Below are 113925 nucleotides of genomic sequence, written 5' to 3' on the forward strand. Positions count from 1 at the left end.
CGGCGATCACACGAGGGCGAGCTGCCGTGCCGGGGAGCGGCGGCGGCGCCAGCGGCGGGCGGCCTGTCCGACGCCGTAGGCCGCCGCCAGGCCCCGGACCTGCTCGGCGATCCGGCTCCGGTAGCCGGGGTCCGCCGTGGGGCCTTTGCCGTACAGCGCCTGATAGCGGGGCACGAGCCCGGGGTGCTCGCGTTCGAGCCAGCCCAGGTAGGACTCACGGGCGCCGGACGGCAGGCGAAGCACGACGGGCGTCACGCTGACCGCGCCCGCCTCGGCGGCCCGCCGTACGGTGGCCTGCAGGTGATCGGCCGAGTCGGTGATCAGAGGCAGGATCGGCGCCATCAGCACACCGCACGGGATGCCCGCATCGTTCAGCGCGGCGCAGACCTCCAGCCGCCGCTGCGGGGTGGCCGCGCCCGGCTCGACGGCCCGGCGGATGCGGTCGTCGACGAACCCGACCGACACGGCGGCGCCGACCTGCGTCACCTTGGCGGCGTCGCGAAGCAGGTCGAGGTCGCGCAGGACGAGAGGGCTCTTGGTCAGCACGGTGAACGGGTTCCCGGCGTCGGCCAGGGCCCGGACGATGCCGGGCATGAGCTGGTAGGTCTCCTCGGCGGGCTGGTAGCAGTCGCCGGTCAGGCCGAGCGCGACCGGATCGCCGCCCCAGCGCGGGGCGGCCAGCTCCCGGCGTAACCGGTCGGCCAGGTTGGTCTTGACGACGATCCGGGAGGCGAAGTCGTCTCCCGGATCGAGCCCGAGGTAGCGGTGACCACGCCGGGCCGCGCAGTAGCGGCATCCGGCCTCGCAGCCTCGGTAGGGGCTCACCGCCCACTGGTAGGGCAGCTCGGCGGCCTCCGGCACGCGGTCGATCGCGGTCCGCGCCGGCACCTCGTAGCACGTGATGTCGCCGAAGACGCGGGTGACGGCCTGCCGTTCGATCCGGGGCCGCGCGGGTCCTCCGTCGAGGAGCAACTGCTGGACCCCGGGGACGGCCCCGGAGCCGGAAGAGGCGTCGCGACGCATGGAGATCAGTAGAACACGCATTCGACCCCCGCGCCAAGTGCCCACGCCGTACGGCGGGCCCCCGGCCTGTCCATCGCGAAGGCGGCCGGGAGACACCGGCGGGCCGCCTGGGCATGTTGGGGCGCCCGTTGGCGCCCGCTCTATCGCCGGCGAAGCCGCACCTCTAATCTGGGACAAGCGTACCGTTTTATGGAGGATCCCCATGGCCTGGCTCTTGCTCGCCGCCGCGATCGCCTCGGAGGTCCTGGCCACCTCCGCCCTGAAGCTGAGCGACGGGTTGTCTCATGTCGCCTGGACCGTGGTGGTCGTCGCCGGATACGTCGCCTCGTTCATCCTGCTGGCCTGGGCTCTGAAGCTGCAGATGCCGGTCGGCATCGCCTACGCGGTGTGGGCGGGCATCGGCACCGCGGCGATCGCCCTCATCGGCACGCTGTTCCTCGGCGAGGGGATGAACCTCACCAAAGTCGCCGGTATCGTGCTGATCATCTGTGGTGTCGTGGTGCTCAACCTGGCGGGGTCACACTGATACGGCGTCGCGATATGGATGCACAGCGAAGGAACCGGGCCGTGCCCGAACAGGCCAACTCGCCGCCCGTACCGCCCGGCACGCCGGTCCGTGACCCGGGCAGGGGGCGGGCCACGGAGCCTGTCCGTACGGCGGGTCCCGAGGCAGGCAATGGGCCGGACGGCGCGACAGCGCGTGAGGCGGTCGGCGGGGATCCGGCGGCTCCCGGACGGCGTCGGCAGGAACGGGCGCTGCGCCGCCGGGGGGCGTTGCTGGACGCGGCGGTCGCGCTACTCGCCGAAGGCGGCTTCGCGGCGGTGACACACCGGGCGGTCGCCCAGCGGGCCGGGATCCCGCTCGCGGCGACGACGTACTACTTCTCCTCCCGCGACGAACTGGTCGCCCAGGCGTTCGGCCTGCTGGTGGACCGGGAGCTCACCCAGATGCGCGCCTCCCTCAACGCCATGCGAGACCGCTCGCCAGAGCGGCTCGCCCAGGTGCTGGCCGACGCCTACGCGCACGACCGGCCGAGACAGCTCGGCCTGTGGGAGCTCTATCTGCAGGCGGGCCGCGACCCCGCTCTGCAGGGCATCGCCCGCAAGTGGACGGACGGCTGTGAGGAGATCGTCGCGTCCGTGCTCGGGCGGGCGGGCTACGCCTGCGGGCGCTCCGAGGTCCGCTTCGTCACCACCCTGCTGTCGGGCCTCTGGCTGGAGGATGTCGTGGAAGCGCGCCCGGAAGGGCGGGAGCGGGCCAGGGATGTGGTGGCCCGCGCGCTCAAGGCGATCAGCTGAGCCGTAAGGTCGAGCCATGATTGTGCACCTCGCGCTGGCCGACGACTGGGCCGAGGCGGAGAATACGGGCGAATACCGGGTGTCCACCCTGGGCCGGACGCTGGAGGAGGAAGGGTTCATCCACGCCTCCGCCGACCTGGAGCAGGCCGAGGGCGTCGCGCGGCGTTTCTACCGCCACGTCACCGAGCGACTGGTGCTCCTGACGATCGACGAGGCCCGGCTGGGATGCCCGGTGAAGTATGAGGTTCCCGAGGGGACGAGCGAGGCGTTCCCGCATATCTACGGCCCCGTCCCCGTGACAGCCGTCGTCGCCGTCACCCCGTTCACCGTTCCTGTCTGATTGTCCGGTGCCTCGCGGTTCTGTCGGGGCGGTCCCCTCAGGTTCGTGAGGTGTCCGATTCGTTCAAGACGACGGTACGGCGAAGCCCCTAGCGTGGGATCCATGGCACCTTCCTTCGATCTGATCGGCCTCGTGGTGGCCGACCTGAGCAAGTCACTGGCGTTCTACCGCCGCCTGGGCCTGAACATCCCGGCGAGCGCCGACACCGAGCCGCATGTCGAGGTGGCTCTGCCCGGCGGGCTGCGGCTCGCTTGGGACACCGCTGAGACCGTCCGTTCCTTCGACCCCGGCTGGACGCCACCCAGCGGGAGTCCCCGGATCGGGCTCGCCTTCCGCTGTGACGACCCCGCCGAGGTGGACCGCGTCTACGCCGACCTCGTCGGCGCGGGTTATGAGGGGCACCGGCAACCCTGGGACGCGTTCTGGGGTCAGCGGTACGCGATCGTGCACGACCCGGACGGCAACAGCGTCGAGCTCTTCGCGGCATTGCCCACCACCTGAGCGCCGCCTCCGGCCAGTGCCCCGGCCGCCGGGTCGCGTGGCCGGGGCTCGTGTGCTCGGCGCAGACAATCACACGTGGACGAGGGTGAGCCCACTCACGCTCTGCGATGGCATGCCGGTGCGGTCAGGAGCCGAGAGCGGATCGGGAGCGGGCGCCGAGGCGGGTGCCTCCGAGGTCGGCGCGGTCTCCGGCGGCCCGGCCGCTGGACCAGCCGGACCAGTCCGAGAGCGCCCGCCGCCCCGCCCTGCGAACCTGGGGGAACATCTGCTGGTACACGCGGCTCACCTCGGCCCTGCGGTCGAGCAGCACCAGATCGGTCGACCGGCCGGTGACCGGCTCCGCCTCTTGGGCCGCTCTACGCTCGGCGGCGCGCAGCCGTTCGCAGACCCGGTTCACGTATCCGGCCATCCAGCTCTTGCGATAGCTGATCGTCGTGTGCCCGGGCGGCGCGGCGACCCGCAGCACTCCCGACGCCATCTGGAGGCACAGCGAGGTGAACAGCATCTCAACGAGGGCCAGGTCGGACTCATAGCCGACGACCTGCACCTCCGACACCTGGCCGATCTTGCGGTAGATCGACTGGCAACGCAGCGCGGCCGCCACACCGGCGAGCAGGGTCCGCCGGTCCGGCTGGTAGGGGTTGCCGACCCGGATTGTGACGCACCCGACCTCGTCGGCCACCTTCCCAGCATCCGCCAGCATGGCCTGCTCGATGCCGTAGGCGGCCATGATGCCGCAGGCTCTCTCCAGGTAGATGGCCGCCTCGGTCTCACTGGTGTTGGGATGCTCGGCCACCGCCAGCAGCTTGCGCACCAGTTCGAGCTTGCGCTCGGGGATCTTGGGGATCTCGGTCATCCAGGCCATCCCTTCCATGCGGACCCGACAGCGCCGCCGTCTGACGCCGGTCGGGCGACAGGGCGCCGGCCACCACCGACCGGCGTCAGACGCAACGGTACGGCCTGCCACCGACAGTTACGCATCCGTATCGGACCGTTACGATCGTCGACGGCCGCTCGGGAGCGATCCCCCACTTCGCCTGCCATGTCCTCGCGAAGCCGTTACCCAAATGGTTACGGCTCCCGCATCCACGGGAGCCGTAACCATTTCAACCTCAGCCCGCCACGCGCCGGCCTGCGCGGAACGGGACTCAGACGCACAGCCTCTTCTCCATTCGCCGGGCGGCCAGCCACAGCCCGCCCACGGCCATGACGGCCAGATAGGCGGCATGGCCGAGCAGACCCACCCCAAGGACACCGGTGGACAGGCCGCGTACCAGCTCGACCGCGTGGTAGAGCGGCGTCAGCTGGATCAGGATCTCCACCCCCAGCGGATAGTTCTGCACGGGGGAGAAGGTGCCGGAGAACAGGAACAGCGCGAACTGGCCCGTGGTCATCAGGTCGAAGTCCTGCCAGCCGCGCATGAGCGTGCTGACCCACATGCCGACCGCCCCGAAGGCCAGCCCGACGAGCGCGGTGGCGGGGAAGGCCGCGAGCGCCCAGCCGGGCGTCGTCAGCCGCAGCGCCACCATGACGCACAGGAAGATCCCGGTGTAGAGCGAGCCGCGGATCATCGCCCAGGTGAGCTCGCCGATCGCGACCTCGATCGGCCGCACCGGAGTGGCCAGCACCGCCTCGAACGTCTTCATATACTTCAACTTGAAGAAGAAGTTGAACGTCGTCTCGGCCAGCGCGCCCGACATCGCGGACACCGCCAGCATCGCGGGGGCCACGAACGACGCATACGACATGGTCCGCTCGCCGACCGTCAGGTTACCGACCAGCGCGCCGACTCCGACGCCGATCGACAGCAGGTACAGCAGGGGCTCGAAGAACCCGGACACCAGGACGATCCAGTAGGACGGTCCGGAGCGCAGCGCACCCACATTGCGGCTGATCACGGCGCTCACCCGGCCGGGCGAGACCCGGGACGCCACCAGCGTGGTCATCATCAGTCTTCCAACCTCCGGTGGAACGCCCTGGTGGCCAGGAGAACACCCACGGCCGAGCAGGCGAGCAGATATCCGACATGCGCGGCGACCGGCCAGGCCGGCACCCGCCCGAGCGTGGCCGCCCGGCACAGCTCGACCGCGTGCCACAGTGGCGACGCGTACGCCAAGGGCCGCACCACCGCCGGGAGCTGATCCACGGGGAAGAACACGCCCGCGAACAGCGTCGAGGGGATCACCACGAACCGGAACAGCAGCGCGAAGTAGCTGTCATGGTCGATGCTGGCGGCGAACGCGGTCACCGGCGCGGCCGCCGCCACCGTCAGCAGAGCGCACACGAGCGGGGTGACGAGCGCCCACGGCGAGTGGAGCCCACCGAAAAACACCACGACCAGCAGGAACGCGAGAACGGTCCCCTCGACCCGGAACACCAGGTACAGCAGGTGCCCGCCGACCATGTCGGCCGGCCGTACCGGCGTCGCGCGCATCGCGTGGTAGCCCCGCACCCACTTGAAGTCGCCCAGCACCGAGAAGGTCGACTCGCCGACGGCGATCTGAAAGGCGGTCGAGGCGAGCACGCCCGGCACGATCCACGACAGGTAATCGGCATCTTGAATGGATCCGACATATCGCCCCACACCGATGCCGATGCTGACGAGGAACAGCACCGGAAGGATGAACGACGAGAACACCGACGCCTGCCACAACCGCCGGTAGAGGGTCAGGTGACGCTCCAGCACGGCGACCGTGGGATGCACAGCTCCAGCGGTCATGTCAGTCCACCAGCGTCCGGCCGGTCAGGTGGAGGAACACGTCCTCCAACGTAGAGCGGCGCACGAGCACGCTCGCGGGCACGAGGCCTCGCCGGTGCACCTCGGCCACGGCCGAATCCCCGTCGTCGGCGTAGACGAGCACCCGGTCGGGCAGCGGGTCGACCCGCTCACCCACCCCGTCGAGCTTGGCCGCGTAACCGGCGTTGCCGTCCAGCCCGTCCGGGAAGCGCAGCTCGACCACCTCGGCCGTGGAGTAGGTCTGGATGAGCGAGCGCGGCGACCCCTCGGCGACGATCTTCCCGCCGTCCATGACGACGAGCCGGTCGCACAGCTGCTCGGCCTCGTCCATGTAATGCGTCGTCAGCACCAGCGTCGTCCCGCGCTGCTTCAGCCTGAACAGCCGCTCCCACAGCAGGTGGCGGGCCTGCGGGTCGAGGCCCGTGGTCGGCTCGTCGAGCAGCACCAGGTCGGGCTCGTTCACCATCGCGCGCGCGATGGTCAGGCGCCGCTTCATGCCGCCCGACAGCGGCTCGACCTTCCCGTTGGCGCGATCGGACAGCTGCACGAACTCCAGCAGCTCGTCGGCCCGCTCGCGGCCCTCCGCCCTCGACAGCCCGAAGTAGCGCGCGTAGGTCGTGAGGTTCTCCCGGACAGTCAGGTCGGGATCGAGGTTGTCGAGCTGCGGGCACACCCCCAGCCGGGCCCGGATCGCGGCGCCGTCACGCACCGGATCCATCCCGAGGATCCGCAACTCGCCAGAGGTGGGCGCCGACACGCATCCGATCATCCGCATGGTCGAGGACTTCCCCGCCCCGTTGGGCCCCAGGAAGCCGAACGCCTCCCCGGGCGCCACCTCCAGGTCGATCCCGTCGACGGCGGTGAAGTCTCCGAAGCGTTTGACCAGGCCACGAGCGAAAATCAAAGGTTGGTCAGCCACGTGTCGAGACACTAACGAACGGCCCCGACATTTCCGCAAGCGATTATTCAGCCTGTACGGCCGGCACCCCCTGAGATCGGGCCGCGAGCGGGGCGGCCATAGGCTCGCGAACATGAGCGCCTTTGAGCTGGGCACGGATGGTCCCAAGGTCATCGTCGTCGGCGTCGACGGCTCCGACAACTCGCTCCGCGCCGCCGCCTACGCCTGGGGGCTCGCCCGCCGCCAGGGCTCCGAGGTGATCCTCGTCCACGTCACCGACCCCGGAACGCTCAGCGCCCTGCTGCCCGACGCGTCGGCGTCCGCCATCGCGGCGGGGGAGCAGGTGGCGACCGAGCTGCGCGAACGGATCGCCCAGTTCGCGAAGTCCAGCGCAAGCCCGGTCCGGTACACCTTCCGGACCGAGCACGGCGACGCGTCGGCCGCCCTGGGCCGGGTGGCCGACGAGGTCAGAGCCGACGCCGTGGTCGTGGGCGCCTCCGCACAAGCGGGGCACCGCCTGATCGGCTCGGTCGCGGTCCGCCTCGTCCGCGCCGGCCGCTGGCCCGTCACCGTCGTCCCCTAAGCCGTACGGCCGCGCCGGTCGCACCGAACCGGCCCCACCAAGCTGCCCGCTCCCCGTCGTACGGCACCACCCCCCGTTCCCAGCCCCCCGTTCCCTACGGACGGCTGGCGGGCTCCGCGCGCCCTGAGCCGCTCGAACCGATCCCGCCGACGACTTCTAAAGTCTTGACAATAACTCTTGTCGGTGAAAGGGTTGAAGACATGTTCGAAGTGGCGGTGATCGAGGACCCGGCCGCGGCCGAGGTCTCGCTGGACCCGGTGCGGGCCCGGCTGCTGGCCGAGCTGGCCGAGCCGGCGTCGGCCACGATGCTGGCCGCTAAGGTCGGCCTGGCGCGGCAGAAGGTCAACTACCACCTCAAGACCCTAGAGCAGCACGGGCTCGTCGAGCTGGTGGAGGAGCGCCGCAAGGGCAACGTCACCGAGCGGGTGATGCGCGCCACGGCGGCGTCCTACGTGATCTCGCCGACCGCGCTCGCCGCCGTGGCCCCCGACCCCGGCCACTCACCGGACCATCTGTCGGCGCGCTGGCTGCTCGCCGTGGCCTCCCAGCTCGTCCGCGATGTGGGCGCCCTCATCACCGGCGCGTCCAAGGCCAAGAAGAGAGTCGCGACGTTCGCCCTGGACGGCGAGGTCCGCTTCGCCTCGGCCGCCGATCGCGCCGCCTTCGCCGAGGAACTGGCCAACGCGGTCGCCACGCTGGTCAGCAAATATCACGACGAGACCGCCGAAGGCGGGCGCGACCACCGCGTGATCGTCGCCGTCCACCCGAGCATCACCCACGACACGCCCCAGAACGAAACCAAGGAGTTCTGATATGCCGCACGAGTTCGAAGTCCACGAGGAGATCGTCTTGGAGGCCACGCCCGAGCAGGTGTGGGACGCGATCGCCAAGGGACCGGGAATCGACTCCTGGTTCATGGGACGCAACGAGGTCGATCCCGTCGAGGGCGGCGCGGTCCGGATGACCCTCATGGGCGTCACCAGCGAGTCCACCGTCACCGCCTGGGAGCCGTCCAAGCACCTGGCCTACCGGGGAGTCGAGAACCCCGACGGGACGTTCATGGCGTTCGAATATCTGATCGAGGCCCGCGACGGGGGCAGCACCGTGCTCCGGTTCGTCCACAACGGCTTCCTCGGCGACAACTGGGAAGCGGAGTACGACGCGCTGTCCAAGGGCGACGCCATCTACCTCAAGAAGCTCGCCACGTACCTCAAGCACTTCCCCGGCCGGACCTCGGCGTTCAACCTGTTCCTCCCCGGCCCCCAGCTCACCGACAAGGAGCGCGTCTGGGCGGCGTTCGGGGACGCGCTCGGGCTGACCGGCACGGTCGTCCCAGGGGACAAGGTGCGGCTCACGGTCGAGGGGCTGCCGGTGTCGACCGGGGTCGTGGAGTTCACCGACTCCCGCGAGTTCCTCATCGCCCGCACGACCGACGCCCTGCTCACCCTCGGCCACGGATACCAGGACATGGTCTTCGTGGAGCAGCACACCTTCTCCGCCGACGCGGACGAGAAGGAGATCGAGCAGGCCTGGCAGACCTGGTTCGCCCGCTCCCTCGCCTAACCGCCGCACAACAACACCGCGCAACACCGCGCAACAACCAACCGTCGAGCGGCCATCGCACGCGGCCCCACCGCGCCGGACCCGGACACGTCCGACCAGACCAGACCAGGCCGCCACAGCCGGCCAGGCCGGTCACACCGGACGATGTCCGCCCGTGTCCCGACACGCGGTGCGGCCGCCCACAAACCTCGTTGGCGGGGCTATCAGGACCCCCCCACCAGGCCCCGCCAACGAGCCACTCCCGGCAAAGCCCCGCCACGGCTACGCGACAACCCGCGCATCACCCGAGCCGGGCCCGGCGACCGGGTGACAGTCCGCAGAGCTCGCGACGCCGCCTTACGGCTCCGAGAGCCGCCACCACACCCCGGCGAACCGGATCGGTCCCGTCGGACCCCGCCGAAAACCAGCGAAACCCCGCGCAACCCGCGAAAACGCCGAAGCAGCAAACCCGCGAAAGATCGGCGAGAGATCGGCGAAAAAGCCACCGCAGAGGTTCCGTACGGCCCGGCCGCCCGGCCGTGCGCACTCACACATCGCCCGCGCGCGGCTCACCACCAGGAATCAACCATCATCCGTAGCCCACCATAGGGAGTTCCAAATGACTGCGACGACTCTCGCCGCCGGCCCACGGGCCGGACGACGGGAGTGGATCGGGCTGGCCGTGCTGGCCCTGCCGACCCTGCTGCTGTCCCTGGACGTCAGCGTGCTGTACCTGGCCCTGCCCCACCTCAGCGCAGGCCTCGGAGCCGACTCCACCCAGCAGCTGTGGATCATGGACATCTACTCGTTCATGCTCGCGGGATTCCTCGTGACGATGGGCACGCTGGGGGACCGCATCGGCCGCCGCAAGCTCCTGCTGATCGGCGCGGTCCTGTTCGGCGCCGCCTCGGTGGCGGCCGCCTCCTCCACCAGCCCCGGGATGCTCATCGCCACGCGCGCGCTGCTCGGCATCGCCGGAGCCATGCTTGGCCCCTCGACCATGGCCCTCATCAGAAACATGTTCAAGAACCCGCAGCAGATGGCCATCGGCTTCGCCGTGTGGTTCAGCTGCTTCATGGGCGGCATGACCCTCGGCCCTCTGGTCGGCGGACTGCTCCTGGAGCACTTCTGGTGGGGCTCGGCGTTCCTGCTCGGCGTGCCGTTCATGGTGCTGCTCCTCGTGATCGGCCCGGCGATGCTGCCGGAGTACCGCGACTCCAGCGCCGGCAGGCTCGACCTGACCAGCGTGGCCCTGTCGCTCGCCGCGATCCTGCCGATCATCTACGGCCTGAAGGAGGCCGCCAGGCACGGCTGGCAGGTCATACCCGTCACGGCCATCGTCGCCGGCGTCGTCTTCGGACTGCTGTTCGCCCGGCGGCAGCGCGGGCTGTCCAGCCCGCTGCTCGACCTGCGCCTTTTCACCAACCGCGGTTTCAGCACCTCCCTGGCCATCATGCTGCTCAGCGGGATCGTCATGGCCGGCGCCTCGCTGCTGTCGGCCCTCTACCTGCAGATGGTCGTCGGACTCTCCCCGCTGAAGGCCGGGCTCTGGCTGATCCCGCAGAACGTCGCCATGGTCCTCGGATCCCTGCTGTCCCCGGTCTTCGCCCGCCGCCTCAACCCGGCGTACATCATGGCGATCGGCCTGGCCATCGGCGGCACCGGACTCCTCCTGCTCACCCAGGTCCACAGCGTCGGCGGCATCGGCGTGCTGGTCACCGGGCTCGTCCTCGCCGCCGGAGGCATCGCGCTCCCGATGGCACTGGTGGTCAACCTCATCATCGGGTCCGCGCCTCCGGAGAAGGCCGGATCGGCGGCGTCCATCATGGAGACCGGCGGGGAATTCGGCGTCGCCCTCGGCGTGGCCTCCCTCGGCACCCTCGGCACCGTCATCTACCGCAGCCAGCTCGCCGACACCGTCCCCGCGGGCGTGCCCGCCCACGTGGCCGACATCGCCCGCGAGAGCATCACCGCGGCGGTGACCGCGGCAGCGCAGCTGCCCGGCCAGCTCGGCACCGCCCTGCTCGACGGCGCACGGGCCGCCTTCACCAGCGGCCTGAACGTCGTCGGCGGCGTCGGAGCCGTCGTCTTCATCGGCCTCGTCATCGCGGCGGCCGGGCTCCGCAACAGCAGCCTGCCCGCACAGCCTGCCCCGCCGGCACGCTGATCCGCGACTGGGAATCAGGAGCGGCGTCGCGGGCGGCATCGGGCTGTTCCCGGCGCCGGTTCAGTCGCGGTCCTCTTGCCGCAAAGTGCCGGATCGCTGCGCACTGTCGGATCGCTGCGCACTGCCGGAGAAGTCGAGATTGCGCAGCCCCTCCAGGACGCGGAGCAGTGTGGTCTCGTCAGGGCCGTCGGACCGCCTGCCCGGAGGATTGCGCCGCATCCGCCTCGGCAGCGACGCATGCGGCCCACCGGCGGCGGCCCCAAGTACGCCGGGGCGCCCCAACGACTCCAACGACCCGAGCGGCTCCAAGAAATCCGGCGACTCCAAGAACTCGAGCGAATCGAGGGCGCCGAGGCCCTTGGCGCCAAAGCTGGGCGGCGGTCCCGTAACGGAGTGCGGCGTGCGGGGGAGTGGGACGGCGAGCTCGCACCACACGATCTTCCCCCGGTCAGGAGCCGTGTAGTGTCCCCACTTCGTCGCCAGGCTGCCCACCAGTGTGAGCCCGCGGCCGCCTTCGTCCCATTCCCCGCTCTCGGCGGGAACCGGTTCGCGGTCGCTACCGTCCCACACCTCAATGAACAACCTGCGCGGCCCCGACGACAGGCTCAGCCGCAGCGCCACCATGTGCAGCGTCACGGGGAACATCGACGAGGCGATCGGAACGCTGGACACGGCGTTCGTGGCCTGCACCGCGTTCGTCACCAGCTCCGACGCCAGCAGTTCGGCCGTGTCGACGAGCTGCGGCAGCTCCCATCTGCCGAGCTGGCATCTGACGAAGGCCCTGGCCCGCCTGGGAGCGGTCGCGGCGGAGCCGAACACCTTGTCAGCGGCCCTCCGGTCCTCATGGGAGGGGAAAGGAGAAGTCAGCATCCCCGAGGCAGTCCTCGAACAGCCCGGACCACCCGGACGGCTCGGCCGTACACGACGCGAACGGCTGGTCGGGGAAAGCGCATACCTCCGATCATCCGTCATGACTCGCGGCAAAGTAAGGCGGTTCGCAGCATTCAGATAAGTTTCTTTCCGGAATTACCCGCACGTCACCTACGCGACCGCAGCCCATCGAACACGATGTCGAGCATCCGGCTCCGGACTTCCGGTTCCGCGTGCTCGGCGGCCCGCGACGCGCCGATCAGCAGTGCGATCAGCTCCGCCTCGCCGATGTCCGCGCGTACGGCCCCGGCCCGCTGCGGCCTTCTCAGCGAGCCGGCGAACCCAAGGAACAAGCCAAGGAACCGGCTGGCGACCACACGGGGGACCGTTCAGCGGAGGAGCCCCACGTGGGCGATCTCTAAGCGGACGATCTGGTCGAGTTCGGGCTGAAACGCCTCCTCGACGGCATGGCCGTGCTCCTCGAAGGGAAGCCCTGACCCGCCACTACCTGACAGAGGATGGCAGGAACGCACGCCAAGGTGGGGACATGACGAACCACGCGACAGGCACCTTTGACATCACCGGCTGGAACGAGCTCGCCACGGAGGAGCGGGAAGGCGCGACGGTGGGCCGGGTCCTGATCACCAAGGCGTTCCACGGCGACCTTGAAGGCACCAGCACCACCCAGATCCTGACCGTCGCCACGGCGGCCGGCCCTGTGGCGTACGTCGGCATCGAGCACGTCGACGGCGCCCTCGGCGGCCGAAAGGGCACCTTCGTCTTGCAGCACAGTGCGGGCGGCGGCGACGGCGCCCAGTGGATGCGGTGGCAGATCGTTCCCACATCCGGGACGGGGGAGTTGTCCGGGCTGCGGGGCGAAGGCAGGATCGAGCGCCACGAAGACGGCAGCCACGTCTTCATCCTGGACTACGAACTGCAGGACTCGCCCGAGTGATCGGCCCGACGGCCGCGGCCCGGGGATGATCTGGCGGCACGCCTAACTCGCCTAACGGTGGGTAGCTGTGCCGCATGCTGTCTCCCGCTGATCGACAGGCCGCCGACGACCCGGCCACCGAGCACACGACCACTCCAGATCCGGACGCCGGACCGGCCAAGGGTCCGGCCGACGGGCGACCGGCCACCGCACAGTCGGTGGGTGACCCGGCCGCCGGGCGCCACGCCGAGACCGCGCCCCGCGCGCGGGCCGGCCACGGCAAGGCTCCACGCGTCGCGGTCATCGCCCACCGCAAGAAGTCGCTCGGCGGCGGGCTCGACGAGCTGCGCAAGGTGATCGCGGACCACGAGGTCGGCGACCTGCTGTGGTACGAGGTGCCGAAGAGCAAGAAAGCCCCGAAGAAGGCCCGCGAAGCCCTCAAGAAGGGCGCGGACCTGATCTTCGTGTGGGGCGGCGACGGCTCCGTCCAGCGCTGCGTCGACGCGCTCGCCGGCACCGACGCCACGGTCGCCATCATCCCCGCGGGAACGGCCAACCTCCTCGCCCGCAACCTCGGCATCCCGGAGGACCTGCCCGAGGCCGTACGGATCGGCTTCCAGGGCCGCCGCGCCAAGCTCGACCTCGGCAAAATCAACGGTGAGCATTTCGCCGTCATGGCCGGCGTGGGATTCGACGCCGAGATGATCGCCGACGCCGACCGGGGCCTGAAGGACCGCCTCGGGCGTCTCGCCTACGTCTGGACCGGCCTTCGCCACGTCGGCGGCGCCGTCACGCCCATGAAAATCAAGATCGACGATACAGACTGGTTCGAAGGGGACGCCAGCTGCGTGCTCGTCGGCAACGTCGGCACCATCACCGGCGGTGTCGAGGTCTTCGACGAGGCCCGCCCCGACGACGGCTGGCTGGAGGTCGGGGTCTCCACCGCCGAAGGCCCCATCCAGTGGGCGCGCGCCCTCGGACGCATGAGCGCCGGGCGCGCCGAGGACTCCCCGTTCGTCCGCGTCACCCGGGCCCGCAAGATCTCCGTCAAGCTCGGCACCCCCATGGCGTACGAGCTGGACGGCGGGGCGCGCGGAGAGGTCAAGCGCGTCAAGATCAAGGTCGTGCCGCGCGGCATCACCCTCTGCCTGCCGGACAACCCCGCCGACCAGGGATGACGGCCGCCTGGGGCGGGGGAGTCGGCACGGGCCGAGGGGGGAGGGGAAGCGGTGACACCCGAAATGCCGGGGGAGTACCGACGACGGGACCTCGCCGGCTACCAGTCGCGACGGCGTCCATGCCTGCGGCCAGGCTTTCTCTCGCCGGGTCTAGGTCCAGGCCGAGGGTGGCTTCGGCGTCGCACACGATGACGTTGAGGGCGACATAGAGTTCCTCGCGTTCCTCGGTCTCGATGAACGGCGTTCGACGATCCAGCTTGTTGAAGCCCATGCCGTACTCGCGGCCGATCCGAACCAACCGAGCCGGCCGGTTCTCGTCAAAAGCGCCGCTATGACTGCCTGCCGCGTCTCCTTGTATTGCGCGACAGCCAGCCTGTCTTCAAGGACTGGGCCACTCGCGTCTATCGTTGACGAAGCGCCGATCGGACGGAGCCCCTCTCACGATTACTTGACATAATGTTCCTTATCAAGCATTCAGGTGACACCGCGAACTGGGTTCGGATCGCCAGGAAAGACGCCGTATCACGCACGCGGACGACGGTCGTTCCGAAGGTGCGTCCCGGACGTCCGGAGGCATGGAAGACGGACGCAAGCCGCAAGTGATCACCATTGTGGGGCCACAGGCCGTACGATCACGGCATGTTCGGTGGCCTCGGCGTGACAGAGCTTCTCATCGTTGGATTGGTCGGCCTGATCTTCCTGGGCCTGGTCTTGGTGGTGTTCTTGGCCGCCCGCGCCGGCGCGCGTCCCAGCACGCGGCTCGCCTGGCGCAGCGCGACGCTCCCGCCGCCCGTCTCCGCCGATCTGCAGAACCATGTACGGCATCTCTACGTGGCCGGCAGGAAGATAGAGGCGATCAAGGTCATCCGGGAGGAAACAGGCCTGGGGCTCAAGGAGGCGAAAAGCCTGGCCGAAGCCCTCGCGTCCGGACGGGTCATCCCGACCGCCCCGACCGGCGACCCCGCCCGTCCCGACCTCGCCTCCCGCGCCCGTGAACTCAAGGCCGCGGGCCGTACCGAACAGGCGGTGTTCCTCGTCCGCGGCGAAACCGGAATGGGACAATCCGAAGCTGAAGCATTCATAGACGCCTTATAAGCGCGATACCGGACAGAAGGTGAATTCTGTCCGGTATCGAATTATTGTTCGGCTGATTCACTGAGACGCGACAGGAAACTTGGCCAGAGCTCCGTGACGCAGGCAGGCGAGGAACGGCGGCTCCGTCGTGCCGGGTGCCCGGCGGGGATCCCGGACAGACCGGCGGCGACGTCGGCATGGCCGGCTCCCGCAGGCGTCCGCCGGGCATTGATCACCGGCGGATCGTTATCTACGCTCGCGGTATGGGCATTCCTACCGAACCTATCGGCAGCATCCCCCGACCTCCTGCTCTGCTCGCTGCGCTGGCCGACCACGCTGCAGGCCGCATCGGAGACGACGAGCTGGCCGCGGCCCAGGTCGAGGCGGTCGCTGACACGATTGCGCGGCTCGAGCGGATCGGGTGCCCCGTACTCGTTGACGGCGAGCAGTCCAAACCGAGCTTCGCCACCTACCCGATCGCCGGGCTGGACGGTCTGGCCCCCGATGGTGCCGTCATCCCCTTCGCGGACGGCCACACCCGGCAGCTGCCGCGACTGGTGGCCGGTCCGTTCCGCTACGGGGTGCACGCGGAAACCTACGTGCGGGCCGCCCGGCGCCACACCCGCCTGCCGCTCAAGCAGGCGGTCATCGCCCCGTCGGCGCTGAGCCTGTTGTATCCGGCCGGTGGCATCGAGGACTATCCGCGCAAGGCGTTCATCGAGGACCTGATCGCCGAGGCCGCGGCGGACATCCGCGGCTGCCTGGACGCGGGCGCGCACGTGGTCCAGCTCGACTTCACCGAAGGACGGCTGTCGCTGAAGCTCGATCCCAGCGGCGGGCTGCTGGAAGAGTTCATCGCCCTCAACAACCAGGTGCTCGAGCAGTTCAGCGCGGCGGAGCGTGCACGGATCGGCGTGCACACCTGCCCGGGCGGCGACCGCGACTCCACCCACAGCCTGGACGTCGACTACGCTGATCTGCTGCCCAGGCTCTTCGGCCTGCGGGCGGGTAACTTCTACATCCAGCTCGCCAGCGAGCCCGACCCTGCTCGAGTGCTGGACATCATCGGTGAGAACCTGCCCCCGGAGGCGCGGGTCTTCATCGGCGTCACCGATCCGATCGACCCGCGGATCGAGACGCCCGAGCAGGTACGTGACCGGGTGCTCCAGGCCGCCCGCCATCTCCCCGCCGAGCAGTTGGGCACCTGTGACGACTGCGGGTTCTCCCCTTTCGCCGACGACACCTCCACTTCGCGCGAGATCGCGTTCGCCAAGATCGCGGCCCGCTTGGAGGGCACCGCGCTCGCCGCCGAGGCATTGGACCTCTAACACCTAGGTCGGGTCCCGTGATCCTCAGAACTTCAGGCTGCGCGACGGCTCATGACGAAGTCGGCGGTCATGCGGACCGGCAGGCACAAGGTCTGACCATGCGCCTTGAACAGGGCATCACGGGAGTCGAAATAACCCAGGTCAGCCAGCACATGACTCGACAGATCGCATGACGAGCATGTGACGCCGTCCCAGTCCACAGCGGTTCGGGCAACCGCGTCGAAGAGCGTCTCGCTGCCAGTGTTGGTGAACACACCTCCCGCCCGCAAAGTGTCCAGGCCGCCGTAAAGCTCCGAGACGGCCACCCACTGATCGTCAAGCAGAAACTCCGGCCAGGCGAGTATCACCCGTCGCGGGATCAGCACCCGCAGCCGAGGAAAGCGTGGATACCAGAAACGGCCGTCCACCAGTAATCCCCTGACCCGGCTGGAGATCCCACTCGCCCGTGACACGGCTTCCAAAAGCGCCAACCGCTGGCTGCACGACCCACGCTCCAGGATTAGCGTCCTGGAGATAGGCTGCGTTTCGTTCATGGCGTACGCCGGGCGCACCCTTGCGGCGATGAGCCGATGAGCCGTGATCAGGCGATCCCGGCCCTCCCCTGCACTCATGTCCTCGACTGCGGCCACCAGCGCCAGCACCCGAGGGTGCCTCCAGTCGAGGATAGGCGTGGCCGCCAATCCTCCCTTGACCGTTGCACGGCGGAGGACGGTGGCGCGACGACACCGTGATGGTGAAATCGGGGGCATTCCACAAGCGTACCTTTGGCCTTGATCGACCGAATGACTTCGCCGTGTTCGCCGATGCGAAGAGCCGGTCACGGATTGCTACCGACTCGCCCCGGCCCCGCCATCGTTTTCAAGTGGCCGCTCCCCTGGGCTTCGCGCTCGGGGACGGGGATGCGGCGGGGGTGTGAATGTCGGTGGCTCCCGATACGGTGTTGATCATGCTGCCTGCACAGTTGAACCGCCTCACCGTGGAGGAGGCCGCCGATCGTTACGTGGACCTGGTCCGGGCGAAGACGGTGACGGGGGCCCTCTCCCCCGCGACCGCCGAGGTGTACGCCCGCGACGTCGCCACGTTCGTACGGCTGGCCGGTCCGGGCAGGGTGCTGGACGATCTGACCGGGGAGGACGTCGACGTGGTGCTGCTGGCGTTCGCCCGTAAGCCTGACGAGCGCCGCAAGGAGCCCGGCGGCAGGCCGCAGAGCGCCGCGTCGCAGGCCCGGTTCCGCCGGTCGGTGTCGGCGCTGTTCAAGCATGCGGCGTCGGCCGGCTGGGTGCAGCTGAACCCGATGGCGGCCGCGTCGGTGACCGCCAAGGAACGCGGCGGCCTGCGGGCCGAGCGCCGCGCGCTCACGAAGGAGCAGGCCGAGGGCCTGATCGGGGCCGCCCGCTCCCCCGCCGCCGAGCCTCCCCGCAGGCGGGACCAGCGGACCGACGTTCGCGACGCGCTGATCGTGTTGTTGCTCGCCACGCTCGGGCCGAGGGTGTCGGAGCTGGTCAGGGCCAACGTGGAGGACTTCTACACCAACGACGGGGTCCGCTACTGGCGGATCTTCGGCAAGGGCGGGAAGACGAGGGACGTCCCGCTCCCCCATGATGTGGCCGAGGTGCTCGACGCCTATCTCACGGTGCGGGCGGCGAGCCAGGAGAAGGCGCTGCTGCTGTCGTGGCGTGGCCGCAGGCTCGCCCGCGGCGACGTCCAGGGTGTGATCGACCGGGTGCAGCAGCGGGTCGAGCCCGGGCGGCGGCGCGGCGTCACTCCCCATGGGCTGCGGCACACGACCGCCACGCATCTGCTGGCGGACGGCACGGACATGGACGCGGTGCGCAGGGTCCTCGGGCACAGCGATCTGTCCACCCTGGGCCGTTACCGCGACGAGCTTCCCGGGGAGCTCGAGGTGGCGATGCGGTGGCATCCCCTGCTGCGCGGCAAGGAGGAGCGCCGGGCCACGGGCGGCCGGCCGGCGGAAGGCGGTCCGCCGCAGGAGTGATGCCGGACGTTCCCGTGGCTGTGTCACGGCGTGGGCAGGCCGCCGTGGACCACCTCTCCGCTCGCGATCAGCGCCTCCACGTGCAGCGTCTCGCTGAGGACGACCAGGTCGGCGTCTTTACCGGGCTGGACCGCACCCGTCCGGCCGGAGATGCCGAGCAGGTGGGCGGGTGTGGTGGAGGCCGCGACCGCCGCGTCCACGATGGGAATGCCGATGCGCCGCACTGCGTGCCGTACGGCGGCGTCCATGGTGAGGGTGGAGCCGGCGAGGGTGCCGTCGGAGAGCTTCACGGTTCCGTCGGCGGCGAAAACGGGCACGGGGCCCAGCTGGTAGGCGCCACTGGTCATTCCCGCGGCGGGGGTCGCGTCGGTTACGAACGCGATCCGATCCGGTCCGGCAGCGCCGACGGCGAGCCTGACCGCCTCCTCGTGCACGTGGACACCGTCGTTGATGAGCTCGCAGATGACGTTGTCGTCCGCCAGCGCGGCGCCCGCCGGTCCCGGGTCACGGTGGTGGAAGTGCCGCATGGCGTTGAACAGGTGGGTGGCCAGCCGCGCTCCGGCCGCGAAGGCGTCGCGCGCCTGGCCGTAGCCGGCCTCGGTGTGCCCAACCGCCGCGATCGCCCCCGCCGCGGTGACCTGGCGCAGCAGGTCCATGCCGCCGGGCAGCTCGGGGGCGAGTGTAACCACGCGTACGGTGCCGTCTCCGGCCTCGATCAGGTGCCTCAGCGCCGCCGGGTCCGGATCGAGGAGGTATTCGCTGTGGTGTGACCCCTTCTTCGCGGCGTTGAGGAATGGGCCCTCCAGGTGCACGCCCACGATTCTTCCGCGGCGGTGGTCACCGGAGCGGATGATCCGCGCGATGGTCGCGACCGACGCCGCCATCCGGTCGATCTGGTCGGTGACCAGGCTCGCGAGGGTGCTCGTGGTGCCGTGCCGGCGGTGGAAGGCGACCGCGGTGAGGATCTCCTCCGGGTCGTCGGTGGTGATCTGCGCCCCACCCCCGCCGTGCATGTGCAGGTCGATGAATCCGGGCAGGACGAACCTGCCGCCGAGGTCATGGACGGGGCCGTCGGCTGTGGGAGGCGGATCGCCGCGCCCCACACCGATGATCGTGTCTGCCTCGATGACGATCCAGCCCGGATCCAGCACCCGCCGGGGAGTGACGACGCGTGCGTTCGCGATGACCACCACAGCCCGGACCGTAGCAAAGGGTTCCGCGTTCAGGTTGCGCGGACCGGCCGACGGAAGATGGGTTCTCCCCCGGTGGGAGAGTCCATCCGGGCGTTGATCCACGTTTGATCCACTCGGAGTGCGTACGATCCTGGAATGAAGGTGACCGTGCTGACGGGCGCGGGGATCTCCACCGAGTCCGGCATTCCTGACTATCGGGGGCCGAGCGGGCTGTGGCGCAAGGACCCCGACCACGAGAAACTCGTGACGTACGACTACTACATGAGCGACCCGGAGATCAGGCGGCGCTCGTGGCTGTTCCGCCGGGACAATCCGGCGTGGAAGGCCGAGCCGAACGCGGGTCATCGCGCCCTCGCGGAGCTGGCCGCCGCGGGCGTGGATGTGTGGATCGTCACGCAGAACGTGGACGGCCTGCACCAGCGGGCGGGGTCGCCGCCGGATCGGGTGCTGGAGTTGCACGGGAACATGTTCGGCGCGGTGTGCACGGCGTGCGGGGCGCGGTCGGCGACGCGGGAGGCGATCGACCGGGTCCTGGCGGGAGATGGTGACCCGGCGTGCCTGGCGTGCGGCGGCATCCTGAAGACCGCCACGGTGATGTTCGGTCAGGCTCTCGATCCCGGCGTGCTGGGCGGGGCCGCCGAGGCGGCCGGGGACTGCGAGCTGTTCGTCGTGGTCGGCACGTCGCTCCAGGTGCAGCCCGCCGCGTCGCTCGTGCGGATCGCGGTCGAGGGCGGCGCCCGGCTGATCATCGTGAACGGCGAGCCGACGCCGTACGACGGCCTGGCGGACGAGGTGATCCACGAGCCGATCAGTGAGGCGCTCCCCCGGTTGGCCGCGCGGCTTCAGCCGGCCTGATTGCCGCGTCTTCGGCTTCACGATCAGGGACGGGAAGATCGCCGAGTTTGCCCTGCTCGCGGACCCCCCAGCACCTTGGGCGGCTGGAACTGGTGGTGCTCGACGCTTGACGGTCTCAATCCGGCTTGACCCTCACGTAGCGGGAGGCGGCAGGCTGAGTCGCGGAAGGGAGGGAGACCATGGGCTACTCGGTCGGGCAGGTGGCCGCTTTCGCCGGGGTGACGGTGCGGACGCTGCACCACTACGACGAGATCGGCCTGCTGACGCCCAGCGAGCGGACAGTCGCGGGATACCGGCGTTATACGGAGCCTGACCTCGACCGGCTGCAGCAGGTGCTGTTCTACCGTGAGCTCGGGTTCTCCCTGGAAGAGATCGCCGCCATCCTGGACGAGCCCGGCGCGGGCCCGTTGACGCATCTGCGCCGCCAGCACGAGTTGCTGCGGCAGCGGATCGCCAGGCTCCAGTCGATGGTGGCGGCGGTCGAACTGGCGATGGAGGCACAGACGATGGGGATTTCCCTGACACCGGAGGAGCGGTTCGAGGTGTTCGGCGACTTCGATCCGGATGAGCACGCGCAGGAGGCGGAGGAGCGGTGGGGCGGCAGCGACGCGTTCGAACAGAGCCGCCGTCGTACGGCCGCGTACACGAAGGACGACTGGCTGCGGATCAAGGACGAAGGGGCGGAGGTGATGCGGGGGTTCACCGAGGCGTTCGAGGCGGGGCTCCCCGTGGGGAGCGAGCGGGCGGTGGAAGCGGCCGAGCGGCACCGGGAGCACATCAGCCGGTGGTTCTATGACTGCTCCTACGAGATCCACAAGGGGCTGGGCGACATGTACGTGGCCGACCCCCGGTTCGCGGCCAACTATGAGACGGTCGCCGAGGGGCTGGCGGCGTATGTCCGTGACGCCATCCACGCCAACGCGGACCGCCGCGCCTGAGCCCTTCTGAGGAAGCGCTCGCCGGCGGATCCGGCGAAAGTCGGTCGGCGCCGCGATCTCCGCGCGTCCGGCCGCACGCGGGGTTGGGTGGCGAGCGCGTGCCCGCAGTCATGGTGCGGGCGGCCGGAGTAAGGCTGTGGAGTCAAATGGCTGGGCCTTTTATGCGCGTGAAACGTGGCTGAAACACCCAGTAGCCACGATGGGTTCGTGATCAGGGCCATTCTGTTCGACCTCGACGAGACCCTTTTCGATCATCGCAGGGCGGTGGCGTACGCCGCGACCTGCTGGACCGAGTCGGTCTCCCCGGGCCATCAGCTGCTGATGGAGACCCCGGCGCTCTGGCTCGACCTGGAGCACAAGCACCTGCCCGCCTGGCACGCCGGTGAGTGCTCGTTCGCCGAGCAGCGGCGCAGGCGGCTGCGGGAGTTCTGCGGGCGGCTCGGCCTGCCGAGCCCCGGCGATCTCGACGCGGCCTACGCCGGCTTCCTCGTGCACTACGAGGACGCCTGGGCGGCGTTCCCCGACGCCGCGGAGGTCATCGACGTCCTGGGCGGTACCGGCCTGATTTTGGGCGTGCTCACCAACGGCGTGCCGGTCCAGCAGGAGGCCAAGCTCCGCCGGATCGGGCTGATGGACCGCCTGGAGCCGGTCCTGACGCCCGACTCGCTGGGCGGGAACTTCAAGCCGGCCCCGGAGTGCTACCTCGCGGCGGCGGCCAAGCTGGGCCTGCGGCCGGACGAGGTGCTGCTGGTCGGCGACAACCTCATGCTCGACGCGGTCGGCCCCACCAAGGTCGGGATGCACGGCGTATGGCTGGACCGCTACCGGAGCGAGCCCGCGCCCGAATCCGTCATCAAGATCACCACGCTGTGCGAGCTGCCGGACCTGCTGAGCGCGCTCCAGCGGCAGCCGGCGAACCGCCCGTCCGAAGCCGCGTAATCCTCCCTGCCGGCCCGCCCGGAAGCGCGGGCCGTTCGAACAGCTCGAACAGCTCGTCAGCGTATGGCCCGCGCCAGGGAACGGGACCGGCCGACGTCGGTGAGGACGTCGGCGCTGTCGGCGAACTGGTCCACGGCGCCGGTGACCGGCAAGTCCCCAATCGCCGCGTCGCCGATGGAGGCGATCAGCGCGTCGGCGAAGCGGCGCCCCCCGATGACCTTGAACGGCCGGTCGAAGTACGGCCGGACCGACGGGTCCAGCGGGCCGGTCAGCCGGAGCCGGTTGTGCGTCCCGGCGACCAGCTTGTAGGCCGTGGACAAGTGCAGCTCGCGTTCCCGCCAGTCGTGGCCCCGCATGGCCTGACCCAGGGCCACTCCCAGCTCGGCCGAGCCGCCCAGCCGGCGGAACGCGCTGCCCAGCCACTTGGTGTACGGCGGGTAGCGCCGCCGCATGAGAAGCGACAGCCGCATGAGGTCACGCACCAGACGGCCGGTGGCCAGCAGCGACCCGAGATCGTCCCCCACCTCCCCGGCACGGCCGGGGAAGCTCTCCTCCTGTGCGATGCGAACCCACTGGCAGGCCAGGACGTACCTCCACAGGTCGTCCGGATACCAGCGCAGCCTTTCCCGCGCCGTCTCCAGCTCACGGAGGCCGTCGTGGAAGACCTCGCCACCGGTCACCTCCCCCAGCCGCTGCCAGGGGACGCCGAGCCAGTCACCGACGGTGATCGCGCCGCGCGGGTCGAATCCGAGCTGCTCGTGCGCCCAGCGGCCGAAATCGGCGACGACGACGCCGCACCTCACGGGATCGCGGTCGGAGCCGAAGGCGGTCGGGTAGCCCCGGAACACCGCCGGCAGCCGCGACGACACCCGGGTCGTCAGGTCGCCGACCAGCTCAGGCGGCACGAAGATCAGCGCCCGTGGCCCCCAGTCGTGATCGGCCGACCGTTCGGTGTCGAATCCGAGCACGTCCGAGCCCTGCCCGATCAGCGCCGCATCGTGCGGCACTCCATCGAGCAGCGGTCGCACGACCTCGTGGTAGTAGGAGCGCGATAACTCCAGGCCTGGGACGAAATGGGACATCACCCAGCCACTGTGCCTGGGCACGGCCCCCGAGGCACCTGGTTTTCGTCCCGACAGATCGTCGTCGCCCGAGGCGTCCACCACCTCGGCGACGCGCCTCAGCTCCCTCACCGCCACGACGCGCGGGCCGTACGGCGAGCCGTCACAGGATCGCGCCCGGGGCGTAGGCCGCGGCGTCCGGGAATCGGGCGGAGACCTGGCCGATCCGCTCCACCAGCTCGGCCACCTGGCCGGCCGCGGCGCCGGTGAAGGAAATGCGGTCGGCGAGCAGCGCGTCGAGCTCGGTCCGGCCGAGGGGGAAGCGCGTGTCGGCGGCCAGCCGGTCCAGCAGCTCGTTCGCCGCCCCGCGCGAGCGCATCGCCAGCGCCGACGCGACGGCGTGCTCCTTGATCAGCTCGTGCGCGGTCTCCCGGCCCACCCCGGCCCGGACGGCCGCCATGAGCATCTTGGTAGTGGCGAGGAACGGCAGATACCGGTTGAGCTCGGCCTCGATGACGGCCGGGAACGCGCCGAACTCGTCGAGCACGGTCAGCATGGTCTCGGCGAGGCCGTCGAAGGCGAAGAACGCGTCGGGCAGCGCCACCCGGCGGACGACCGAGCACGACACGTCGCCCTCGTTCCACTGGTCACCGGCCAGCTCCCCGGCCATCGACGCGTACCCGCGCAGGACGACGGTCAGCCCGTTGACGCGCTCGCAGGAGCGGGTGTTCATCTTGTGCGGCATCGCCGACGAGCCGACCTGGCCCTCCTTGAAGCCCTCGGTGACGAGCTCGTGCCCGGCCATCAGGCGGATGGTCTTGGCCAGCGACGACGGCGCCGCGGCGAGCTGCACCAAAGCGGTGAGCACGTCGTAGTCGAGCGAACGCGGGTAGACCTGCCCCACGCTGGTGAAACGCCGCGTGAAGCCGAGATGCGCCGCGACCCGGTCCTCCAGGTCCGCCAGCCGCTCGGCGGACCCCAGCAGGTCGAGCATGTCCTGCGCGGTGCCGACCGGTCCCTTGACGCCGCGCAGCGGGTAGCGCTCCAGCAGGTCCTCGAGCCGTCCGAACGCAACCAGCAGCTCGTCGGCGGCGGTCGCGAAGCGCTTGCCCAGCGTGGTGGCCTGGGCGGCGACGTTGTGCGACCGCCCCGCCATCACCGTCGAGGAGTGCTCGGCCGCCAGCCGCCCAAGCCGGGCCAGCAGCGCCACGACCCGGCCGCGGACCAGCAGGAGGCTGTCGCGGATCTGCAGCTGCTCGACGTTCTCGGTGAGGTCGCGCGAGGTCATGCCCTTGTGGACGTGCTCGTGCCCGGCCAGGGCGTTGAACTCCTCGATCCGGGCCTTCACGTCGTGCCGGGTGACCCGCTCACGCTCGGCGATCGAGGCGAGGTCGACCTGATCGACGGCCTTCTCGTAGTCGGCGACCACCTGCTCCGGCACGTCGATCCCGAGGTCGGCCTGGGCCTTCAGCACCGCCAGCCAAAGTCGGCGCTCCAGCACGACCTTGTGCTCGGGAGACCACAGGCGGGCCAGCTCCGCCGACGCGTAGCGGGTGGCCAGGACATTCGGGATACGCGGCTTCGCACTCACGTTGCCTCATCCTATTGAGCCCTGCCACTCGTTGAGCCCCCGCCATCCTGAGCGCGCGTCACCCCTTTCCGTGATTACTCATAGTAGTTGTGGAAATACACTGAGCAATCGCCATCTAGGGGGGACCATCATGAGCGGACAGAACGACAAGCAGATCGCGGAAGCGCTCCGGGCCGCGCCACCCATCATCCTGGCTCCCGGCCCCAAGGAGCCCCCCACCCAGATCCCACCACCACCCAACGATGTGTGGGCTCTCCCCGGCGGCACCGCCTGGGTGTACTACGGGGAGGGCAACCACGGCCTGACCGAGCCCGTGATCATGGCGGACGGCTTCAACACCGGGCCCAGCACCCCGGAGTTCTCCTGGAACGTCCTGCAGTTCAGCGGACACCCATTCATCGGCGAACTGCGCCAGCGCCGCAAGGACGTCATCCTGCTCGGTTTCACCGAACGCAGCGCATCGATTCTGGACAACGCGGAGACCGCCATCGCGGCGATCCACGAAGCGATCGCGCGGCGGATGGGCGACCACCCGCTCACGGTCGGCGGCTTCAGCATGGGCGGCCTGGTCACCCGGTACGCCCTGGCCAAGCTGGAGACCCAGAGGATGGACCACCAGACGCGGCTGTACTTCTCCTACGACAGCCCACACCGCGGCGCGTGGATTCCCATCGCCCTGCAGGCGTTCGCGCACTACATCCGCAGGCTCGACAGCCGGTTCTCCGACCAGATCAACAGCCCGGCCTCGCGCCAGCTGCTGTGGCAGCACATCGCGGAGTGGAAGGACGCGCCCGCCACCGCCAGGGAGCGGGTCGAGTTCCTCGCAGCGCTGGAGCGCGTCGGCGGCTGGCCGCGCATCCCCCGGCTGATCGGCGTCGCCAACGGCGTCGGCTCGGGCGAGGGCAACGGCATCAAGCCCGGCCAGACCGCCGTGCGCGGTACGGGCCTGGCCATCACCGGCACCGACCTGCGCACCCAGCCGACGGGCAACGACTCCCTGGTCGCCACCCTGCGTGTCGTGACCCTGCAGCGGCCGGAGATCCACGCTCCGGGCCTGCCCGACATCGACGGCGCCCCCGGCGGCGCGCTGGAGGGCTTCGGCATCCTCGCCGACGAGCTCAACAAGCTCACCCACCTCGGCCTGGCCGTCGACAACCCGATCCGCTCGCACTGCTTCGTCCCCGCGGTCAGCGCCGTCGCCGTCCGCGACATCGCCACCCACGACGATCTGTACGTCGACATCGACAGCCTCTCTCCCGATGACAGCGAACTGGACGACTTCAAGCTCGCGTCCAAGAACGAGGGGCACACCACGATCACCGAGGAGCTCTGCTCCTGGATCATCGACCAGCTTCCGTCGTAGCCCGGCAGCTCACACACATGTGGAGGTCGGGACCCCGGGGGATCGGGGTCCCGGCAGCGGGCCGGCCAGCCCCGCCGAAGCCGCTTCCGAGACGCGTTTCTTCTCCGGCGCCTTCATCAGCAGCCGGACCACAACATCGGGCCCTCGCATCAAGGTGATGCGAGGGCCCGATGTTCATTGACGTCACGCCGGTCACCACCGCGGTCACCCGGTCGGGCGGGCCCCGGTGAGGAGAGGAGGCGTCGCCCGCGTTCCCGGTCGCGCCGCCTTACTTGGCCGGGGCCAGGGCCTCCTCGTCGTAGACCGTGACCTCGGGCTCGCTCGAGGGAGCCTTGGGCGTACGGCGCAGCCGCTCCTTGGTCCGCTCCACCATCGTGTAGAGCGTCGGCACCAGCACCAGCGTGAGCAGCGTGGAGGAGATCAGCCCGCCGATCACGACGATCGCCAGCGGACGGGAGATGAACCCGCCCGAGCCCGTCACGCCGAGGGCCATCGGGGTCAGCGCGCAGATCGTCGCGATCGCGGTCATCAGGATGGGCCGCAGCCGCCGCCTGCCGCCCTCCATGACCGCCTCCACGATGCCCAGGCCCTGTGCGCGGTACTGGTTGATCAGGTCGATCAGGACGATCGCGTTGGTGACCACGATGCCGATCAGCATGAGCATGCCGATCAGCGCCGGGACGCCCAGCGCGGTGTCGGTCGCCAGCAGCAGCCCGATCGCGCCGGTCGCCGCGAACGGAATCGACACCAGCAGGATCAGCGGCTGCACCAGGCTGCGGAACGTCGCCACCATGATCATGAAGACGATCGCGATCGCCAGCAGCATCGCCATGCCGAGGTCGGAGAACGCCTTCTGCTGGTCGGAGCTCGCGCCGCCGATCTCGTACTTCACTCCCACCGGCAGCGACAGCGTCTTGAGCTTCTCGGTCACCTTGGCCGTGATCGCGCCCAGGTTGGAGGCGTCGGCCGCACCCGACACGGTCGCCGTCCGCTCGCCGTCTTTCCGGGTGACCTGCGTGGGGCCCCCGGCCTTGATCACCTTCGCGACATCGCTCAGCTCGATCAGGCCACCCGCCGTGGGGAGCTTGATCTTCTCGACCGCGGCCAGGTCGCCGGGCGCGTCACCACCCCGCAGGACGATGTCGCTCGACCGCCCGTCCAGGTCGAGCGAGCCGACAGGCGCGCCGCGGAACGCCTGCGCGACCATCTGGCCGATCCCGGCCTCGGTCAGCCCCTTCGCGGCGGCCTTCTCCCGGTCCACGTGGACCTCGACGCGCGGCGCGCTGTCCTCCAGGTTCGACGTCACGTCCCGCAGGCCGGCGATCCCGCTCATGGCGTCGCGGACGGTCATGGCGGCCGTCCGCAGTTCGGCCGTGCCGGAGCCCTGCAGGATGACCTGCAGCTGGTCGGAGTTGAACCCGCCCCCCTGCCCGCCGACGGTGATGTCGCCGACGCCCGGCAGGGCCTTCAACCGGTCCCGCAGGGTCTGCTCCACCACAGGAGTCTCCGCCCCCTCGGCGATCGAGACCGAGAACGACGCGCGGTCCGCCCCGCCGCCCAGGCCGCCGAGGAACCGGTTACCCCCGCCGACCGTGACCTGGTAGGACCTGACCTCCGGGAGCGAGGCCAGGACGGACTCCACCTTCTTGGCCGCCGCGTCCGTCGTCGCCAGGTCGGTCCCGACCGGCATCCGCTGGCTGACCTGCGTCGTGTCGTTACCGGAGGAGTCGAGGAAGTTCGTCCGCAGGTTCGGCGCGAGCGCCATCGTCCCCACGAAGATCAACAGGCCGATCAGCAAGGTGACCACCCGCCGCCGCGTCGCGAACCGCAGGACCGGCACATAAGCCCGCTGCAGCGGGCTGCGCAGTTCCTTGCGTTCCGCGTCCTCCCGTACGGCTTCCGCCTCCTGCGGCGTGAGCTTCGGAGCCTTGAGGAACCAGTACGCCAGGACGGGGACCACGGTCAGCGCGACCAGCAGCGACGCCAGCAGCGCGACCGTCACCGTGACCGCGAACGGGCCGAACAGCTGGCCGACCAGCCCGCCGACGAACGCGATCGGCAGGAACACCGCCACAGTGGTCAGCGTCGAGGCCGTCACCGCCCCCGACACCTCACGCACCGCCGCGATGATCGCCTGCCGTTTCGGCTCGCCGTACGTCAGGTGCCGCTTGATGTTCTCCAGCACCACGATGGAGTCGTCCACCACCCGGCCCACGGCGATGGTCAGAGCGCCCAGCGTCAGCAGGTTGAGCGAATAGTCACCCACCCACAGCGCGATCAGCGCGATCACCACCGACAGCGGGATCGACACCGCCGTCACGAGCGTCGACCGGACCGACAACAGGAACACCAGGATGATCAGGACGGCGAAGGCCAGGCCCAGCAGGCCCTCGGTGGTGAGGTCCTCGATCGAGCGTTCGACGTACGGCGCCTGGTCGAACACCACGGTGAGCTCCGAGGCGTCGCCCAGTTCGCGGGTCAGCCCCGGCAGCGCGGCGTTCACGTCGTGGGAGATCTGCACCGCGTTGCCGTCGGGCAACATGGTGATCGACACTCCCAGGCTCGGCCTGCCGTTCGTCCGCGTCAGCGTGGTGGCGGCGGCGTCCTGCACCTCGACGGTCGCCACGTCACCCAGCTTGACCGGCTTCGGCTTCGGCAGCGTCTTCACCGGCGCCTTAGCCGGAGTCTTGCCCGGGAAACCCGGGATGCCGGGTGTCCGCGACTGGCCGGCCGTGAAAGCGGTGGGCGCGGCGGGAGAGAGGTAGAGGTTCTTCAGGTCGTCGACGGTCTGGACGCGGTCGCCGGTCTGCACGGTGAGCGACTTGCCGTCTTCGGTGAGACTGCCCGCCGGGATCGCCACGCCGTTCGACCGCAGCAGGTCCGGAATGGCGGCGGCCGACAGACCGAGCAGCACGAGCTTGCCCTGGTCCGGCGTGATCACGACCTGCTTCTCCCGGGCGCCGCTCACGGTCACGTCGCGCACGCCCTCGATCGACCGCAGCTGCGGCGCCATGACCCGCTCAAGCTTGTCCAGCATGCCGTGCGGGTCGTCGCCGGCGCTCACCGCGATGACCATCACGGGGATGTCGTCGGTGCCGCCCGCGACCACCTGCGGGTCCACGTTCGCCGGGAGCTGCGGCTTTACCCGGCTCACGGCCTGCTGCATCTTGCTGACCATGCCGTCGATGTCGGTGCCGTAGTCGTAGGCCACCTGGATCTGGGCCACGCCCTCCCTCGAGGTCGAGGTGATGCCGGTGACCCCGGTGATGCCCTGGAAGGCGCTCTCGATCGGCTTGGTGACCTGCTCCTCGACGATCTCGGGGGACGCGCCCGGATAGCTCGCCACCGCGAACGCCGCGGGGAACTCCAGCGACGGGAACAACTGCTGCTTCAGCGAGGGGATCGCGAAGGCGCCGAACACGCCCAGCACAAGCGCAATCATGATGACGAGACTGCGGTTGGCGAGGCTGAGCCTGGCCAGGGAGGTCATTCGACGAGCTCCTTCACACGACACCGGCGAACGTTCGGCCACCATAACACTTCGCTTGGCACGAACATTTAGCTTTGCCCATTAAGTCCTGGTAACCTCTCGCGAGAGGTGAACGTGAGCGACTGTCGAGCAGGGCGGCCCAGCCGGACAGGCGACGAGCCGGTAGAACGGCCCACAACCGGGCCCGCGCAGCAGGAGCCCACCACACAGGGCCCCACACCGGAACCCGCACGGCAGCCCACGCAGGAATCCACACGGCAGTCCCCGCAGCACCCCTCACGAGGCCCAGGCCCCACGCTGGAGCCCACGCGAGGCCCGATCTCCGACCCCCCGCAGAGCTCCGGTGACGATCGGAGCACCGACAGACCGGAGATCATCGCCAGGCTCGCCGAACTGCAGCGGGGCCTCGGCCGCTTCTTCGCCCGCGACCGGTCCATGCCGATCATGGCCTCCAACCTCACCATGCAACAGCTCAAGGTCGTGGTCTTCCTGTCCTACCAGGGCTCCACCTCGGGTCAGGAACTGGCCCGCCACCTCGGCGTCGGCCTCGGCACCGTCACCGGCATCGTGGACCGGGTCGTCGCCCAAGGCCTGGCCACCCGCAGGGAGGACCCCAACGACCGGCGGATCCGCCGCGTCGAGCTCACCGAGGCCGGCCGCCGGCTCACCACCGAGATGCTCGACGCCGGAACCGCCGGATATCGCCGCCTCCTGCAACGCCTCGACACCGACACCCTGCGCACCATGGAAACCGTCATGGGCAAGATCCACGAGGCCATGCGCCAGATGGAGGCCGAAGACCACGCGGGCGACCACCAAGCTCCCTGACCCGGCGCCGCCCCAGACACGGCCTACGAGAGCCCGCCACGCGTAACTGCGCGAGACGCGGTGCGCGGACGACGCCCCAGGCGCGGCATCCACTCGGACTCCCATCACCACAAGCCCGTCTCCACAAGCCCGCGAAGGACCGCCGCGACCGGGCAGGAAGGACGCGTCCCTCAGGCCCGACAGGGCCTCACCCGATGCCTCGACATGGCGGCTGCTACCTTCCCCGGTTATGTCGTCATACATCGAGGCGCTGTTCTCGCTCGCGGGCCGCGTCGCCCTGGTCACCGGGGGCAGCTCCGGCATCGGGTACGGCATGGCCGAGGCGATCGGCCGCGCCGGGGCCGCGGTCGTCCTGGTCGCCCGCCGCGAGCCGGAACTGGCGAAAGCCGTACACCGCCTGGAAGAGCACGGCGTGCGCGCCGCCGCGATCAGCGCCGACCTCGGCGACCGTACGGCCGTCGCCCGCGTGTGCGCCGAAGCGGCCCGGTTCTTCGGCGACATCGACATCCTCGTCAACGACGCCGCCAACAACATCCGGCACCCCATGGCCGAGCTCACCCCCGACGACTACGAGCAGACCATCGCTGTCAACCTCACCGCCCCCTTCCTGCTCGGCCAGCACTTCGGGCCGCGCATGGCCGAGCGCGGCTGGGGCCGGATCATCAACATCGGCTCCCAGCAGTCGATCAGCGCGTTCGGCGACAGCGGCGTCTACGGAGCGGCCAAGGCGGCCATCTGCGGACTGTCCCGCTCGCAGGCCGAGGCCTGGTCGAAGGCCGGCGTCACCAGCAACACGATCATTCCGGGATTCGTGCTCACCCCGCTGACCGAGCCGGCCCAGGCCGTGGCAGGCCGCGTCGAGGCCCTCGCAGCCCGTTCCATGATCGGCCGAAACGGGATCCCCGCCGACTTCGCCGGCGCCGCGGTCTTCCTGGCCGGTGACGCCTCCGCGTATGTCACCGGTCAGGCCATCTGCGTCGACGGCGGTTTCAGCGTCCACTGACGGCACACCCAGACTCGCCCGACCGTGCCGACCGTGCCGACATCGCCAGCGGTCGGGCGCGGCAGGCGGCGGGTCATTTGCGGCGGATCACCCGGTGGCCGGTCCCCTCGTGCCACATTTCGACCACGAGGTGCTCCCCCGCCTCGTCGACGCGAGTGACCACGGCCTCGGTGACGTCGATTCTGAACAGGTGGAACTCCTGCCCGGGCGGGCCGCCGTAGCGGGCGTGGACCTCCGGGTCGGTGACCTCGACGGCTCTGCCCGCCAGCTTCGCGTCACCGCTCCATGCGCCGGGATCCGCCTCGTCCGGATCGTCCGACCCGCTGTGCAACGCCAGCCGCGGATCCCGGCGCAGGTCGAGCGCCTTGACCGCCCCCAGCATGGACCCCACCCAGACCTCGCCGTCCTTGAACTCCACCTCTGTCCCGCTGATCCTGGGCGAGCCGTCCTTGCGGAGCGTGGCCATCGTCTTGTGCTTGTGCTTCCCCATGATCGACCGGACCTTCGCGGCCAGCTCGGGGACCTCCTGCTCGATCTTCTGCCATGACGTCATGCCGACATCCTGCTGCCCTCCACCGACATTTCCCGGACCCGATGGGCCCTCACCGAGCCCCCCCGCTTGACTTAGAGCGCGCTCGAACTCGCAGACTGGTCCCCATGGACGAGGGCATGACGATCGCGCAGGTCGCGGAGCGCACCGGGCTGACCGCTCATACGCTCCGCTACTACGAGCGCACGGGCCTCCTGCTCGAACCGCCCCCGCGCGGCGGCAACGGCCACCGCCGCTACACCGACCGGGACGCCGACTGGATCCGCCTGCTCAGCCGCCTGCGCGGGACCGGCATGTCCATCGCGGGGCTGCGCCGATACGCCGACCTCGCCCGCCGCGGGGAGGACACCTACGCGGCCCGCAAGGAGTTGCTGGAAGCCCACCGGGCCGACGTCGTCGCCAAGATCGAGCAACTCCAGGACGACCTCGCCCACGTGGACTACAAGGTCGAAATCTACGACAAACTGATGGGGGAACGATGAAGCAGCACACGCTCGGCCAGGGCCTGCGCACTCCCGCGCTCGGCCTCGGATGCATGGGGATGAGCGAGTTCTACGGCCCCGGCGACGACGCCGAGTCGATCGCCACGATCCACCGGGCGCTCGACCTTGGGATCACTTTCCTGGACACCTCGGATGTCTATGGCCCTTTCACCAACGAACAACTGGTCGGCAAGGCGATCACCAGCCGCCGTGACGAGGTCGTGCTGGCCACCAAGTTCGGTATCGAGCGGCGGCCCGACGGCACCCGCGTCGGTGTCAACGGCCGCCCCGAATATGTGCGGCGGGCCTGCGACGCCTCCCTCGCCCGCCTCGGAGTCGACCACATCGACCTCTACTACCAGCACCGTGTCGACCCGGCCGTCCCTGTTGAGGACACCTGGGGAGCGCTGAAGGAGCTCGTCGAGGCCGGCAAGGTCCGCCATCTCGGGATCTCCGAGGCCGCCCCCGAGACGGTACGGCGGGCGCACGCCGTACACCCGATCACCGCGGGACAGTACGAGTACTCCGTTTTCACCCGTGATCTCGAGGAGGCGCTGCTGCCCACGCTCCGGGAGCTCGGCATCGGCGTGGTCGCCTACAGCCCCCTGGGACGCGGCATCCTGACCGGCGCCTACAACAACCCCGATGATCTCGCCGGCAACGACTTCCGGCGCCACAACCCGCGCTGGCAGGGCGACAACTTCGCCACCAACCAGGCGCTCGCCGCCAAGGTCGGCGAGGTCGCCGCGAACGCCGGCGCCACGCCGGCCCAGGTGGCGCTCGCCTGGGTGATCGCCCAGGGCGACGATGTCGTGCCGATCCCGGGCACCAAGCGCGTCAGCCGACTGGAGGAGAACGCGGCGGCCACGGAGATCCAGCTCGGCTCCGGCGACCTCGACGTGCTGAACTCGCTCGCATCCGGCGTGTCCGGCCAGCGGTACGACGAGACGGGCATGGCCAGCCTCAACCGCTGACACCCGATCCAAGGTCCGGTACGGCCCCGCCCGGCCGGCGAGCTCACTCAGGCCGTGCAGATGAGCACTCCGCCCTGACCGGGGCGAGGACGGGCAGGGCCGCGCCGAAGAGCGCTGAGCTTGGCGCCGATTTCATCGACCGGTGGCTTCGCTGTTTGATTTTTGGCGTAGGTGAATTATTCCTTCACCTACGCCCGACCTTTACATAGTAAACTAAGGCCGGTTGGTCGCCCTAACAACGGACACGTAGCGGCGGCTGCCTCGATGAGGGTGCGGCCTTGCTCGGTGATGACCACAACGGCCCCTCGCTGGGGCCGGGTGTTCCTGCTGGCTAGTGGCGTCGGCGGGGTGGAGCGAGGTGCTCGGTAACGGCGGCGATAAGTCAATCGTCCACTGTCCTGATCGCGGGTCATGCGCCGGAAGCGTCGCCTTCTGACTCATATGCGTTGGCGTCGCAGTCCTCGAGCGGGCTAGCGTTACTTCCTCATGCGCAGGAGGACGTGCCCCTGCCTGCGCCTGTGAGTCAATAGATTGGAGATGCGGGATGACTGTTCAGCTCGTCGCGCTCTGCTTCGATGCGAACGACCCACTCCGTCTCGCGCGCTTCTGGGCCGGAGTCCTGGGCTGGGAGATGGCCAACGACCCCCACGATGGCATCACGCTCCTGCCGAGCGATGACACCGGGTTCCGGATCCGATGTCTTCCAACCCAGGAGAAGAAGACCGGCCCGAACCGGATGCACTTCGATCTGACGAGCACGTCCCTCGAGGACCAGCAGCAGACGGTGGCCAGGTCGCTCGAACTCGGTGCGCGGCACATCGACGTCGGGCAACTACCGGAGGAGGGTCATGTGGTGCTCGCCGACCCCGAAGGCAACGAGTTCTGCGTCATCGAGCCGGACAACAAATTCCTCGCTGACTGCGGATTCATCGGAGCGCTCGCGTGCGACGGTTCGCAGGCGGTCGGGTACTTCTGGAGCGAAGCGCTGGGCTGGCCGTTGGTCTGGGACCAGGACCAAGAGACCGCCATCCGCTCGCCGCACGGCGGCCCGAAGATCACGTGGGGCGGTCCGCCAGTCCTGCCGAAGACAGGGAAGAACAGGCTGCACTTCGACCTCGCTCCACCTGCGCACGGTGATCAGCAAGCGGAGGTCGACCGTCTCGTCTCCCTCGGAGCGACTCGAATCGACATCGGCCAGCGCGGCGTCAGTCAGGTGGTGATGGCCGATCCCGATGGCAATGAGTTCTGTGTGTTGACCCCCCGATAGCGTGACCAGACCCGGGGGCGGCGCGCCTCCAATCCACCACGCGGCACGATCTGATGCCGCCGGCCTGCCCGGGGCCCGCTCCTCCGACATCACCCGCAGGTACGTCGCGGCGTACTTCGACCTGCACCTGCGCAAGCAGGCGCCAGCCCTGCTGGACAAGCCGTCGACTCGCTCTCCCGAGGTCAAGCACTGCCCGGTCGAGACGAAGACCTGCCAGTAGGCGATCGCCGGTACCGACTTCCCGGTGCGGCCGACGCCTGGGTCGGCCAGGCCGCCACCCGAGACCGATCACCTCCAGCCAGCCCTCGCAGATCCCCAGCTGGGAAGCCTATTCAGCCATACCCGCTCGCTTTTCGGCCAGTCCTACGGCGACCCCGTCTGAGCCGCCGATGCCGTACATGCCGGAAAGCTCCGACACGGTCTGCACCATGAGATCGCGTAGCTCGGGTGGCTCCAGGACCTCGACGGAGGCCCCGAGGCGGAGGAACTGCCACCGGGCGTGCCGGATCGACTCGACGGGGAGCGTCACGCGGGTCCAGCCGTCGCCCTCGGCGACACCGTCGGCCAGGGCCTTGTCGACGACGTCGTTGCCGATCGTGTACCGCAGGAGGTCCTCGATCCCCGGCGCGAGCCGTACGACGGCGTGGGCGGTGAACATGCGCGAGGCGAAGTCGGCGGCGAAGTCCCGCCAGAAGGCGGCCAGGTCGAAATCCGGCGGCCGCTCGAATCGCTCGTCCAGGACATCGACCCCGATGATCCGGCTGACTCGATAAGTCCGGACACTCCCCGAGCAGGCGGCCGCCAGATACCACGACCCGCCCTTCAGGACGAGACCGTAGGGGTGGACCAGGCGCTCGACCTCGGCGGGCCCCCATCGGCGGTAGCGGAGCCGGACCACGCGGTCCTCCCAGACGGCCTCCGCGACCCGCATCAGGAACGGCGCGTCGTCGCTGCCCCGGTACCAGCCGGGCACGTCGAGGTGGAACCGCTCCCGCATCCTGGCGGCATGGGACCGCGGCTCCGGCGGCAGCGCGGCGAGGAGCTTCAGCTCGGCCGCCGCCGCGACGTCCGCCAGCCCCAGCTCCGCGGCCGGACCGGGAAGACCGGCCAGGAACAGGGACGACGCCTCCTCGGGGGTCAGCCCGTTCAGCCGGGTGCGATACCCGTCGAGCAGCCGATATCCCCCGAGCGGCCCCCTGTCGGCGTAGACCGGCACGCCGGCCGCAGAAAGAGCCTCCACGTCGCGGTAGACCGTACGGACCGACACCTCAAGCTCGGCGGCCAGCTCGGAGGCGTTCATGCCGCCGCGGGTTTGTAACAGCAGCAGGAGGGACAGCAATCGGCTCGCGCGCATGCACCCAGTCTGCCACCTTTACAACGTAGATTTATTTGCTCTACGAACATGCGGCATGTTCAATTGCACACATGGAGAGTGCCGATCGCATACGCGCCATCATGGGCGCGCTGCGCACGTCCGACAGCGTCTCGGTGACCGAGCTGGCCGCCCTCTATCAGGTCTCCGAGATGACCATCCGGCGGGACCTGGACGAGCTGGCCCAGCAGGGCGTGGTCAGGCGCGTCCGCGGAGGTGCCCTCAGCCTGCTCCTGCGCGGTGAGGAACCGCCCTTCGGAGTGCGGGAACGAGAGGCGATCGACGCCAAGCGGCGGATCGCGGCCGAGGTCGCGGGGCTGCTCGCCGAAGGCGAGGCCGTGCTGCTCGACGGCGGCACCACCGTGCTGGAGGTCGCGCGGGCGATCCGCGAGCGCCGCCTGACCGTGCTGCCGCTGGCGCTCCAGGCCGCTCAGGAACTCGCCACCGCGCCCCGCGTCCGCCTCGTCCTGCCGGGAGGCGAGGTGAGGCACGGCGAGATGAACTTCGTCGGCCCGCTCACCGAGACCTCCATCAAGGCCCTGCGGTTCGACACCGCGGTGATCGGCTGCTGCGGCCTGTCGGCGGAGCACGGCCTGACCGCCCACGACCTGCCCGAAGTGGCCATCAAGCAGGCCGCGATCACGTCCGCCCGCCGCGTCGTGGTGGCCTGCGACTCGGGCAAGTTCACCCGCACCGCCTTCGGCGCCGTCTGCCCGCTCGACAGGCTCGACGTGGTGGTGACCGACGACGGCATCCCCCAGGACCAGCACGACGCCCTGGCCGCCGCCGGAGTGACCGTCCGCACCACCACCCCCGCGCCGTGATCATGCATGGATTCCCGCGCGCGGCTCCCACCTGGCCCGACTCCGTCCTGATCATGCACAGGTTCCCGAACGGCGCCTCCCACCCGCCAACACTCTTCACGTGATCATGCGATGTGTAATTGGAGCATCACGACATGGCACTCCTCGCCCCCGCCCGGCCGTCCCCGCTCCGCGCCCGCGTGGCCGTCTACGGCCTGTTCCTGCTCGCCGGGATGGCCATCGGCACCTGGACGGCCCGCATCCCCGCCATCAAGAGCGGCCTCCATCTGAGTGACGGCCAGTTGAGCCTCGGGCTCATCGGCATCGCGGCGGGAGCGATCACCGGTATGCAGGTCGTCGGCCGTCTCGTCGACAGGTACGGCAGCGACCGGGTGATGATCCCGATGGCCCTCGCCCAGGGCGTCGTCCTGGTCATCCCCGCCTACGTGCCCGGCCTGGTCACGCTGGCGCTGGCCCTGTTCCTGTTCGGCGCGGTCCACGGCACGCTCGACGTCGCGATGAACGCCAACGCCGTCGTCGTCGAACGCGCGTACGGCAAGCCGATCATGTCCTCGTTCCACGCGGTGTTCAGCATCGGCGGGTTCGCCGGGGCGGCGGCCGGCGGCCTGTTCGCCCACGCGGGCGTGAGCCCCGGCGTCACCTTCGCGGTCGTCGGAGCCGTCGTCCTCACCATCGCCCTGCTGTCATCGCGCTGGGCCATACGAGACGATCCCCGCCGCCACACACCGCCGCCCACTGACACAGCCACCTCGCCCACGCCCACCACAGCCCCTGCCACGACGACCGCCGCGACGTCCGCCGGCCCCACGGCCGCCGAGGCCTCGCCCACACCGGCCGGCCCGGCGGCGCGCTCGCTGGGCCCCGCGACGGTACGGCGCCGCCGGACGGCGGGCGACGCCCTGTTCCTCGGCGTGCTGGCGTTCTGCTGCCTCGTCGGCGAGGGAGCCTCCGCCGACTGGAGCTCTGTCTACCTGCGGGACGACCTCGGGTCCTCCCCCGGCTTCGCGGCCGCCGGATACGCGGCGTTCTCGATCATGATGACGGCGGGACGCTTCGCCGGCGACCGGCTCGCCGCCCGCCTCGGGCCCGTGACGCTCGTCCGGTGCTGCGGCACGCTGGCCGCCGCCGGGCTGATGATCGCCCTGCTGATCGGCCGGCCGGTGGCGGGTGTGATCGGCTTCGGCCTCTTCGGCGCGGGGCTGTCGTGCATCATCCCGCAGGTCTTCTCGGCCGCGGGACATCGCGATCCGGCCCAGGCGGGGCGCGCTCTGGCCACCGTGGCGAGCCTCGGCTACACCGGCTTCCTGGCGGGGCCGGTGCTCATCGGAGGGATCGCGGAGCTGCTCACCCTTCCCTACGCGCTGCTCGTCCCGGCCGTCCTGGCGCTGTTCGTCGCCCTCGCGGCTCCGGCCGTACGGTCACCTCGGGCGGAGGCCGCGGGCCAGGCTTCCGCCGCGACTCCCCCGTCTCGCGCCCACGCGTGAGACCCCACCCGACCGTCAGGCCACCTTGATGTCAGGGTGGCCTGACGAAATACTGGGAGCATGTCCACACCTGATGATCTTGAGCGTCAGTTCACGCTGCTGACCGCGGCCGCGCGCTACGACGAGCTACGCACCCGCGAAGCCCTGGCGTCACCGGCCGACGAAGACGAGCCCGAACCGAACGATGCGGAGCCCCTGACGCGGCAGGAGGCGCTGGAACTCCTCGCGCTGGGTGAGGTGATCGCGCGGAAGTCGGGCTACGGACGCCAGCTCACCGTTCGATCCGCCCGGCGGGCCGGCGCCTCGTGGTCACAGATCGGCGCCGCCCTGGGAACCTCCAAGCAGGCGGCCTGGGAGTCGCACAACCGGTGGATCGACGAGCAGGCCAAGCAGCAGGAGGGCGTGGGCCACCTGGGGTGGGACGGCGACGAGCTGGTAGCCGCGCGCGCTCTCGCCGGCGCACCCGAAGACGAGGATTGAGCCGGCACAACCGAAACTCGCCGCCTGCCGGGTGCCCGTCATTCGTCCGCGAAGTCTCCCCCGAGGCTGTCGGTCCGGGGAGGAACCGCGAGGGGCAGGCGGAAGACGAATCGCGCGCCGCCGAGGTGAGCGTCCTCCACGTGGATGGACCCGGAGTGCGCGCGTGCGACGTCCATGACGAGCGCCAAGCCGAGGCCGGTGCCCTTCCCGTCGCGGCGGCGGCCCTCCTCCAGGCGAGTGAAACGCTCGAAGACCCGCTCCCGGTCCCGCTCCGGGATGCCGTTCCCGTCGTCGGACACGAGCAGCTCCGCGAAGCCGTCCCGGCCGCGAATGATCTCGACCTCCACGGCGCTCCCGGCGTGCCGCTGGGCGTTGTCGAGCAGGTTGGTGAGCACGCGGCACAGGTGCTCCCGCACGCCGCAGACCACCACTCCGGAGACGAGCCTGACGCTGACCGGCAGCCGGTCCACGCGCCCGCTGACCACCTCCTTGACCACCTCGGCCAGGTCGAACAGCTCGGGATCGGCGTCCTGGCCCGATCGGGTCCTGGCGAGCACCAGCATGTCGGCGATGATCGCCTCCACGCGGTCGAGGTTGCCGAGCACCCGGCTGAGCAGTAGGTCGTAATCCGTGTGGTCGGGATGGAGCCGCGCCTCCTCGACCTCAAGGCGCAGCCCGGCGAGCGGGGTGCGGAGCTCGTGGCAGACGTCCGAGGAGAACTGGCGTTCACGCTCACACTGGTCCAGGGTCTTGTTCACACTGTGGGTGAGCTGGACGATCTCATCCTGTCCGGGGGGTAAAGACACGTGATCGTGCCGGTCGCTGTCGTTGATCTCCGAGAGCTGCGTGTAGATCCCCTTAACGAGCCGGCGGGTCCGCCTGGTCACCTTCCACACGAGCGCCGCCAGCACGATGACGGCGATCCCCTCCACCACGCACACGTGGACGGGAACCGTCAGCTGGAGAGTCTCGGTCTCCGGCGACAATTCCCCATGAGGCAGGGGCAGACCCGTGACGGCCAACGACGAAAGAGCGGCCCACCGGTCCGTGAACCGGCGCCGTCCCCCGCGCTTCCCGGCGTGCTTAAGCGCCGTCCCCAAAGATCTGTTCGGCACCTGCATGGCACGCGATCCCCCATCTCGCACCATATGTCATTTTGGGACCTAAGTCCCGATTCAGCGCATCACGCCATATTACTGGTGTTTATGCTCGTTTGACCGGTTCGTCAATCTTCACAGGCGAGGGGCGAGTTCCTGGTAGCCGAGCTTCAGAACGAGAGCGGTCACCACGCAGAGCAGGACGACCCGCACGAACCCGGCGCCGCGCTTCAACGCCATGCGGGCGCCGATCTGGGCCCCCGCGATGTTGCAGGCCGCCATGCCGAGCCCGAGCGCCCACAGCACGTGGCCCTGGAGACCGAAGACGATCAGGGCACCGAGGTTGGTGCCCGTGTTGATGACCTTCGCGGTGGCGGAGGCGTGCACGAAGTCCATGCCGAGGATCGAGGTGAACGCGATGAGGAGGAACGTACCGGTCCCCGGCCCCAGGATGCCGTCGTAGAAGGCGATCGCCATCCCGGCGACCGCGACGGCGGCCACGACCCGGCCCCGCGTCCGCAGATGCGGGTGCGGCAGCCGCCCGAACGCCGGCCGCAGCGTCACGAACGCCGCCACCCCGAGCAGCACGACAATGACCAGCGGCTTGAGCACCGCCGCGTCCAGCAGGGCCGCGGACGCGGCGCCGAGCCCCGCGAAGGCCACGGCCAGCAGCCCGGACGGCACGGCCACCGCCCGGTCGAACTTCGTCCTGCGGGCGTAGGTCACCGCGGCGGAAGCCGTACCGAAGATCGCGGCGGACTTGTTGGTGGCCAGCGCCTGAACGGGCGAAAGGCCGGCCAGGATCAGCGCCGGAAGCTGCAGCAGCCCTCCCCCGCCGACGACGGCGTCCACCCAGCCCGCGGCGAGCGCCGCCAGAAGCAGGAGCACGATCTGCCCGGCCTGCATGCGGCGCGGCCCCCCTTTTGGTCGAGTCCAGGTCGCGACCCCAGATCCTTTTGACCATGCCGAGACTAGCCGCCGCCTATGGCGCGTCAGAGTCTGGCCGGAATCACCTGCCGCGGGGTCGATCCCATCTTGGCGGTCTCCTCCACGACCTCGCGGCAGTCGGCGGCCGCCAGGGCCTCCATCTGCGAGGCGTGGTCTTGGGGGTGGGTGGAGATGCTTCGCTCCTGCGGCCGTCGTCGTGGTTATGCAGGAAGGTGTCCTGGTACTTACTTCTTCGGCGGGTTCTCACGTCCCCGGGCAGACAGCCAGCCAACGCCTTGCGGTGACTTCCACCAGTCACCCGGCACCGCGACGATGACGGCATGAGCGAGGGACACACGCTTAGGCTCTGCTGGACGCGATGCCGATGAGCCAGGAACCGAAAGAGCACCCGCTGCTGCAGCTGTTGGGCGCCTACGACCGCCTCCGGGAGCAGATCGAGGACCGCTACGGTCTGGACGACACCCGCGGCCGCGTGCTGCTGATCGGGGTGGTGGCCGTCGTGGTCGTGTCCGCCGTGACGGTCGTGGCCATGGTGCTGTGGCTGGCGCTCACGCTGATCGGGGCGGTGTTCCAGACCGCCGCCCACGGCGTGGACGCGGTGGCCGGCTCTCAGGTCATGGCGGTCATCAGCCGTCCGGTGCGCGCCTACCTGACCGCGCACGCGGCCGGGCTGCCCGCCTCCCCGCAAGCGCTGTGGCAGGTCTGGGCGTTGAGCGGGCCGTGCCTTTGGCTGCTCGGGCTGTTCCGCGGCTGGGGTGCGCGCCTGGCCTGGACGTTGTACGGGGCGGCCACCGCGGGCATGGTCTACGCCGCCAGCCCGCCCACCGGGCAGGCCCTGGCCGGCGGGCTGACCGTGCTGGCGTGGGCGGCGCTGTCGCTGCCGGTGTTCGCCGGCGTCGGCCGACGCCCCCGCACGGTGATCCACGTATCCGCCCCGCCCGCAACTAGTGAGACCGCAGTCGCGCTGATACACACTCAGGTGACCGAGTTGCAAAGCCGCCTGGACAGGGTGGAGCGGGCCAGTGATGAGCTGGCCGCCCGGCGCCCCTCGATCACGGTCGACGACTGAAGGCCCCGGCCTCCGGCTTTCCAGCCGAGCGGGGCGGCAACTCACGACGAGGTTCTCACAGTCGCACCGCGCGCCTACCGCTAATTCCCGTTCTGATACTCCCCAGGGGCCACTACGGCCTAAGAGGCAGCGCAGAGTAGTGGTCTTGTGGGCACCGTCATGACCGACTCGACGTTATCGCCGAGCAGCCCGGCAGCGACTTTCCCGTGCTCGACAATGACCAGGCCGCGCCGGTCGGGATCATCGCGGATGAAGGGAGCGGACATGGCGGCGGAGATCGACTGGGACATGCTGGCGGCCCGGATGCTGCGAGCCATGCGGCCGGACGTGCAGGCCGCGTTCCTGGACAGCCCCGAGTTGGAAGGAGCTCGCCCCGGAGCTCAAGGACAAGCTGTATGAGGCCGACGCCCGGTGCGAGGAGATCGACTGCGGATGCGGCAAACGAGGTGAACCGCAGGACCACAGACGAGGGGCGCGTGCCGTACGGCACGCGCTGAGATGATCTTGGGGTCTAGCTGCGAATCTCCGCGTTCGGGTGGGGCTGGGCCTGGAGGCGTGCGTGGAGTGCGATCTCCTCGGGGGTGAGCGGGTGCCTCGGGTCGGGTAGGTGCGATCATGACCGGAATGCACGCTCGTTTCCTTGGTATCGCTGATCTGGTCGAAGCCCCGTCCGTGGCGGTCGTAGTCGACGTCATGCGTGGTTTCACCGTGGCTGCCTGGGCCTTTGCCCAGGGGGCGGAAAAGATCGTTCTTGCTGAGTCGCTGGACAAAGCCCTGACGCTCAAGGCTCGCCACCCGGATTGGGTGGCGCTCAAAGACGGTCCGCCCGCGCCCGGGTTCGACACCGTCAACTCGCCGGGCCTGCTGCGGTCTATCGACCTTGGCGGACGGACCGTTGTGCAGAAAACCACGGCAGGGACAGTCGGCGCCCTTGCGGCCAAGGAGGCGCCGCTGGTGCTGTGCGCCAGCTTCGTGGTGGCGGAGGCAACGGCTCGGCTCTTGCGGACGCGCAAAAGTGACAGTGTCAACAGGGCATGCACCGTCGTCTTTTGAGAGGCCACACCGCCCCCTTGGTCAGCATGACAATGGTGCCATATGACGGCCTTCCCGCCTTTATATGCATTTCTTCCAGAGATGACCGAAATTTCTCTCGCGCGGTCTCGGGAGCGGAGCCGCTCATGAGCTTTGACTCACCGCCAACATCCTCGCCACTTAGATGTCTGCAATTGTCTCGCGGCCCTGACGCACCTTCGACGGATCGACCGGCTCCCCGGCCGTTCCGGAACAAGACGGACCGCGTACGGGCATAGGCCAGATCGGTCCGAATCGTTCCGGAAGTCGGGCCTACCAGTCAGAACGATTCGGAACGGTGAGGAACGTGTGGAGTCTGAGCTGCAGAGATCAGTGCCGGAGTCGTTCCGGCGGTCCGTTCCGTTTCGAATCGCGGCAGGTCGTTCCGTGGTGATCTTGATGAGCTGATTGACGGTGAGCCGCTGATAGGCAGGAAAGGGAAACCGCGAGCTCCCAGACCACCCCCGGTAGCCGGGGCTTGGGGGCTTTATTGCTACGGAGGATGAAATGTCCCTGTCCGCCTGGATGCTCAAATTGATTGCTGTCGTCACCCTCTCGGTCGTTTTGGGGACGATCTCGGTAGCGCTCGCGTTGCGCTCGGGTAAGTCGATGCCGGCCGCGCTGCTGGTCGGGCTCAGTGTCGGCACCGCCGCCTTGGGAGGCTTTTCCGCGATCTTCTAATCGGAGTGCGGGGCTCGCCCCACGCTCAGATGTCCTGGCCCTGATCGTCGTTGCCGGGAGGCATCGGCGTACGGCTGCCCGTGCCGCCCCCGGACGGGCTCGGTGTCGGCTGCCGCGGCTCCGGCGACGTCGGCACGGGCGGCGGCGTGGGGACGAAGTTCGTGGCCGGGAGGGGCCGGGACGGCGCCGGATCGTCCTCGCCCCGGAACACCAGCATCCACAGGACGACCATCAGCACCAGGACCAGCGTGGCCAGCAGCGCGGAGGCCAGCACCACAGACCGGCGTGTCGAGACCGGCGGCGGCGCGGGCGCCGGCGGAGCGGGCAGCGCGGGGTCGCGGTCGCCCAGCCAGTGGGGCACGAACTCGGGCCCGTGCCGTTCGCCGATCAGCGTCCCCGAGACCATCACCGGGTCGAGGAACCGCTCCGCGCCCGGCCCTCCCGGCACGTACGGCACGGCCACCCAGGGGGCGTGGCCGTCCTGCATCGCCACGACCGCGGGCGAGTCGGCCGCCACCCGCCCGCGGACCCGGTCGACCAGCGAGGCGCCCCAGCCCCGGACGCCTGCGCGGCGCTGCTCGGCCTCCTTGATCGCGGTCACGAACCGGTCCCTCGCGGCCGCGTCCAGCGCCGCCCCGCTGGTGAGGACGGCCACGGAAACCACCCGCCCGTCGGGCGCCTGGCCAAGGTAGACCAGCCCGGCGGGCGCGGTCCGCAGACGCGCCTGCAACACGAACGGCCCCAGGTGGGGCGGGTCGCCGTACTGCAGCGGAGTGACCATCACCTCATGAAAACACACGCCCCCGCGAGGCGTGTGTCCAAGCGGCCGCACGGGCAAATAGGCGAGAAATGGATTCTCCCGCCGAGTCACGATTGAATAACGTGCATGACCGTTGCCGATGAACGCAGTGACCCGGACCCCGGAAAGGCCGTGGCGACCCAGGAGGCGGAGGCGGACCTCGAGGTGCTGCACGACGCCATGGCCCAGGTCCGACGGGTCATCGTCGGCCAGGACCACATGGTGGAGCGGCTGCTGGTCGCCCTGCTCGCACGGGGGCACTGCCTCCTGGAGGGCGTGCCCGGGGTCGCCAAGACGCTGGCCGCCTCGACGCTGGCGACCGTGGTGGGCGGCACGTTCGCCCGGATCCAGTTCACCCCCGACCTGGTGCCGAGCGACATCATCGGCACCCGCGTCTACCACCCGAGCTCCGAGCGGTTCGACGTCGAGCTGGGTCCGGTGTTCGTCAACTTCCTGCTGGCCGACGAGATCAACCGGGCGCCGGCGAAGGTGCAGTCGGCGCTGCTGGAGGTCATGGCCGAGCGGCAGGTCACGCTGGCCGGGCGCACCCATCCGCTGCCCAGGCCGTTCATCGTGCTGGCCACGCAGAACCCGATCGAGTCCGAGGGCGTCTACCCGCTGCCGGAAGTGCAGCGCGACCGGTTCCTGTTCAAGGTGCGGGTGGCCCATCCGAGCGCCCACGAGGAGCTGGAGATCCTGCACCGGATGAGTGTCCGCCCGCCGGTGCCCCGCCCGGTGCTCGACCCGGCGCGGCTGCTGAAGCTGCAGGACCTGGCCGAGGAGGTCTCGGTCCACCAGCTCGTCGCCGACTACGTCGTACGGCTGGTCATGGCCACGCGCGCGCCCTCCGAGTACGGCCTGCGCGACCTGGAGGAGACGATCGAGATCGGCGTGAGCCCCCGGGCGACGCTGGGCCTCATCGCCGCAGGCCGGGCGCTCGCCCTGCTCCGGGGGCGTGACTACCTGCTGCCCGACGACATCCAGGACGTCGCCGTCGACGTCATGTCCCACCGGCTGATGCTGACCTTCGACGCGCTGGCCGACGACGTCGACGCCGAGGACGTCGTGCGCCGCATCCTGCAGGCCGTACCACCGCCGCTCGTCGTGTGGAACAACCAGGGCCCGCGGCGGGAGGACCGGTGAGCGGCAGTGAGCACGAACGGAACCCGACGCGGTGAGCGTCCGGTGAGCACCACGCCCGAGCAGGCGCTGCGGCGGCTGGAGCTGACAGTGGTGCGGCGGCTCGACGGGCTGCTGCACGGCGGCCACCAGGGGCTGATCCCGGGGCCGGGCAGCGAGCTGGGCGACACCCGCGTCTACGTGCCCGGCGAGGACGACGTGCGGCGGATGGACTGGGCCGTCACCGCCCGCACCACCACACCCCACGTGCGCGACCTCATCGCCGACAGGGAGCTCGAGACCTGGGCCCTCGTCGACCTGTCGGCCAGCATGGAGTTCGGGACCGCCGACGTCTCCAAGCGCGACCTGGTCATCTCGGCCGTGGGCGCGATCGGGTTCCTGGCGAGCCGGATCGGCGACCGGTTCGGGGCCTACATCCTGCACGGGGAGGACGTCCACCGCTACCCGGCGCGGCCCGGCCGGCCGCCGCTGTACGGGCTGCTCCACTCCCTCCTGAGCGCCCCGCCCGCGCGGGGGGCCACCGACCTCGGGCAGGCGGTCGAGATGATGTCCGCCGCCCACGGCAGGCGCGGCCTGCGGGTGATCGTGTCCGACTTCCTGGACGACCCCGGCGGCTGGGAACGGCCCATCCGCCGGCTGGCCGCCCGCCATCAGGTGCTGGCGGTGGAGGTCATCGACCCGCGCGAGCTGGAGCTGCCCGACGTCGGCCTGGTGACGCTGGCCGACCCGGAGTCCGGCCGCACCCGCGACATCTTCCTGTCGAGGCAGATCAGGGAGCGCTACGCGGAGGCGGCGGCCGAGCAGCGGGAGTCGACCGGGATCGCGCTGCGCCGCGCCGGGGCCGGGCACCTGGTCCTGCGCACCGACCGTGACTGGGTGTTCGACATCGCCCAGTTCGTCCTGCGGCAGCGGCGCACCTCCCACCTGATGCGCCGCACGGCCACAAGGGGGGCAGGAAAGTGATCTTCCTTTCGCCCGGCTGGCTCTGGCTGTTCGTCCTGGTCGTCGCGCTGGCCGCGGCGTACGTCGCGCTGCAGTTCGCCCGCCGCCGCTACACGGTGCGCTTCACCAACCTGGCGCTGCTGTCGCTGGTCGCCCCTGAGCGCCCGGCCTGGCGGCGGCACGTCCCGGCGGCGCTGTTCCTGATCATGATGAGCCTGCTGATCCTCGGCGCGGCCCGGCCGGCGGACGCCGTCCGGGTGCCCCGCGACCGGGCCACCATCATGATCGCCGTGGACATCTCGCTGTCGATGGAGGCCGGGGACGTCCCGCCGACCCGGCTGGTCGCCGCCAAGCAGGCCGCCCAGCAGTTCGTCAACGACCTGCCCGAACGCTTCAACGTCGGCGTGGTGGCCTTCGCCCGCTCGGCGGCCGTGGTGATCTCCCCCACGACCGACCACGCGGCCGTCAACACGGCGATCTCCAATCTGACCACCCGGCCCGGCACCGCGATCGGCGAGGCCGTGTTCAACTCGCTCGACTCGATCAGGTCGTTCGACCAGCGGGCGGTCACCGACCCGCCGCCCTCCGCGATCGTACTGCTGTCCGACGGGGACAACACCTCCGGCCGGTCGGTCAACGAGGCCATCGAGGCGTCCACCGGCGCGAAGGTGCCCGTCTCCACCATCGCGTACGGCACGCCCGAGGGCACGGTGACCATCGACAACAGGCCCATCCAGGTGCCGGTCAACAAGGCCACGCTGAAGTCGCTGTCGGACGGCACGGGCGGCCGGGCCTACACCGCCGAGTCGGGCAGCGAGCTGCGCGACGTGTACGGGCAGATCGGCACGTCACTCGGCTACAAGGTCGTCCACCAGGAGGTCACCCAGCGGTTCCTCATCGCCGCGATCGTCGCCGGGCTCCTGGTCGCGGGGGCGGCCATGCTCCTGGGCGCCCGGCTGCCCTGAACCATCGAGCTCGTGTGGCGCCGCGAGCGTCCTGGTCGCCCTCGCACGTCCACAGGACCCGCCGGCCTGTGGGCGGCCCTGTGGACAACCGCCTGGTCGGGATCACCGGCTCCCGGGCATTGGTACGTTTGGGCACGTGGCACATTACTTCGAGGAGCGCCCCCAGGCGGCCAGCCGTCCCGGCCAGGTCACCCTGGTCCTCCCCGATCTGCACCTGCGACTGGAGACCGACCGGGGCGTCTTCTCCCCCGACCGGGTCGACGCCGGCACCCGCGTGCTGCTGGAGACCGTGCCGCCGCCGCCCGCCGAGGGCGACCTGCTCGACCTGGGCTGCGGCTACGGCCCGATCGCACTGACGATGGCGTCAAGGGCGCCGGGCGCGACGGTCTGGGCCGTCGACGTCAACCGCCGCTCGGTCGAGCTGTGCGAGCGGAACGCCAAAAGCGCCGGCCTTGACAAAGTAAGGCCGGTTCATGTGGACGACATGCCGGACGATGTGCGGTTCCGAGCCATCTGGTCCAACCCCGCGATCCGCATCGGCAAGGCCGCTCTCCACGAGATGCTCACCCGGTGGCTGGACCGGCTCACCCCCGACGGCGCGGCCCACCTCGTGGTCCAAAAGCACCTCGGCTCCGACTCCCTGCAACGCTGGCTGACCGACCAGGGCTGGCCCACCACCCGGCTGGCCTCGCGCGCCGCCTACCGAATCCTGAAAGTGACCGCCCGATGAGCACCCCGAACCCGCGCAGGCAACTGCGGCCGACCGACGTGAAGCGGCTCAACCGCACGTGGCGCCGCAACACCCAGGGGCGGCTCGCGCTGATCGTGGAGTCGGTGACGGGCCCCTTCAACGTCGGGTCGATCTTCCGCACGGCCGCCGCCTTCGGCGTGGACACGATCTGGCTCGCCGGAAACGCCACGCCGCCCACCAACCCCAAGGCGCAGAAGACCGCGCTCGGCACCGACCGGCTCGTCGAGTGGCACGAGCCCGTCCCGGTCGCCGAGGCCGTCCGGGCGGCCAAGGAGGACGGGTTCACCGTCGTCGCCGTCGAGCTCACCGGCGACGCCGTACCGCTGCCGGAGGCCAAGCTGGGCGGCGACGTGTGCCTGGTGCTCGGCAGCGAGGACCACGGCTGCTCCCCCGCCTCGCTCGAGGCGGCCGACGGCGTCGTCTACATTCCGCAGGTCGGCAGGGTCGGCTCGTTCAACGTGGCGGTCGCGGCCGCCATCGTGATCGCCGAGGTCAGGCGGCAGGAATGGGTCTCAATGGGGAGCTCGTGACCCAAATCTTCACCGGCGCTCGCTGACGGCACCGCCTGACAACCGGCATACTCTGCTCGTGCAGCGCCGCTACCCGTTTCTCGACCACCCGGGGCCGCTCGCCTTCGCGCACCGGGGCGGGGCGGCGGAGGGCCGGGAGAACACCCTGTCCGCCTTCTCCAGGGCCGTCGACCTCGGCTACACCTACCTGGAGACCGACGCCCACGCCACGGCGGACGGCGTGCTGCTCGCCTTCCACGACCACACCCTCGACCGCGTGACCGACCGCGCCGGCCGCATCTCCCAGCTCCCCTACCGCGAGGTCAGGCAGGCCCGCATCGGCGGCACCGAGGAGATCCCGCTGATCGAGGACCTGCTCGGGACGTGGCCCGACGTCCGGTTCAACATCGACGTCAAGGAGACCCCGGCGATCCTGCCGCTGGCCCGCGCCATCCGCCGCACCGGCGCCTACGACCGGGTCTGCCTCACGTCGTTCTCCGACCTGCGGCTCGCCCAGGCCCGCAAGGCGGTCGGCCGCGAGGTCTGCTCGTCGCTCGGCCCCCGAGGGGTCGCCGCGCTCCGTACCGCCGCCCTGGGAGGCGGCTACGGCCGGCTCCTGACCGGCCTCGCCAGCGCCGGGGTGCCGTGCGCCCAGATCCCGATCGGCTTCCGCGGCCTGCGGGTCACCAGCCGCTCCCTCGTCCGTACGGCTCACGCCATCGGCATGCAGGTCCACGTCTGGACGATCGACGACCCAGTGACGATGGGACGCCTGCTCGACCTCGGCGTCGACGGGATCATGACCGACAACATCACCGGCCTGCGCGACGTGCTCGACCGCCGAGGGCAGTGGCACCCCCGCGGCGCCATCAGGCCGACTTAGGCCGACTTAGGCCGACCTAGGCCGGCTCAGGCCGGGCGTAGGCCCACTTAGGTCCACTTAGGCAAGGAGAACCATGACCGCCCCCCTGGTCATCGAAGCCGAGACGCCCCAGGCGCGCAGGCGCGAGCAACGCGGCTGGTACTGGTACGACTGGGCCAACTCGGCCTTCTACACCACGATCATCTCGGTCTTCCTCGGGCCCTATCTCATCCCGGTCGCGAAGACCGCCTCCTGCCGGCAGGACTTCCCGTCCATGCCCGTGGACGCGTGCGTCAGGGACTTCGACAAGCTCGTCACCGACCGCCTCGGCTTCGTGGACGTGCTCGGGGCCGACATCCGGCCGGCGGCGTTCTTCGGGCTGGTCCTCACGGCGTCCGTGCTGCTGCAGATCGTCCTGCTGCCCGTCGTCGGCGCGCTGGCCGACCACACCGGGCGCAAGAAGGAGCTCCTCGGCGGGTTCGCCTACGCCGGCGCGCTGGCGACCTTGGGGCTGTTCTTCGTGGCCGGGGACCGCTACCTGCTCGGCGGGGTGCTGTTCATCCTGGCGAACGTCTCCTACGGCGCGTCGGTGGTCGTCTACGACTCCTTCCTGCCGCAGATCTCCACCGCCGGCGAGCGCGACGCGGTCTCCTCACGCGGCTGGGCGTTCGGCTACCTCGGCGGCTTCCTGCTGCTCGCGCTCAACCTCGTGCTGTTCCTGAAGCACGACGCGCTGGGGCTGTCCGAGGGCATGGCCGTACGGATCTGCATGATGTCGGCCGGTCTGTGGTGGGCGATCTTCACGATCATCCCGCTGCTGGCCCTGCACAACCGGCCTGTGCCCCCGCACGAGACCACGGCGCTGCGCTCGGTCGGCGGGAGCTTCCGCCAGCTCGGCCGGACCCTCGCCGAGCTGCGCCGCTACCCCGGTACGCTGCTCTTCCTCCTGGCCTACCTGATCTACAACGACGGCGTCCAGACGGTGATCGGCAACTCGGCCGCCTACGCCTCGGAGGCGCTCAAGCTGAGCAAGACCGTGCAGATCACCGCCATCCTGATGGTCCAGCTCGTCGCGTTCCTCGGCGCGCTCCTCCTGGGCGCGCTCGCCCGGCGGTACGGCACCAAGCGCACCGTGCTGGGCAGCCTGGTGGTGTGGACGGCCATCGTCATCGTGGCCGTCTTCCTCCGGGAGGGCGCCGCGACGCAGTTCTACGCCATGGGCTTCGCCATCGCGCTCGTCCTGGGCGGCACGCAGGCGCTGTCCCGGTCGCTCTACTCCCACGTGATCCCCCGCGGCCGGGAGGCGGAGTATTTCAGCCTCCTGCAGATCAGCGACAAGGGGTCGGCCTTCATCGGCGCGCTGACCGTCACGCTGGCGCTGCAGTTCTCCAACAGCTACCGCGTGGCGATCGTCTCACTCGTCGTGTTCTTCATCATCGGCTTCGTGATGCTCATGGCCGTCAACCTGCCCAAGGCCATCCGCGAAGCGGGCAATGAGGTGCCAGAGCACATCTGAGCCGTGCGCGCCGGAAAAAGCGCGATTGGATCAGGTCTCTGGTGGGAATCCACACACGGTATCAAGCGTTGTACGCGGTGGAGACAAACCCCTCTAAGGCGGGGACCTCAGGAGGCTTAGAACATGGGCGAGCGTGCACTTCGCGGTACCCGGCTCGGCGCTACCAGCTACGAGAACGACCGCAACACCGATCTGGCTCCGCGCCAGGAGGTGTCCTACACCTGCCCTAAGGGCCATCACACCACCGTACCGCTTGCCGCCGAGGCGGAGATCCCCGCGACCTGGGAGTGCCGCAGCTGCGGCTCCCCGGCTCTCCGGATGGATGCCGAGCAGCCCCAGCAGAAGAAGGCCAAGCCACCCCGGACCCATTGGGACATGCTGCTGGAGCGGCGCTCCATCGAGGACCTCGAGGAGGTCCTCAACGAGCGTCTCGCCATCCTCCGGGCCCAGCGGCGCAAGAGCGCGTAGACGGCAGGTAAGGGAAACGCCCCCGGTAGACCACTACCGGGGGCGTTTCCCTTTGTGCCCGCGAGTTCTCTCGTGCTCCGCGAGAACCGCGTGAGCGCCGCCGCCGAGGTCGGTCGTCGCCACCGCCGACAGGAACGCGCGGCGAGGCAGGAGCAGGAGTGGCGGCAGAGGTCAGGCGTCGCGGCGCCGCCGGTCCAGCGCGTCGCCGTCGGCGACCACGCCGTCGATGCCGTCGATCACCTCGCCGTGCACCACCGGGCCGCGCCGCCCACCGCCGAAGCCGTCCCCACCGCCGAAGCCGTCGCCTCGGTCGAACAGGGCGCCGTACGGTGACCGGGCGGCCATCACCCGCACCCGGCGGCCGAAGAACCACGACAACCAGCGCCGCGCGACCGGCCTGGTGAACGGCAGGATGAGGAAGAACCCCAGAATGTCGGTGAGGAAGCCCGGGGTCAGCAGCAGCGCGCCACCCGCCACGATCATCGCCCCGTCGGCGAGCTCGCGGTCGGGCATCCGCCCGGACCGGATGGCGCCCTGCAGCGCCGCCCACGCCCGCCTGCCCTCCCGGCGCACCAGCCAGGCCCCGAGGAGGCTGTCGGCGATCAGCAGGGCGACCGTCTGCCAGCCTCCGATGACCGAGCCGATCCGGATCAGCAGCCAGATCTCCAGGACCGGCACGACGAGGAACGCCAGGAACAACCCGACACGCAGCATTTCTTGCCTCACTCCCGCGGCAGCCGTACGAGGTCGCGATCCCCGCCGGCCCCGCGCGCGGCTCAGGCGACGCCTCGCCGCGGCAAGATCTGAGGGACACTCCCTAGTCGGACAACGCTCCGGGAGCCCTGGTCGTTCCTCGTGAGGCCCGGAGCGGCTATCCCCTCCGGCGCAGCCGGTCCGGCAGCCCGGTGATGCCCCAAGCGGCGACCCGCCAGTAGGCCTCGAGGATGACGTCGAAGCTCATCTTGCTGGCCCCGATCGTGCGCTCGACGAACGTGATCGGCACCTCGGCGACCCGCAGGCCGTGCCGTACCGTCCTGAGGGTGAGGTCGACCTGGAAGCAGTACCCCTGGGATTCGACGGCGTCCAGGCCGATCTTCTCCAGCGTGGCCGCGCGGTAGGCGCGGAACCCGGCGGTCGCGTCGCGCACGGGGATGCCGAGCATCACCCGCACGTAGGTGTTGGCGCCCCGGGACAGCAGCTCCCGGTGAGCGGGCCAGTTGACGACCTTGCCGCCCGGCACCCAGCGGGAGCCGATCGCCAGGTCGGCGCCGCCGGCCACCGCGTCGAGCAGCTTGTGCAGCTCCTCGGGCTGGTGCGAGCCGTCGGCGTCCATCTCGACGATGACGTCGTAGCCCTCGCGGAGGCCCCACTGGAACCCGGCGATGTAGGCGGCCCCAAGGCCCTGCTTCCGGGGCCGGTGGAGCACGTGGACGTGGTCGTCCCTCTCCGCCAGTTCGTCGGCTATCCGGCCGGTCCCGTCGGGACTGTTGTCGTCCGCGACGAGAAGGTGGACGTCCGGGAGCGCCTCGCGCAGCCGCCGCGTGATCAATGGCAGGTTCTCGCGCTCGTTGTACGTGGGAACGATAACGAGCACCCGTTCGGGAGTCCGCTCCATCAGCTCTTCCTCCGTGCCCATGAGACCGCCGCCACCGTCGCTCCGGCACCCATCAGTATCAAAGTCCACTCGGGTAGCGCACCTATCTGGCCGGCCAGCGTGTTCCGCGTCCTGATCGGGACGGTCACCACGTTCATCCCGGGGACGAGCTCACCGGTCCGCCAGTCCACTTCCCCATCTGGGGTGACATAGGCCGAGATGCCGGTCGTGGCCGCCGTCACGACGGCGCGGTTGTGCTCGACGGCGCGCAGCTGCGACATGGCGAGCTGCTGCGGCGGGAGGTTGGTCAGCGCGTACGTCGCGTTGTTGGTCTGGACGACCAGCGGCGTGCCGCCCGCGTTCACGGTGTCGCGGACGATGCCGTCGAAGGCCACCTCGTAGCACTCGACGGTCCCGACGGTGACCGGGCCCATCCGCAGCGCCCCGGGGACGTTCCCGGGGACCGACTGGCGGCCCACGAGGTTCGCCCGGGACGACAGCGCGAGCACCAGGTCCTTGAACGGGGTGTACTCCCCGAACGGCACGAGCTGCCGCTTGTCGTAGTAGGCGCCGGGGCCGGTGACCGGGTCCCACACCAGTCCGCGGGTCGCCCGGTGGTCGTCCCCGATGGCGACCACGGCGCCTACGAGGATCGGCACGCCGACGTCCTTCGCCGCGGAGCCGATCGTCTCCCGGGCGAACTCGCTGCGGTAGGGGTCGATGTCGGTCGAGTTCTCCGGCCATACCACGATGTCCGGCCTGGGCAGCTTCCCGGCCCGTACGGCCTCGGCCATCCGGTGGGTCTCGTCCGCGTGGTTGCGCAGGACGACGGACGGCTCGTCACCGAGGAAGTCCATCCCCCGGCCGGGCACGTTGCCCTGGATGATGCCGATCCGCACCGTCCTGCCCTCGTCACCCGGCCGGGGCACGACGAGGCCCAGCACGGGCAGGGCAGCCGCGCCGGCGAGCGCGGCGGCGACCGTCACGGCCACGGGGCGGGTCCACCTGAACTCGGGCCGCAGCCGCACGGCGACGGACGCCAGCAGCGTGCCGGACAGGACCACTGCGAAGGTCACAAGGGGAGCGCCGCCCAGCGCGGCGTAGTCGGTGTAGGGCGACCGGCCCTGGCTGAAGGCGACCCGCGCCCAGGGGAAGCCGCCGACGGGGAACACGCCGCGGGCCCATTCCTGGGCGACCCACAGGCAGGCCACCCAGAGGGGCCAGAGGCGCAGCCGCATCACGAGGACGGCCGCGACCGCCAGGACCGCCCAGAAGAGGCTCTCGACGCCGGACAGGGCCAGCCAGGCGTCGTCGCCGATGGGCCGCACCCACGACAGCGCCGGGAGGAGGAACGCGGCGCCCCCGGCGTAGCCGAGCCACGCCGCCCGGCGCGGGCGCGTGCCGTACAGGGCCAGCGTGAGCAGGGCGACGCCCACCGGCGCGCAGAACCACAGGCCGGCGGGCGGGAAGGCGAGGAAGAGGAGCAGGCCGCCCGCTACGGAGGCGGCGAGGCGGACCGGGGCACGCCGCGGCAGCGAAGCGCGGGCCGCCGGAGTGGGCGACGCCGTCTCGTCTGCGACTTCCAGTGCCACGGGGGCGGTCTCTCCTCGCCTGTGAGTGTGGCCTCTCGGCGCCGGTATGCGCGGCGGCACGCCCTCGGACCGGCCGGGCGGGTCAGCCGATCGGTCAGCCGATTGGGTCAGCTTCGCAGATGGCGCCGCCCCTCGCCAAACCGGGCCACCGTACGGCCGGCGGGGCGCGGAGACCGCTCACGGCGGGCGGCGCGGGCATGGGCTGCTGTGGCCGCCCGCTCCACGGGGCGGCGGCGTCGCGCACGGAGGCGACGATCCTTGAGCCCCTCGCGGAGGACCCAAGGATCACCTGCGTGTCTCCCCACGCTCGTTTCCACGCAGGGTCTCCACGCACGGGGGCGGAAGGGGGCCCGGACGGCCCTTCGGACCGGTTCCGTCCCGTCGGCGGCGGGCGCGGAGCTCCGTTGTCTACTGGGTGTCCGGACCCCTCCCCGGGTCCAACCCCCCGGCCGGTTGGGGTGCCCCGACTCGACGGAACGCCGGCCTGCGCCTGGCTGTGCAGACGGAGTCACGCTCCGTCACGGACGCAGAATCCGGAGATGTCTTAGACGGCCAACCGGTCAGTCCCGTGCTGGACTGCGCAGCAAACTACCGACCTCAGCGCAGATATCAACCGTGTCCCGATCAGCGGAAATACCAAGTTTTCGCAGCTAGGACAGGCTACGTGACCGGCGTCGATGTGGGACCTGCAAGTGATATCCCTCATAGTCGGAAATCTCGCGCTATTTAGGCACCAGTTAGCTATGCCGGAGAGCGTTGATCAAGGCCCGTCAAAACGGGGGGCAGTCCGCCGGTGTGCATCACGCCAAGGTGGCGCGTGGCCCGGGTCAGCGCCACATAAAGGTCGCTTGGCCCGCGCGGCGACTCCCGCAGGATCCGGTCCGGCTCGACCACGATGACGGAGTCGAACTCCAGCCCCTTGGCGTCGGCCACCGACAGCACCGACACGGGAGCGTCGAGAGTCGCCGGGCCGGGACCGGCGACCGCGCCGGGGACCCGCGCCGTGATCAGCGCCCCCAGCTCGCTCTCCTCGGACGCCGGGACGATCACGACCAGCCGCCCGCCCTCGACGATCTCCTCCTGGACGACCGGCGGGAGCTCGGCGGCCAGGTCGGCCGCCTGGAGCGCCCACGGCCGCTCGCCGGTCTCGCGCACCGACTCCGGCGCGCGCAGGCCGGGGCCGACCAGCTCCAGCACCCTGGCGGCGACCGCCATCAGCTCCGCGGGCGTGCGGTAGTTGACGGTCAGGCCGGCCTCCCGCCAGCGGTCCTGGACGTAGGGGCCGAGCATCCGGCTCCAGCTCGCGGCGCCCGCCGCCGATCCGGTCTGGGCGATGTCGCCCACGATGGTCATCGACCGGCTCGGACAGCGGCGCATCACCGTCCGCCAGGCCATCTCGGACAGCTCCTGCGCCTCGTCGACGATCACGTGGCCGAACGCCCAGGTGCGGTCCTTCGCGGCCCGTTCCGCCGTGGTCAGGTAGACGTCGTCGGCCTGCTGCCGGGCGGCGAACCGCTCGGCGTCCATGACGTCCGCCAGGCCGGTGAGCTGCAGGACCTCACGGGCGTAGGCGATCCGCTCCTCGCGCTCCTGCTCGGCCCGGCGCGCCGCCCGCAGCACCCCTTCGTCGATGTCGCCCAGCAGCTCGGCGGCCTCGTCGAGCAGCGGCACGTCGGCCTCGCTCCACCATCGCTCGCCCGGCCGCGGCGGCTCCCTCAGCAGCAGGTCCCCCTCCTGGGGCGTCAGCCCGGCCTGCGTCATCCGCTCCTTGGAGGTGAACAGGCCGATCAGGAGCTGCTGTGGCGTCAGGTACGGCCAGAGCTTGTTGAGCGCCGCCCGCACCGGATCCTCGGTCCGCAGGTCCTCCCGCAGGTCGGCGAAGTCGTCGTCGTCGAGCATGCCCCGGCCGAGGTGCCGCGCCGCCTGCTTGGTCAGGGCGTTCAGCAGGTGGCGGACGAAGACCGCCCGCGCCTGGTTGTGCGGCTTGCGCGAGCGCAGCGCCCGCGACCTCGCCGCCTCGAACGTCTGCCGGTCGAGCCTCAGCGTGAACTTGTCGAGCCGGATCTCGACCGGCTTCCCCGGCACCCGCTGCCGGTCCCGTACGGCTCTCGCCACCACCTCGGCCATCGCCGCGGCCCCCTTGACGGCGGCGGCCTCCGGCGTCTCGTGGCGCGTGCCGGTCACGCCGGGATAGAGCTCTCCGACGGTGGACAGCAGCACGTCCGTCTCGCCCAGCGAGGGGAGGACCTGCTCGATGTAGCGCAGGAACGTCGGGTTCGGCCCGATGATGAGGACGCCCCTCCTCTCCAGGCGCTCGCGGTAGGTGTAGAGGAGGTAGGCCGCCCGGTGCAGGGCGACCACGGTCTTGCCGGTACCGGGGCCGCCCTGGACGACCAGCACGCCGTTCAGGTCGCTTCGGATGATCTTGTCCTGCTCGGACTGGATGGTCGCCACGATGTCGCGCATGCGGCCGGTGCGCTTCTCGTCGAGCGCGGCCAGCAGGGCGGCCTCGCCGTTCAGCGAGGCCCGGTCGGCGTCGGTGAGGCGGTCGAGGTCGAGCAGGTCGTCGTCGACGGCCGTGACCGTCCGGCCCTTGGCGTGCAGGTGACGCCGCCGGGTGACGCCCATCGGAGCGGCCGGGGTGGCCCGGTAGAACGGCTGGGCCACCGGCGCCCGCCAGTCGATGAGCAGCCGGCGCTGGTCGTCGTCGGACAGCCCGAGGCGGCCGATGTAGAGCCGGGTCTCGTCGGCGTGATCGAGCCGGCCGAAGCACAGGCCGTTCTCCACGGCCCAGAGCCGGGCCAGCCGCTGCGCGTACATGCCGGCGAACGAGTCACGCTCCGAGCGGTTCTGATGGGTGCCGGAGGCCCCCTGCGCGAGCACGCCGTCCAACTGCTTGCGGGTGCGCTCCCGCAGCACGTCGAGCCGCTCGTAGAGCGCGGCGACGTACTTCTGTTCCCGGGCCAGCTCGCCCGCAGATGACTCAGACATAGACCGACGGATTCTACGTCCTCCCCCCGCCCCTTACCTCGTGATCATGCACGGAGTCCCTCACCTGGATCGGACCTGCGGATATTCGGTTCGCGATCTGACACAAGGCGACCAGCGCATGATCAGGAATCGGATCATCGCACCTCAGGCGACTCCACCGGGAAGCCGCGCATGATCACGGCCGAGACCGTCGCAGGCCGCCGGCATTCCCGTGAAGGTTTGCATGATCACGGCGGGGGTGGGGACGGGGGCAACGGATGAGACGTGATTACGGTCACGAGTCGGTTTCGAGGCGTGTCCACCCCTTGACGTGCACGAAGAGTGTCCATACCTTCCTTTGCAAGTTAGGAAACTTTCCTAACTCGCTGTCCTGGAGGACGAGCCGTGAGCGAGCGAACATGCCACATGAGCGGGCGATCCGCCCCGCACGCCGGCCCTGACGCGCCGCGCCCGCAATCACCCGGCAGCCGGCTGCGGCATGGCCGCCAGGCGGCGCGAGAGGGCGCGAAGTGAGCCAGCCGATCCCCGGCACGCCGAGCCTCCTGCGCGCCATCAACGACCGCGCCGCCCTGATGGTCCTCCTGGAGCGGGGACCGCTCACCCGCCCGGAGTTGGGGGCGCTGACCGGCCTGTCCAAGCCGACGGCCTCCCAGCTCCTCGCCCGCCTCCAGGACGCCGGGCTCGTCGTCCTGGACGGCATCCGCGAGGGGCTGCCCGGCCGTACGGCGGAGCTGTACCGGATCAACCCCGGCTCGGCGTATGTGGCAGCGCTGGACGTCACGCCGGCCCGGATCGAGGTGGCCGTCTCCGACATCACCGGAACGGTGGTGGGCGAGCACCGGCTGCCGACACCCGGTCGCGCCGCGGGCGACGTCGTGGAGAGAGTGCGCGCCGCGCTTGCGGGGGCCTGCGCGCACGCCCAGGGGGATCCCGCGGCGCTGAGCCGGGTGGTCATCGGCATCGGAGGCGCGATCGACCCGTCGACCGGCAGGCTGGGCTACGCCACCCACATCCCGGGCTGGCACATCCCCGACCTCGTCGGGACGCTGCGCGACGGCATCGGCGTGCCGGTCGACGTCGAGAACGACGTGAATCTGGTCGCCCAGGCCGAGCAGTCCCGGGGCATCGCCCAGGGCCACCAGGACTACGTGCTGCTCTGGGCCGACGAGGGCCTCGGCTCGGCGCTGGTGCTGGGCGGCAGGTTGCACAGGGGGGCGACCGGAGGCGCGGGCGAGGTCGGGTACATGCCGGCGATAGGGGCGCCGACGCCCCGTGACATCGGCAAGCGGGCCGAGCACGGGTTCCAGGCCCTCGCGGGCGGCCCCTCCGTCCTCAAGGTCCTGCGGGCGCACGGCCTGCGCGGATCGACCCCGGCGGCGGCCATGCACAACGCGGTGAAAGCCGTCGAACGCGGTGGCGGGCAGGCGGAACCGGCGCGCGAGGCGCTGCGCCAGGTCGCCGGCCGTCTCGCGCTCGGGCTCGCAGCGATCACCGCGGTGATCGATCCAGAGATCGTGGTGCTGTCCGGCGGAGTGCTGCTCGCCGGCGGCGAAATCCTGCGCGAGCTCACCGAACAGGAGTTGCACGCGCTGACCATCCCGCGGCCCCCGCTGCGGCTGTCCACCGTGGAGGGCAATCCCGTCCTCGCCGGTGCCCTCGACCTCGCCCTCGACACCACCCGTGACGAGGTCTTCGGAGCGGTGAACCGCCGCGAGGGACCCTCCAGGCGCGAAGCGCACGACGCCTCCCGCGGCGAGCGCGACCGCAGGCACACATCCGTTCCCTCTTGAAGTCCCACTCCCTCCTGAAATCCCTCACGCACGTAGGAGGCATCTCCGTGAAACGACTGCTGGCCATAACCGCCGCGGCCGGCCTGGCCCTGCTCACCGCCTGTACGGCGGGCACCGAGGCCGGCCCTCCGAAGATCGAGGCGAGCCCGACCAGCCACGACCCGGTCACCATCGAGTTCTGGCACGGCTTCAGCGCCGACAACGAGCTCAAGGCGTTCACCGACACGCTGGCCGGCTTCAAGCAGAAGTACCCCTGGATCACGGTGAACGCCACCAAGGCCATCCAGGACGACCAGATCCTGCAGTCGGTCCGCGGCGGCAACCCGCCGGACGTGGCCCTGTCCTTTACGACGGACAGCGTGGCCCAGTTCTGCAAGGCCAACATCTTCCAGGACCTCAACCCGTACCTGGCGGCCAGCAAGATCGACGCCGACAAGCTCTTCCCCAAGGTCATCGCCCAGTACACCCAGTACCAGGGCAAGCGCTGCGTGATGCCGATGCTGGCCGACGCCTACGGCCTCTACTACAACAAGAAGCTCATGAAGGGCAACGAGCCGCCAAAGACGATGAGCGAGCTCGCCGATCTCGCCAAGAAGCTGACGGTCAAGGACGCCCAGGGCAACATCAAGGTCGCCGGCTTCGTGCCGACCGGCCTGATGTACGAGAACGCGCCGCTGCACATGGGCGTCATGGTCGGCGCCAAGTGGACCAACCCCGACGGCACCTCCGCGATCGGCTCCGACCCGCAGTGGAAGAGGCTGATGACCTGGCAGAAGGAGCTCGTCGACGCCTTCGGCTACGAAAAGCTCGAGAAGCTCCGCAAGAGCTTCGGTGACGAGTGGTCGGCCGACAACCCGTTCAACAAGGGCAAGGTCGCGATGGCCATCGACGGCGAGTGGCGCAACGCCATGCTCGCCTCGGACGCGCCGGACGTCGACTACGGCACCGCTCCGATGCCGGTCGCCGACGACCAGCCCGAGCGGTACGGCGCGGGCTTCATCACCGGCACGATCATCGGCATCCCGCGTGGCGCCAAGCACCCTGAGGCGGCCTGGGAGCTGGTCAAGTACCTGACCACCGACACCGACGCCCTGGTGACGTTGTCCAACGCCATCCGCAACGTCCCGAGCACGCTGCCCGCGCTGCAGTCGCCGAACCTGAAGAAGGATCCGAACTTCCAGACCTTCCTCGACATCTTCGCCAACCCCAACAGCACCACGATGCCGGCCCACATCAACTCGGTGTTCAACCAGCAGACGCTGCAGGACGCCGGGACCAAGTGGGAGTCCGGCCGGGCGACCGATCTGAACGCGCTACTCGCCGAGGTCGACAAGACGATCAACGAGAAGCTGAAGCTGACAGCGGGCGGCTGATCCATGGCAACCACGACGCTGGGACGTCGGAGGCACGCGGTGCCGTCCCATAGCAAAAGGGATCGGCGCCGCGCCAACCTCCGCGCGGTCCTCTACCTCTCCCCGTGGCTCATCGGGTTCTCGGTCTTCTTCCTCTACCCGCTGCTCTCCACGGTGTACTTCACCTTCCAGCGCTACGACCTGTTCACACTGGAGCCGGTCGGCTGGCTGAACTACAAGTACTTCATGCAGGACGAGGCCGCCTGGACCTCGATCAGGAACACCCTGTGGCTGGTCGTCGTCATGGTGCCGCTGCGGGTGCTGTTCGGCCTCGGCGTGGCCCAGCTGATCACGAAGCTGAAGTCCGGCCAGGGGGTCTTCCGCACGATCTTCTACCTGCCCTCGCTCGTGCCCCTGGTCGCCGGGACGCTCGGGTTCGTGTTCCTGCTCAACCCGGGCACCGGGCCGGTGCAGGCCATCCTGGGGTCGGTCGGGATCCACTCGCCCGACTGGTTCGGAGACCCGGCGTGGTCCAAGTGGGGCCTCACGCTGCTGTCGCTCTGGTCGGTCGGCGACCTCATGGTCATCTTCCTGGCCGCCCTGCTCGACGTGCCCAAGCAGCTGTACGAGGCCGCCGCGCTGGACGGCGCGAGCGCCTGGCAGCAGTTCACCAGGATCACGCTGCCGGTCATCCGGCCGGTGCTGATGTTCGCCGCCGTGACGGGCGTCATCCAGACCCTGCAGTACTTCACCCAGGCGATGGTGGCGGCGCGGGTCGCCTCCGGCGCCACCGACTCGGCCGGCTCGGTCTTCACCCCCGGCTACCCCGACCAGTCCACCCTGACGTTCCCCGAGTGGCTGTTCCAGCAGGGCTTCCGCGACTTCGCCATGGGCTACGCCTGCGTGCTCGCGCTCGTCCTGTTCGCCGTCTCGATGGTGTTCACCCTGATCCTGCTGCGGCAGTTCCGCGGCTTCGCGGAGGAGGAAGCATGACGACGACCCTCGCTCCGCAGCAGGTCGCCCGCCGCCCGGCGCCGGCCGCCAGCGCCTCGAAGACACGGTTGACGCTCTACTGGGTCGCCAAGCACGCGGTCGCCATCGCTTTGTCGATCATGTTCCTGGGGCCGCTGGTCTTCATCGCCCTCACGGCCGTGATGAGCGACCACCAGGCGCTGACCTCGCAGCTGTGGCCGGAGACCTGGGAATGGGGCAACTTCGCCGACATCTTCGAGAAGGCGCCGCTGCTCACCTGGATCCGCAACACGCTGATCTACTCGGTGCTCGCGACGGTGTTCATGCTCCTGTCGTCGGTCCCCGTGGCGTACGCGCTGGCACGGTTCCGCTTCCCCGGCAGGAAGCTCGCGTTCCTTCTGGTCATCACCACGATGATGCTGCCGCCCCAGGTCGTGGCCGTGCCCGTCTACCTGATCTGGGCCCGCTTCCACCTGACCGGGACCCTGTGGCCGCTGATCATCCCGATGCTGCTCGGAGACGCGTTCTCGATCTTCCTGCTGCGGCAGTTCCTGGTCACGATTCCACGGGACTACTCGGACGCCGCACGGGTGGACGGGGCCGGCGAGTTCCGGACGCTCGTGCGGGTGATCCTGCCGATGGCCAAGCCGGCCATCGCCGCAGTCGCCCTCTTCCAGTTCTTCTACTGCTGGAACGACTACTACGGCCCCCTCCTCTACGCGGGGACCGACCTGGACAACTGGACCCTGTCCCTCGGCCTGGCCGCGTTCCGGTCGGTGCACCGCGTCCAGTGGAACCTCACGATGGCCGCCACCATGCTCGCCATGGCGCCGGTGATCATCGTGTTCTTCTTCGCCCAGAAAGTCTTCATTGAAGGGGTCAAGCTGACTGGAGTGAAATAGCCGTGAAGTAGCTCACAGCCATGCATCGTTAGCACGGAATGACGAAGGGAGGATGGCGCTCCGGCATCGGCCTCGCCGTGATGGAAGGCCGGGCAAGAGCGCCATACACCATATGAAACTCGCCGTTGTCGGGGGCGGTTCCACCTACACGCCGGAGCTGATCGACGGCTTCGCCCGCCTGCGCGACGAACTCGACCTGTCCGAGATCACACTGGTCGACCCGGACGAGAACCGCCTCGGCCTCGTCGGCGGTATGGCCACGCGGATGCTCGCCCGCGCCGGCCACCCGGCCAAGCTCACCACGACCACCAAGGTCGAGGAGGGCGTCGCCGGAGCGGGAGCCGTGCTGCTGCAGCTCCGCGTCGGCGGCCAGGCGGCCCGGAACGTCGACGAGACGCTCCCGCTCGAATGCGGATGCGTCGGGCAGGAGACGACGGGGGCCGGCGGCCTGGCCAAGGCGCTGCGGACCGTCCCGGTGGTGCTCGACATCGCCGAGAAGGTGCGCACCCACGCCCCGGGCGCCTGGATCGTCGACTTCACCAACCCGGTCGGCATCGTCACCAAGGCGCTGCTGGACGAGGGCCACCGCGCCATCGGCCTGTGCAACGTGGCCATCGGGTTCCAGCGCCGCTTCGCCGCCGGTCTGGGCGTCTCCCCGGACCGGATCTCGCTCGGCCACGTCGGGCTCAACCACCTCACCTGGGAGCGCGCCGTCTATCTCGACGGCGAGGACATCCTGCCCCGCATCCTGGCCGACCACGGCGAGGAGATCGCCGAGAGCGTCGGCCTGCCGGTCGGGCTTCTCCGCCACCTGGGCGTGATCCCGTCGTACTACCTGCGGTACTACTACGAGCACGACCTCGTGGTCGAGGAGCAGAAGGTCTCCCCGTCCCGCGCGGCCGAGGTCGCGGCCATGGAGTCGAAGCTGCTGGAGATGTACGCCGACCCGTCGGTGGACACCAAGCCCGAGCTGCTGGAGCAGCGCGGCGGCGCGTTCTACTCCGAGGCGGCGGTCGCGCTGATCGCCTCCCTGGTGAACGACAGGGGCGACGTCCAGATCGTCAACGCCCGCAACAACGGGACGCTGCCGTTCCTCGACGACGACGCGGTCATCGAGGTGCCCGCGACCGTCGGGACGGGCGGGGCGACTCCGTTGCCCGTGGACCCGGTCGAGCCGCTTTACCGCGGCCTGATCGCTCACGTCTCCGCATATGAGACGTTGGCGCTCGACGCGGCCCTGCGCGGCGGCGAGGACCGGGTCAAGGACGCGCTGCTCGCCCACCCGCTCATCGGGCAGGCGTCTCTGTCGGGCGACCTCGCCCAGCGGCTGATCGAGGCCAACCGCGCGTATCTGCCGTGGGCGGTGTCCCTGTGATCGGAGCGCGCGGCGGGACCGATCGCCCCCTGCGCACCCTTCTCGCGGTCGACGGGGGGAACAGCAAGACCGACGTCGCGGTCGTGGGGGGGGGGGGGCCCCGCCGCCCCCCCCCCCCCCCCCCGGGGGGGGGCCCCCCCCCCCCCCCCGGGGCCCCCCCCCCCCCCCGGGGGGGGGGGCGCCGAACGCGGGCCCCGGGCCGCCCCCCCCGGCGCCCGCCCCCCCCCCGCGGGGGGGCGGGGCCCCACCCCCCCCCCCCCGGCGGCGGGGGCGCCCGCCCCCCCCCCCCCCCCCCCCCGCGCCCGCGGCGCGGGGTTCGTCCCGCAGAGCGCCGGCGTGCCCGCCGCCATCGACGTGGTCGGCGAGACCGTACGGCGGGCCCTGGGCAGCCGGCCGGGCCTCCGTGCCGATCTCACGGCCCATCTGGCGGACGGCGCACTGGACGGCCATTCGCCGGATGGTCACGTGGACGGGCACCTCGGCGACCTCCGCGAGCGGGTCGCCGTGCCGTACGTGGACCACATCGCGGCCTACGTCGCGGGCGCGGACCTGCCGATCGAGGAGGAGCGGCTCCGCGACGAGCTGCTCGCCCGCGGCTACGGCCGCAGTGTCGTGGTCGCCAACGACACGTTCGCGCTGCTTCGCGCCGGGGCCACCACGCCCTGGGGCGTCGCCGTGGTCTGCGGGGCCGGCATCAACGCGGTGGGGGTCGCACCCTCAGGCAAGGTCTCCCGGTTTCCCGCACTGGGCACCCTCAGCGGCGACTGGGGCGGCGGCTACGGCCTCGGCGAGCAGACCCTCTTTCACGCCATCCGGGCCGAGGACGGCCGGGGACCGGACACCGCCCTGGTGGACGTCGTCCGCACCTGTTTCGGCACGGCGACGGTCGAGGACGTGGTCCTCGCGATCCACTTCGGGGACATGTCCATCGACAGGCTGCACGACCTGGTGCCGCCCCTGCTCGTGGCGGCGCGGAGCGACGCCATCGCCCGGTCGCTCATCGAGCGGCTGGCCGACGAGGTCACCGCGATGGGCACGGTCTCGATGCGCCGCATCGACCTTCTCGGCGGGCCGTGCGAGGTCGTGCTCGGCGGCGGCGTGATGACCGCGGGCGACCCGCTGCTCATGCCGCTGATCGAGCAGCGGTTCGCGGAGCAGGCGCCGCACGCCCGGCTCATCGTCGCGGACGTGCCGCCCATCGTGGGGGCCGCGCTGCTGGGGCTCGACCGTCTCGGCGCCCCCGCCGAGGCGTACGACCGGGTGCGGGAGTACTTCCTCAGCCCGTCCGAGCAGGAGGCACAGGAGGAACCCGATTCGGGGGAGGACGCCGTCCCGGCGCCCGCCCCGGTGGGCTGAGGCCCCAGACCCGGCAGCCGGACCGGCAGCCCGGACGTCATCGCGGTCGCCCGCGGAGCCCCTTAGGGGGGCCGCCCAGGGAGACGTGGACGCCGGGCGCTGACGCATGTCGCCGTCAGCGCCCGGCGTCACCGCGTCCCGGGCCGGGGTGGAGGGGAACCGGCCGGGGTGGGGGCGTCACTGGCCGGCCTTCTGCTCGCCGTCGAGGCCCTTGTCCGCGTTCTTGCCGACCTCGGCGTGGATCTCCGGCGCGCGATGGTCGTACGGCGTGCTGAGGACGACCGTCGTCCGCGTGCTGACGTTGGCCGAGGCCCTGATCTGCTGCAGTAACTCCTCCAGGCCGAGCGGCGAGGCGACGCGCACCTTGAGGATGTAGCTCTCGTCGCCCGCCACGCTGTGGCACGCCTCGATGGCGGACAGATGCCTGAGCCGTTCGGGGGCGTCGTCAGGCGCGCCGGGGTCGTTCGGCTTGATGGACACGAACGCCGTCAGGGGCAGACCGATCTCGTCGTAGTTGACAAGCGCCGCGTAACCGCGGATCACGCCGCGTTTCTCCAGCCTCCGCACCCGCTGGTGCACGGCCGAGACCGACAGCCCGGTCTCCTTGGCCAGATCGGTGAAGCTCATCCGGCCGTCTCTGGCCAGCAGCGTCACGATTCGGCGATCGATCTCCTCCACCCCTGAACGGTAGCGCCGCCGGGGACCACACCGTGCGGCGAAGTGGTCACGGCATGATTCCATCCGAAATCCGGATCAGGTGGCCGTCACCCGGCGAACCGGCGACTCGGCCGACTTGCGTTTGGCCGGAACGTCGGAGTCGAATCTCACCTGCCAGTCGCCCGTGGACGGCACTTTCTTCTTGAAGGCGAACTGGCCCCGCGACCCCGTGGTCGTCGTCCCCTGGGCAGACGAGGCGGCGGCCCCGGCCGGATCGAAACGGAGCCGCACCGCCTTCTGGGGCAGCGGGTCCCAGCGGCCGGGCCCCTCCGCGACCCACACGACCAGCGTGCCCTTGTGCGTGGCCGTCCTGCCGCGCTTGCCGCTCATCGGGATGACCGAGTAGGCGATCCTCGTCTGGGCCCCCGACCCCTGGACGGTCGAATGGACCTCGGCGCTACGGGTGGAGGCGACGGCCGCCGCCTCGGCGCGGGCGAGCCGCCGGGGCGCGGCGCGGAACTCCGCCCGCCAGAAGCCCGACTCGGTGGCCGTCACAGTCGTGGAGAAGACGCCCGATTCGTCGGTCTCGGCTTCCGCCATGTCGCGGCGGGAGAACATGCCGTCCGCCCGGAAGGTCAGCACGACCCGCTGCCCGCCGAGCCGCACCCAGTCCTCGTCCCTGCCGGCCTCCAGCAGCCCCCGGAAGGACAGGGGGGCTCCCTCCTCGACGGGGTCCGGCGACAGGACGAACTCGGTGATCCTCGTCTCCGTGGCCTCCTCCCCGGCGACGACCCGGAACGCCCGCTGCTCGATCGACTCCCCGGCCCGCACGACGACCCGCCACTCCCCGCGCGGGACCTCCGGGTCGAGGACGTGCTCGGCGACCCAGGACTCCTCGAACGGCGAGCCGTCCACCTTGACGAAATCAAGCTCGATCCTGGGCCCGTCCGGGCCGGCCAGCTCGCCGCGCACAAGGTCGCGGGCGTCACCGGCCTCGCCCGCGCCGCCCGTGACGACCTCGACGCGGAGGGGCTCCCGCCGCCCCCGGATCACCGGATCGGGGGTGACCTCGACGAAATCGATGACCGCGAAGTCAGCGCGGCGTAACAGTCTCAGGAGAGGGAGGAGAAGTCGCACGATGGTTCAGCACACCTTCCGGTAGGGCGCCTCGGGGATGAGGCGGCGCCAGTCGTTCACGGACAGCGAGGCGCCCGCGCGGGCGCACACCTCGGCGGCCGCCCGCCCCGGGTCGACGGTGTAGCGCTGGAGCGTCCCGTCCTCGCCCGCGCTGTAGAGATAGCGCCCGTCGCCCGCGAAGGACAGCGCGAGCACCACGCCCGTGTGCGTGGTGTACGGCCGGCCCAGCGGCACGTGGGTGGCGGCGTCCCACAGCCGGACCTCGCCGCTGGTGCCGCCCGTGGCCACCAGGCGGCCGTCGGGCGAGAACGCGATCGCCACCACGTCGTCGAGGTCTCCGGGGTCCGGCGCCAGCCTGCCCGTGGGCCGCAGGGTTCTCGTGTCCCACAGGCCCACCCCGAGCTGGTGGAACCCCACGGCGACGGTCGAGCCGTCGGGGCTGAACGCGATCGACCGCACTCCGTCGAGGCTCGGCCCGAAGGGCTGGTCGGTCACCGCTCCGGTGGCGAGATTTACGAGAGCGCTGTTCTGGCCGCCGATGGCGAGCACGCGCCCGTCCGGGCGGAGCGCCATCACGTCCATGCCGGCGCGCGGGAGAACGCCCGTCCAGGCGTGGCGGGAGGCGTCCCACAGCCGCACCCGCCGCCAGTCGCCCGAGAACGGCGCGACCGCGAGCACGCCGGGCCCGAACGCCAGCCCGCCCACCGAGGCCGCGCCCGGAACGGCCACGGCCTTCGTGCGCCGCATTCCCGCCACGTCCCACAACATCACGGCCCCGGACCCGGCGGTCCGATCGGCGTCGGCGGCCACCCCCAGATCACCCGGCCCCGCCCCGTCAGCAGGCGTGGCCGTACCGGCCGGTGGGTCCGGTGTCATCTCGGCGGGCTCGGCCGTACCTGTTGCGAGGGTGCGTCCGTCGGGGCTGAAGGCGAGCGCCTCGGCAGAGGACGGCAGGGAGCCGAGCCGCCGCCCCCGACCCGCGTCCCACAGTTCGAGGCCGTCGCCGGTCTGTACGGCCAGCGTCCGCGCCCCCGGGGCGAAGGCCGCTGACACGGCGCCGGCTGCCACGGCCACCGGCCGGGTGCCGAGCCGCACGTCGACCGTGGCGACGCCGCCCCCGCCCAGGAGGTAGCGCAGCGCCCGGCGGTCCTGCCCCATCCTGATGACCGGCATGCCGGATGTGTCGCTCAACGAGTGGTAGACGATCGGCCGCCCGCCGGCCGCGTTCCAGAGCCCGATGCCCTCATGGTCGTAGGTCATGACATAGCGGCCGTCGTCGCTGTACGACAGCCACGCCGCGCCGGCGCCCTCCAGAACGGCGTCACGGCGACGGCCGGAGGCGAGGTCCCAGAAGCGGACGTCCCCGGCCCGGCTCACCGCCAGCGTCGCACCGTCCGGGCTGAAGGCGACGGCCTCACCGCCGCCGCCTCCGGGAGTGGGCACCTTCCGGCGCCGGGCCAGATCCCAGAGCCGGACGCGCCCGTCGCGGAACGTCGCCGCGAAGAACCTGTCCGAGACGACGACGTCCTCGATACGGCCGTCGCGGGCGACCTCAAGGACCTGCCTGCCCGTGCGGGGGTCCCACACCTGGCCGTGGTGGCCGGGCGAGACGACGGCGAGCAGCCGCCCGCCCGGTCCGAACGTCATTTCCAGCGCCCCGGTCCCGAACCGGGGACCGAGCGGCCTCCCGGACGCCACGTCCCACACCTGTAACGAATCCGCGCCCGCCACGGCGACCAGCCGGGCGTCCGGGCTGATGGCGACGGCGGCCGCGTCGGCCCCGACGCCCTCCACGGAGCCGACCCGGCGGCGCGCCACCACGTCCCACAAGATCGCCCGGCCCTGGTCGGCGACGGCGAGCGTCCGTCCGTCGGCGCCGAGGTCGAACCGCGCCGCCGCAGTCACCGGCGGAGGCGGGGAGATGTCCCGCTCCCGCTGCGCCAGCGAGCTGTAGAGGGCGGCCCGCGCCTCCGGCACTCCCGCGAGCCGCCACGCGGCGACGCTCAACGCCATCGCGGTGACCGGGTCGGCGGACCGCAGGGAGTCGGCGAGAGCGGCCGTCCTGCGCGCCACCGCGGTGTCCCGCTGCCTCTCGGCGGACGCCCTCTGCCTGTCCGCGAAGGCCTTCTGGTCCACCGCCACCCCCGCCGAGGCGAGCGCCGCGGCGAGCAGTACGGCCAGCACACCGGTGACCTGGCGGCGGCGGCGCGCCCGCAGCCGCCCGAGAGCGGCGGACGCGTCGAGGAACGCGCTCTCCAGCAGGTTGAGGGTGACGTGCTGGCGGCCGGTCGCGGCCCAGCCCAGGGCGTTGTCCAGGGATGTGCCGTGGTAGAGATCGCCGGGCCGCCGCCCGTTCTCGTCCCACAGCCGGGCGGCCTCGCTGAGCTGCCGGTGTACGCGCAGGCCCGCACGGTCGGCCTCGATCCACTCGCGCAGCCTCGGCCAGGCCCGCAGCAGCGCGGCACTGGCGAGCGACATCGTGTCGCCCTCGCGGACCAGCAACTCCGCCCGCGCGAACCCGGACAGGACGCGGTCGGCCGTCGGGAGATCCACCACACCGTCGAGCAGTTCGTCAGCGCGCACCTTCCTCGGCAGGTCGTCGGCCCCCTCACCCGGCATGACCATGCGAAGCAGAATCTGCGGCACCACCGCCTGGTCGGCCGCGCCCAGGCTCGTGTAGATGTCCTCCGCCAGCGCGGCCAGCGACGGCGGCGCCACGTCGGCGGGCGGCCGCATCGCCCCCGCGGCGCGCCTGCCCTCCGCGAGCAGCAGCGCGGTCTCGCCTCTCCCCGCCAGTTCCTCTTCTCGCCAGCCGCGCGTCGCCTCCCCGTCCTGCGCTCCCCCGCCCGCCGGCCGGCCACCGGCCGTACGGGTCACACCTTCGCCTGTTCCTCCCCCGCCCGTTCCAGGACCGCCCGTCTCACGGTCGTTCACGTCCTGGCCTCTGAGCAAGCTCATGAGCAGTTCGGGGGAGCTGGGGCGGGCCGCCGGGTCTTTGGCCATCGCGGCCACCACCAGGCCGCATAAGGGCTCCTGGAGCATGGACACATCAGGGTCCACCGCCAGGATGCGATGCAGGAACGCGGCGACGCTGTTCTCCCCGAAGTTCCCCCCGAAGTTCCCCCCGACGTCACCGGCCGCCTCTCCTCCGGGGGCCAGCGCGAACGGCTCGCGGCCCGTCGCGGCGTACAGCGTCACCGCGCCCCACGCCCAGATGTCCACGGCCGGCCCGGCCCGCTGACCGAGGACGCTCTCGGGCGCCATGAAAGCGGGCGTGCCGGCGACATGACCCGTGGTCGTCAGCGACATCTCAGCCGTCCTGGCGATCCCGAAGTCGATCACCCGGGGGCCGTCCGGTCCGATCAGGACGTTGTCCGGCTTAAGATCACGATGGATGACCGACGCCTCGTGGATGGCGGTCAGCGCCGTCGCGATCCCCGTGGCCAGCCGGTACAGGTCGTCCGGCCCGTACGGCCCGTTCCGCTCGACCGCCCGCCGCAGGCTGGGCCCGCCGACGAACTCGCTGACGATGTACGGCTGGGCTCCCTCGAGATCCGCCGCGATGATCCTGGCCGTGCAGAAGGACGACACCCTCCGGGCGGCGGCGGCCTCCCTGGCGAACCTGGCCCTCAGCTCCGCGTCTCCGGGACCCCCGCGGTGGGCACCGCCCCCGGCACCGCCGTTCTGCGCGCCGCCGAACCCGCCGTAGGAGTCCACTCGTAGCGCTTTGAGGGCCACGCGCCGCCCGGCGTCGTCGTACGCCTCGTAGACCACACCCTGACCGCCCTCGCCGAGCCTCCCGGCGAGCCAGTAATCACCGATCCTCCGCGGGTCCCCCGGAGCCAGGGGCGCCATCGCCATCCGGTCCTCCCCGCCGCTCTCCGGCCGTCCCCCCACCCCCGAGGGACGGCATGACCCGATGGTCCTACGCCTTTCCCCACCGGCCAAGAGGTTTCCCGGCGCCGTTCCCGCGGCGCTGTCCCCGTGTTGCCATCGCCTCGGCGACAAGACGCCGAGGCGGCGTGGTCATCCGTCGAGAGCGGCGGTGAGGTCGAGCTCGACGAGCTGGCCGGTGAACCCGAGCCGGGCCACGCCCAGCAGCGTGCTGGCGGTGGTGAACGCGGCCGCCAGCGCCGAGGTGGTCAGGCGTTGCCAGACGGAGGCGAGGACCGCCGTCTCCCCGCTCACCACATAGATCACCGATCGGACGACCTGGTCGGGCCGCGCGCCGGCAGCGTCCAGCGCGATCAGGGCGTTGGCGACGACCTGATCGACCTGCGCGTCGATGTCGCCGTCGCCGACCAGTGCTCCGGCCTGGTCCAGCGGGCACTGCCCGGCGAGAAAGGCCATGCGGCCGGCCTTGACCACGGTGACATGGCTGTATCCCGGGGTGACGTGCAACTGCTCCGGGTTGATCCGCGTAATGGGCTGGTGCATCCGCTGAGTCTCCCGCCCGGGCGCCGGTTCCGCGACCGGGTTTCATGCCAGGTGGCATCCGTCGCGGACACGCGTAAGCCGGTCCGCCCCTGCCGAGGCCAACCCGGTTCCGCTCATGACCCGGCACATCTGACGCGGCGTGGCCCACCGCGAGAATAACCGGTCGAAGTGGCATAGACGGCCTGCCAGGCTGATCACATGTCAGGTGACCAGGCCAATGTCCTGCTACAGGTACTCGACCGTTTGACGGCGAATGCGGCGCGAGGGCGCAGTGCGGCTCTCGGCGAGCTCGCACAGGCCTTGTTCAGCGTGGTGTCGTCCGATGCCTCGCTCGCCGATCACGCTTTGACGGTGCTCGCCGAGTCGGGTCCGCAGGTCTGGATCGACCTCGACGCGTCGCTGCGACCTTCCTGGTATGAGCCGCAGGACTTCCGCAGGAGGCGCCGCCAAGCGAAACAGGCGATTCATGGCCGGGCGCGCCCTCTCGGGGTGGCGCTGGCCGCCTGCTGGCATGACGGCCACGTCAGGGAGAAGGCACTCACGCTACCGGCGACGCGTGCCGACATCCGGCTGTATCCGGTGCTGGTGATCCGTACGACCGACTGGGTCGAGGCCGTGCGGGTCCAGGCCGAGCGGGTGTTGCGCGAGGTTCTCGCGACGCCCGACACCCGGACGCTGCTCGCGATCCTTCCGGTCGCCGTACGGCTCGGCGATCGCAGGCGTGGCGGGCACATCGTCGGCCTCGTCCGCGACGCTCTGCTGCGCGTGGACGACGCCGTGCTCGCCTCCGTGCGGGGCCTCGGCGATCTCCGAGGTCGGCGGTTCGCGTTTCAGGTGTCGATCGAGGGCGGAAGAATGGACGAGCGGCAGCTCGCGCACGCCGCGCTCCACGAACGCGACCTCATCTCTCGGACTCGATCCGCCCGGGCCCTGGCCGCCCAGGCGGTCGCCCGGCAGGAGCCCCAGATGCTGGAGGAGCTGCTCCGCGGCTCGTCGGGACGGGTCCGGGTCGAGGCCCTGACCGCAATGGTCCAGCTGGGGCACACCGAAGCGGGACCGCGGTTCCTGGCCGACAAGGAGTCGATGGTCCGGTTGACCGCGCAGTGGGCGGTCCGGCGGTCGGGTGGCGATCCCGCCGTGCTGTATCGCGGTCAGCTGGCGGCCCGTCCGCGACGTGAGGCCCGCGTCCTCCTGGCCGGGCTCGGCGACTGCGGGATCCCGGCCGACGCCGGCCTTGCTCTTCCCTATCTGGCCGACCCCCGTCCTCGAATTCGCGCCGAAGCCGTCCATGCTCTGTGCCGCATCGGCGCGTCCTTCGACTTCGCCACCCTCCTCGATGACCCGGCCCCGGTCGTCGTACGCCGCGCGGTCAAGGCTTTGCGCAGGACCGGCACCGTCGTGCCCGCCGACCGGCTGTGGCGGCTCCTCGGCGGTGAGCGTCCACGGCATGTCCGGCTCGCCGCGCATCGGCTCCTGATCGGCCACGATCCCTGGACTCGGCTCAAAGCCGACCTGGCGTTCATCACCGATCCCGATGAGGAGGTGCGCGGACGCGCCCGCGCGGACATCGCCACGTGGACGTCCCGTCACGCGGCGACCATGTACGTCAGCCCTCCGGAGTGGCTCCGCGCAGAGCTTCAGGACCTCATCGCGCGAGGAGAGCCCGAGCTGGGCCCGAAGACCGCCCACCTGTTGCGCTGGCTCGTTCGGGGACCGGATGCGCGTCCCCCGCGGATGAGCTGATCCGCTGGCCGGAACGCCGATCAGCGGCCGGTGCGCGTCACCCGGTGGAGTCCTTGGCGATGGCCCGGCTGATGACGAGGCGCTGGATCTGGTTGGTGCCTTCGACGATCTGGAGCACCTTGGCCTCCCGCATGTAGCGCTCGACCGGGAAGTCCTCGACGTAGCCGTAGCCGCCGAGCACCTGCACCGCGTCGGTGGTCACCTTCATGCACATGTCGGTGGCGAAGAGCTTGGCCATCGCCGCCCGCGTGCCGTACGGCCGGCCGGCGTCGCGCAGCCTGGCGGTCTCCAGGTAGAGCGCCCGCGCGGCGGCGATCGAGGTCGCCATGTCCGCCAGCATGAAGGCGAGCCCCTGGAAGTCCGTCAGCGGTGAGCCGAACTGCCGCCGCTCGCGGGCATAGGCGGACGCCGCGTCGAACGCGGCCTGGGCGACGCCGACGGCGCAAGCGGCGATGCCGAGCCGGCCGCCGTCGAGCGCGGCCATCGCGATCCGGAAGCCCTCGCCCGGAGAGCCGATGAGCGCGTCGGGCGGGAGCCGTACACCGTCGAAGCGGACCTGCGCGGTCGGGGAGGACCGCATGCCCATCTTCCGCTCGGGCGCGCCGGAGGACAGCCCGTCCACCCCCGCCGCGACGTGGAAGCATGAGATGCCGCGGGCGCCGTCGCCGGAGGTCCTGGCCATGAGCGTGTAGAAGTCGGCGACCCCGCCGTGCGTGATCCAGGCCTTGACCCCGTCGACGACGTAACCGTCCGCGCCGGGCACCGCGCGGGTCGTCAGCGCCGCCGCGTCCGAACCGGAGTGAGGCTCCGACAGGCAGTAGGCGCCAAGCAGCTCCCCTCCCGTCATCGCGGGCAGCAGGTCGGCGCGTTGCGCGTCACCGCCGTACGCCGCGACGGGGAAGCACGACAGCGTGTGAACCGAGACGCCGAGCCCGACCGCCAGCCACGCCGCGGCCAGCTCCTCGATCACCTGCAGATAGACCTCGTACGGCTGGGCGGCCCCGCCGTACTCCTCGGGATAGGGCAGCCCGAGCAGACCCGACGCGCCGAGCAGCGAGAACAGATCACGCGGGAACCGGCTCGCCGCCTCGTCGGCCGCGGCGCGCGGCACGATCTCCTTGGCGGCCAGCTCGCGGACCAGGTCCAGCAGCTCATGGGCCTCGGGCGTGGGCAGAACTCGGTCGACGCTCATGGCGATGCACTCCTACCCGGTGGGGTACGGCTTTCACAGATCAGGGCGGCCGGGGATCACCAGCCGCCCCGATTGTGACATCTCGCCACATGTTCCGGACAGGTCCGTCACACTGCGGCGCTACACGATCACCAGGTCGCGCGTCGTGTTGTTCAGCCGCTCGCCGGCCGTCTCGCCGCAGATGACGATGTCCTCGATCCGCGCGCCGTGCCGGCCCGCCAGGTAGATGCCCGGTTCGACCGAGAAGGCGTAGCCCGGCCGCAGCGGCTCGGTGTTCCCGGAGACGATGTACGGCTCCTCGTGGGTCTCCAGGCCGATGCCGTGGCCGGTCCGGTGGATGAAGTAGTCGCCGAAGCCCGCCTCCGTGATCACCTCGCGGGCGGCGGCGTCGACGGACTCGCAGGTCACACCCGGGCGTACGTGGGCGCAGGCGGCCTCCTGGGCGCGCTTGAGCACCTCGTAGTAGGCGACGAACTCCGCCGGGGCCTCCCCGACGCAGTAGACCCTGGTGGAGTCGGAGCAGTAGCCGCTCGGCATCGTCCCGCCGATGTCGACGACGACGGGCTCTCCCCGCTGGATCACCCGGTCGGACAGCTCGTGGTGGGGGCTCGCGCCGTTCGGCCCCGACCCGACGATCACGAAGTCGACGGTGGCGTGCCCGGCGGCGACGATCGCCTCGGCGATGTCCTTACCGACCTCCCGCTCCGTCCGCCCCGCCTTCAGGAACGCCGGCACCTGACTGTGGACGGCGTCGATCGCGGCCCCCGCCTCGGCCAGCGCCGCGGCCTCCGCGGCCGACTTGCGCATGCGCAGCCCGCCCAGCACGCTCCCGGCCAGCACCTGCTCGGCGCCCGGCATCGCGGCGCGGAACCGCAGCGACTGCATCGCCCACATCCGGTCCGCCAGGCCGACCTTCGCGATCGGGCCCAACCGGCGCGCCACCTCGGCGTACGGATCGTCCGTCTCGTTCCAGGCGACGAACTCGATGCCCAGCCGCGAGGCGGGCGAATGCTCGGCGGCCGCGAGCTCCAAGCGCGGCACGACCAGGAACGGCTCCCCCGAGGCTGGTACGGCCAGGCAGGTCAGACGCTCCAGCGGCATGGCGTCGTAGCCGGTGACGTAGCGCAGATCGGGTCCGGGAGTCAGCAGCAGGGCGTCGAGACCGGAGCCGGCGGTGGCCTCGCGGACGTCGGCCAGACGGGTCACGGGATAAAGGTCAGAGGACGTCGGTGTCACGGGACCCAATCTAGCGAGACACCGCCCCAGGACCACACCCAGGTCACGGCCCCCGGGGCCACCCGGCCGCGAGTGTCCGTCCGAGCAAGGGCATGGGTCTTTCTCCACCCGGATAGAAGAAAAGCCAACCCGAGTGACATCCGCTGCTGCTACGCTCCGCATTAAGACGCTTACTATGCGTTGCGCATATGTCCCGATTCACGGTCTTTTGAGAGCGAGTTACATGGTCGGCGTAGCGGGCGGCCCACAGCCGCCCCTTCCCCCCGCGGACGACCGCGAACCGGGCGCCTCGCCCGGCGTCATGTCAGGCGCCACATCGGGCGCCGTGTCCGGCGTCATGTCGGCCGGCGCACTTCGCGACCGGCCCCAGGACGGCTCCGCGACACCGTTCGCCGAGGTCCTGGACGGCACGTCCGGTGGCGGCTCGGCCCCGCGCGCGGAAAGCCTGCGACACCTCCGGGCCCAGCGCGCGCACAACCACGGCTCCCGGCTTCTCGCCCACGCACAGCGGCTGGGCAACATGGGCTGGAGCGAGTGGAACCTGAACACCGGCGAGACCGCCTGGTCCGACCACATGTACGTGATCTTCGGCAGAGACGCCGAACAGGGCCCCATCCGGCTGCACGACCTCCCCAAGCACGCCGAGCCCTCGGACCGGCCCGTGCTCGACAGCCTCGTCTCAAGGGTGACCAGGGGCGAGCAGCCGGTCCACGCGGAGTTCCGGATACGCAAAGGCGGGGGCATCCGGAACCTGCGGGCCGTCCTGGAACCCGCGGCCTCGGGGGTCCACGGGATCATCCAGGACATCACGGGACGGCGCCAGGCCGAGCAGATCATGTCAGAATCCAGGCGGCAACTGCTCGAGGTGCGCGAGCAGGCCGCGGAGGAGCGCCACATCACGCTGGCGCTCCGCGACGCGATCCTGCCCGAGCCTGGCGCCTCTTTGACCCTCCCGTACGCGCGGATCGCGGTCCGCTACGTCCCCGCCGAGAAGGCGGCCAGCCTGGGCGGCGACTGGTACGAAACGGCCCGGCTCCCCGACGGCCGGATGTTCCTCGCCGTCGGGGACGTGTCAGGTCACGGGCTGCCCGCCATCGCGGAGATGGCGCAGCTCCGGCACGCGCTCGTGGGGCTGACCATGACCGGAGCCTCCCCCGACCTGCTGCTGGCCTGGCTCAACACCCTCGTCCTCAACCGGCTCGACGACACCACCGCCACCGTGGTCTGCGGCTACTTCGACCCGCCCACGCGGCTGTTCACCTGGGCGCAGGCGGGCCACCTGCCGCCCGTCCTGGTGCGGCGAGGGATCGCCGGCCAGCTCGCCGCGCCCCACGGCGTCGTGCTCGGCGCCACCTCCGGCGTGCCGTACACGGTGACGGAGACCCGGCTGGAGCCGGGCGACCTGCTGCTGATGTTCAGCGACGGCCTGATCGAGCGGCGGTCACGGGACATCGGCGACGGGCTGGCCCTCACCCTGCAGGCCGCCGGAGCCGCCGCGCACCACGACGACCCGGCCACAGACCCCACCAGCCTCGACACCAGCCTCGACACCAGCCTCGACGCCGGCCTCGACCGGCTGATCGAGGCGATCGGCGGCCCCAACCCGGAGGACGACACCTGCCTCCTGGCCGTCAGCGTCCTCGGAGGCGACCGGAATCCTGGAGCCGATAGGTAAGAGGAGCACGAACCGGCGCGCGGGGCGGGGCGACAGGCGCGACAATGGACGGGTGCTGCTGCTTCTCGACACACCGTCGCTCTACTTCCGCGCGTTCTACGGGATCCCGGAGTCGATCACCGCGCCGGACGGCACGCCGGTCAACGCCGTCCGCGGGCTCATCGACATGATCGCCACGCTGGTCCGGGAGTACTCCCCCACTGAGCTCGTGGCCTGCATGGACGCCGACTGGCGGCCGGCCTTCCGCGTCGCCGCCATCCCGACGTACAAGACGCACCGGGTGGCGACCGGCAACGAGGAGGAGGTGCCCGACACGCTGGCGCCGCAGGTCCCCGTCATCGAGGAGGTCCTCGACGCCCTCGGCATCGCCAGCTTCGGGGTCCCGGGCTACGAGGCGGACGACGTCATCGGCACGCTGGCGACCCAGGCGACCGGCGCGGTGGACATCGTCACCGGTGACCGGGACCTGTTCCAGCTCGTCGATGACGCGAAACCGTGCCGAGCCCTTTACACAGTAAGGGGCATTCGCAACCTTCAGCTGGTCGATGAGGCTTTCGTCACGGCCAAGTACGGCATTCCCGGCCGGGCGTACGCCGACTTCGCCACCCTCCGCGGCGACCCGAGCGACGGCCTGCCCGGCGTCCCCGGCATCGGCGAGAAGACGGCCGCCGCGCTGATCACCCGGTTCGGCTCGCTTCCCGCGCTGCTGGCCGCGCTCGACAGCGGCACGGCCGACGGCTTCCCCGCCGGGGCGCGCACCAAGCTGGCGGCGGCCCGCGACTACCTGGCGGTGGCGCCGGCGGTGGTCAAGGTGGCCCACGACGCGCCGATTCCGGAGATCGACCTCACGTGCCCGGCCAAGCCGCGCGATCCCGAGCGCCTGGTCGCCCTCGCCGACCGGTACGGCCTGGACAGCCCGCTGAACCGCCTGCTCGCCGTGCTCGCCGACCGGTGATCATGCCCCCAGTGACCATGCCCCAATGACCACACCTCAGTGACCATGCGCCAGGCCAGTCCCGGCTGGAACCGGCGACGCGAGTGCGCCGGATGCGAGCGGATCGTCCGCGCGGGAGTAGTTTGAGCGCGTGCCGCACACAACGATCCGCCTCGCGGGCCAGCGCAGGAACACGCTCACGAACGGGCCCGCGAACGAGCCTGGCGAGCAGCCCGGGGACGGGAACGGAACCGGGACCACGGGCAGCCGCGGGGACGGGCTTCTTGACGGCTTCGCCCGCATCCGCCGCGACTTCGACCTGCCGGGCGGGTTCCCGGCCGCCGTGCTGGAGGAGGCCGGCCAGGCGGCGGGCGCTCCGCTCACCCCGGGCGAGGACCGCACCCACCTGCCGTTCGTCACGATCGACCCGCCCGGCTCCATGGACCTGGACCAGGCGCTCTGCATCGAGAAGCGGCCGGACGGCTACCGCGTCTGGTATGCCATCGCCGACGTCGCCGCGTTCGTACGGCCGGGCGGAGCGGTCGATCTGGAGGCCAGGACTCGGGGGGAGACCGTGTACCTGCCGGACTCCCGGGTCCCGCTGCACCCGACGGTGCTCTCGGAGGGGGCGGCCAGCCTCCTGCCGGGGCAGACCCGCCCGGCGGCGCTGTGGTGCGTCGATCTCGACTCCGACGGCGAGACCGTGGGGGTCGACCTGCGCAGGGCGATGGTCCGCAGCCGCGACCGGCTCGACTATGAGACCGTGCAGGCCGCCGTGGACACCGGCACCGCCGAGGGGACGCTGAAGCTGCTCGCCGAGGTCGGGCCGCTGCTGCTGGCGCTGGAGCGGGCCCGGGGCGGAGTGACCCTGCCGACACCCGAGCAGGAGGTGGTCCCCGACGGCGACGGCTACGTGGTGGAGTTCCGCGCGTCGCTGCCGTGCGAGGCATGGAACGCGCAGATCTCGCTGCTCACCGGCATGTCCGCGGCGCAGCTCATGCTCGACGCGGGCGTGGGGGTGCTGCGGATCCTGCCGGAGGCCGGGCCGCAGGATCTCGCGAAGGTCCGCAGGGTCGCCGCCGCACTGGGCGTGCCATGGCCCGACGGGGCGTCCTACGGCGACGTCGTCCACGGGCTCGACCCCAAGATCCCCGGCCACGCGGCCTTTCTGCACGAGTCCACGATCCTGCTGCGGGGCGCGGCCTACGCCTCGTTCAACGGCTCTCCGCCGGCGCATGCCGTACACGCCGCCGTGGCCGCGCCGTACGCGCACGTGACGGCGCCGCTGCGGCGGCTGGTCGACCGGTACGCCACCGAGGTGTGCCTGGCGGTCGCGGCGGGCGAGCCGGTTCCCGAGCGGGTCGAGGAGGCCCTCGTCGTGCTGCCCGAGCAGATGGCGGTCTCCGGCAGGAGGGCGGCCGGCGTCGAACGGGCCTGCGTGGACCTGGTCGAGGCGGCCCTCCTGCGGCACCGGGTGGGTGACCTGTTCGACGCCGTCGTCATCGACGTCGACGAGGGCAAGCCGGGCGGGCAGGTCCAGGTCACCGAGCCCGCGGTGATCGCCCGCTGCGACGGCGAGCGTCTGCCGCTCGGCGAGCGGGTCCAGGTGCGGCTCACCCGCGCCGATCCCGGGACCCGCGACGTCCGGTTCGCCCTGACCTGACGGAGAACCAGGTACGCCCGGTGTCACACCCAGATGGCGCACTCGACGCCGTCGCTGAACGTCTCGGGCGGGTCCGGCAGGGGGCGTGCCCGGCCGTCGGCGACGCGCAGGGCGGTCCAGGCGGCGACGGCCGCGTCGAGGACGTCGTCGACGGCGGCCCTCTCCCCGGCCGGCCCCAGGTCGGCGGGCAGCACGATCCCCGCGCCGGCGAGCAGGCCGCCCCGTCTGCGCGCGCCGGCCCACGTGGACTTGCGGGACGTTAGCGGCGCGCCCGCCAACTCCGCGAAGCAGACCTCGGGATGGACCTCCACGACGCGGTGCGGCGTCCCCCGGACCCAGTGATCGACCTGTAGCAGCTTCTCCTTGAGCGCGAACGCCTGGCGGGAGATCCCTTCCCCGGCGAGCCGCCGGTTGGCCTCGGCCGCCGACGGGTGGTCGTCCGCCTCCAGCGCCGCGCGGACCGGGGTCATGAACACCGAGGGCCACCGCCGGCCCACGGCCTGCCGGGCGAGCACGTCGGCCCGCCGCCGTCCCCGGTCGGGCAGGCCGATCGGCATGTCGACGGCCACGACGCCTACCGCGCCGTCGTCGTCCGCGTCGGCGACCAGCTCGCCGATCCGGGTCGCGAAGTAGGCGCTCAGATCTCCGTCCCCGAGCGCGATGCCGATCCATCCCGCCTTGCACGCGTCGATCCCCAGCACCCGGCCCATGAGTCCATCGTCCGCCCCCATCGTCCGCCCGAGGAGCCCGATTGGTCGGCTGCCGGGCGAATCCCGTAAGGTGGCCTGCCCGAACCTGATCATCATGGTCACCGCCGTACTGCGGAGAACCGCCAACTCGATGGGGAGGCCGATGTGACCGCGACTCGGAGGCGATTGGTCCAGGTCGCCATGGCGGGAGTGGCACTCGCCGTCATCGGCGTGGGGGCGATCTCCCCGCAATATCGGCAGCCCCTTCCCGCCACGCCGTCAGACCTGATCACCTTGCGGCCGGACGGCGCCGTCGTGATGGCGCAGGCGGGCCTGACGAAACCTCTTCTGGAGGTGTTCGAGGATTACCAGTGCCCGTACTGCCAGGAGTTCGAACGGATCAACGGCCGCACGGTCAGGGACGCGGCGATGCGCGGAGAAATCGCCGTGATCATCTACCCTTTGACGATTTTCGGCGACGACAAACCCGTCACCCGCGCCAATTCACGTCGCGCGCTGATGGCCTCCCTGTGCGTGACCGACCCGAGGAAGTGGCTGGCCTACCACGACGAGCTGTACGCCCACCAGCCCGACGAGTTGGCGGAGGGCGGGTTCCCCATCGAGGACCTGGTGGGATACGCCCGGAAGGTCGGGCTCCCGGAGGACGACTTCAGCGCTTGCCTGAAGTCACCGGAGACCTCGGAACGGGCCGACCAGGTGTCGAGGTCGGCCCGTTCCCACGGGGTCGAAGGCACGCCCACCGTACGGCTGGACGGCAGGGACATCGACTGGAGCACGCGGTGGGCCGATGACCGGCAGCAGTCCCAGTCGGTGTAAAGATCCGCTCGCTCCCTAGGCCACCGAGGAGTACGCGACGACGCCCCGGCGCATGGCGTCGACAGCCTTCGTCGCGGTCTCGCGGACCTTGCTTCCCTTGGGCGCGGCGTCCTTGAGCTGGCCGAGCAGGTCGAGCAGCTGCTTGACCCAGCGGACGAAGTCACCCGCCGCCAGGTCGCCGTCCGTGAGGACCGCGTCGAGGCTGTGCCCCTTGGCCCACCGGAAGGCCGCCCACGCGAAGCCGAGGTCGGGCTCCCTGATGAACGACAGGCCGTGGTCCTGCTCGATGCCCTCCAGCTCGCCCCACAGGCGGACCATCGAGGCGAGCGCCTCCTTGGCCGCGCCGGCCGGGATCTTCGGGCTTCGCGCGTCGTCCGACTGGCGCGACTCGTACACCAGCGACGACACGCAGGCGGCCAGCTCGGCGGGATCGAGCCTCTCCCATATTCCGGCGCGCAGGCACTCCGCGGTGAGCAGGTCGAGCTCGGTGTAGAGCTGGGCGAGCCGGCGGCCCTCCTCGGTGACGGTCTCGTCCTCCAGGTAGCCGAGCTGGTCGAGCACGCCGCACACCTTGTCGAAGGTGCGGGCGATCACGTGCGAGCGGCCCTCGACCCGGCGGCGCAGCGACTCGGTCTCCCTGAGCAGCTTGTGGTAGCGCTCGGCCCAGCGGGCGTGGTCCTCGCGCTCGTCGCAGCCGTGGCAGGGGTGCCTGCGCAGCTCCCGCCGCAGGTGGTTGATCTCCTCGTCCTCGGTCGCGTGGTCGCGGGCCCTCGCGGGCTTGCCGAGGTCGCGGTCGCCCAGCTTGGCGTGCATCGTGGCGACGAGGTTGGCCCGCTCCTTCGGCGACCGGGCGTTGAAGTTCTTCGGGATCCGGATCTGGTCGACCGGCTCGACGGGCACCGGGAAGTCCGCGGGCGATAACCGCTTGACCTGCTTGCCCACGGTCAGCACGAGCGGGGAGGGCCCCTCGCCGCGCACGTTCATCCCCGGGTCGAGCACGACGGCGAGGCCCGCCCGCCGCCCGCCGGGCACCCGGATGACGTCGCCGGGCTTCAGAACCTCCAGGGACTGTACGGCCTGCGCCCGGCGGGCCGCCCCGCGCTGGCGGGACAGCTCGGCCTCGCGGTCGGACAGCCGCCTGCGCATCGCGGCGTACTCCTGGAAGTCGCCGAGGTGGCAGGTCATCGCCTCGGCGTAGCCCTCCAGGGCGTGCTCGGCCTTGCGGAGCTGCCGTGCCAGCCCCACGACCGCCCGGTCGGCCTGGAACTGGGCGAAGGAGTCCTCCAGGAGGGTCCTCGCCCGTTCGCGGCCGACCTGCCCGACGAGGTTGACCGCCATGTTGTACGACGGCTGGAAGCTGGAGCGCAGGGGGTAGGTCCGGGTGCTGGCGAGCCCGGCGACGCTCAGCGGGTCCATGCCGGGCTGCCAGACGACGACCGCGTGGCCCTCGACGTCGATGCCGCGCCGCCCGGCCCGGCCGGTGAGCTGGGTGTACTCCCCCGGCGTGAGGTCGGCGTGGGTCTCGCCGTTCCACTTGTCGAGCTTCTCGATCACGACGGACCGGGCGGGCATGTTGATCCCGAGCGCGAGCGTCTCGGTCGCGAACACCGCCTTGACCAGGCCCTTGGTGAACAGCTCCTCGACGACCTCCTTGAAGGCGGGGAGCATGCCGGCGTGGTGGGCGGCGAGGCCGCGCTCCAGGCAGTCGCGCCACTCCAGGTAGCCGAGGACGGCCAGGTCCTCGTCGGGGAGGTGCGCGGTCCGCTCGTCGACGATCTGGCGGATCTCGTGCCGCTCGTTCTCGTTGGTGAGCCGCAATCCGGCGTACAGGCACTGCATGACCGCGGCGTCACAGCCCGCCCGCGAGAAGATGAAGGTGATCGCGGGGAGCAGCCCCTCGGCGTCGAGCTTCGCGATCACGTCGGCCCGGGCGGGGCCGTTGACGCGGCCCGGCCGGGAGTAGCCGCGCTTGCCGCGGGTCTGCGCCAGCCGCGCCTCGTCGCGGGAGATGCGCATCAGCGACGGGTTGATCCGCAGGGCGTCCCCACCCTCGTTGTCGCCCTCGTTGACGAACAGGTCGTACAGCCGGTGCCCGACGAGCATGTGCTGCCACAGCGGGACCGGGCGGTGTTCGTCCACGATCACCGTGGTGTCGCCCCTGACCTCGCCGAGCCACTCGCCGAACTCCTCGGCGTTGCTGACCGTCGCGGAGAGCGCCACCACCCGGACCGACTCGGGCAGGTGAATGATCACCTCTTCCCAGACCGCGCCACGGAACCGGTCGGCGAGGTAGTGCACCTCGTCCATGACGACATAGCCCAGCCCGGAGAGCGTGCCCGACCCGGCGTAGAGCATGTTGCGGAGGACCTCGGTCGTCATGACGACGATCGGGGCCTCGCCGTTGACGCTGTTGTCTCCCGTCAGCAGGCCGACCTTGGCCGGGCCGTACCTCCTGACCAGGTCGTTGTACTTCTGGTTCGACAGGGCCTTGATCGGTGTCGTGTAGAAGCACTTGCGGCCCTGCTCCAGGGCGAGATGGACGGCGAACTCCCCCACCACGGTCTTGCCCGACCCGGTCGGCGCGGCCACCAGCACGCCGTCACCCGCCTCCAGCGCCTGGCAGGCGTCGAGCTGGAACTCGTCGAGCTCGAAGTCGTACAGACCGCGGAACGAGGCGAGCGCCGGCCCGTTCCCGACTTGCTCCTCACGGAATGCGGCGTAGCGTTCCGCTGGCGTACTCATAACGCCAACCCTACCGATAACCGGATTCCGGGCCGCCCATCAATGCGATCCCACTCAGTGGGATGACCAGTCGCCGAGCCCCTTCTCCAGCAGGTCGAAGCCGAGGTTCGCGGCGGCGACCGCGTCGGGGTAGACCTCGTCCGCGGTCTCCCCGAGGATGATCCGGAGGCTGTTCTCGGCCTGCAGCACCCGCCACAGGCCCATCAGCTGGGCGGCGGCGACGCGGGCCCGCAGGTCTCGCGGCCCGGGCCGGTCCCGGAGCGCCGCCAGGTCGCCCTCGGAGACCGGCGTGCGGATGTCGTGCCCCCCCGCGTCCAGTCCCATCAGGGCCGCCATCAGCAGCTGCTCGCCGCGAAGCTGGATCATGAACATCCGGGCCACCAGCGACGGGGTCTCCTTCACCAGGTTGATCACCTGGAGCAGCTCCGGGTTGTCGTTGAGCCCCGTCTCGGCGGCGCGCGCCGCGAGCCGTTCGAGGAAGGCCCGCCGGAAGGCCGCCACGACCGGCTCCCCCGGGCGCCGGGAGGACACGATCCGGGCGGGGTCGCCGAGATGCTCCTCCATGGGGCCCATCACGATGTCCTCCTTGGTGGGGAAGTAGTTGAACACCGTCATCTTCGAGATCCCGGCCCGTGCGGCGATCTCCGCGACCGACACGTCGGCGAACCCGCGCTCCCGGAAGAGCGCCATGGCCACGCCGAAGATCGCCTGGCGCGTCTGCAGCTTCTTGCGCTCCCGCAGCCCCGGTGCCTCACCCACACCAGGACGATACCAGGTCGATATTTATACCGAGGCAAAGACTTGACCGGATAAAAATTTTGACCCAGCCTATGTCGCATGACCGACTATCAGAAGAGGCTCGCCGCGCTCGGCTGCCTCCTCACGCTGGTCCTGGCCATCCTCGACCAGAACATCGTCTCCACGGCCTCGGTCGCCATCGTCAGGGACCTCGACCCCGCCACCGGGCTGGCGCGGCTGCCCTGGCTGATCAGCGTGTACGCGCTGGCCGCGACCGCCGCCCTCCCCCTGTACGGCAAGCTGTGCGACGTCTACGGCGCCAAGCGCGTCTACCTGGGCGCGGTGACTCTGTTCCTGTTCGGCTCCGCGCTGTGCGGCCTGGCCCAGAACATGGCCGAGCTCATCGCGTTCCGCGCCGTGCAGGGGATGGGCGGCGGCGGGCTGATGAGCGTCACCCTCGTCGTCTTCGCCCACCTCACCCCCACGGAGAAGCGGGCGAGCGCCGGGGGCGTCGGCGGCCTGATGGCCGGGCTCGGCATGGTCGTGGGACCGCTCATCGGCGGCCTGTTCACCGACCACCTGAGCTGGCGCTGGATCTTCTATGTCAACCTGCCCATCGGCCTGTTCGTCATCTTCACCGGGGCGACCGCGCTGCGTCTGGCCGACGGGGGCCTGCGGCACCGCATCGACTACCCGGGGGCGGCCCTCGTCGCGGCCGCCGCGAGCGTCCTGCTGCTCCTCACGGAGTGGGGCGGAACGAAGTACGCGTGGGACTCGGCGACCATCCTCACCCTCGCCGCCGCGGGCGCCGTGCTCGTGGCCGCCTTCGTCTGGCGGCAGCTCACCGCCGCCGAGCCGATCCTGCCGCTGGGGCTGTTCCGGAACGCCACGCTGCGCATCGCGCTGCCGCTCCAGCTCCTGTCCGGTTTCGGCATGATCGGCTCGATCGTCTACACCGTGGTCTACCTGCAGCTCGTGCGCGGCGTCCCGGCCACCGACTCGGGCCTGTACCTCCTGCCGATGGCCGCCGGGATGACGGTCTCCGGGCTGGTCTCCGGCAGGCTCATCGCTCGAGGGCAGGCCCCGAAGACCTTCCTGGTCATCGGCCTGACCCTCGCGACGCTCGCCATGACGCTGCTCGCCATGCTCGCCGTGGACACCTCCCGCCTGCTCCTCGGCCTGGATCTGTTCCTGCTGGGCGCCGGCTTCGGCCTGGTGCTGGGCATCGTGATCATGCTGGCGCAGAACGCGGTGCCGGTCTCCCAGCTCGGGGTTGCCACGACCTCGATCCGCTTCGCCCAGACGCTCGGGTCCGCGTTCGGCACGGCGGTGTTCGGAGTCGTCCTCACCCGGGTGGTGTCCGCCAAACTGGGCGGCGACTCCATCGGCGTGAGGGCGCTCAGGTCCCTTCCCGAGGGCGTCAGGCGCCGCGCCGTCGACGCCCTCGTGTCCGGAATCGACACGGTGTTCCTCGCCGCCGCCGGCGTCATGCTCGTGTCGCTGGTCCTCGCCACGCTGTTGAAGGCCGATCGGGAGCAGCCCACGGAAGGGGCGGTGGAGCTGGTGGCCTCCGGCTGAGCGCCTTTACAACGTAGATTTATGGGGTGAGGACGCGCAGCGCGCCCGGCTCGACGACACAGGTCACCGGGGCCGGACCGACGCGCTCCCCGTCGGCGTACGCGATGACGCCGTCGGCCTCCAGAGTCACGCTCCTGGCCCGCCGGACCGTCGCGGCGGGATGGTTGACATGGCTGCCGCGATAGACGCGCGGGAACGTACGGAGAAACTCCCCCTTGGACATGGCGCCGAGGACGAGCACGTCGAGCAGGCCGTCGTCGGGGCTGGCGTCGGGACAGACCCGCATGCCGGCGCCGTAGGACCGGGTGTTGGCCACGGCAACCAGCATCGCCTCTTGCTCGATCACCTCGCCGTCGAGGGTGATCCGGAAGCCTATCGGCGCGTACGAGCGCAGCTCCTCCACCAGCGCGACGACGTATTTCGCCATGCCCGGAGGGCGGGTCATCCCGTTGGCCCGCTCGTTGACCCTGGAGTCGAAGCCGCATGCGAGGACTCCGGCGAACCATTCGTGGGCCCCGGCCCGGGCCGCGTCGATCACACGGGACCTTCCCCGGGCCACGATGGCCGCAGCGGCGAGGGGATCTCTGCGGGGAATGCCCAGGGCGTCGGCGATGTCGTTGCCCGTGCCCGCGGGGATGATCCCCAGCGGCACGTCGGTCCCGGCGACGGCCTGGACGGCCAGGTGGACCAGCCCGTCGCCGCCGAAGGCGACCAGCGCGCCGGGCCCCTCCGCGACAGCCGTACAGGCCCGTTCGAGCGCGTCCTGCGCCGAGGTGCCGACGATCACCGACACGGGCCGCCCGCCCTGCTTCAACCGCCGGATGACGGGGTCGAGCAGCCGCAGGGCACGGCCACCACGGGCGGCGGGATTCACCAAGACGACGAGCTCATCGGGCACACCCGGAACCTACCGGCACATATCACCCGCGACTAGACGGTTCAGTCCCTGGTGTCGAAGGAATCGAGCGTCCCGGAGGCCGTGGGCCCGTCGAGCTCCTCCTCGATCGCCCGCGCATGCGCCGCGTCCGCAGCCGCCCGCCTCTTGTCATGGAAGTACATGAACGCCTCAGCGACGAAGAAGAGGCCCACCAAGGGCAGGGCGAGCGCCAGCATCGTGATCGGGTCCTGGCTCGGGGTCGCCACGGCGGCGAAGACGAACAACAGGAAGACGACCATGCGCTGGTGCTTGGCCACCAAGGAGAACCGGAGGACGCCGATGAGATTCAGGAAGACCATCAGCAATGGCATCAGGAACGAGACGCCGAAGATGAGCAGCATCGCGATGGCGAAGCTCAGGTACTCGTTGATGGTGACCAGGGTCAGCGTGCCCTCGGGGGCGAAGCCGAGGAGCAGCGACAGGCCCTTGTCCATCGTCAGGTAGGCCAGGGCGGCACCGGCCGTGAACAGCGGGACGGCCAGGCCGAGGAAGGCCACGGTGTAACGCCGCTCGTTTTGGTATAGGCCCGGGGTGACGAACGCCCAGAGCTGGTAGAGCCAGAAGATCGACGAAACTACCAGGCCGAAGATCAGCGCGACCTTGAGGTTCACGAAGAAGGAGTCGAAGACCCCATTGACGACCAGGATGCATTCGTTCTTGTTGAACTGGTGAGCCTGCGGGAGCCGGCAGTAGGGCTGCTTGAGGAAGTTCCAGATCGGCTCAAAGAAGACGAACCCCAGGACGGTTCCGCCGACCACCGCGAGAATCGCCTTGATCAGACGATTACGCAGCTCACGGATGTGCTCCATGAGCGACATGCGACCGTCGCCGTCGGCGGGGTCCTTCGGGCTCGACCGCTTCAGCAGCGCCATCTAAGTGATCCTGCTCCGGGAAGTAGGGGCCGTGTGAGCCCTGACGGGTCAGCTCGGCCTCTGCTCGCTCTGGGCCTGCGACAGCGGCACACCGTTGACGGTGGGCTCGGACGCGGCCTTGAGCCGCCGGTTCTCCTCCTCCAGCGCGCGCAGTCGCTCCTCCATGGAGGGGCCGGCCGGCGGAAGCTGCGGCGCCGGCGGAGCCGGAGTCTCAGCTTCCGCCTTGACCACGCTTGACTCCTCGTCGTCGTTCATCTTGCTGGTTTCCTTCTTGAACATACGCAGCGACTGCCCCAGCGCCCTAGCGGTGTCAGGGAGCTTCTTCGCGCCGAACAGAAGGATCAGGACCAGAAGGATGAGGATCCATTCCATGGGTCCGAGGTTGGCCATGTCGCGTCCTTAAACCAGATGACGAGCTACTCACGCACGATCGTACGCCGCCCACGCCGTGCTCTTAACCCCGAGGGGGACGAATCGCATGAACATTCGGCTGCGGTTCGACTGCAGTGATGTTCAGACGCCGCCGGACGCGGTCGATCTCCGTACCGAGATTCCGGACGGCCGCAAGGACCCTGGCCGCCAGAACGCCCAGCACCGCGAGCCCGGCGACGGCCAGCCCCACGGCCGCGAAGATCCACATCATGCCCAACATGCTAGCCCGTCATGTGGGACCAGCCGGAGATTCGACGGGACCGAATGAGCAGGGTGGCGCAACGGTTCAGCCAGGCGCACGGCGCCTGACTGAACCACCGATCTGCTGGCGTGCGAGTGGCAGCGCCTTCCAAAGTACGAATCGCCCGACCCGCACTCACGCTGGACGCCTGCCCGCGAACGGCTGAAGGCCGTCAGCTGCACTTTCCGTTGCAGGCGTGTATCAAACCAATTCCACATCCAGTGGGCCACCCAGTACAGTTGCCCAACCTGTACACGCAGTCACCGAACACACACCAGTCGTCATAGGAGCAGCACTCGCAAGTGTACTCAGCTGAGTCCGGAGTTTCGACAGGTCCTAGAGTCGCGATCAGCGCACGCGCTTCCACGCGGCCGAAGGCGGCTACCGCGATCTCTCCGAGCTCTTTAATTTGGCGCTCGGTGTGGTCACCCAAGGTGGGCGCGAACGTGGATTCCGCACCCAAAAGGGCAATGGCTCTATTAATGACGTCCGACTGCTCCGGGGTAAGACCGGGGTGGTCCCGCCGATATTGCCTGAGGTGTTCGACCCACAGCGAGCCCTTCACTTTTGAAGAGACTGCCGCGAAGATGGATTGCCGATACGCCAAGGAATATCTGGAGAATTCAGCATAGCGCTCGGGAAGCCTCCCCGCATTCGCCTTCACCCACTCATCGGCAACCTCTCGGGCTGACGCCGCGAGCGCGGGCGACTTCCCGGCCAGCACCAGGCCGGCGGCGACTCCTACACCTCCCATAAGACGTAAGAAGCGCGCCCTGCCCATGCCGCCGGCCTGACGCTTCACGGCTTCGCGCTGGTCACCCAGAGCTTGAACCACCCGTATAGTCGGGCGGATTCCGAGTCGACGGGCCAAGCGGAGCCCCATGGAGATGCCGGTCCACGCACGGACTCTCGAGCCCTGCACGTTGATGAGGGTCGGAGCCCAGCGCGCACCTTCGCCGAGGGCCTGTTCGCGCCACTGCGTCACTTGCGGGTCAGCCAACGGCAGAACCTCCAGCCGACCTTTACTGGCCTCCGCCACCACGCCCGAGATTTGCCGGCACTGTCCGCACGAAGCGTCAAAGGCCAGCACCCAACTATCCGAATGCATTGCGACTCCCCTCTCCGCACTTTGAGCTGACATTGACAAGTAGATCAAGCACTACATGACAAGTCAACCCTTGATATAGTTCAGAAAAATGCGTTAGTCAGCTAAAGATTAGTTTCTTTACTAGGGCCATGAGTCATGTTATGACTTATGGCCCCACTTGTCTTTACACAAGCTCAAATCCCCTGCACGGTGACCTTAAGGATTTAGTCGACTGCGGTCGGTCACAAACAGTAGCCCTCCGCATGACCACTGACACTTAGCGGCACCAATTGGGAATTCCCTGTCTGGAACGATTGGCGGCGGGGACGGTCTGGCTACCCGTCACCGAAACTGGGAACAAGTCCTGGCCTTACGGAATGGTGCGATCCGACCACGATTTACGCTCGCGGGAGCCCCTCATCCCGCCTGGTAACGCCTCTCTGAGCGAGCCCAACTCGTCCGGTGCGGCATGCCGCCGGTCTACCTCGATCAGCCTCGATGACTCACCGGTGAGCTGAGTGGATTAATCTGATCGGTCTTGATGCGGCTTCCGCCTGATCGTCGCATTCGTTCAGTTCGTGCGACGCGTGGTGCCGTCCGAGGCGCTCAGTGGGCGGCGGCTTCCACGGGGCCGCTGGGGGTCGCGGTGACTCCTTCCTGTCTCCGCCGGGATGTGTTGGGGCTGGTCAGCCGGGCGCTGGTAGGGCGCACAAGCGCTGCCGGCAGGTGCGGAACGCGGTCTCCATGGTTGGCGCTGATCTTCACGATGCGTTGGCGAGCGTGCTCGACCAGGCGGGCGGGCAGGTGCCACAGCCAGTAGCGCAGGGTCTGGGGTTTAGCCCTGGCGAGGTCGGCGTCGCAGCCCATGGCCTTGTCGGCGCGCACCCGGTCCTCCACCCCAGTGTGGCTGCGGTGCAGCACGTCGATGAACTGCGCCTGATGACTGCCCGGCACACCGCGCGTCCCACGCGGGCCGAAGTTACCCGCGAGACTGAGTACTTCCACCCGGTCTTCTTCTCGAACGCCGTCAGCGTGGCCTTCTGCCGTCCCGACGGCTTGACCCGGCGCACGACCAGCCGCACGCCCCCGTTGCCCGCGCGGGCGTTAACGCCGGTCAACTCGGCCACCCGCGCGTGCTCATGCACGCTGCCGGCCTGGCACAGCGCCGCCTCCCAGACCGTCTCGGGTAACACACCGATCGCAGCCTCATTCACGTCGGCGACCTTCCAGCCGACCGTGAACCGGACCGTCCGCCGCGCGGTGTTCAGCCTCGCCAAGCGCTCCAGCAAGTCGTGAGTGGCGCCCGCGCCATCCATCCGGATCAGCAGCTTGGCCCGCCTGCTCGCGGGAATCTGCTCGATCGCCGCCGCAAGGACGGTGAGATGGTCGATCACCGTGCTGGATCCGGCGGAGCCCTCCCGAAGGAGGCCATCGATCAGGCGACCGGATCAGGTAACCGAATCGTAATTCGCCAGGGCGTCCTTGGCGGTGGCCGCCACCCGGTCGGCCAGCGAGGCCGGGGTGAGGACCCGGCCGCCGTCGCCCAGCCGGAGCGCGAGCCGTACGAGCCAGGACTGGTCGCGGGCGCGGAGGGACACCCGCAGGCGGCCCTCGCCGAGCTCGGCGACCTCCTCACAGGGGTAGTACTCGGCGACCCAGCGGCCCGCCGGGCTGAGCTCCAGCTCGACGAGCTCGTCGCCGTCCGACGGCCGGAACACGCCCTCGGTGACGTCCATCGGCTCGGCCTCGGCCGGGGGGTCGGCGGGCACGTCGAGGACCTCGACGTCCAGGATCCGGTCGAGGCGGAACATCCGCATCGCCTCGGCCCGGTAGCACCAGCCCTCCAGGTAGTGCCGCCCGTCCACGAGCACCACGCGCAGCGGGTCGACCTCGCGCGGGGTGACCTCGTCGCGGCCGGGCACGTAGTAGCGCAGCGAGAGCCGCCTCGCCCGGCGGGTGGCGTCGGTGATCACGGCGTGGGCGTCCGGCGCCGCGCCGATCTCCACCTGGACCTGGCTGCTGACCGTCGCCGCCCCGTCGCCCGCTGCCTGCTCCAGCTTGGCGATCACCCTCGCCAGCACGTCCCTGCCCTTGAACTCGGGCAGCTCGTCGAGCATGCGCAGCGCCACGAGCAGCGCGCTCGCCTCGTCCACCCCGAGCTTCAGCGGCCGGGCGATCGCGTCGGCGTTGTCGATCACGATCTCGCCGCCGTCCCACGACACGTCGATCAGATCGCCCGGGGTGTGCCCGGGAAGGCCGCACATCCACACGAGCTGGAGGTCGTCGATGAGCTGCTTCTCGGACAGGCCGAACAGCCGCGCCACCTCCGGCACCTCCGCCCCCGGGTGGGACATCAGGTACGGCACGAGCGCGAGGAGCCTCGGCAGCCGGTCGGATCTCATCGGGCGGTCCCCTCTCGCGCGGGGCGGTGTGCTCACTGCAGCGCGCCCTTCAGCCGGCGGATGACGGCCTCACGGGCGTCCGGCGGGTCGATGACCTTGGCGTCGGGCCCGAGGCTGGCGATCCACCCCGCGAGCCGCTCCGGGTCGGCGAACGCGACCTCCGCCTCGTCCCACCCGTCGGTCCCGGTCCGCACGGCCTGCGCGGCGTGCCGCAGACCCTGGCAGGAGCCCTGGCGGATCCTGATGAGGGCGGTCCTCTCGCTGGGCAGCTCCTGGAAACCGACCATGGACCGCAGGTCCACGCCCTCCGGCACGGTGACCGTGCCGGGTCGTCCGATGGTGGTGACGGGGCCGGTGATCCTGCTCAGCCGGAAGACCCGGACGTCGTCGCGGTCGCGGTCGTGCCCCACGACGTACCACCGGCCGCGGCGGCTCACCACGCCCCACGGCTCGACGGCACGCGTCAGGACCGACTCGCTGCCCGCCGACCGGTAGGCGAACGTGACCGGCCGCCGGTCGCGGACGGCCTCCCACAGCGCCGGGAAGGCCGGGTCGCGGGTGTCCACCCGCAGCTCCAGGGGGCTCTCGGCGAGGTCGGTCCGCACTCCCCCGGCCTGGAGCTTGAGCAGGGCGCCGCTGGCCGCCTCGGCGAGGCTGGCCCGCTGCCACACCTGCGCGGCGAGGCCGATGACGGCCGCCTCGTCGGGCTCCAGGGTGATCTCGGGCAGCTCGTAGGCCTGCCGTACGATCCGGTAGCCGGGGTCGTCCTCCCACGGGTCCTTGTGCACCTCGATGGGGATGCCGATCTCGCGCAGCTCGTTCTTGTCCCGCTCGAACATGCGCTGGAAGGCCTCGTCGTTGTCCGGGTCGTACCCGGGGACGGCCTGCCGGATCTGCTCGGCGCTCAGCGGCCTGTGGGTCGCGAGCAGGCAGATCACCAGATTGAGCAGCCGCTCGGTCTTCCGCCGCGACATCGGGCCTCCCCTCCAATCGAGAACGCTACCCTTTTCGGCGTGATCAGATGGCGCAAGGGCGAGGTGGCGCGGGTCCGGCGCGAATGGCCGGGCGCGATGGAGCTGGACGTCACCCTCGCGGAGGGCGAGTGCCGAGCGCTGGCCTACCCCTCGCTGGTGGGACGCCCGGAGCCGGGCGACACCGTGCTGCTCAACACGACCGCGCTCGCCATGGGCCTCGGTACGGGAGGGTACGCCATGGTGGTGGCCGTTCCGGACCGTTTGCCGGAAGATCCGTCCGGCCCGGGGCATCTGGTGAAAGCCCGCTACACGCCGCTGCAGGCCACCGTGCTGGGCGCGGACGAGCAGGACTCTCCGTACCACGCGCTGCTCAAGGACGCCGACTCGGTCGACGGCATGCCCGTCGTCATCGCCGACCTGCACTCCGCGCTGCCCGCGATCCTCTGCGGCCTCTACGCCTACGCCTCGGCTCCCGCCGAGCGGCCCCGCGTGGCGTACGTGATGCTCGACGGCGGGGCGCTGCCGGCGTGGTTCTCGATGTCCTGCGCCGAACTGCGGGCGCGCGACTGGCTGTGCGGCGTCGTGACCGTCGGCCAGGCCTTCGGCGGCGACGTCGAGGCGGTCACCCTCCACACGGGCCTACTGGCCGCCAGGCACGTGCTGCGGGCCGACGTCGCGATCGTCACCCAGGGGCCCGGCAATCTCGGCACCGGCACCCGCTGGGGCTTCTCGGGCGTGTCCGCCGGGGAGGCGGTGAACGCCGCGGCCGTGCTGTCCGGGCGGCCGGTCGCCGCGCTCCGGGTGAGCGAGGGCGACAGGCGAGAGCGGCACGTCGGGGTCTCGCACCACTCGCTCACGGCCTACGGCCGGGTCGCGCTCGCCCCGGCGCAGGTCGTGGTGCCCGAGCTTCCCGGCGCGTTCGGCGCGCTGGTCCGCGAGCAGGCCCGGGCCCTGGCCGTACGGCACGAGCTCGTCGACGTGCCTGTGGACGGGCTGGCGGAGGCGCTCCGCGAGTCGCCTGTGCGGCTGTCCACCATGGGCCGCGGCCTGGACGAGGACCTCGCCTACTTCCTGGCCTCCGCCGCGGCGGGAAGGCACGCCGCCGCCCTGCGAGCCGGCTAGGCCGGCAGGCCCCAGCGGGCCTCGCTCGTTGGAGTCACCGGGCGGATCACCGCATCGCCTCGGGCCTGGATCAGGACCTCCTCGCCGCGGCGCAGGTCGAGCTCGATGTCCCCGCCGGGCAACGTCCGCCAGGACACCTTCCTGCCGTTGGAGCGTACGGTGAACGGGCCGTCGATGCCGGTGCGGACGCGGCACGGCGCCCCCGCCAGCGAGACCAGCCGTACGAAGTCGGTGCGACCGCCGCGGCGGGCGGCCGAGACCAGGAACGCGCCCTGGGTGAGGAAGTTGTGCACGGTGACGTCGGGCCAGGCGGCCGGCATGGCGGGCAGGACCCTGATGACGCCGTCCCAGCTCTGGCAGATCATGTCGTGCATGGACTGGGCGGCGGACAGCGGCGTCTCGATGACGGGGCCGCTCTCCTTGTACATGGTGTTGGGCTGGACAAAGCGGCGCAGCAGCTCGTCGAGGTAGAAGCGCGCGTCGTCGCCGCGCAGCATCTGCGCGGAGATCGAGGCCGCGCCGGTGAAGCTGTAGCCCTGCAGTGCGCCCTCGAAACTGATCCAGTGCTTGAGCGACTTCTCGATCAGCTCGCGCTGATTTTCCTGCTCCCACGTGACCAGGTACAGGGGATAGATCATCAGGAGGTGGGAGTAGTGCCGGTGCGACTTGGCGAACGGCGCACCCGCTCCGATCATGAAACCGTTCTGGTCGACCGGGTAGCCGGCCAGGTTCGCCGGCACCTCCTGCCACTTCGGCAGCAGCGGGTCCCGCACGCCCAGCAGGCGCGCCGACTCGACCAGCGTCCGGCAGCCCCAGCGGATCAGCGCCAGGTCGTAGTTCGTGTCCGGCGCGTTGACCCCGTACTCGGGGGAGAACGTGGCGGGCAGGTGCAGCTTCCCGTCGGAGCCCGGCGTCAGGAAGTGCAGGTAGTAGTTGATCGCCCGGCGCAGCAGCGGGAACAGCACGTCCCGCACGATTCGGGCGTCCATCGTGTGCCGGTAGGACAGCCAGACGTTGTGGAGCGCCCAGGTGAGGTTGCCGACCTCGGGGACGGGGGTGGCCTGGCCGGGTATGCCCACCGGGTACCCGCTGTTGCCGATTCCGGCGCCGTTGTCGAGCGTCATGTCCGTGGTGCGCGGGATACCCGCGGAGTCCTCGGGAAACTTCACCTGGTCGATGAGGTTCCGCCGGTACTGCGACAGGCTCCTGGTGACCGCGTCCAGCTCCAGGTGGTTCGACCCGTGGATCAGCCAGTATTCGAGCTGCACATTGAGGTTCCACCAGGTCGCCGGCCACGGCGTCGGTTCCAGCCACGGCCCGGTGGTCGCCATCGGCGGCGCGTCCCGGCGCGCGGCGGCTGCGACCTTGTAGAGCTGGATCCAGTAGAAGCTCTGCATCCGCTGGTCGGGCAGCGACAGGAAGCTCTTGCGGTAGTAGCGGTGCCACCAGTGCCGATGATCGGTGGCAAGCGCCTCGATGGGCAGCCGTGCGGCCGAGCGTACCGATGTGACCGCCTCGTCGCCTGCTGTGTCGCCCGGGAACGACCAGGCGACCGCGGCGTAGATGGTGCGGCGTGGGCCGCGCCGCACCTCTTGCCAGGCCGTCGCGTGCCCGCCGCCGGCCACCAGCGGCTGGGTGATCAGCTCCAGGTCGTCGTGGCGGGTCACGGCCGGAGCGGGGTTGGTGGTGTAGCCGGGCGGAGGTTGCTTGTTGAAGATCGGGTTGGCGCGGGGGCTGATGGCCTCCTCGGGGTGGAAGGTCCAGCGGAAGTCCCGCTCGCCGTCGCTGGGAACGACCTCGACGGCCAGCACGGAGCGGTCGTTGTGGATCAACGCCCTGATCTCCAGGCTGCCGGAGGAGGTGGTGATGGCGCCGGTCAGCTCGGCGTTCCACAGGTCGAGCCGCCAGTCGACGCCGGTGATCGCGCCTACGGGTTCCAGCGTGAGGTGGCCGATGGGCAGGCGGGCGAGGCCGAACAGCGCGCCGTACTCGGGACGGTGGTCCTGAACCTCGCTGTGCTGCACGTTGAAGCGCACGGCGTTGGCGTCCTGCTGCGCGTAGATGCCGGAGCCGAGGAAGCCGTTGCCCAGGAACGGCCCCTCGTACCAGGTCTGTGGCACCCGATTCCACACCGGGTCGGCGTCGGAGAGGAAGCGCTCCCAGTCGATCTCGTCGTGGAGCAGGGGACCCCCGCCCAGGCGGCTGAGCGCGGGGGCGGCCAGCGCGGCGCCGAGCAGTGCGCGCCTGGACAGCTCGCTCATACCAGGCCCGCCACGTAGACGTCGCCGTCGGCCACGGTGACCTCGCGCGCGCTCGACGCTCCCGTGGCCAGGATCCTGGCCGGGTCACGGAAGCCGGTCAGCAGCACGCCACCGGCTAGGACGCCTCCGGCCTTGAGCAGTTCTCGCCGATCCATAAGGTGCCCCTCATCATGGAGAGATCGGATGTGTTAGGCACCCACGACGGTATTTCCGGTCTAAATCAAGGTCAAGGCTTCCTAAAGATCCGATCCCTTCGATGCTGCGACGGTTTACTGGAGGCGTTGATTTGATGTTACGGCTTAAGTAACGTCCTGGGTTGAACGTCTGCTTCTAGCCGGCGAACCACAGTTCATGGTCCGGGTCCCGGGCGAGGGTCAGACGCCGCAGCGGCTGGTACGGCGGGGAAAGCACGGCTCGATCAGGTCGGCCGGGCATTGATCATCATGGCCTCCGCGAGCGGGACCCCGGTGCCGGCGATCGCCCAGCCATCCGCCAACCTTGGCGAACGTGCGTGGTCACCGCACTAGACGCCGATCGCGGCGGGGCCCTGGGCTCCGGCGTCGGAGGGCTCGTAGAAGTCCTTGAACGTGAACGCCTCCGGGCCCGGCCCCTCGCCGCGCAGCAGGTCCAGGCGGGCCATGGCCTCGCCGAGGGGCGGCGTGTGCCCGACCGGGACCCACCACATCACCGAGTACGGCACGGCCACCCGGTGGAACCACTCCCTGCGGCGCTGGAGCACACCGAGATGCGGGCTGCGGTAGACGAAGTTCCAGAGGGCCTCGCGCGACTCCCACACCGACAGGTTGATCAGCAGGTCGTCCCCGTAGTCGTGCTGGACGGTGTCGGTCGGCGCGTCGCCGCCCTTGAGACGCCAGACGAATCCGGGCGCGACGTCGGAGACGGCGTTGACCGGCTCCAGCGCGGCGACGAAGTCCGCCAACTCGGGGGCGTCGATGGGCGCGACGAGATGGGCGACGTTCAGCTGGGCGAGATGCATGACCGGATTCTAAGTCAATCTCCATTGTTTTTAGAAGGCTCGGCCGAGAAGGCGACGCAGCATTCGCCGGGCCGGGGATCGAGCCGGACGGCGGTCCGCTCCTCGCCGAGGCCGTCCAGGAGGCCCTGGCAGAGCGCGAGGTTCATCGAGCACACCAGCAGCGGGTGCTCCTCGGCCAGCACGTGAAACGGGCAGTTGCGCAGCCTGAGCGCGCCGCCCTCCTCGTACGGCTCGTAGCCACGGTCGGCCAGGACCGCCGCAAGATCGGCCGGCGGCTCGGCGGACCGGGCCAGGCGCTCCCCGGCGCGGCGGGCGGCGGCCTCGGCCTGCTCGTCACCCCCGAGGAGGTCCACGACCTCGGCGAGCACCAGCGCCAGGGTGCGGTAGTCGCGCGGCGGCAGGCTCACGACCCGATCGGCCGCCGCCCGCCGGTAGACCTTCGCGGGGCGGCCGCCTCCGGGGCCCGCCCGTTCGGTGAGCCGCTTGAAACCGGCCTCCAGGAGGCCCGCATCGACGAGCTTGTCGAGGTGGAAGGCGGCGAGCGTGCGCTGGATCCCGGCCGCCTCCGCGGCCTCGTTCCGCCCCACCTCACGTCCCTGCGCGACCACGAAGCGGTACAGCTCACGCCGCACGGGGTCGCTCAGCACGGTCACGGACTCGAGGTCGTCGCTGCCCACAGCACGGAGTGTAGGCCGCGCCCCACAGACCTTGCGCCGTGGGACCTCGCGCCCTGGATCCTGCGCCGTGGATCTTGCACTGCCGAGCCGTACCGGCCTCGACAGACGCGTCAGCCCCCAACCAGCGGCTTGACACCGGCAGAACATACACGGTCAAACCCGAGTAAACAAGGCGTTGACAGTGGCTTGCCGTTGCTGCTCTCATTAGGAAACCTTCCTAACTAACGCCGGGGAGCCACGCTTCCCGGCTGTTCCGCCAACCCCCCTCCTCGACGGCGCACCCCCAACCGCGTGACCCGCGCGGGCCGCCCGTCGGCGAGAACGGCGGAGAACGGAGAGAGCACTGTGAAAAACCTGCTGAACAAGCAGACCTCCCGCCGGACCGCTCTGCTGGTCCTGGCCGCTTCCGTGGCCGTGCTGCCCGCCCAGACGGGCCTCGCGGCGGCCGCGACGGGCAAGACCAAGGCCGCGTCCGTCGACCTCACGGACTCCAAGAAGAAGGAGATCGCGATGGAGCTCGTCTCCAGCGCGGAGAACTCCTCCCTCAACTGGAAGGCCCAGTACAAGTACATCGAGGACATCGGCGACGGCCGCGGCTACACCGCGGGCATCATCGGGTTCTGCTCGGGCACCGGCGACATGCTCGACCTCGTCGAGCTCTACACGAACCGCAAGCCCGGGAACGTGCTGGCCAAGTTCCTGCCCGCGCTCCGCAAGGTCAACGGCACCTCCTCGCACAGCGGCCTGGGCTCGAGCTTCACCAACGCATGGAAGACCGCGGCCGCCGACTCCGCCTTCCAGCAGGCCCAGAACGACGAGCGCGACCGGGTCTACTTCAACCCGGCCGTGCAGCAGGCGAAGGCGGACGGCCTGCGCGCCCTCGGCCAGTTCATCTACTACGACGCCATCGTCATGCACGGCCCCGGCACCGACAGCACCAGCTTCGGCGGGATCCGCAAGAGCGCGCTGAAGAAGGCCAAGCCCCCGTCGCAGGGCGGCAACGAGACGACCTACCTCAACGCCTTCCTGGACGCCCGCAAGGCCGCCATGAAGACCGAGGAGGCGCACAGCGACACCAGCCGCGTCGACACCGAGCAGCGGGTGTTCCTCAAGAACGGCAACTTCGACCTGAACCCGCCGCTCGACTGGAAGGTCTACGGCGACAGCTACCACATCAGCTGAGCCCACCAGCTGAGCCCATCAGCTGAGCGCCGTTGACGGACACTGAAAAGATCTTTCCCGCTCCTCCGGATGACACGGGGAGCGGGAAAGATCTTTTTGTTTCGCGGCCGCCTCAGAACGTCAGGCGGCGGCGAGGACGTCCACGACGAAGACGAGGGTGTCGGTGCCCTTGATGCCGCCCTGGGCGTTGCCCTCCTTGCCGTACCCGAGGTCCGGCGGGATGGTGATCAGCACGCGGCTGCCGACCGGCACGCCGGTGAGCCCCTGCGACCAGCCCTTAACGACCTGGTTGAGCGCGAACGTGGCCGGCTCGCCCCGCTCCCAGCTCGAGTCGAACTGCTTGTCCGTGCCCCAGATCTTGCCGGTGTAGTGGGCGAGGATCGTCTGGTCGGCCTTGACCGCGGGACCGGAGCCCTTGATCACGGTCTTGACGACGAGCCCCTTGGGCGCCTTGGCGTCGGTCTTGGTGGTGAGCGTCGGGGCTTTGTCGCCGCCCGGGTTGTCGAGCTTGACGCCCGCGACGCCGGGATCGGTCGCCGCGCCCTGGGCGGCCTTCGCGGCGGCCGACACCACGTCGACCACCAGCACCTGCGACGACGTGGTGAAGTCGGTGCCCTGCTGCTTGGCCTGCGTCACCTGGTCGGGGGACAGGTTGTCCTTGGCGATGACCGCGAGGACCCGGCCGCCCGGCTTGGCGCCCACCAGGGCGTCGTGCAGGGCCTTCGGCAACTGCGGGTTCACGGTGACGAACTCGGACTTGCCCTGGTCGTAGTCGGAGCCGGGCGACTTGTTCTCCTTGCCGTCCCAGTTGTAGACGGTCACTTTGGCGGCGAGGACGTCACCGTCCTTGGCCGGGGCGCCCTGGCCCTCGAGGACCTTCTGGGACGACGACGTCAGCGCCGGCTTGCCGGCCGGAAACGTCACAGTCGGCTTCTTGCCGGCGTCCCCCGTCACCTTGATGCCGGAGGCGGACGCGGCGGACGCGGCGGACGCGGCCGAGGCCGGGCTCGCGCTGGTGGCGGTCTTCTGCGCGGTCCCGCAGGCCGCGGCGAGCAACAAGGGAACAGCGGCGACTATTGCCGTACGGCGGCGCATGTGAAATTCCTCAGACAGACAGCAAGGTTCGGGTAACCCTACCCGAACCCGCTGTCGGAACGACGTAAGGAGATCACATTCCGGCGATGAGCTTGTCGACTCTTTCATCGACGCTGCGGAACGGATCCTTACAGAGCACCGTGCGCTGCGCCTGGTCGTTCAGCTTCAGATGCACCCAGTCGACGGTGAAATCGCGCCGCTTCTCCTGCGCCTTGCGGATGAACTCCCCGCGGAGCCTCGCCCGGGTCGTCTGCGGCGGTACGGATTTCGCCTCGAAGATTTTGATGTCGCTTGCCACTCGCTCCACCGCGCCGCGCTTCTGGAGCAAATAGAAAAGCCCGCGCTTTCTGTGTACGTCGTGATAGGCGAGATCGAGCTGCGCGACGCGCGGCGACGACAGCGGCAGGTCGTACTTCTGCCGGTAGCGTTCGATCATCTGATACTTGGTGACCCAGTCGATCTCCCGCGCCACGAGGTCGAGGTCGCCCGTGTCGACCGCCCTGAGCGTGCGCTCCCAGAGCTCCAGGACCCGCTTGCTGGTCTCGTCGCCGCCCCGGCGGTCCACGAAGTCCTTGGCCTTGGTGAGGTACTCCTGCTGGATCTCCAGCGACGACGCCTCGCGGCCGTTGGCCAGGCGGACCCGGCGGCGGCCCGTCATGTCGTGGGAGACCTCGCGGATTGCCCGGATGGGGTTCTCCAGCGACAGGTCGCGCATGACGACCCCCGCCTCGATCATCCGCAGCACCAGGTCGGTCGCGCCGACCTTGAGCAGCATCGTGGTCTCGCTCATGTTGGAGTCGCCCACGATCACGTGCAGCCGCCGGAACCGCTCCGCGTCGGCGTGCGGCTCGTCGCGCGTGTTGATGATCGGCCGGGACCGGGTGGTCGCCGAGGAGACGCCCTCCCAGATGTGCTCGGCCCGCTGCGACACGCAGTAGACCGCGCCGCGCGGCGTCTGCAGGACCTTGCCGGCCCCGCAGATGATCTGCCGCGTGACGAGGTAGGGAATGAGGACGTCGGCCAGCCGGCCGAACTCCCCGTGCCGGCCGACGAGGTAGTTCTCGTGGCAGCCGTAGGAGTTGCCGGCCGAGTCCGTGTTGTTCTTGAAGAGATAGATGTCTCCTGCGATGCCCTCCTCGCGGAGCCGCTTCTCGGCGTCCACGAGGAGACCTTCGAGGATGCGCTCCCCCGCCTTGTCGTGGGTCACCAGCTCCACGACGTTGTCGCATTCAGGGGTGGCGTACTCGGGATGGCTGCCCACGTCCAGGTAGAGACGCGCGCCGTTGCGGAGGAAGACGTTGCTCGATCGGCCCCATGACACCACTCGCCGGAACAGGTACCGCGCCACCTCGTCCGGCGACAGCCTCCGCTGCCCACGGAACGTGCAGGTGACGCCGTACTCGTTCTCCAGCCCGAAGATGCGTCGATCCATCACCTCACCCTATTCCCCGAAAGCGACAATCGGATAGGGATCACGTCCTTATTGCCGCTCCGAGCCCGGCGGGCGCCGCTCAGGGGGCGTAGATCTCCACTACCTTGACGATCTGCCCGGACTTCACCGTGATGAGCGCCCGCACGTCCCCCTTCGCGGCGCGGGTGACGAGCTTGGCGCGGGGGCAGCGCTGGGTGCCGACGTAGCTGTTGTTGATCGTCTGGTCGTTCCCGTCGCAGCCGACGGCGCTGAGGAAGACGACGCTCTTCGCGATGGGCGCGGCGAAGGCCATCGCGTCGCCCTCCGGCGGCCCCTCGAAGTGGCCGTTGGTCGAGCCGCCGGTCTCCTTCACCCACTTGATCGGGACGTATTCGGCGACGTTGGCGTCCTGCATCGTGCGGATCCGGCCGCGCAGCACGCCGTCACGGCTGGGGCTGATGCCCTTGGTGAAGTCGTGTCCCGGGTCCGACTGGAAGATCTCCCCGAAGACCGGCGGGGTCTTGCCGGAGATCGGCGGCCAGTTGTCGTCCTCGGCCGGGTCGGCCACCGGGCGGGAGCTCGCGGACGGCGACGGGGTGGCGGTCTGGCCCGTGGAACCGTCGGTGGGGGTGGCCGCCGGGCTCTCCACGGCGGACGGCGACGCCGTCACCGTGACGGTCGCCGCGGGAGCGGGCGGCGTGCCGGCCCCGCCGGAGCAGGCGGCCAGCGAAAGAAGGGCGACAGCGGTGGCAGCTGGAACGCCGACCCGCCGGAAGAGGTCAAATGTCGTCACAACCGGATGAGACTACCGAAACCCGGGTTTGGTTTGGCCGGGAAATCTTGATCTCCCCACCCCGCCGCGCCCCCTTCGCCGTGATCATGCACATAATCCCAGGCGGCCCGGTTGACTCGCCCAAAAGCTTGCCGTGATCATGCGCGAATTCCCCGGCCGGGCCCTCACCCGCGACGAATCGATTCGTGATCATGCACATCACGGGGCCCGGAAGCCCATGCGTCATCATCAAAGGGCGCGGCGAACAGGCCGCCGGAGGTCCGGCGGCCCGCGCGTCTACTCCTCGTCCGAGCCCGTGTCGATGTCGCCGTCCGGCCCGATCGGAGGCGCTGTGGGCGGCTCGGCAGACGGCTCCGCAGACGGCTCGGCCGGCTGCTCGCCACCCTCGGCGGGAGCCGTACCGGCCGGGGGCTCCGGAGGGGCGGCGGCGGTGAGCAGCCGCTCCAGCCGCGGGCCCGTGAGGCGCAGGAACTTGCGGTGCTCCCGGCCCCGGTCGAGGACGGCCACCTCGAGCTGGGCCGACGGGGGCCGGTCGCCTCCGGGCTCGGTGAGCGCGCTCAGGGCGGCGTCGAGGGCCTCGGGGAGGGGCAGGCCCTCGCGGTAGCGCTCCTTGAGCCGCCCGGCGACGGCCTCGGCCTGGCCGCCGATGACGGCCATGCCCTGCTCGTCGAAGACGGAGCCGTCGAACGTCAGACGGTAGATCTGGTCGTCCTCGGGGGCCTCGCCGACCTCCGCGACCACGATCTCCACCTCCAGCGACTTGATCGACTCGGTGAAGATCATGCCGAGCTGCTGGGCGTACAGGTTGGCGAGCCCGCGGCCGGTGACGTCGCTCCGGTTGAAGGTGTAGCCGTTGATGTCGGCGTAGCGGATGCCGGCCAGCCGGAGCGACTCGAACTCGTTGTAGCGGCCGACGGCGGCGAAGCCGATCCGGTCGTAGATCTCGCTGATCTTGTGGAGTGCCTTGGACGGGTTGGGCGCCACGAACAGGATGCCGTCGGCATACTGCATGACGACCACGCTGCGGCCTCGCGCGATGCCCTTACGCGCATACTCCGCCCTGTCCCGCATGATCTGCTCGGGTGAGGCATATCCAAAGGGCATGGACACCGGGGGTGATCCTCTCTTCGAGTTAGCGCAGCGGGGCGGTCGGGCCGTCGGGGTTGGTCATCCGCGCGTCCAGCATGGTCTGGACATGGACCGCGACCTCGTCGTCCGGCAGGCGGCGGAAGCCGTCCGCCGTGATCACGGCGATCACCGGCCAGATCCTCCGCGTCACGTCCGGCCCGCCGGTCGCCGAGTCGTCGTCGGCCGCGTCGTACAGCGCGTGGAGACAGGCCACCACGGTGTCCTCCGGCGTGGCGTTCTCCCGGTACAGCTTCTTCAGCGAGCCCCGCGCGAAGATCGACCCCGAGCCGATCGAGTGGTAGTTGTGCTGCTCGTACGGCCCGCCGCCCACGTCGTACCCGAAGATGCGCCCGCCGTCGCGGCCCGGGTCGTAGGCCGCGAAGAGCGGGACGACCACCAGGCCCTGCATCGCCATGGGGAGGTTGCCGCGGATCATCGTCGCCAGGCGGTTGGCCTTGCCCTCGGTCGAGAGGGAGCGGCCCTCGGTCTTCTCGTAGTGCTCCAGCTCCACGCGGTACAGCCGGGCCATCTCGATGCCGGTGCTCGCGGTGCCCGCGATGCCCATGCAGGAGTAGTCGTCGGTGCGGAAGACCTTCTCTATGTCCCGCTGCGAGATGATGTTCCCGGACGTGGCGCGCCTGTCACCGGCCATCACCACACCGCCGACGCAGGTCGCCGCGACGATCGTGGTCGCGTGCGGGATCTGCTCTCCGACAGGGGCGGCCAGCGCCTGCGTTCGGGTGGGCAGCAGATTCGGCGCGTACGCGCCGAGAAACTCGGTGAACGACGAAGAACCCGTGTTGGTGAAGAGGTTGTTCATCCAGGCCTGCTGAGATGCCACGCGACTCCCTCCAAGCGTGCGTTGTTACGCCCGACCCTACTCATGTCTCAGCACTGGTTGCACTCTTCCCGATCAGCTCAGCGCGAACCACACCTGTGATCCCCCATCCCCGTGGATCCCAGGGCGTACCGTCCTAACTCGTTCACCGAACCGGTTCTTTACGTGTGAGTAATCACGTGCGAGTGTCGATTTGTCTGCACGTCATGACTTTGGCGGGAAGGACGTCCATGAGACCTGCACTCGCGGCGGTGGCGGGAGCCCTACTGGTCCTGACGGCGTGTGGCACCGGGAACGGGTCCGGGGACGGCGGCGTCACCCTCACGATCACCGCCAACGCGATCTCCGGCGGCAAGAACGCCGAGACGGCCGACTGGACCGAGCGGTGGGTGATCCCCCGGTTCGAGGCGGCGCAGAAGGCCAAGGGCCGCCAGGTCCACGTGCTGTTCCAGCCGAGCGCGGCCGACGACGAGCAGTACAAGACGAAGATCGCCCTCGACCTCAAGTCCCACGCCGGGGCCGACGTGATCGACCTCGACGGCATCTGGATCGGCGAGTTCGCCCAGGCCGGGTACATCAAGCCGCTCTCCAGCGTCGCCGGCGCGGAGGTCGGCTCCTGGGAGGGGTGGAGCCAGATCCCGCCGGCCGTACAGGGCCTCGGCATCTTCGACGGCCAGAAGTACGGCCTGCCGCAGGGCACCGACGGCCGCGTGCTGTTCTACAACAAGGACCTGTTCCGCAGGGCCGGGCTCCCTGCGGACTGGCAGCCGGGGAGCTGGCAGGAGATCATCGACGCCGGCGCCGCGCTCAAGAGGTCCGGCGTGCCGGTGCCGATCCAGCTGGACGCGGGCACGGCCATGGGCGAGGCCACGACCATGCAGGGCGTGCTCCCGCTGCTCGCCGGCGCGGGCGCCGAGATCTACGCCGGCGGCAGGTGGACGGGCGCGTCGCGGGCGCTCAAGGACGTCCTGGGCTTCTACCGGCAGATCTACACGTCCGGGCTGGGCGACCCCCGGCTGCAGGAGGAGGCGCAGGGCCGGGACAAGTCGTTCGCCGAGTTCGCCCGGGGCGAGGTCGGCATCCTGGCCGAGAGCGACTACTTCTGGCGGGCCGTCGTAGAGCCCAAGGCGGGGGTCGCGCCCATGCCGGACCGGAACGCCGTGGTCGGCTACGCCCTGATCCCGGCCGAGCGGCCCGGCTCCGGCATCCGCGGGCAGGACGTCGTCAGCATGTCCGGCGGCGGCGCACGGGTGCTGAACCCGAACTCGCGGAACCCCAAGCTGGCCTGGGAGTTGCTGGCGTTCATGCACTCGGCGGAGGCCACCACGGCGCAGCTCGCCGGCGCGGCCAGGGTCACCTCCCGCAAGGACGTGAACGACAAGGTGCTGGGTGTCGACCCGATGCTGAAGTTCGTGGCGGACAAGGTGCTGCCGGTCACCGCGTACCGGCCACCCCTGGCGGTCTACCCGCAGGTGTCTGCGGCCCTCCAGGAGGCCACCGCCGAGGTCGTGTCCGGCCGGACCGTGGAGGAGGCCGCCGCCGGCTACCAGCGCAAACTCCAAGCCCTCGTCGGCCCCACCCATGTCACCAGCTGACTCGCGAGGGGCGCGGCGGTGTCTGGGCTGAGGAGTCGAGTGGGGAGCGAGGAACGAGCGACCCCGAGCGACGAGGGCTGTGCTCATCGCGCGCCTCCGGCACGACTCCACCGCCTCAAAGGCGCCCCAGCGAAGCGATCCCAAGGGATGCGGTGCCCGCGCGAGCGGAGCGAGCGCAATGAACGCTGACGCCGCGGGGTTGGGGCGGGGGCGGGCCGCCGGGTTCGTGCTGCCGGCGATGGTGCTGATCGGCGTGTTCCTGGTCTTCCCGGCGCTCTGGACGATCTATCTGGGGCTGACCGACTACCGGCTGACCGGGCTGGCGGCGGCGAACCCGCGGGTCGTCGGCGCCGACAACTACACGGCGGCGCTGGGTGACGAGCGGTTCCACAGGTCGCTCTGGCTGACCATGCAGTACGTCCTCGGCTCGGCCGTGCTGGGACAGGCGATGCTGGGGTTCACGATCGCGTGGATGCTGCGCGACCGGCCGGGACCGGTCAAGCGGGTCACCGAGGCGCTGGTCCTGCTGGCGTGGATCCTGCCGTCGTCGGTCGTGGCGTTCCTGTGGATCGCGCTGCTCGACCGCGACGAGGGGACGCTCAACGCGCTGCTGCGCACGCCGGGGTTCGCGTGGCTGCTCGACTATCCGATGCCGTCCATCATCGTGTTCAACATATGGCGGGGAACGGCCTTCTCCATGATGCTGTACGGCGCGGCGCTGGAGAACGTGCCGCCGTCCCAGCTGGAGACGGCGCGGCTGGCCGGGGCCTCCACGCTCCAGCAGCTCAGGGACGTGGTCTTCCCCAGCATCAGGGGCCACGTGCTGACCAACCTGCTGCTGATCAGCCTGTGGACGTTCAACGACTTCACGACCTTCCAGATCACGGCAGGAGGCCCGGAGGGGCGCTCGGAGATCCTGCCGGTCTACATCTACAACGTCGCGCTGCGCGACGGGCAACTCGGCTTCGGCGCGGCGATCTCGTTCGTCGTGCTGCTGATCAACCTCGTCCTCGCCTTCGCCTATCTCCGGCTGCTGCGCCGGCGCCGCGAGGCGGTGGCCCAATGATCCGCGGAGACCCCGTGACCCACGGAGACCCCGTGATCCGCGGAGACCGGGGGACCCGCCCCGCCCCCGGCCTGGACTACACGCGGCACGCGCTCGGGACGATCGGACGGGCGACCCTGCTGGCCGTGCTGCTGGCGTTCTTCGCGCTGCCGCTGCTGTGGCTGGCGTCCGCGCCGTTCGACACGAGTCCGTCGATCACGACGTCGGTGCCGGAGTTCACGCTGGGCAACTTCCGGGCGCTGCTGGAGAACCCGTACGCGCTGAACTCGCTGCGCAACTCGCTGATCCAGGCGGGCGGCAGCGCGGCGATCGTCGTGGTGCTGGCCGCTCTGGCGGCCTACGCGCTGTCCCGCGTCCGGGTCCCCGGCCGCGACGCCCTGCTGTACGTGCTCCTCCTCCTGTCGTCGGTGGTCACGGGGACGGCGGCGATGGTGCCGCTGTTCGAGCTGGCCACCCGGCTGAACCTGGTCGACACCCATCTCGGCGTGATCCTGACGCTGTCCGGCGGACTGCTCCCCGCCGCGATCTTCATCCTGAAGGACTTCATGGACGGCACGCCGACCTCCTACGAGGAGTCGGCGCGGGTCTTCGGCGCGTCGCCGCTGCAGATCCTGCGGCACATCGTGATCCCGCTGGTGCGGCCCGGCCTCGCGACGATCGCGGTGTGGGCGGTCGCCAACGTGTGGGGCAGCTTCCTGCAGCCGTTCATCCTGCTGCGCGATCCCGGCAAGGCGCCGGGCGCGGTGATCCTCTACACCCTCTACACCGAGGGCGGCGCGCCGCGTCTCGACCTGATCTCGGCGTTCTCGCTGGTCTACTCGCTGCCCGTCGTCGTGATGTACGTGTTCGTCAGCCGCAGGTACGGCTTCCGCTTCCACGGAGGGATCAAGCGGTGATCTCGCTCAGCGGCCTGACCAAGGAGTTCCCCGGCGGGGTCCGGGCCATCGACTCCCTCGACCTGGAGATCGCCGACGGGGAGTTCTTCGCGCTGCTCGGCCCTTCGGGGTGCGGGAAGACGACCCTGCTGCGGACGATCGCCGGCCTGGAAACCCCCACATCCGGAAATATCAGGATCGGGGCGGTGGATGTGACCCGGCTCCCGCCCGGACGGCGCGATGTCGCGATGGTCTTCCAGGACTACGCGCTCTTCCCCCACATGGACGTCACCGCCAACATCGCCTACCCCCTGCGGATCAAGAAGGTCCCCCGGGCCGCGCGCGACGCCAAGGCCGCGGAGACCGCCTCCCGGCTCAGCCTCTCCGAGCTGCTCGGCCGCAGGCCCGGCCAGCTCTCCGGAGGCCAGCAGCAGCGGGTCGCCCTCGCCAGGGCCATCGCGTCCCACCCCACCGTCTTCCTCTTCGACGAGCCGCTGTCCAACCTCGACGCGCGGCTGCGCCTGGAGGCCCGCACCTTCCTCAAGCGCCTCCAGCGCGAGCTGGCCGTAACCACGGTCTTCGTCACGCACGACCAGGGCGAGGCGCTGGCGCTCGCCGACCGGATCGCCGTCATGTCCGCCGGGCGGATCATGCAGGTCGGCACGCCGTCCGAGGTGTTCCAGCGGCCCGCCAACACGTTCGTCGCCGCCTTCATCGGCTCCACCCCCATGAACCTGCTGGCCGGCCGCGCCGAGAACGGCGCCCTGCACGTCGCCGGGGCCGTCCTCCCCCTCCCGCCCGGCGTCCGCGAAGGCCCCATCGTGTACGGCCTGCGCCCCGAGTACGCGGATCTCACCCAATCGCCGCCACCGGGGAGGAACGACGCGTTCACGGGGAAGGTAGCCGTCGTGGAGAATCTCGGCACCGCCCACCTCGTCACCCTGGAGTGCCCCCAGGCCCAGGCGGACCACCTCATCCAGGTCGTCGTGCCCGAGGGCGACGAGCCCGGCCTCGGCACGCCCGCCTGGGTCACGCCCCGCCCCGGCCGCGCCCTGCTGTACCGCGACGACGAGCTCCTCACGAGCGCGTGACCATGACCGCCATCAAAGGGACCCCCGGCGAAGGGACCGCCGGCAAGGGGACCGCGATCAGGGGGACCTGGACCCTCGACGACCGGGCCGACGCCACCTGGCCCGCGGCGCCGGTCAGGGAGGTGACCTTCGAGGTGCCGCCCGGCACGGCGGCCCTGACGGTCAGGCTCGCCTACGACCGCTCGGCGGGCGTGCTCGACCTCGGCTGCTCCGGCCCCGGCGGCTTCCGCGGCTGGTCCGGCGGCGCCCGCTCCGAATACACCATCGCCCCCGCCTGGGCCACCCCCGGCTACCTCCCCGGCGAGGTCGAACCCGGCCTCTGGCACGTCCTCATCGGCCTCCACCGCGTCCCCCTCGGCGGCCTGCCGTACGAGATCACGATCATCCGGCACGGGCGGCCTCCCGCCGTGCCGCGCGACCACCCGAGCCGGTGCCCGCGCGCCCCGCGAGACCCGCACCGCGAGGCCGCGGCGGCGCGGCGCGGCCTCCCCGGCCTTGACGGCCTCCGCTGGCTCGCCGGGGACCTCCACGCCCACACCACCCACTCCGACGGCACGCTCGGCGTCTACGAGCTCGCCTGCGTCGCCGCCGACCGCGGGCTCGACTTCCTCGCCGTCACCGACCACAACACCGTCAGCCACCACGCCGGCTTGCCGGCGGCGGCGGCGCTCGCGGGCATCGTCCTCGTCCCCGGGCAGGAGATCACCACAGACCTCGGCCACGCCAACGCCTTCGGCGACATCGGCTGGATCGACTTCCGGCGTCCGCCCGGCGAATGGGCGAAAGCCGTACAGGAAAGGGGCGGCGTGCTGTCGATCAACCATCCGGTGGCGGCCGACTGCGCGTGGCGGCACCCGATGAGCACCCGGCCCAGAACGGCCGAGGTCTGGCACTCCAGCTGGTGGGACCGCACCTGGGGCGCGCCGCTCGCCTGGGGCCAGACCTGGGCGGACGACCTCGTCGTGGTGGGCGGCGGCGACTACCACGCGCCGGAGGAGGGCCATCCACCCGGCGCGCCGACGACGTGGGTCCTCGGCCACTCCGCTGACGACCGGGCCGCCGGGCCGGACGCCGTCCTGGAGGCGGTGGCCGAGGGCCGGACGGCGGTGTCGGCATCGCCCGAGGGGCCGCTGCTACTCCGGCACGGAGAGGAGTTCCTGGTGGTGGACGGGGACGGGCTCGTGCTGTGGGGACCGGAGACGCGGCGGGTGATCCGCGGCGACCGCGTTCGGCTGGCCGCCCGTCCGGGGATCCACCGGCTGGAGACACCGGCGAACGAGGTGATGGCTCTGTGCGGCTGAGCGCGTCGCATGATCACGCTCCCGGTCCACGCTGGCCGGCGGGCTCGGCGGGAACCTGTGCATGATCACGCCGGAGAGGGTGCATGATCACCAAAAGGTTGGGGGGATGGTGAGGGTGTGGACGTGGTGAAGGTGGGCGTCGCGGGGCTCGGGGTGGTGGCGCAGGTCGTGTACCTGCCGCTGCTCGCCCGCCGCCGCGACCTGTTCCGGGTCTCGGCCGTCGGCGACCTGGACCGCGGCCACGCCGAGACGATCGGGCGCGAGCTCGGCGTCCCGGCCTACGACGACCCGGCGGTCATGCTGGACAAGGGCGGGTTCGACGCGCTGCTCCTGCTCACCGCCGGCTCGCACGGGCCGCTGGTGAGGGCCGCCCTCGACCACGGCTACTGGGTGCTGTGCGAGAAGCCCCTCGCCTACAGCCGCCGGGAGCTGCGCGGCATCCCCGGCGACGCCCGGCTGATGGTCGCCTACATGAAGCAGTACGACCCCGCCACGCAGCGCATGCTGGAGGCGCTCCACGAGGCCGGCGGCGCGAGAGCCGTACGCCACCTGGACATGACCGTGCTGCACCCCTCCGAGGAGTCGCAGCTCCTGTTCGCCAGGGCCCGCGCGTCGCGGCCGTCGTCAGAGCGGCTCGCCCCCTACCTCGAAGCCGACGAGGAGTCGCTCACCACCGCCCTCGGCACGTCCTCGGAGCGGCTGCGTCGGCTCTACGCCCAGGTCATCCTCGGCAGCATCTGCCACGAGATGTCCCTGATGCGGCTGTTCACCGGGCCGCCCGACACCGTCGACCACGTGGCCGTCTGGCCTGTCGACGCCTTCCCGCCGTCCGTCGAGGTCAGCGGCACCCTGCCCGGCAGTGGATCCGCCGGTGGATCCGGCAGGTACGGCCTGCGCTGGCACTACCTGCCGGGCTACCCCACCTACAACGAGACGGTCCGGCTCGACCACGAGCACGGCTCGCTGGAGCTGAGCTTCCCCTCCCCCTACCTCCTGAACGCCCCCACCACGCTGACCGTCCTGTCCCGGGTCGGGACCACCGAGCGCAGGACCGTCTACCGCGACATCGCCGAGTCGTTCGAACGGCAGCTCGTCGCGTTCCACCGGTTCGTCACCCAGGACGAACCTCCGCTCACCGGACTCGACGGGGCGCTGAAGGATATCGTCACGGCCCAGCGGATCGTCCGCCGCTACGCGGAATGGGCGGGCATCCCCATAGGCGGCGAATGCGTCGAGGAGAGCCCACGTGAACCCTGAGACCGGCAACCCTGAAGCCGACGGGGACCAACCGGAGATCGTCGTCGTCCCGCACACCCACTGGGACCGCGAGTGGTATCTCCCGTTCCAGCGGTTCCGGATGGGCCTGGTCGGCATGCTCGACAAGGTCCTGGCCGCCATGGACGAGGACCCTCTCTACCGGTTCACCATGGACGGCCAGCTCGCCGCCGTCGAGGACTACCTGGAGATCCGGCCCGGCCGCCGCGCCGACATCGCCCGCTTCGCCGCCGAAGGCCGGTTCGCCATCGGCCCCTGGCTCATCCTCGCCGACGAGTTCCTCTGCTCCGGCGAGACCCTGATCCGCAACCTCGAGTACGGCATGCGCGGCGCCGCCGAGCTCGGCGGCGCCATGCCCGTCGGCTACCTCCCCGACCAGTCGGCCACTGCGCCCAGATGCCGCAGATCCTCTCCCTCGCCGGGCTCCGCCACGCCTGCCTGTGGCGCGGCGTCCCCGCGCACGTCGACCGCGACACCTTCGCTCTCCACGCTGTGGCCGGCCGACCGCACGGCGTCCGCCCGCCTCCTCGACCTGGCGTGGCGGCGCGTCATCGCCTGCAGCGGCCACGACTCCATCACCGGCTGCGGAGCCGACGAGACCGCCCAGCAGGTCGCCGCCCGGATCGCCGAGGCCGAGCAGATCGGCCAGGCCGTCACCGGCCTCGTCGGGGCCTCCCTCGCCGCCTCGGTCTCCAAGGACTCCGTCGTGGTCGTCAACCCGTCGCCGTTCGAGCGGAGCGGCCTCGTCCTCGCCGACCTGCCCGAGCACCGCGCCCGCCTGGTCACCGCCTCCGGCCACGCCGTACCCGTCCAGCGGCTCGAACACGCCCCCACCCTGCTCGACGAGACCGTCATGGACGACCTCCCGCAGCTCCTCGGCCGGGTCCACGAACGCGAGCTGTTCGGCCACGAGATCGTCTCCTGGGCCGCCGGCGACGGCGTCTTCACCATCACCGTCAGCCGCCACGCGTCCGGCGCGTACGACTACGACGATCTCCGCCAGGCGATCCTCCTTGCCGGGCCGGGCCCCTGGCGGGTCCGTACGCTCGCCGAGCCGGTCGTGACCGTCGCGGCGCACGTCACCGTGCCGCCTCTCGGCCGCGCCGTCC

Annotated in this window: 107 protein-coding genes (1 of these 107 cut by a window edge); 61 read left to right on the forward strand and 46 right to left on the reverse strand. The window is 70.5% G+C overall.

What is annotated here, in order from left to right:
- Window positions 1–6: 6 nt before the first annotated feature.
- Entirely contained in the window at window positions 7–1023 is a 1017-nt protein-coding gene (locus ABH927_RS01375) for a radical SAM protein (RefSeq protein WP_370017555.1), read from the reverse strand.
- A 202-nt stretch (window positions 1024–1225) separates the two neighbouring features.
- Here ABH927_RS01375 and ABH927_RS01380 point away from each other — a divergent pair, with 202 nt between their 5' ends.
- From ABH927_RS01380 to ABH927_RS01395, 4 genes are all read left to right on the forward strand, one after another.
- Complete coding sequence (locus ABH927_RS01380; RefSeq protein WP_370017556.1) at window positions 1226–1549, forward strand: multidrug efflux SMR transporter; 324 nt, start codon at window positions 1226–1228, stop codon at window positions 1547–1549.
- Window positions 1550–1590: 41 nt separating this feature from the next.
- Complete coding sequence (locus ABH927_RS01385) at window positions 1591–2322, forward strand: TetR/AcrR family transcriptional regulator (RefSeq protein WP_370017557.1); 732 nt, start codon at window positions 1591–1593, stop codon at window positions 2320–2322.
- A gap of 16 nt (window positions 2323–2338) precedes the next feature.
- A complete protein-coding gene (locus ABH927_RS01390) occupies window positions 2339–2662 on the forward strand; it encodes a DUF952 domain-containing protein (RefSeq protein ID WP_370017558.1) in 324 nt (107 codons plus the stop codon).
- Between the two features lie 102 nt (window positions 2663–2764).
- Window positions 2765–3163 (forward strand): VOC family protein, encoded by a 399-nt coding sequence (locus ABH927_RS01395; RefSeq protein ID WP_370017559.1) that lies wholly within the window; start codon window positions 2765–2767, stop codon window positions 3161–3163.
- 124 nt (window positions 3164–3287) lie between these two features.
- Here the strand turns inward: ABH927_RS01395 and ABH927_RS01400 are convergent, their stop codons facing one another.
- The 4 genes from ABH927_RS01400 to ABH927_RS01415 all read right to left on the reverse strand — a co-directional run bounded on the left by ABH927_RS01400 (window position 3288) and on the right by ABH927_RS01415 (window position 6819).
- Window positions 3288–4019 carry a DUF2786 domain-containing protein gene (locus ABH927_RS01400; RefSeq protein ID WP_370017560.1) on the reverse strand — a complete coding sequence of 244 codons (732 nt, stop codon included), beginning with the start codon at window positions 4017–4019 and terminating at the stop codon, window positions 3288–3290.
- A 292-nt stretch (window positions 4020–4311) separates the two neighbouring features.
- Window positions 4312–5112, reverse strand: coding sequence for an ABC transporter permease (locus tag ABH927_RS01405; protein ID WP_370017561.1), 801 nt, complete (start codon window positions 5110–5112; stop codon window positions 4312–4314).
- Window positions 5112–5882, reverse strand: a complete 771-nt coding sequence (locus ABH927_RS01410) for an ABC transporter permease (protein WP_370017562.1) — start codon at window positions 5880–5882, stop codon at window positions 5112–5114. Before ABH927_RS01410 ends, ABH927_RS01405 begins: the two co-directional genes overlap by 1 nt.
- Before the next feature lies 1 nt (window position 5883).
- A complete protein-coding gene (locus ABH927_RS01415; protein WP_370017563.1) occupies window positions 5884–6819 on the reverse strand; it encodes an ABC transporter ATP-binding protein in 936 nt (311 codons plus the stop codon).
- Window positions 6820–6931: 112 nt separating this feature from the next.
- Between ABH927_RS01415 and ABH927_RS01420 the strand changes: the two genes are divergently transcribed.
- From ABH927_RS01420 to ABH927_RS01435, 4 genes are all read left to right on the forward strand, one after another.
- Window positions 6932–7381: a universal stress protein gene (locus ABH927_RS01420; protein ID WP_370017564.1), complete on the forward strand. Its 450-nt coding sequence runs from the start codon at window positions 6932–6934 to the stop codon at window positions 7379–7381.
- 200 nt (window positions 7382–7581) lie between these two features.
- Window positions 7582–8193 (forward strand): helix-turn-helix domain-containing protein, encoded by a 612-nt coding sequence (locus ABH927_RS01425; protein WP_370017565.1) that lies wholly within the window; start codon window positions 7582–7584, stop codon window positions 8191–8193.
- Window position 8194: 1 nt separating this feature from the next.
- Complete coding sequence (locus ABH927_RS01430; protein WP_370017566.1) at window positions 8195–8944, forward strand: SRPBCC domain-containing protein; 750 nt, start codon at window positions 8195–8197, stop codon at window positions 8942–8944.
- A 598-nt stretch (window positions 8945–9542) separates the two neighbouring features.
- Entirely contained in the window at window positions 9543–11090 is a 1548-nt protein-coding gene (locus ABH927_RS01435) for an MFS transporter (protein WP_370017567.1), read from the forward strand.
- Window positions 11091–11150: 60 nt separating this feature from the next.
- Here ABH927_RS01435 and ABH927_RS01440 read toward each other — a convergent pair whose 3' ends face one another.
- Together ABH927_RS01440 and ABH927_RS01445 are read right to left on the reverse strand one after the other, a co-directional pair.
- Window positions 11151–11960 (reverse strand): ATP-binding protein, encoded by an 810-nt coding sequence (locus ABH927_RS01440; RefSeq protein ID WP_370017568.1) that lies wholly within the window; start codon window positions 11958–11960, stop codon window positions 11151–11153.
- A gap of 167 nt (window positions 11961–12127) precedes the next feature.
- Complete coding sequence (locus ABH927_RS01445) at window positions 12128–12313, reverse strand: hypothetical protein (protein WP_370017569.1); 186 nt, start codon at window positions 12311–12313, stop codon at window positions 12128–12130.
- A 194-nt stretch (window positions 12314–12507) separates the two neighbouring features.
- Here ABH927_RS01445 and ABH927_RS01450 point away from each other — a divergent pair, with 194 nt between their 5' ends.
- The 4 genes from ABH927_RS01450 (at window position 12508) to ABH927_RS01465 (ending at window position 16474) form a co-directional block, all read left to right on the forward strand.
- On the forward strand, window positions 12508–12915 hold the full coding sequence (locus ABH927_RS01450; RefSeq protein ID WP_370017570.1) for a DUF3224 domain-containing protein: 408 nt from the start codon (window positions 12508–12510) through the stop codon (window positions 12913–12915).
- Between the two features lie 74 nt (window positions 12916–12989).
- On the forward strand, window positions 12990–14072 hold the full coding sequence (locus ABH927_RS01455) for a diacylglycerol kinase family protein (protein WP_370017571.1): 1083 nt from the start codon (window positions 12990–12992) through the stop codon (window positions 14070–14072).
- Window positions 14073–14711: 639 nt separating this feature from the next.
- Window positions 14712–15167, forward strand: a complete 456-nt coding sequence (locus ABH927_RS01460) for a ribosomal protein L7/L12 (protein WP_370017572.1) — start codon at window positions 14712–14714, stop codon at window positions 15165–15167.
- A gap of 242 nt (window positions 15168–15409) precedes the next feature.
- Window positions 15410–16474: a cobalamin-independent methionine synthase II family protein gene (locus ABH927_RS01465; protein WP_370017573.1), complete on the forward strand. Its 1065-nt coding sequence runs from the start codon at window positions 15410–15412 to the stop codon at window positions 16472–16474.
- A gap of 32 nt (window positions 16475–16506) precedes the next feature.
- On the opposite strand, the gene ABH927_RS01470 is transcribed toward ABH927_RS01465, so the two are convergent.
- Window positions 16507–17115 carry a transglutaminase domain-containing protein gene (locus tag ABH927_RS01470; protein ID WP_370017574.1) on the reverse strand — a complete coding sequence of 203 codons (609 nt, stop codon included), beginning with the start codon at window positions 17113–17115 and terminating at the stop codon, window positions 16507–16509.
- A 305-nt stretch (window positions 17116–17420) separates the two neighbouring features.
- Here ABH927_RS01470 and ABH927_RS01475 point away from each other — a divergent pair, with 305 nt between their 5' ends.
- Window positions 17421–18470, forward strand: coding sequence for a tyrosine-type recombinase/integrase (locus ABH927_RS01475; protein ID WP_370017575.1), 1050 nt, complete (start codon window positions 17421–17423; stop codon window positions 18468–18470).
- A gap of 23 nt (window positions 18471–18493) precedes the next feature.
- Here the strand turns inward: ABH927_RS01475 and nagA are convergent, their stop codons facing one another.
- A complete protein-coding gene (gene nagA, locus ABH927_RS01480) occupies window positions 18494–19663 on the reverse strand; it encodes an N-acetylglucosamine-6-phosphate deacetylase (protein ID WP_370017576.1) in 1170 nt (389 codons plus the stop codon).
- Window positions 19664–19798: 135 nt separating this feature from the next.
- Here nagA and ABH927_RS01485 point away from each other — a divergent pair, with 135 nt between their 5' ends.
- From ABH927_RS01485 to ABH927_RS01495, 3 genes are all read left to right on the forward strand, one after another.
- Window positions 19799–20518, forward strand: a complete 720-nt coding sequence (locus ABH927_RS01485) for an NAD-dependent deacetylase (RefSeq protein ID WP_370017577.1) — start codon at window positions 19799–19801, stop codon at window positions 20516–20518.
- 179 nt (window positions 20519–20697) lie between these two features.
- The gene (locus ABH927_RS01490) at window positions 20698–21456 is read left to right on the forward strand and encodes a MerR family transcriptional regulator (protein WP_370017578.1); all 759 of its coding nucleotides are present in this window, start codon (window positions 20698–20700) and stop codon (window positions 21454–21456) included.
- Between the two features lie 207 nt (window positions 21457–21663).
- Complete coding sequence (locus ABH927_RS01495; RefSeq protein ID WP_370017579.1) at window positions 21664–22395, forward strand: HAD family hydrolase; 732 nt, start codon at window positions 21664–21666, stop codon at window positions 22393–22395.
- A gap of 56 nt (window positions 22396–22451) precedes the next feature.
- Here ABH927_RS01495 and ABH927_RS01500 read toward each other — a convergent pair whose 3' ends face one another.
- A complete protein-coding gene (locus tag ABH927_RS01500) occupies window positions 22452–23588 on the reverse strand; it encodes a DUF4037 domain-containing protein (RefSeq protein WP_370017580.1) in 1137 nt (378 codons plus the stop codon).
- A 31-nt stretch (window positions 23589–23619) separates the two neighbouring features.
- Window positions 23620–25047: an adenylosuccinate lyase gene (gene purB / locus ABH927_RS01505; RefSeq protein ID WP_370017581.1), complete on the reverse strand. Its 1428-nt coding sequence runs from the start codon at window positions 25045–25047 to the stop codon at window positions 23620–23622.
- 130 nt (window positions 25048–25177) lie between these two features.
- Between purB and ABH927_RS01510 the strand changes: the two genes are divergently transcribed.
- The gene (locus ABH927_RS01510; RefSeq protein WP_370017582.1) at window positions 25178–26410 is read left to right on the forward strand and encodes a hypothetical protein; all 1233 of its coding nucleotides are present in this window, start codon (window positions 25178–25180) and stop codon (window positions 26408–26410) included.
- Between the two features lie 268 nt (window positions 26411–26678).
- On the opposite strand, the gene ABH927_RS01515 is transcribed toward ABH927_RS01510, so the two are convergent.
- Complete coding sequence (locus ABH927_RS01515; protein ID WP_370017583.1) at window positions 26679–29900, reverse strand: efflux RND transporter permease subunit; 3222 nt, start codon at window positions 29898–29900, stop codon at window positions 26679–26681.
- A 114-nt stretch (window positions 29901–30014) separates the two neighbouring features.
- Between ABH927_RS01515 and ABH927_RS01520 the strand changes: the two genes are divergently transcribed.
- Together ABH927_RS01520 and ABH927_RS01525 are read left to right on the forward strand one after the other, a co-directional pair.
- The gene (locus ABH927_RS01520; protein ID WP_370017584.1) at window positions 30015–30728 is read left to right on the forward strand and encodes a MarR family transcriptional regulator; all 714 of its coding nucleotides are present in this window, start codon (window positions 30015–30017) and stop codon (window positions 30726–30728) included.
- A gap of 229 nt (window positions 30729–30957) precedes the next feature.
- Entirely contained in the window at window positions 30958–31731 is a 774-nt protein-coding gene (locus ABH927_RS01525) for an SDR family NAD(P)-dependent oxidoreductase (protein ID WP_370017585.1), read from the forward strand.
- Window positions 31732–31804: 73 nt separating this feature from the next.
- On the opposite strand, the gene ABH927_RS01530 is transcribed toward ABH927_RS01525, so the two are convergent.
- Entirely contained in the window at window positions 31805–32284 is a 480-nt protein-coding gene (locus tag ABH927_RS01530; RefSeq protein ID WP_370017586.1) for a pyridoxamine 5'-phosphate oxidase family protein, read from the reverse strand.
- Between the two features lie 104 nt (window positions 32285–32388).
- On the opposite strand from ABH927_RS01530, the gene ABH927_RS01535 reads away from it, so the two are divergent.
- The 4 genes from ABH927_RS01535 (at window position 32389) to ABH927_RS01550 (ending at window position 35224) form a co-directional block, all read left to right on the forward strand.
- Window positions 32389–32763, forward strand: a complete 375-nt coding sequence (locus ABH927_RS01535) for a MerR family transcriptional regulator (RefSeq protein WP_370017587.1) — start codon at window positions 32389–32391, stop codon at window positions 32761–32763.
- Window positions 32760–33737, forward strand: coding sequence for an aldo/keto reductase (locus tag ABH927_RS01540; protein ID WP_370017588.1), 978 nt, complete (start codon window positions 32760–32762; stop codon window positions 33735–33737). Before ABH927_RS01535 ends, ABH927_RS01540 begins: the two co-directional genes overlap by 4 nt.
- A 544-nt stretch (window positions 33738–34281) precedes the next feature.
- Complete coding sequence (locus tag ABH927_RS01545) at window positions 34282–35004, forward strand: VOC family protein (RefSeq protein ID WP_370017589.1); 723 nt, start codon at window positions 34282–34284, stop codon at window positions 35002–35004.
- A gap of 1 nt (window position 35005) precedes the next feature.
- Window positions 35006–35224, forward strand: a complete 219-nt coding sequence (locus ABH927_RS01550; protein WP_370017590.1) for a hypothetical protein — start codon at window positions 35006–35008, stop codon at window positions 35222–35224.
- A 108-nt stretch (window positions 35225–35332) separates the two neighbouring features.
- On the opposite strand, the gene ABH927_RS01555 is transcribed toward ABH927_RS01550, so the two are convergent.
- Window positions 35333–36358 carry a helix-turn-helix transcriptional regulator gene (locus tag ABH927_RS01555; protein ID WP_370017591.1) on the reverse strand — a complete coding sequence of 342 codons (1026 nt, stop codon included), beginning with the start codon at window positions 36356–36358 and terminating at the stop codon, window positions 35333–35335.
- A 71-nt stretch (window positions 36359–36429) separates the two neighbouring features.
- Here ABH927_RS01555 and ABH927_RS01560 point away from each other — a divergent pair, with 71 nt between their 5' ends.
- From ABH927_RS01560 to ABH927_RS01570, 3 genes are all read left to right on the forward strand, one after another.
- The gene (locus tag ABH927_RS01560; protein WP_370017592.1) at window positions 36430–37200 is read left to right on the forward strand and encodes a DeoR/GlpR family DNA-binding transcription regulator; all 771 of its coding nucleotides are present in this window, start codon (window positions 36430–36432) and stop codon (window positions 37198–37200) included.
- A gap of 134 nt (window positions 37201–37334) precedes the next feature.
- Window positions 37335–38684, forward strand: a complete 1350-nt coding sequence (locus ABH927_RS01565; RefSeq protein ID WP_370017593.1) for an MFS transporter — start codon at window positions 37335–37337, stop codon at window positions 38682–38684.
- A gap of 60 nt (window positions 38685–38744) precedes the next feature.
- Complete coding sequence (locus ABH927_RS01570) at window positions 38745–39164, forward strand: hypothetical protein (protein ID WP_370017594.1); 420 nt, start codon at window positions 38745–38747, stop codon at window positions 39162–39164.
- Between the two features lie 38 nt (window positions 39165–39202).
- Here ABH927_RS01570 and ABH927_RS01575 read toward each other — a convergent pair whose 3' ends face one another.
- Window positions 39203–40150: a sensor histidine kinase gene (locus tag ABH927_RS01575; RefSeq protein WP_370017595.1), complete on the reverse strand. Its 948-nt coding sequence runs from the start codon at window positions 40148–40150 to the stop codon at window positions 39203–39205.
- A gap of 246 nt (window positions 40151–40396) precedes the next feature.
- A complete protein-coding gene (locus tag ABH927_RS01580) occupies window positions 40397–41167 on the reverse strand; it encodes a sulfite exporter TauE/SafE family protein (protein ID WP_370017596.1) in 771 nt (256 codons plus the stop codon).
- A gap of 400 nt (window positions 41168–41567) precedes the next feature.
- Here ABH927_RS01580 and ABH927_RS01585 point away from each other — a divergent pair, with 400 nt between their 5' ends.
- The 4 genes from ABH927_RS01585 (at window position 41568) to ABH927_RS01600 (ending at window position 44030) form a co-directional block, all read left to right on the forward strand.
- Window positions 41568–42278 (forward strand): hypothetical protein, encoded by a 711-nt coding sequence (locus tag ABH927_RS01585; RefSeq protein WP_370017597.1) that lies wholly within the window; start codon window positions 41568–41570, stop codon window positions 42276–42278.
- A gap of 264 nt (window positions 42279–42542) precedes the next feature.
- Window positions 42543–42677: a hypothetical protein gene (locus ABH927_RS01590; protein ID WP_370017598.1), complete on the forward strand. Its 135-nt coding sequence runs from the start codon at window positions 42543–42545 to the stop codon at window positions 42675–42677.
- 216 nt (window positions 42678–42893) lie between these two features.
- Window positions 42894–43331: a 2-phosphosulfolactate phosphatase gene (locus ABH927_RS01595; RefSeq protein WP_370017599.1), complete on the forward strand. Its 438-nt coding sequence runs from the start codon at window positions 42894–42896 to the stop codon at window positions 43329–43331.
- A gap of 525 nt (window positions 43332–43856) precedes the next feature.
- Window positions 43857–44030, forward strand: coding sequence for a hypothetical protein (locus tag ABH927_RS01600; protein WP_370017600.1), 174 nt, complete (start codon window positions 43857–43859; stop codon window positions 44028–44030).
- Window positions 44031–44055: 25 nt separating this feature from the next.
- Here the strand turns inward: ABH927_RS01600 and ABH927_RS01605 are convergent, their stop codons facing one another.
- A complete protein-coding gene (locus ABH927_RS01605) occupies window positions 44056–44811 on the reverse strand; it encodes a hypothetical protein (RefSeq protein WP_370017601.1) in 756 nt (251 codons plus the stop codon).
- Window positions 44812–45009: 198 nt separating this feature from the next.
- Between ABH927_RS01605 and ABH927_RS01610 the strand changes: the two genes are divergently transcribed.
- The 8 genes from ABH927_RS01610 (at window position 45010) to ABH927_RS01645 (ending at window position 51982) form a co-directional block, all read left to right on the forward strand.
- On the forward strand, window positions 45010–45972 hold the full coding sequence (locus ABH927_RS01610; protein ID WP_370017838.1) for an AAA family ATPase: 963 nt from the start codon (window positions 45010–45012) through the stop codon (window positions 45970–45972).
- A gap of 42 nt (window positions 45973–46014) precedes the next feature.
- Window positions 46015–46932 carry a DUF58 domain-containing protein gene (locus ABH927_RS01615; protein WP_370017602.1) on the forward strand — a complete coding sequence of 306 codons (918 nt, stop codon included), beginning with the start codon at window positions 46015–46017 and terminating at the stop codon, window positions 46930–46932.
- Window positions 46929–47876, forward strand: coding sequence for a VWA domain-containing protein (locus ABH927_RS01620; RefSeq protein WP_370017603.1), 948 nt, complete (start codon window positions 46929–46931; stop codon window positions 47874–47876). Before ABH927_RS01615 ends, ABH927_RS01620 begins: the two co-directional genes overlap by 4 nt.
- A gap of 136 nt (window positions 47877–48012) precedes the next feature.
- A complete protein-coding gene (locus ABH927_RS01625; RefSeq protein WP_370017604.1) occupies window positions 48013–48606 on the forward strand; it encodes a class I SAM-dependent methyltransferase in 594 nt (197 codons plus the stop codon).
- Entirely contained in the window at window positions 48603–49157 is a 555-nt protein-coding gene (locus tag ABH927_RS01630) for a TrmH family RNA methyltransferase (protein ID WP_370017605.1), read from the forward strand. Before ABH927_RS01625 ends, ABH927_RS01630 begins: the two co-directional genes overlap by 4 nt.
- 58 nt (window positions 49158–49215) lie before the next feature.
- Window positions 49216–50019: a glycerophosphodiester phosphodiesterase gene (locus tag ABH927_RS01635; RefSeq protein WP_370017606.1), complete on the forward strand. Its 804-nt coding sequence runs from the start codon at window positions 49216–49218 to the stop codon at window positions 50017–50019.
- A 73-nt stretch (window positions 50020–50092) separates the two neighbouring features.
- Window positions 50093–51514, forward strand: a complete 1422-nt coding sequence (locus ABH927_RS01640; RefSeq protein WP_370017607.1) for an MFS transporter — start codon at window positions 50093–50095, stop codon at window positions 51512–51514.
- 123 nt (window positions 51515–51637) lie between these two features.
- Window positions 51638–51982, forward strand: coding sequence for an RNA polymerase-binding protein RbpA (locus ABH927_RS01645; RefSeq protein WP_261586081.1), 345 nt, complete (start codon window positions 51638–51640; stop codon window positions 51980–51982).
- A gap of 171 nt (window positions 51983–52153) precedes the next feature.
- Here the strand turns inward: ABH927_RS01645 and ABH927_RS01650 are convergent, their stop codons facing one another.
- The 4 genes from ABH927_RS01650 to ABH927_RS01665 all read right to left on the reverse strand — a co-directional run bounded on the left by ABH927_RS01650 (window position 52154) and on the right by ABH927_RS01665 (window position 58159).
- A complete protein-coding gene (locus tag ABH927_RS01650) occupies window positions 52154–52696 on the reverse strand; it encodes an FxsA family protein (RefSeq protein ID WP_370017608.1) in 543 nt (180 codons plus the stop codon).
- A 157-nt stretch (window positions 52697–52853) separates the two neighbouring features.
- Window positions 52854–53618 (reverse strand): polyprenol monophosphomannose synthase, encoded by a 765-nt coding sequence (locus ABH927_RS01655; protein ID WP_370017609.1) that lies wholly within the window; start codon window positions 53616–53618, stop codon window positions 52854–52856.
- Entirely contained in the window at window positions 53597–55168 is a 1572-nt protein-coding gene (gene lnt, locus ABH927_RS01660) for an apolipoprotein N-acyltransferase (protein ID WP_370017610.1), read from the reverse strand. Before lnt ends, ABH927_RS01655 begins: the two co-directional genes overlap by 22 nt.
- A 741-nt stretch (window positions 55169–55909) precedes the next feature.
- Entirely contained in the window at window positions 55910–58159 is a 2250-nt protein-coding gene (locus ABH927_RS01665; RefSeq protein WP_370017611.1) for an ATP-binding domain-containing protein, read from the reverse strand.
- Window positions 58160–58668: 509 nt separating this feature from the next.
- On the opposite strand from ABH927_RS01665, the gene ABH927_RS01670 reads away from it, so the two are divergent.
- The 6 genes from ABH927_RS01670 (at window position 58669) to ABH927_RS01695 (ending at window position 65906) form a co-directional block, all read left to right on the forward strand.
- Window positions 58669–59949, forward strand: a complete 1281-nt coding sequence (locus ABH927_RS01670; RefSeq protein ID WP_370017612.1) for an ROK family transcriptional regulator — start codon at window positions 58669–58671, stop codon at window positions 59947–59949.
- Between the two features lie 47 nt (window positions 59950–59996).
- The gene (locus ABH927_RS01675; RefSeq protein WP_370017613.1) at window positions 59997–61322 is read left to right on the forward strand and encodes an ABC transporter substrate-binding protein; all 1326 of its coding nucleotides are present in this window, start codon (window positions 59997–59999) and stop codon (window positions 61320–61322) included.
- Window positions 61323–61361: 39 nt separating this feature from the next.
- Window positions 61362–62294, forward strand: a complete 933-nt coding sequence (locus tag ABH927_RS01680) for a carbohydrate ABC transporter permease (RefSeq protein ID WP_370017614.1) — start codon at window positions 61362–61364, stop codon at window positions 62292–62294.
- Window positions 62291–63175: a carbohydrate ABC transporter permease gene (locus ABH927_RS01685; protein ID WP_370017615.1), complete on the forward strand. Its 885-nt coding sequence runs from the start codon at window positions 62291–62293 to the stop codon at window positions 63173–63175. Before ABH927_RS01680 ends, ABH927_RS01685 begins: the two co-directional genes overlap by 4 nt.
- A gap of 112 nt (window positions 63176–63287) precedes the next feature.
- The gene (locus ABH927_RS01690) at window positions 63288–64550 is read left to right on the forward strand and encodes a 6-phospho-beta-glucosidase (RefSeq protein ID WP_370017616.1); all 1263 of its coding nucleotides are present in this window, start codon (window positions 63288–63290) and stop codon (window positions 64548–64550) included.
- A gap of 336 nt (window positions 64551–64886) precedes the next feature.
- Window positions 64887–65906: an N-acetylglucosamine kinase gene (locus tag ABH927_RS01695; protein WP_370017617.1), complete on the forward strand. Its 1020-nt coding sequence runs from the start codon at window positions 64887–64889 to the stop codon at window positions 65904–65906.
- Between the two features lie 177 nt (window positions 65907–66083).
- On the opposite strand, the gene ABH927_RS01700 is transcribed toward ABH927_RS01695, so the two are convergent.
- The 4 genes from ABH927_RS01700 to ABH927_RS01715 all read right to left on the reverse strand — a co-directional run bounded on the left by ABH927_RS01700 (window position 66084) and on the right by ABH927_RS01715 (window position 72137).
- Window positions 66084–66584, reverse strand: coding sequence for an Lrp/AsnC family transcriptional regulator (locus ABH927_RS01700; RefSeq protein WP_370017618.1), 501 nt, complete (start codon window positions 66582–66584; stop codon window positions 66084–66086).
- 75 nt (window positions 66585–66659) lie between these two features.
- The gene (locus ABH927_RS01705) at window positions 66660–67700 is read right to left on the reverse strand and encodes a hypothetical protein (protein ID WP_370017619.1); all 1041 of its coding nucleotides are present in this window, start codon (window positions 67698–67700) and stop codon (window positions 66660–66662) included.
- Between the two features lie 6 nt (window positions 67701–67706).
- Window positions 67707–71561: a serine/threonine-protein kinase gene (locus ABH927_RS01710; protein ID WP_370017620.1), complete on the reverse strand. Its 3855-nt coding sequence runs from the start codon at window positions 71559–71561 to the stop codon at window positions 67707–67709.
- A gap of 165 nt (window positions 71562–71726) precedes the next feature.
- Window positions 71727–72137 carry a RidA family protein gene (locus ABH927_RS01715; protein WP_370017621.1) on the reverse strand — a complete coding sequence of 137 codons (411 nt, stop codon included), beginning with the start codon at window positions 72135–72137 and terminating at the stop codon, window positions 71727–71729.
- 198 nt (window positions 72138–72335) lie between these two features.
- On the opposite strand from ABH927_RS01715, the gene ABH927_RS01720 reads away from it, so the two are divergent.
- On the forward strand, window positions 72336–73880 hold the full coding sequence (locus ABH927_RS01720; protein WP_370017622.1) for a HEAT repeat domain-containing protein: 1545 nt from the start codon (window positions 72336–72338) through the stop codon (window positions 73878–73880).
- Window positions 73881–73917: 37 nt separating this feature from the next.
- Here the strand turns inward: ABH927_RS01720 and ABH927_RS01725 are convergent, their stop codons facing one another.
- Both ABH927_RS01725 and ABH927_RS01730 read right to left on the reverse strand, forming a co-directional pair.
- Window positions 73918–75072, reverse strand: a complete 1155-nt coding sequence (locus ABH927_RS01725; RefSeq protein ID WP_370017623.1) for an acyl-CoA dehydrogenase family protein — start codon at window positions 75070–75072, stop codon at window positions 73918–73920.
- Between the two features lie 120 nt (window positions 75073–75192).
- Complete coding sequence (locus tag ABH927_RS01730) at window positions 75193–76278, reverse strand: M24 family metallopeptidase (RefSeq protein ID WP_370017624.1); 1086 nt, start codon at window positions 76276–76278, stop codon at window positions 75193–75195.
- Window positions 76279–76609: 331 nt separating this feature from the next.
- Between ABH927_RS01730 and ABH927_RS01735 the strand changes: the two genes are divergently transcribed.
- The 3 genes from ABH927_RS01735 (at window position 76610) to ABH927_RS01745 (ending at window position 80580) form a co-directional block, all read left to right on the forward strand.
- A complete protein-coding gene (locus ABH927_RS01735; protein WP_370017625.1) occupies window positions 76610–77983 on the forward strand; it encodes a PP2C family protein-serine/threonine phosphatase in 1374 nt (457 codons plus the stop codon).
- Between the two features lie 52 nt (window positions 77984–78035).
- Window positions 78036–78938 carry a 5'-3' exonuclease H3TH domain-containing protein gene (locus tag ABH927_RS01740; RefSeq protein WP_370017626.1) on the forward strand — a complete coding sequence of 301 codons (903 nt, stop codon included), beginning with the start codon at window positions 78036–78038 and terminating at the stop codon, window positions 78936–78938.
- Window positions 78939–79068: 130 nt separating this feature from the next.
- Entirely contained in the window at window positions 79069–80580 is a 1512-nt protein-coding gene (locus ABH927_RS01745) for an RNB domain-containing ribonuclease (protein ID WP_370017627.1), read from the forward strand.
- A 23-nt stretch (window positions 80581–80603) separates the two neighbouring features.
- Here ABH927_RS01745 and ABH927_RS01750 read toward each other — a convergent pair whose 3' ends face one another.
- Window positions 80604–81290 carry a DUF429 domain-containing protein gene (locus ABH927_RS01750; RefSeq protein WP_370017628.1) on the reverse strand — a complete coding sequence of 229 codons (687 nt, stop codon included), beginning with the start codon at window positions 81288–81290 and terminating at the stop codon, window positions 80604–80606.
- Between the two features lie 144 nt (window positions 81291–81434).
- Between ABH927_RS01750 and ABH927_RS01755 the strand changes: the two genes are divergently transcribed.
- A complete protein-coding gene (locus tag ABH927_RS01755) occupies window positions 81435–82106 on the forward strand; it encodes a DsbA family protein (RefSeq protein ID WP_370017629.1) in 672 nt (223 codons plus the stop codon).
- A 15-nt stretch (window positions 82107–82121) separates the two neighbouring features.
- On the opposite strand, the gene ABH927_RS01760 is transcribed toward ABH927_RS01755, so the two are convergent.
- On the reverse strand, window positions 82122–84848 hold the full coding sequence (locus ABH927_RS01760; RefSeq protein WP_370017630.1) for a DEAD/DEAH box helicase: 2727 nt from the start codon (window positions 84846–84848) through the stop codon (window positions 82122–82124).
- 54 nt (window positions 84849–84902) lie between these two features.
- Window positions 84903–85607 (reverse strand): TetR family transcriptional regulator, encoded by a 705-nt coding sequence (locus tag ABH927_RS01765; protein WP_370017631.1) that lies wholly within the window; start codon window positions 85605–85607, stop codon window positions 84903–84905.
- Between the two features lie 78 nt (window positions 85608–85685).
- Here ABH927_RS01765 and ABH927_RS01770 point away from each other — a divergent pair, with 78 nt between their 5' ends.
- On the forward strand, window positions 85686–87164 hold the full coding sequence (locus ABH927_RS01770) for an MFS transporter (RefSeq protein ID WP_370017632.1): 1479 nt from the start codon (window positions 85686–85688) through the stop codon (window positions 87162–87164).
- Window positions 87165–87183: 19 nt separating this feature from the next.
- Here the strand turns inward: ABH927_RS01770 and ABH927_RS01775 are convergent, their stop codons facing one another.
- From ABH927_RS01775 to ABH927_RS01795, 5 genes are all read right to left on the reverse strand, one after another.
- Complete coding sequence (locus ABH927_RS01775) at window positions 87184–88062, reverse strand: diacylglycerol kinase family protein (protein ID WP_370017633.1); 879 nt, start codon at window positions 88060–88062, stop codon at window positions 87184–87186.
- A 41-nt stretch (window positions 88063–88103) separates the two neighbouring features.
- Window positions 88104–88973 (reverse strand): twin-arginine translocase subunit TatC, encoded by an 870-nt coding sequence (tatC, locus tag ABH927_RS01780; protein ID WP_370017634.1) that lies wholly within the window; start codon window positions 88971–88973, stop codon window positions 88104–88106.
- Window positions 88974–89021: 48 nt separating this feature from the next.
- The gene (tatA, locus tag ABH927_RS01785; RefSeq protein ID WP_370017635.1) at window positions 89022–89363 is read right to left on the reverse strand and encodes a Sec-independent protein translocase subunit TatA; all 342 of its coding nucleotides are present in this window, start codon (window positions 89361–89363) and stop codon (window positions 89022–89024) included.
- A gap of 455 nt (window positions 89364–89818) precedes the next feature.
- Window positions 89819–90754, reverse strand: coding sequence for a bacteriocin fulvocin C-related protein (locus ABH927_RS01790; RefSeq protein WP_370017636.1), 936 nt, complete (start codon window positions 90752–90754; stop codon window positions 89819–89821).
- A gap of 585 nt (window positions 90755–91339) precedes the next feature.
- The gene (locus ABH927_RS01795) at window positions 91340–91687 is read right to left on the reverse strand and encodes a hypothetical protein (protein ID WP_370017637.1); all 348 of its coding nucleotides are present in this window, start codon (window positions 91685–91687) and stop codon (window positions 91340–91342) included.
- Between ABH927_RS01795 and ABH927_RS01800 the strand changes: the two genes are divergently transcribed.
- Window positions 91673–92029 (forward strand): hypothetical protein, encoded by a 357-nt coding sequence (locus tag ABH927_RS01800; RefSeq protein WP_370017638.1) that lies wholly within the window; start codon window positions 91673–91675, stop codon window positions 92027–92029. The genes ABH927_RS01795 and ABH927_RS01800 overlap by 15 nt on opposite strands.
- 152 nt (window positions 92030–92181) lie before the next feature.
- Here ABH927_RS01800 and ABH927_RS01805 read toward each other — a convergent pair whose 3' ends face one another.
- Together ABH927_RS01805 and ABH927_RS01810 are read right to left on the reverse strand one after the other, a co-directional pair.
- A complete protein-coding gene (locus ABH927_RS01805; protein WP_370017639.1) occupies window positions 92182–93135 on the reverse strand; it encodes a helix-turn-helix transcriptional regulator in 954 nt (317 codons plus the stop codon).
- Between the two features lie 32 nt (window positions 93136–93167).
- The gene (locus ABH927_RS01810) at window positions 93168–94109 is read right to left on the reverse strand and encodes a helix-turn-helix transcriptional regulator (RefSeq protein WP_370017640.1); all 942 of its coding nucleotides are present in this window, start codon (window positions 94107–94109) and stop codon (window positions 93168–93170) included.
- 39 nt (window positions 94110–94148) lie between these two features.
- On the opposite strand from ABH927_RS01810, the gene ABH927_RS01815 reads away from it, so the two are divergent.
- Complete coding sequence (locus ABH927_RS01815; RefSeq protein ID WP_370017641.1) at window positions 94149–95231, forward strand: DUF3866 family protein; 1083 nt, start codon at window positions 94149–94151, stop codon at window positions 95229–95231.
- Here the strand turns inward: ABH927_RS01815 and ABH927_RS01820 are convergent.
- The 4 genes from ABH927_RS01820 to ABH927_RS01835 all read right to left on the reverse strand — a co-directional run bounded on the left by ABH927_RS01820 (window position 95228) and on the right by ABH927_RS01835 (window position 99166).
- Window positions 95228–97492, reverse strand: coding sequence for a glycosyl hydrolase family 95 catalytic domain-containing protein (locus ABH927_RS01820; protein ID WP_370017642.1), 2265 nt, complete (start codon window positions 97490–97492; stop codon window positions 95228–95230). The genes ABH927_RS01815 and ABH927_RS01820 overlap by 4 nt on opposite strands.
- Window positions 97489–97647, reverse strand: a complete 159-nt coding sequence (locus ABH927_RS01825) for a hypothetical protein (RefSeq protein WP_370017643.1) — start codon at window positions 97645–97647, stop codon at window positions 97489–97491. The genes ABH927_RS01820 and ABH927_RS01825 overlap by 4 nt, the downstream gene beginning before the upstream one ends.
- Window positions 97648–98015: 368 nt before the next feature.
- Window positions 98016–98489 (reverse strand): DUF3291 domain-containing protein, encoded by a 474-nt coding sequence (locus ABH927_RS01830; RefSeq protein WP_370017644.1) that lies wholly within the window; start codon window positions 98487–98489, stop codon window positions 98016–98018.
- A gap of 14 nt (window positions 98490–98503) precedes the next feature.
- Complete coding sequence (locus ABH927_RS01835; protein WP_370017645.1) at window positions 98504–99166, reverse strand: helix-turn-helix transcriptional regulator; 663 nt, start codon at window positions 99164–99166, stop codon at window positions 98504–98506.
- A 345-nt stretch (window positions 99167–99511) separates the two neighbouring features.
- Here ABH927_RS01835 and ABH927_RS01840 point away from each other — a divergent pair, with 345 nt between their 5' ends.
- Window positions 99512–100348, forward strand: coding sequence for a chitosanase (locus ABH927_RS01840; protein ID WP_370017646.1), 837 nt, complete (start codon window positions 99512–99514; stop codon window positions 100346–100348).
- A 120-nt stretch (window positions 100349–100468) separates the two neighbouring features.
- On the opposite strand, the gene ABH927_RS01845 is transcribed toward ABH927_RS01840, so the two are convergent.
- Window positions 100469–101272, reverse strand: a complete 804-nt coding sequence (locus ABH927_RS01845; RefSeq protein WP_370017647.1) for an FKBP-type peptidyl-prolyl cis-trans isomerase — start codon at window positions 101270–101272, stop codon at window positions 100469–100471.
- A gap of 10 nt (window positions 101273–101282) precedes the next feature.
- Here ABH927_RS01845 and ABH927_RS01850 point away from each other — a divergent pair, with 10 nt between their 5' ends.
- Complete coding sequence (locus ABH927_RS01850; protein WP_370017648.1) at window positions 101283–101447, forward strand: hypothetical protein; 165 nt, start codon at window positions 101283–101285, stop codon at window positions 101445–101447.
- A 69-nt stretch (window positions 101448–101516) separates the two neighbouring features.
- On the opposite strand, the gene pafA is transcribed toward ABH927_RS01850, so the two are convergent.
- The 4 genes from pafA to prcB form a co-directional block, all read right to left on the reverse strand.
- Window positions 101517–102875: a Pup--protein ligase gene (gene pafA, locus ABH927_RS01855; protein WP_370017649.1), complete on the reverse strand. Its 1359-nt coding sequence runs from the start codon at window positions 102873–102875 to the stop codon at window positions 101517–101519.
- Between the two features lie 79 nt (window positions 102876–102954).
- Complete coding sequence (locus ABH927_RS01860) at window positions 102955–103647, reverse strand: hypothetical protein (protein WP_370017650.1); 693 nt, start codon at window positions 103645–103647, stop codon at window positions 102955–102957.
- A gap of 276 nt (window positions 103648–103923) precedes the next feature.
- A complete protein-coding gene (prcA, locus tag ABH927_RS01865) occupies window positions 103924–104751 on the reverse strand; it encodes a proteasome subunit alpha (protein ID WP_370017839.1) in 828 nt (275 codons plus the stop codon).
- Between the two features lie 28 nt (window positions 104752–104779).
- The gene (prcB, locus tag ABH927_RS01870; RefSeq protein WP_370017840.1) at window positions 104780–105595 is read right to left on the reverse strand and encodes a proteasome subunit beta; all 816 of its coding nucleotides are present in this window, start codon (window positions 105593–105595) and stop codon (window positions 104780–104782) included.
- Between the two features lie 248 nt (window positions 105596–105843).
- On the opposite strand from prcB, the gene ABH927_RS01875 reads away from it, so the two are divergent.
- From ABH927_RS01875 to ABH927_RS01905, 7 genes are all read left to right on the forward strand, one after another.
- Window positions 105844–107208 (forward strand): extracellular solute-binding protein, encoded by a 1365-nt coding sequence (locus ABH927_RS01875; protein ID WP_370017651.1) that lies wholly within the window; start codon window positions 105844–105846, stop codon window positions 107206–107208.
- A gap of 178 nt (window positions 107209–107386) precedes the next feature.
- Window positions 107387–108274, forward strand: a complete 888-nt coding sequence (locus ABH927_RS01880; protein WP_370017652.1) for a carbohydrate ABC transporter permease — start codon at window positions 107387–107389, stop codon at window positions 108272–108274.
- Between the two features lie 14 nt (window positions 108275–108288).
- Window positions 108289–109170 (forward strand): carbohydrate ABC transporter permease, encoded by an 882-nt coding sequence (locus ABH927_RS01885; RefSeq protein WP_370017653.1) that lies wholly within the window; start codon window positions 108289–108291, stop codon window positions 109168–109170.
- Window positions 109167–110240: an ABC transporter ATP-binding protein gene (locus ABH927_RS01890; protein ID WP_370017654.1), complete on the forward strand. Its 1074-nt coding sequence runs from the start codon at window positions 109167–109169 to the stop codon at window positions 110238–110240. The genes ABH927_RS01885 and ABH927_RS01890 overlap by 4 nt, the downstream gene beginning before the upstream one ends.
- 2 nt (window positions 110241–110242) lie before the next feature.
- The gene (locus ABH927_RS01895) at window positions 110243–111541 is read left to right on the forward strand and encodes a CehA/McbA family metallohydrolase (protein ID WP_370017655.1); all 1299 of its coding nucleotides are present in this window, start codon (window positions 110243–110245) and stop codon (window positions 111539–111541) included.
- A 117-nt stretch (window positions 111542–111658) separates the two neighbouring features.
- Window positions 111659–112798: a Gfo/Idh/MocA family protein gene (locus ABH927_RS01900; RefSeq protein WP_370017656.1), complete on the forward strand. Its 1140-nt coding sequence runs from the start codon at window positions 111659–111661 to the stop codon at window positions 112796–112798.
- On the forward strand, window positions 112788–113925 hold the 5' end (the start) of the coding sequence (locus tag ABH927_RS01905) for an alpha-mannosidase (RefSeq protein WP_370017657.1). Its footprint extends 1199 nt past the window's final position; the window shows 1138 of its 2337 coding nt (coding positions 1–1138); its start codon is at window positions 112788–112790; its stop codon lies off the right edge, out of view. The genes ABH927_RS01900 and ABH927_RS01905 overlap by 11 nt, the downstream gene beginning before the upstream one ends.

Source organism: Planotetraspora sp. GP83, from assembly GCF_041262585.1.
Taxonomy (GTDB): domain Bacteria; phylum Actinomycetota; class Actinomycetes; order Streptosporangiales; family Streptosporangiaceae; genus JAOEGB01.

Bases quoted from the DNA above. Each gene is read 5' to 3' on its own strand.
- ABH927_RS01565 (WP_370017593.1), top strand. From the start codon at position 37,335: ATGGCACTCCTCGCCCCCGCCCGGCCGTCCCCGCTCCGCGCCCGCGTG.
- ABH927_RS01435 (WP_370017567.1), top strand. From the start codon at position 9,543: ATGACTGCGACGACTCTCGCCGCCGGCCCACGGGCCGGACGACGGGAG.
- ABH927_RS01430 (WP_370017566.1), top strand. From the start codon at position 8,195: ATGCCGCACGAGTTCGAAGTCCACGAGGAGATCGTCTTGGAGGCCACG.
- ABH927_RS01720 (WP_370017622.1), top strand. From the start codon at position 72,336: ATGTCAGGTGACCAGGCCAATGTCCTGCTACAGGTACTCGACCGTTTG.
- ABH927_RS01405 (WP_370017561.1), bottom strand. From the start codon at position 5,112: ATGATGACCACGCTGGTGGCGTCCCGGGTCTCGCCCGGCCGGGTGAGC.
- ABH927_RS01610 (WP_370017838.1), top strand. From the start codon at position 45,010: ATGGCCCAGGTCCGACGGGTCATCGTCGGCCAGGACCACATGGTGGAG.
- prcA (WP_370017839.1), bottom strand. From the start codon at position 104,751: ATGCCCTTTGGATATGCCTCACCCGAGCAGATCATGCGGGACAGGGCG.
- ABH927_RS01685 (WP_370017615.1), top strand. From the start codon at position 62,291: ATGACGACGACCCTCGCTCCGCAGCAGGTCGCCCGCCGCCCGGCGCCG.
- ABH927_RS01450 (WP_370017570.1), top strand. From the start codon at position 12,508: ATGACGAACCACGCGACAGGCACCTTTGACATCACCGGCTGGAACGAG.
- ABH927_RS01540 (WP_370017588.1), top strand. From the start codon at position 32,760: ATGAAGCAGCACACGCTCGGCCAGGGCCTGCGCACTCCCGCGCTCGGC.
- ABH927_RS01465 (WP_370017573.1), top strand. From the start codon at position 15,410: ATGGGCATTCCTACCGAACCTATCGGCAGCATCCCCCGACCTCCTGCT.
- ABH927_RS01605 (WP_370017601.1), bottom strand. From the start codon at position 44,811: ATGGTCACTCCGCTGCAGTACGGCGACCCGCCCCACCTGGGGCCGTTC.
- ABH927_RS01380 (WP_370017556.1), top strand. From the start codon at position 1,226: ATGGCCTGGCTCTTGCTCGCCGCCGCGATCGCCTCGGAGGTCCTGGCC.
- ABH927_RS01545 (WP_370017589.1), top strand. From the start codon at position 34,282: ATGACTGTTCAGCTCGTCGCGCTCTGCTTCGATGCGAACGACCCACTC.
- ABH927_RS01425 (WP_370017565.1), top strand. From the start codon at position 7,582: ATGTTCGAAGTGGCGGTGATCGAGGACCCGGCCGCGGCCGAGGTCTCG.
- ABH927_RS01420 (WP_370017564.1), top strand. From the start codon at position 6,932: ATGAGCGCCTTTGAGCTGGGCACGGATGGTCCCAAGGTCATCGTCGTC.
- ABH927_RS01580 (WP_370017596.1), bottom strand. From the start codon at position 41,167: ATGCAGGCCGGGCAGATCGTGCTCCTGCTTCTGGCGGCGCTCGCCGCG.
- ABH927_RS01440 (WP_370017568.1), bottom strand. From the start codon at position 11,960: ATGCTGACTTCTCCTTTCCCCTCCCATGAGGACCGGAGGGCCGCTGAC.
- ABH927_RS01530 (WP_370017586.1), bottom strand. From the start codon at position 32,284: ATGACGTCATGGCAGAAGATCGAGCAGGAGGTCCCCGAGCTGGCCGCG.
- ABH927_RS01525 (WP_370017585.1), top strand. From the start codon at position 30,958: ATGTCGTCATACATCGAGGCGCTGTTCTCGCTCGCGGGCCGCGTCGCC.
- ABH927_RS01395 (WP_370017559.1), top strand. From the start codon at position 2,765: ATGGCACCTTCCTTCGATCTGATCGGCCTCGTGGTGGCCGACCTGAGC.
- ABH927_RS01750 (WP_370017628.1), bottom strand. From the start codon at position 81,290: ATGGGCCGGGTGCTGGGGATCGACGCGTGCAAGGCGGGATGGATCGGC.
- ABH927_RS01410 (WP_370017562.1), bottom strand. From the start codon at position 5,882: ATGACCGCTGGAGCTGTGCATCCCACGGTCGCCGTGCTGGAGCGTCAC.
- ABH927_RS01770 (WP_370017632.1), top strand. From the start codon at position 85,686: ATGACCGACTATCAGAAGAGGCTCGCCGCGCTCGGCTGCCTCCTCACG.
- ABH927_RS01455 (WP_370017571.1), top strand. From the start codon at position 12,990: ATGCTGTCTCCCGCTGATCGACAGGCCGCCGACGACCCGGCCACCGAG.
- tatA (WP_370017635.1), bottom strand. From the start codon at position 89,363: ATGGCCAACCTCGGACCCATGGAATGGATCCTCATCCTTCTGGTCCTG.
- ABH927_RS01710 (WP_370017620.1), bottom strand. From the start codon at position 71,561: ATGGCGATGGCGCCCCTGGCTCCGGGGGACCCGCGGAGGATCGGTGAT.
- ABH927_RS01665 (WP_370017611.1), bottom strand. From the start codon at position 58,159: ATGTCTGAGTCATCTGCGGGCGAGCTGGCCCGGGAACAGAAGTACGTC.
- ABH927_RS01510 (WP_370017582.1), top strand. From the start codon at position 25,178: ATGAGCGGACAGAACGACAAGCAGATCGCGGAAGCGCTCCGGGCCGCG.
- ABH927_RS01880 (WP_370017652.1), top strand. From the start codon at position 107,387: ATGAACGCTGACGCCGCGGGGTTGGGGCGGGGGCGGGCCGCCGGGTTC.
- ABH927_RS01800 (WP_370017638.1), top strand. From the start codon at position 91,673: ATGACTGCCCGGCACACCGCGCGTCCCACGCGGGCCGAAGTTACCCGC.
- ABH927_RS01725 (WP_370017623.1), bottom strand. From the start codon at position 75,072: ATGAGCGTCGACCGAGTTCTGCCCACGCCCGAGGCCCATGAGCTGCTG.
- ABH927_RS01650 (WP_370017608.1), bottom strand. From the start codon at position 52,696: ATGCTGCGTGTCGGGTTGTTCCTGGCGTTCCTCGTCGTGCCGGTCCTG.
- ABH927_RS01390 (WP_370017558.1), top strand. From the start codon at position 2,339: ATGATTGTGCACCTCGCGCTGGCCGACGACTGGGCCGAGGCGGAGAAT.
- ABH927_RS01640 (WP_370017607.1), top strand. From the start codon at position 50,093: ATGACCGCCCCCCTGGTCATCGAAGCCGAGACGCCCCAGGCGCGCAGG.
- ABH927_RS01490 (WP_370017578.1), top strand. From the start codon at position 20,698: ATGGGCTACTCGGTCGGGCAGGTGGCCGCTTTCGCCGGGGTGACGGTG.
- pafA (WP_370017649.1), bottom strand. From the start codon at position 102,875: ATGGATCGACGCATCTTCGGGCTGGAGAACGAGTACGGCGTCACCTGC.
- ABH927_RS01515 (WP_370017583.1), bottom strand. From the start codon at position 29,900: ATGACCTCCCTGGCCAGGCTCAGCCTCGCCAACCGCAGTCTCGTCATC.
- ABH927_RS01830 (WP_370017644.1), bottom strand. From the start codon at position 98,489: ATGCATCTCGCCCAGCTGAACGTCGCCCATCTCGTCGCGCCCATCGAC.
- ABH927_RS01560 (WP_370017592.1), top strand. From the start codon at position 36,430: ATGGAGAGTGCCGATCGCATACGCGCCATCATGGGCGCGCTGCGCACG.
- ABH927_RS01595 (WP_370017599.1), top strand. From the start codon at position 42,894: ATGACCGGAATGCACGCTCGTTTCCTTGGTATCGCTGATCTGGTCGAA.
- ABH927_RS01535 (WP_370017587.1), top strand. From the start codon at position 32,389: ATGGACGAGGGCATGACGATCGCGCAGGTCGCGGAGCGCACCGGGCTG.
- ABH927_RS01805 (WP_370017639.1), bottom strand. From the start codon at position 93,135: ATGAGATCCGACCGGCTGCCGAGGCTCCTCGCGCTCGTGCCGTACCTG.
- ABH927_RS01760 (WP_370017630.1), bottom strand. From the start codon at position 84,848: ATGAGTACGCCAGCGGAACGCTACGCCGCATTCCGTGAGGAGCAAGTC.
- ABH927_RS01460 (WP_370017572.1), top strand. From the start codon at position 14,712: ATGTTCGGTGGCCTCGGCGTGACAGAGCTTCTCATCGTTGGATTGGTC.
- ABH927_RS01690 (WP_370017616.1), top strand. From the start codon at position 63,288: ATGAAACTCGCCGTTGTCGGGGGCGGTTCCACCTACACGCCGGAGCTG.
- ABH927_RS01630 (WP_370017605.1), top strand. From the start codon at position 48,603: ATGAGCACCCCGAACCCGCGCAGGCAACTGCGGCCGACCGACGTGAAG.
- ABH927_RS01555 (WP_370017591.1), bottom strand. From the start codon at position 36,358: ATGCGCGCGAGCCGATTGCTGTCCCTCCTGCTGCTGTTACAAACCCGC.
- ABH927_RS01895 (WP_370017655.1), top strand. From the start codon at position 110,243: ATGACCGCCATCAAAGGGACCCCCGGCGAAGGGACCGCCGGCAAGGGG.
- ABH927_RS01735 (WP_370017625.1), top strand. From the start codon at position 76,610: ATGTCAGGCGCCACATCGGGCGCCGTGTCCGGCGTCATGTCGGCCGGC.
- ABH927_RS01375 (WP_370017555.1), bottom strand. From the start codon at position 1,023: ATGCGTCGCGACGCCTCTTCCGGCTCCGGGGCCGTCCCCGGGGTCCAG.
- ABH927_RS01810 (WP_370017640.1), bottom strand. From the start codon at position 94,109: ATGTCGCGGCGGAAGACCGAGCGGCTGCTCAATCTGGTGATCTGCCTG.
- prcB (WP_370017840.1), bottom strand. From the start codon at position 105,595: ATGAACAACCTCTTCACCAACACGGGTTCTTCGTCGTTCACCGAGTTT.
- ABH927_RS01790 (WP_370017636.1), bottom strand. From the start codon at position 90,754: ATGCATTCGGATAGTTGGGTGCTGGCCTTTGACGCTTCGTGCGGACAG.
- ABH927_RS01400 (WP_370017560.1), bottom strand. From the start codon at position 4,019: ATGACCGAGATCCCCAAGATCCCCGAGCGCAAGCTCGAACTGGTGCGC.
- ABH927_RS01715 (WP_370017621.1), bottom strand. From the start codon at position 72,137: ATGCACCAGCCCATTACGCGGATCAACCCGGAGCAGTTGCACGTCACC.
- ABH927_RS01825 (WP_370017643.1), bottom strand. From the start codon at position 97,647: ATGGATCGGCGAGAACTGCTCAAGGCCGGAGGCGTCCTAGCCGGTGGC.
- ABH927_RS01820 (WP_370017642.1), bottom strand. From the start codon at position 97,492: ATGAGCGAGCTGTCCAGGCGCGCACTGCTCGGCGCCGCGCTGGCCGCC.
- ABH927_RS01585 (WP_370017597.1), top strand. From the start codon at position 41,568: ATGCCGATGAGCCAGGAACCGAAAGAGCACCCGCTGCTGCAGCTGTTG.
- tatC (WP_370017634.1), bottom strand. From the start codon at position 88,973: ATGGCGCTGCTGAAGCGGTCGAGCCCGAAGGACCCCGCCGACGGCGAC.
- ABH927_RS01655 (WP_370017609.1), bottom strand. From the start codon at position 53,618: ATGGGCACGGAGGAAGAGCTGATGGAGCGGACTCCCGAACGGGTGCTC.
- ABH927_RS01645 (WP_261586081.1), top strand. From the start codon at position 51,638: ATGGGCGAGCGTGCACTTCGCGGTACCCGGCTCGGCGCTACCAGCTAC.
- ABH927_RS01875 (WP_370017651.1), top strand. From the start codon at position 105,844: ATGAGACCTGCACTCGCGGCGGTGGCGGGAGCCCTACTGGTCCTGACG.
- ABH927_RS01570 (WP_370017594.1), top strand. From the start codon at position 38,745: ATGTCCACACCTGATGATCTTGAGCGTCAGTTCACGCTGCTGACCGCG.
- ABH927_RS01485 (WP_370017577.1), top strand. From the start codon at position 19,799: ATGAAGGTGACCGTGCTGACGGGCGCGGGGATCTCCACCGAGTCCGGC.
- ABH927_RS01600 (WP_370017600.1), top strand. From the start codon at position 43,857: ATGTCCCTGTCCGCCTGGATGCTCAAATTGATTGCTGTCGTCACCCTC.
- ABH927_RS01590 (WP_370017598.1), top strand. From the start codon at position 42,543: ATGGCGGCGGAGATCGACTGGGACATGCTGGCGGCCCGGATGCTGCGA.
- ABH927_RS01475 (WP_370017575.1), top strand. From the start codon at position 17,421: ATGCTGCCTGCACAGTTGAACCGCCTCACCGTGGAGGAGGCCGCCGAT.